The sequence below is a fragment of the Aquimarina sp. RZ0 genome, assembly GCF_008370685.1.
In the GTDB taxonomy this organism is placed as follows: Bacteria; Bacteroidota; Bacteroidia; order Flavobacteriales; family Flavobacteriaceae; genus Aquimarina.
The window spans coordinates 1-94,624 of sequence record NZ_VTZU01000020.1; the positions used below are offsets into that span (position 1 = coordinate 1).

At 32.0% G+C, this 94,624-nt stretch carries 50 protein-coding genes, 1 other RNA gene and 2 pseudogenes; 13 read left to right on the forward strand and 40 right to left on the reverse strand.

Translation table 11 applies throughout. The annotated features are described in order from the left end of the window. Positions 1-812 precede the first annotated feature (812 nt). A complete protein-coding gene (locus F0000_RS09270) occupies positions 813-1,904 on the forward strand; it encodes a porin (RefSeq protein ID WP_149624443.1) in 1,092 nt (363 codons plus the stop codon). A gap of 68 nt (positions 1,905-1,972) precedes the next feature. Here the strand turns inward: F0000_RS09270 and F0000_RS09275 are convergent, their stop codons facing one another. Then, a complete protein-coding gene (locus tag F0000_RS09275; RefSeq protein WP_255452684.1) occupies positions 1,973-2,587 on the reverse strand; it encodes a DUF1684 domain-containing protein in 615 nt (204 codons plus the stop codon). 130 nt (positions 2,588-2,717) lie between these two features. Here F0000_RS09275 and F0000_RS09280 point away from each other — a divergent pair, with 130 nt between their 5' ends. Continuing rightward, positions 2,718-3,947 (forward strand): MFS transporter, encoded by a 1,230-nt coding sequence (locus tag F0000_RS09280; protein WP_149624444.1) that lies wholly within the window; start codon positions 2,718-2,720, stop codon positions 3,945-3,947. A 12-nt stretch (positions 3,948-3,959) separates the two neighbouring features. Next, positions 3,960-4,721: a DJ-1/PfpI family protein gene (locus F0000_RS09285; protein WP_149624445.1), complete on the forward strand. Its 762-nt coding sequence runs from the start codon at positions 3,960-3,962 to the stop codon at positions 4,719-4,721. Between the two features lie 717 nt (positions 4,722-5,438). Here F0000_RS09285 and F0000_RS09290 read toward each other — a convergent pair. From F0000_RS09290 to F0000_RS09310, 5 genes are all read right to left on the reverse strand, one after another. Continuing rightward, positions 5,439-6,866: a hypothetical protein gene (locus F0000_RS09290; RefSeq protein ID WP_149624446.1), complete on the reverse strand. Its 1,428-nt coding sequence runs from the start codon at positions 6,864-6,866 to the stop codon at positions 5,439-5,441. A gap of 161 nt (positions 6,867-7,027) precedes the next feature. Next, positions 7,028-7,846: a mechanosensitive ion channel family protein gene (locus F0000_RS09295; RefSeq protein WP_149624447.1), complete on the reverse strand. Its 819-nt coding sequence runs from the start codon at positions 7,844-7,846 to the stop codon at positions 7,028-7,030. A gap of 617 nt (positions 7,847-8,463) precedes the next feature. Further along, positions 8,464-10,065 carry a sodium:alanine symporter family protein gene (locus F0000_RS09300; RefSeq protein WP_149624448.1) on the reverse strand — a complete coding sequence of 534 codons (1,602 nt, stop codon included), beginning with the start codon at positions 10,063-10,065 and terminating at the stop codon, positions 8,464-8,466. Positions 10,066-10,167: 102 nt separating this feature from the next. Next, a complete protein-coding gene (locus F0000_RS09305; protein ID WP_149624449.1) occupies positions 10,168-11,313 on the reverse strand; it encodes a hypothetical protein in 1,146 nt (381 codons plus the stop codon). A 22-nt stretch (positions 11,314-11,335) separates the two neighbouring features. Then, positions 11,336-11,791 (reverse strand): Lrp/AsnC family transcriptional regulator, encoded by a 456-nt coding sequence (locus F0000_RS09310; protein ID WP_149624450.1) that lies wholly within the window; start codon positions 11,789-11,791, stop codon positions 11,336-11,338. Between the two features lie 124 nt (positions 11,792-11,915). Between F0000_RS09310 and F0000_RS09315 the strand changes: the two genes are divergently transcribed. Further along, complete coding sequence (locus F0000_RS09315) at positions 11,916-12,323, forward strand: hypothetical protein (RefSeq protein WP_149624451.1); 408 nt, start codon at positions 11,916-11,918, stop codon at positions 12,321-12,323. A gap of 280 nt (positions 12,324-12,603) precedes the next feature. Here F0000_RS09315 and F0000_RS28255 read toward each other — a convergent pair whose 3' ends face one another. From F0000_RS28255 to F0000_RS09330, 4 genes are all read right to left on the reverse strand, one after another. Continuing rightward, complete coding sequence (locus F0000_RS28255; RefSeq protein WP_255452685.1) at positions 12,604-12,726, reverse strand: hypothetical protein; 123 nt, start codon at positions 12,724-12,726, stop codon at positions 12,604-12,606. Between the two features lie 45 nt (positions 12,727-12,771). Further along, positions 12,772-13,449 (reverse strand): hypothetical protein, encoded by a 678-nt coding sequence (locus F0000_RS09320; RefSeq protein ID WP_149624452.1) that lies wholly within the window; start codon positions 13,447-13,449, stop codon positions 12,772-12,774. A gap of 578 nt (positions 13,450-14,027) precedes the next feature. Further along, entirely contained in the window at positions 14,028-15,356 is a 1,329-nt protein-coding gene (locus F0000_RS09325; RefSeq protein ID WP_149624453.1) for an amidohydrolase family protein, read from the reverse strand. A 98-nt stretch (positions 15,357-15,454) separates the two neighbouring features. Beyond that, entirely contained in the window at positions 15,455-18,889 is a 3,435-nt protein-coding gene (locus F0000_RS09330) for a methylmalonyl-CoA mutase family protein (RefSeq protein ID WP_149624454.1), read from the reverse strand. Positions 18,890-19,327: 438 nt separating this feature from the next. Between F0000_RS09330 and F0000_RS09335 the strand changes: the two genes are divergently transcribed. The 4 genes from F0000_RS09335 (at position 19,328) to F0000_RS09350 (ending at position 24,399) form a co-directional block, all read left to right on the forward strand. After that, positions 19,328-21,964, forward strand: coding sequence for a zinc-dependent metalloprotease (locus F0000_RS09335; RefSeq protein ID WP_149624455.1), 2,637 nt, complete (start codon positions 19,328-19,330; stop codon positions 21,962-21,964). Between the two features lie 216 nt (positions 21,965-22,180). Continuing rightward, on the forward strand, positions 22,181-23,035 hold the full coding sequence (purU, locus tag F0000_RS09340; protein WP_149624456.1) for a formyltetrahydrofolate deformylase: 855 nt from the start codon (positions 22,181-22,183) through the stop codon (positions 23,033-23,035). 218 nt (positions 23,036-23,253) lie between these two features. After that, a complete protein-coding gene (locus F0000_RS09345; RefSeq protein WP_149624457.1) occupies positions 23,254-23,973 on the forward strand; it encodes a DUF4197 domain-containing protein in 720 nt (239 codons plus the stop codon). A gap of 252 nt (positions 23,974-24,225) precedes the next feature. Beyond that, the gene (locus F0000_RS09350) at positions 24,226-24,399 is read left to right on the forward strand and encodes a Lacal_2735 family protein (protein WP_149624458.1); all 174 of its coding nucleotides are present in this window, start codon (positions 24,226-24,228) and stop codon (positions 24,397-24,399) included. A gap of 14 nt (positions 24,400-24,413) precedes the next feature. Here the strand turns inward: F0000_RS09350 and F0000_RS09355 are convergent, their stop codons facing one another. From F0000_RS09355 to F0000_RS09370, 4 genes are all read right to left on the reverse strand, one after another. Then, the gene (locus tag F0000_RS09355) at positions 24,414-25,199 is read right to left on the reverse strand and encodes an alpha/beta fold hydrolase (protein ID WP_149624459.1); all 786 of its coding nucleotides are present in this window, start codon (positions 25,197-25,199) and stop codon (positions 24,414-24,416) included. A gap of 74 nt (positions 25,200-25,273) precedes the next feature. Further along, positions 25,274-26,071 (reverse strand): ABC transporter substrate-binding protein, encoded by a 798-nt coding sequence (locus F0000_RS09360; RefSeq protein WP_149624460.1) that lies wholly within the window; start codon positions 26,069-26,071, stop codon positions 25,274-25,276. 268 nt (positions 26,072-26,339) lie between these two features. After that, on the reverse strand, positions 26,340-27,161 hold the full coding sequence (pyrF, locus tag F0000_RS09365; protein WP_149624461.1) for an orotidine-5'-phosphate decarboxylase: 822 nt from the start codon (positions 27,159-27,161) through the stop codon (positions 26,340-26,342). A 28-nt stretch (positions 27,162-27,189) separates the two neighbouring features. Then, the gene (locus F0000_RS09370; RefSeq protein WP_149624462.1) at positions 27,190-28,398 is read right to left on the reverse strand and encodes an NAD(P)-dependent oxidoreductase; all 1,209 of its coding nucleotides are present in this window, start codon (positions 28,396-28,398) and stop codon (positions 27,190-27,192) included. 101 nt (positions 28,399-28,499) lie between these two features. Between F0000_RS09370 and ssrA the strand changes: the two genes are divergently transcribed. Continuing rightward, positions 28,500-28,901: a transfer-messenger RNA gene (gene ssrA, locus F0000_RS09375) on the forward strand. Here the strand turns inward: ssrA and F0000_RS27695 are convergent. The 5 genes from F0000_RS27695 to F0000_RS09400 all read right to left on the reverse strand — a co-directional run bounded on the left by F0000_RS27695 (position 28,852) and on the right by F0000_RS09400 (position 32,280). Then, positions 28,852-30,468 (reverse strand): recombinase family protein, encoded by a 1,617-nt coding sequence (locus F0000_RS27695; protein ID WP_188112072.1) that lies wholly within the window; start codon positions 30,466-30,468, stop codon positions 28,852-28,854. The genes ssrA and F0000_RS27695 overlap by 50 nt on opposite strands. Further along, the gene (locus tag F0000_RS09385; RefSeq protein WP_149624463.1) at positions 30,468-30,698 is read right to left on the reverse strand and encodes a hypothetical protein; all 231 of its coding nucleotides are present in this window, start codon (positions 30,696-30,698) and stop codon (positions 30,468-30,470) included. Before F0000_RS09385 ends, F0000_RS27695 begins: the two co-directional genes overlap by 1 nt. Positions 30,699-30,743: 45 nt before the next feature. Further along, the gene (locus tag F0000_RS09390) at positions 30,744-31,304 is read right to left on the reverse strand and encodes a hypothetical protein (protein ID WP_149624464.1); all 561 of its coding nucleotides are present in this window, start codon (positions 31,302-31,304) and stop codon (positions 30,744-30,746) included. Positions 31,305-31,371: 67 nt separating this feature from the next. Next, on the reverse strand, positions 31,372-31,809 hold the full coding sequence (locus F0000_RS09395; protein WP_149624465.1) for a hypothetical protein: 438 nt from the start codon (positions 31,807-31,809) through the stop codon (positions 31,372-31,374). A 54-nt stretch (positions 31,810-31,863) separates the two neighbouring features. Then, entirely contained in the window at positions 31,864-32,280 is a 417-nt protein-coding gene (locus F0000_RS09400) for a hypothetical protein (protein ID WP_149624466.1), read from the reverse strand. A gap of 1,639 nt (positions 32,281-33,919) precedes the next feature. Between F0000_RS09400 and F0000_RS09405 the strand changes: the two are divergent. After that, a pseudogene (locus tag F0000_RS09405) lies at positions 33,920-35,043 on the forward strand (IS3 family transposase). A gap of 533 nt (positions 35,044-35,576) precedes the next feature. Here F0000_RS09405 and F0000_RS09410 read toward each other — a convergent pair. From F0000_RS09410 to F0000_RS09510, 21 genes and pseudogenes are all read right to left on the reverse strand, one after another. Then, positions 35,577-36,212 (reverse strand): transglutaminase family protein, encoded by a 636-nt coding sequence (locus F0000_RS09410; RefSeq protein ID WP_149624467.1) that lies wholly within the window; start codon positions 36,210-36,212, stop codon positions 35,577-35,579. A gap of 200 nt (positions 36,213-36,412) precedes the next feature. Next, positions 36,413-37,248 (reverse strand): annotated as a pseudogene (locus F0000_RS09415) (transposase). 198 nt (positions 37,249-37,446) lie between these two features. Then, entirely contained in the window at positions 37,447-38,202 is a 756-nt protein-coding gene (locus tag F0000_RS09420; protein WP_149624468.1) for a 4'-phosphopantetheinyl transferase superfamily protein, read from the reverse strand. Positions 38,203-38,635: 433 nt separating this feature from the next. After that, positions 38,636-39,598 carry an acyltransferase domain-containing protein gene (locus F0000_RS09425; RefSeq protein ID WP_149624469.1) on the reverse strand — a complete coding sequence of 321 codons (963 nt, stop codon included), beginning with the start codon at positions 39,596-39,598 and terminating at the stop codon, positions 38,636-38,638. 1 nt (position 39,599) lies between these two features. After that, positions 39,600-40,079, reverse strand: coding sequence for a biotin/lipoyl-containing protein (locus tag F0000_RS09430; protein WP_223148889.1), 480 nt, complete (start codon positions 40,077-40,079; stop codon positions 39,600-39,602). A 270-nt stretch (positions 40,080-40,349) separates the two neighbouring features. Next, the gene (locus tag F0000_RS09435) at positions 40,350-41,138 is read right to left on the reverse strand and encodes an enoyl-CoA hydratase/isomerase (protein WP_149624471.1); all 789 of its coding nucleotides are present in this window, start codon (positions 41,136-41,138) and stop codon (positions 40,350-40,352) included. Beyond that, positions 41,129-42,373 carry a hydroxymethylglutaryl-CoA synthase family protein gene (locus F0000_RS09440; RefSeq protein WP_149624472.1) on the reverse strand — a complete coding sequence of 415 codons (1,245 nt, stop codon included), beginning with the start codon at positions 42,371-42,373 and terminating at the stop codon, positions 41,129-41,131. The genes F0000_RS09435 and F0000_RS09440 overlap by 10 nt, the downstream gene beginning before the upstream one ends. A 9-nt stretch (positions 42,374-42,382) precedes the next feature. Continuing rightward, positions 42,383-43,630 (reverse strand): beta-ketoacyl synthase N-terminal-like domain-containing protein, encoded by a 1,248-nt coding sequence (locus F0000_RS09445; RefSeq protein WP_188112073.1) that lies wholly within the window; start codon positions 43,628-43,630, stop codon positions 42,383-42,385. A gap of 11 nt (positions 43,631-43,641) precedes the next feature. Continuing rightward, positions 43,642-43,890 carry a poly(3-hydroxyalkanoate) depolymerase gene (locus F0000_RS09450; protein WP_149624474.1) on the reverse strand — a complete coding sequence of 83 codons (249 nt, stop codon included), beginning with the start codon at positions 43,888-43,890 and terminating at the stop codon, positions 43,642-43,644. Beyond that, the gene (locus tag F0000_RS09455) at positions 43,887-44,129 is read right to left on the reverse strand and encodes an acyl carrier protein (RefSeq protein WP_149624475.1); all 243 of its coding nucleotides are present in this window, start codon (positions 44,127-44,129) and stop codon (positions 43,887-43,889) included. Before F0000_RS09455 ends, F0000_RS09450 begins: the two co-directional genes overlap by 4 nt. 8 nt (positions 44,130-44,137) lie before the next feature. Beyond that, complete coding sequence (gene fabD / locus F0000_RS09460; protein ID WP_223148890.1) at positions 44,138-46,429, reverse strand: ACP S-malonyltransferase; 2,292 nt, start codon at positions 46,427-46,429, stop codon at positions 44,138-44,140. 6 nt (positions 46,430-46,435) lie between these two features. Then, complete coding sequence (locus tag F0000_RS09465) at positions 46,436-66,235, reverse strand: SDR family NAD(P)-dependent oxidoreductase (RefSeq protein WP_149624476.1); 19,800 nt, start codon at positions 66,233-66,235, stop codon at positions 46,436-46,438. 48 nt (positions 66,236-66,283) lie between these two features. After that, on the reverse strand, positions 66,284-78,034 hold the full coding sequence (locus F0000_RS09470; protein ID WP_149624477.1) for an SDR family NAD(P)-dependent oxidoreductase: 11,751 nt from the start codon (positions 78,032-78,034) through the stop codon (positions 66,284-66,286). Between the two features lie 281 nt (positions 78,035-78,315). Then, the gene (locus F0000_RS09475) at positions 78,316-78,705 is read right to left on the reverse strand and encodes a hypothetical protein (RefSeq protein WP_149624478.1); all 390 of its coding nucleotides are present in this window, start codon (positions 78,703-78,705) and stop codon (positions 78,316-78,318) included. Between the two features lie 11 nt (positions 78,706-78,716). After that, positions 78,717-79,934: a cupin-like domain-containing protein gene (locus tag F0000_RS09480; protein WP_149624479.1), complete on the reverse strand. Its 1,218-nt coding sequence runs from the start codon at positions 79,932-79,934 to the stop codon at positions 78,717-78,719. 54 nt (positions 79,935-79,988) lie between these two features. Further along, on the reverse strand, positions 79,989-80,261 hold the full coding sequence (locus tag F0000_RS09485; RefSeq protein ID WP_149624480.1) for an acyl carrier protein: 273 nt from the start codon (positions 80,259-80,261) through the stop codon (positions 79,989-79,991). A 58-nt stretch (positions 80,262-80,319) separates the two neighbouring features. Continuing rightward, positions 80,320-87,183, reverse strand: coding sequence for an SDR family NAD(P)-dependent oxidoreductase (locus F0000_RS09490; protein WP_149624481.1), 6,864 nt, complete (start codon positions 87,181-87,183; stop codon positions 80,320-80,322). 444 nt (positions 87,184-87,627) lie between these two features. Beyond that, positions 87,628-88,449, reverse strand: coding sequence for an alpha/beta fold hydrolase (locus tag F0000_RS09495; RefSeq protein ID WP_149624482.1), 822 nt, complete (start codon positions 88,447-88,449; stop codon positions 87,628-87,630). A gap of 67 nt (positions 88,450-88,516) precedes the next feature. After that, positions 88,517-89,374, reverse strand: a complete 858-nt coding sequence (locus F0000_RS09500) for an alpha/beta fold hydrolase (protein ID WP_149624483.1) — start codon at positions 89,372-89,374, stop codon at positions 88,517-88,519. Beyond that, a complete protein-coding gene (locus F0000_RS09505) occupies positions 89,371-90,795 on the reverse strand; it encodes a coproporphyrinogen-III oxidase family protein (RefSeq protein ID WP_149624484.1) in 1,425 nt (474 codons plus the stop codon). The genes F0000_RS09500 and F0000_RS09505 overlap by 4 nt, the downstream gene beginning before the upstream one ends. Before the next feature lie 102 nt (positions 90,796-90,897). Beyond that, positions 90,898-91,428 carry a UpxY family transcription antiterminator gene (locus tag F0000_RS09510; RefSeq protein ID WP_149624485.1) on the reverse strand — a complete coding sequence of 177 codons (531 nt, stop codon included), beginning with the start codon at positions 91,426-91,428 and terminating at the stop codon, positions 90,898-90,900. Positions 91,429-91,985: 557 nt separating this feature from the next. On the opposite strand from F0000_RS09510, the gene F0000_RS09515 reads away from it, so the two are divergent. The 3 genes from F0000_RS09515 to F0000_RS09525 all read left to right on the forward strand — a co-directional run bounded on the left by F0000_RS09515 (position 91,986) and on the right by F0000_RS09525 (position 94,551). Then, positions 91,986-92,591: a GNAT family N-acetyltransferase gene (locus F0000_RS09515; RefSeq protein WP_149624486.1), complete on the forward strand. Its 606-nt coding sequence runs from the start codon at positions 91,986-91,988 to the stop codon at positions 92,589-92,591. A gap of 403 nt (positions 92,592-92,994) precedes the next feature. Continuing rightward, a complete protein-coding gene (locus F0000_RS09520) occupies positions 92,995-93,921 on the forward strand; it encodes a helix-turn-helix domain-containing protein (RefSeq protein WP_188112075.1) in 927 nt (308 codons plus the stop codon). A 204-nt stretch (positions 93,922-94,125) separates the two neighbouring features. Continuing rightward, positions 94,126-94,551: an MBL fold metallo-hydrolase gene (locus F0000_RS09525; protein ID WP_149624488.1), complete on the forward strand. Its 426-nt coding sequence runs from the start codon at positions 94,126-94,128 to the stop codon at positions 94,549-94,551. The last annotated feature ends 73 nt before the right edge of the window (positions 94,552-94,624 follow it).

Sequence of the window (94,624 nt, forward strand, 5' to 3'; positions counted from 1 at the left end):
AATCGATAACTTTCTGAAAATAAAGAAGTTGTTCCTGTGCGTTTGTAACTATTCATCTCACCTGTGTTTAGTCAGTAAAATACTATAACTATTTGATTAAAAATAAATTAATTTTAGAGGTAACCTAAAAAACTTCAAAAAAAGAAATTATGGTTCATATTACAAATAGGTCCTATGGAGATATTGAGTTTACTCGCATTCATAAATACAGACTTATGAGGATGCTCAAAACGCAATTAAGAGGTCATGTGTGATTTGAACTGAAATACTAAAAAAAGTAGATCACACTATATAACAAACATTGAGAAAACAAGCAAAAACCTCATATATAGCTACTGTATAAACGTATCTAATATTCGTTTTTAACATTTCTTTGATCATTTTTCTTAAATTTAACCTACATTTTACTGTCTTTATTTAATAAAAAAATCACCTTATCATAACATTGGAGTCAACATCTAACGTGTATAACCAAATCTTACGAGTCATTTTTCAGTGCAAAAGCACTCTAAAACAGTTGTTTATTATTTCAAAAAACAAAAGCTCCCCCTAGATTTTTATCCTATCATAAATCCACCATTCTCTCGTCGTGCATGTGAAAATTATATTAAAAATCTTAAAATCATCAAAAATCAGCTTTTCAAATTCTTAAAAATCACACTAATAAACGTTAATGTTTAATTTTTTTGGGGTATATACTTAAAAATACATAAAAATTGTAGAGTATACCCTTTTTTTTATTGGGGTAAAAATGTTTTAGCATAGTTTTACAGCTTCAATTAAAAACAAATTAATACCAATTAATGTTTACTATGAAAACAAAAATCGTAACAAAGCTTTTTAAACAAGCATGTCTTTTTTCTTTAGCTCTTATTAGCTTTACAATTGTAGCACAGGAAGAAGAAAAAAAATGGTTTGACAACTTCTCTGTTAATGGATCTGTAGATGGTTATTTTAGATATAATATTGGAGCTCCAAATAAAGCTTATGATCTTGGACAAGGAGCAGGGGAAGAATTTGCTGCACCAGGAACATCATTTGCTGACAGACCAGGATTTGCCTTGGGGATGGCTAATTTAATATTAGGGTATGAAGGCGAAAAAGTAGGCTTTGTAGCTGATCTGGTATATGGACCAAGAGGAACAGACGCTGTAGGAAATAATTCAGGTTCTGCATCAGCAAGTATTGTAAATCAATTGTATGTATACTGGAATGTAAGCGAAAAAGTTAAACTTACTTTTGGTAACTTTAACACTTATCTTGGATACGAAGTAATTTCACCAACAGGAAACTTTAATTACTCTACCTCTTATATGTTCTCTAATGGTCCTTTTTCTCATACAGGACTAAAGGCTGATTTTGCGATTGATGAAAAATGGTCTGCGATGGTTGCCATTATGAACCCAACTGATCAAACTGATTTTAATCCCAATGACACATATATTATAGGTGCACAAGTAGGATATGCTGCCGATGGTGGTAGTGCTTACCTTAATTTCAGATATGGAAATGAAGGTGATCCGGGGCCTGTTGAGCCTACATTTCAGGTAGATTTAACTACCGGATGGGATTTATCAGAAAAATTCTATTTAGGTTTTAATGGAACATATTTAGATACTGATGGTGATGGATTCTATGCAGCTGCATTCTATCCTCAATTTCAAGCTACCGAAAGCTTTGCTATAGGTCTGAGAGGTGAATATTTTAATGTATTTGTGGATGATGATGCAGTTGATGATGTGGACATTACGGCAATAACTCTTACCGGTAGTTATGATGTTGGAAATTTAACCTTCAAGCCTGAATTTAGAATAGATTCTTCTGATGATGCATTTGTTGATAGTGATTTACAAGCTACAAGCAGTCTTTCTTCTTTTGTTTTGGGAGCGATCTATAAATTTTAAATTACCCAAGTTTTTAATATAATTGTTTGTTTACGTCAAAAAGCGTTCCTTACTAGGGACGCTTTTTTTTATTTATTTTCCTCGTGATTCTTATAGTTCTTAACTCCTGCGGGGATTTCTAAATCCAGGTGATTTTCTTCTGGAGGGATGGGACAAGAGTACCTGCTGCTATAGGCACAATATGGATTGTAGGCAGTATTAAAATCTATCAATATATTGTCTCCTTCGGGAATTGTAAGATCCATAAAACGTCCTCCTTCATAACTGGTTAGCCCATTTGTAAGATCTGTAAATGGCAGAAACAAATAGTTTTCGTATTCTGATTGTGTTTTTAAACCCTGGCTTTGATATATATTCAAAATAAATTCTTTTTCCTGCAATGTAAAGTGTGCTTCTCCATACTTAACATATACAGGTTCTCTTTCTGTAGTTGTTTTCATGATAAAAGGAGTTTCATAAGGTGTCCGGACAAACTTCGCCATAATACTATACGATGTATCAATAGCAAAAAAATCCAATTCCTTAAATTCTTTAAAATCCTTAGATGTCAATGGTGATTTTTCTTCAGAAGCAAATTCCTCATTTAATGTAGACTGAAACACCAATATCTTCTTGATATTAATAGAATCCTGAGCCATCATATTCCCCAAAATGAGAATACATAAAAGTGTTAATCTATGCACTGTCCCTTTTTATTTTTTTGCAAAAGTACAAAGCATTCACAATAAACAAGTTAATATTCTCTAAAATCGTGCTCATTTTTTAGACAAAAGGCTAATTTTATCGGTTATTCAATAATTAACTACCGCAATATTGAAAAAACTACTCCAAAATTATTTTGATACGTTTTCTGGTCTCTCTAAAGAGGTTTGGTGGTTAGCACTAATCACCTTTATTAATCGTATGGGAGCTATGGTAATCCCATTTTTATCTTTATATCTTTCTGATGATTTATGCTTTTCATTGAGTCAGATTGGCTGGATAATGACCAGTTTTGGACTAGGATCATTACTAGGCGCCTGGATCGGAGGTAAACTAAGTGATAAAATAGGCTATTACAAAGTAATTCTGGGATCATTACTCCTTACAGGAGTTTCTTTCTTTATTGTGCAATACTTTACTAGCTTCTGGAGTATCTGTATTAGTTTCTTTGTATTGATTACTATCGCGGATGCTGCACGTCCGGCATTTTTTGTAGCCTTAAGTGCTTATAGTAAACCCGAAAACAAAACCCGTTCTTTGACATTCATTCGATTGGCTATCAATTTGGGATTTGCGATGGGACCTGCTTTGGGCGGTCTCATTATTGCCACTATTGGCTATGCAGGATTGTTCTGGATAGATGGTATTACTTGCCTGGCTGCTGGTTTTATTATGATTAATACATTACACCCAAAAAAGGCAAAAATACTGGATAAGGAAATTGTAGTAGAAAAACCACTTCCGGCATATAGTGATGGTATTTATATTTTATTCCTGATCGCACTTACATTATTCGGTTTTATTTTTGTTCAGTATTTTTCTACAATACCGCTATACTATAAAGAAGTACATTTACTTTCTGAAAAAAATATTGGACTTGTTTTGGCATTAAACGGAGCTTTGATATTTATTTTTGAAATGCCATTAATTGCTTATTTAGAATCGACTTCTTTTTCTAAAATTAAAAAAGTAATGTATGGATTTGTATTGACCGGGATTAGTTTTGCCTTACTTCTTATAACTCCATGGACAGGGATTATAATACTGGGAATGATTGTGGCGACGCTTGGAGAAATGATTTCGTTCCCTTTTGGGAATGCTTTTGCATTAGAAAGATCAAAAAAAGGGAAGCAGGGAGCGTATATGGGATTGTACAGCATGTCTTTTTCTGTAGCTCACATTCTGGGACATAACGCTGGTATGCAATTCATTAATGCTTATGGCTATAAAAATAGCTGGATATTTATGTGCGTAATTGCGGCTCTTGGTACTTTTTTATTGTTTATTGTCAAACAAAAGCTTACTAAAGAGACTCTAACACTTCAATTAAAAACTCCTTAATATACCATCATTATGAGACTTATATTTTTTACTCTTTTCCTTACAGCACTTTATAGTTGTAGCACAGAAAAAAAAGAAAAGCCCGTCAAAAAATCTGAAACAAAAACAGAACTAACTGAAGAAAAAAAGATCTTTCCTACCTTACCTACGGATCGATATAATGTTGCTTTTTTAATTATGGATGGTAGTTATAATACAGAATTCACTGCTCCGTTTGATATTTTTCAACATACACAATACAGAGAAAATATCAAACAAATGAATGTTTTTACTGTTGCCAATACAGATGCGCCTATCACCACTTTTGAAGGAATAAAAATTATTCCGGATTTTAATTATGTAAAAGATTCTTTGCCAAAAATTGATATTCTTGTCATACCAAGTGCAGAACATCATTTGGATACAGATCTGAATGATGTAGCTATGATTAATTTTGTAAAGGAAATAGATAAAAATGCGACTTATATGACTTCTCATTGTGATGGAGCGTTTGTTTTAGCAAAAGCTGGGCTATTAAACAATGTGACTTCTACAACATTTCCCAGTGATATAGATACAATGCGCAAGATGTTTCCTGATCTTGATATTAGAAAAAATGTGCTATTTGTACATGATAAGAAATATCTTACTTCTGCAGGAGGTGCTAAAAGCTTTGAAGCGGCCTTATATTTATGCGAACATCTATATGGAGCAGAAATTGCAAAATCGCTTGCCAAAGGACTTGTTATTGATTGGAAATTAGACGAAGTGCCACATTTGATTATCTCAAAATAACAATAATATAAAAGCGCTCCTGTTGGGGAACGCTTTCAGATTTTAGGGCTAATTATGTACTCTCTTTAGCTTCAAGACTTAGGTTCTTTTAGACTAATGTCCTCACACTTAACTGACCCTGACGTATCCAAATTAATATTTTAAATCCATATCGTCATACAGCTTAAAATGTTAATTCTGGCCAATACGTCATAGTGTTTTTATGTTGATATAAATATAATATAAATAAATTGTGAAAACAAAAATTTTAACGTTTAAAAACATAAAAAATCGATTAAAAGCACAATATCTTTCTTTTATTAAAAAAAATAAAGGATTATAACTACATTTATTTTGATTAAACAAAGTGCTAATTTCTCCTTTATATCCTTTTCAGCTCTAAAAAAAATCAGCTCTTAAAACGAGAAAAGTGACCTTGGATAAGGTCACTTTTATTCTGGATAAATTATGCACTCTCTTTAGTTATTAGATTTGGGGTCTTCTTACTAATGTCCTCACACTTAATTTACCCTTACAATGTATTCCAAACTAACACTATAACTTTATTTCTTTATAACTTCTTAAAAATATTGATCTTAAGAATATATTTGCTTTTTTATTCTGAAGTAAAGATATAAGAATCAAATACAAAAAACGACAACTAGCAATATAGTTATTAACAAAATATCGATTAAATGTAAAAAAATAAGATTAAGTGCGTTTTCATTCAATAACTAATCAATAAGAATGGTATTTGGATGTACCCAGATATTTTTTGACTAATGCATTATATTCTCTGGATATTTTTAGTGCAAGTGTTCCTTCTATTGTATATAACCCTTCTATATCTTTATATCCATTCTGGAGCATTTTTTCTAAATAAAAAAGCGCTGTTTGTTTATCCTGATCAATAGAACTTAAATACATTATAGCTTTATAGGAATCAAAATCCTGAGGATCTATTATTGTACTGAGAACATTTAGAAATATTTTTTTATCGATTACTTTCTCCTTTTTGGTCGTTGATTTAATTTTATACTGAGAAATCAAATCTTTTAAGTATCCCAATATTCTTATCGCCATATTACTTGAATGCCGTTCTCTGGTTGCTATCAATTTATTGAGTTCTTCAACTCTATATTGCCACCAACCCAGATTTTCATATTGTTTGAATTCTACATCTTCTTCTAATGACATAAGCAATGTTGCTTGTAAGAATATTTCCTGATTATTATATCTGGACTTAAGCCTTTTTAGTTTTTTATAGTCACTTACTTTTCTAATTCGCTTTTGTTGTTCTTTTAGTGTGTCTATCTCAAAAAATAAATGATACCAGCTTCTCATTCTTTTTAGCTCGTCATATGCTTTTATGAAAGATTTTTTTTCTATTAATAAATTTACCTCATTCTGCTGTTTCTGATACTGCTTCTGCACCCAAACAGAGTCTACGGCAATCTTACCTTTCAGCATGTCCTGTAAAGTAAAAGAAGTCAGTACTTTCTGCAATAGATCTTCTGGAGGTAATTTCTCTTGATCATTATCATAAACATAAACATCAGAAGTAATTGCTTTTCTTTTTAAATACCTTTTTATATTTATAAAATCCTGATATCTAAAGTTTTTATCACTTATGACTCCTGCATATGAAAAATTTTTTTTCACCTCTATAGATTCACTATAATAATAACTGTTATTCATAGCTATGACGCCATTAAACTCTCTATAAATTAATGGTATCAAACTGTTAAGAGGTGCATCTTCACCATTCCCAAAAACGTATACTCTTCTGTCATGAATAGGTAATAGGGATAAAATATGATTTGTAAAAAAAGCTACATAATTGGTTTTATCTTGTATTGTTTTTAGGTTTTCAGAAAAATTAGACACTACAATTACATATCCTAACGCCTCTGCTGCCTGACTAAAAAGTGCTGTTAAATTCCTGGTATTTCCCGTAGAATCAAATCCCAGAAGTACAGGCCATTGTTTGGTAAGATCAAAGGATGTAGGCAGATAGATACTGTAATGACTTCCTTCTTTTGTAGGGACACCTAGAGAATTTATGACAATTCCTTTCTGTAATTTTAACTCATCTTGACTAAAAGAACATGTTACTACACATAAAAATATAAAAAAAAGACTTTTTTTCGGTACATACCACTTCACAGCAAATAATTTAAGTTATAAACTCATCCTGAATACTACTCTACCTGCAAACCATACCCAATTATTGCTTACAACCATTACCCGAGATGAAATTCTATAGATACCACAAAAAAAATGCCAACTACACCATAACTACAGGCACTTATTAAAATCGTGCTTCATTAGATACCAATACTTCCTAATTCTACACCCTCAGAATAAGCAACTTTAATATTATTTTCGCTAAAAGCTCTTTTTATTTCCTGATGCGCCATAAAAGTTACATACCAGAAATCATCTGGTTTTACGTAAGGTCTGACGGCTATCAAAACATTATGTGAATCAAAATTTTCAATACCTATCTCTGGCTTTGGGGTATCTAATATTTTTTCTATTGGTGCCAATGTCTCTTCTATAATCTTCCTTACTTTAGGAAAATCCTCATTATATGGCATGCTTACGTTTATTTCTAATCTAATTAATCCTTTCTTAGAATAATTGGCGACTACATCATCCGTAACTTTAGAATTAGGAATGATCAAACTTTTACTCCCAGGAGTAACGACTAAAGTATTAAAAATCCCTATCTCCTTTACTTTACCAAAAGATTCTGCTACCTGAATCCAATCACCCACCTGATAAGGTTTCAGAAACATAATCAGTATCCCTGAAGCAAAATTACCCAAACTACCTTGCAAAGACATACCGATTGCAAAACTTATTGCCGCCAGAATTGCTACCAGTCCAGAAAGATCAGCTCCTAATATGGATACAATTATAAATAAGACTGCTATCTTTAGTATTACTGATAATATAGAAATAAGAAAGGGGCGCATCGTATCCGAAATATGCATTCGCTTAAGCGCAGCATCTACAAGTTTTACAATCTTATTTATAATTTTAAAACCTATCCACAATACTAAAACTGCACCTATAATTCTTGGGGCAAAAAAGACTACCGTATCGATCGCTATCTCTAAGTAATCATATAACTTCTCCATAATACCAATTTGAAATACTAAAAATAGAAAAAATATATAGAACTCCTCTTAAGTTCTGCCTTTTGCTATAGAAGTGATTTAAACTTTTTTTAATTCGTTATAGAAATGTTATTTTTTGCCACAATCAAAAAGTCTAAATCACTTCATAACTTATAACTGAGAAGCTCTGTTTTTTTCAGTAGGACTACCAGTCCTTATTAAAATCACCTATCAAAATTCACTCTTTTTCGTTGATACTTTAAAATAAACTACGGATAAGTCCGCGAGGTATTTATAAGAAAAAATAATTCGATTTCGAGGCAAGCTTCAGAGTATTTAAATCTCGATTATCGAGTAGAAAGAGGCTGAATAGGATTATGATTTACGATTTTGTTTCAACAAAAAAACGCTCAAAAGTATGTTTTTTGAACGTTTTTTAAATTTCCCCCGCACTCTCTTTAGTTTTGTAACTAATGTCCTCGTGCGGGAAACAACTAACCATTTTATTAATATCAAACCTTGTGCCAAAACTTCCTATCTCAACAAATTAAATAATCACCGAGGCAGAGTCATCGGGGTATTCAAAGGAAAAAAGTTTATTTTTTAGTTTTATGAAAACCTCAGGTTTTCAAACTTTCCTATTGAACACCCTTACTTTTGTTAATTTCTTTTTTATAGCGTTTCAACTCTACTGAAACTTTTGGAGCCAGCAAAAACAGTCCAATCATATTTGGTACAAGCATCGCAAAAATCATAGCATCAGAAAAATCTGTTACTGCATTTAGACTGGCCGCTGCTCCTATAATGACACAGATGCAAAACAGGCTTTTATAGATATAGGCTACATACTTTTTTCTTCCGAATAAATAGGACCACGCCTGATATCCATAATATGACCAGGAAATCATGGATGAAAAAGCAAAAAGTATTACTGCTAAGCTTAGCACATAGGGAAACCAGGAAATACCACTCCCCAAAGCATTTGCAGTGAGTAATACTCCTTGTTCATCTGATATCTGAGCACCTATTTCTATTTGTCCAGTGATAATCAGCACGAATGCTGTCATTGTACATATCACTACAGTATCAATAAATGGCTCTAATAAGGCTACTAAGCCTTCACTAGCTGCATATTTGGTTTTTACGGCTGCATGTGCGATCGAAGCTGACCCTATTCCTGCCTCATTAGAAAAGGCTGCTCGTCTAAATCCCTGAATCATCACACCAATCATTCCTCCCGTTATTCCTTCTCCGCTAAAAGCTCCATCAAAAATTGCTAGTACTGCTTCTGGAATCACTTTATAATTAATTGTGATCACAGTTATAACCGCTACTACATATACAATCACCATTGCTGGTACAATCTTATCAGTAACTTTTGCTATTTTTTTGATTCCTCCAATAATTACGATAGCCACAAAAATTGCCATTACCAAGCCAAACAACCAACCTTTTCCATACATAAAACTATTTTCTGCACCAGTCACATGTTCAAATAGTTTAAATGCCTGATTCACCTGAAACATATTTCCGCCTCCAAAAGAACCACCTACACACATTATAGCAAAAATGATTGCTAATACTTTACCGATACTTCCTTGACCTTTCTCTTTTAATCCTTTGCTCAAATAATACATGGGACCTCCATATACTGTCCCGTTTTCGTCAATTTCTCTATAGGCGACACCTAGTGTACACTCTACAAACTTAGACGCCATGCCTAACAAGCCTACCAAAATCATCCAAAATGTAGCGCCCGCTCCACCGATCGATAATGCGATGGCAACTCCGGCAATATTTCCTAAACCTACCGTTGCAGATAGCGCAGCTGTTAGAGCCTGAAAATGATTCACTTCTCCATTTCCACTTTCTACTCGTATCATATCCGGCTGATCTCCATCTATTGTATGTATGGTCTGTGAGTCTTCTATTTTATCAGATGCTTCCAGCATATCATAGTCTCCTCTGATAATCAGAATAGAGGTTAAGAAATTCTTGAAGTTAATTCCTTTAAAATATATGGTGAAATAAGTAGCTCCCAATAATAATACGATTAATACCCACGGAATCCCAACCTGAGCACTTATCGGAATTTCTGCAAAAATTGCATCTACAAACCAATTAGTTGCATTTTTGAATGTTTCATTGATCCGCTCATCCAAGGTTTTCTGATAAATTTCCTGAGCTGTCGTATGGATACAACTCATAAACATAGCAGATACTACTATTATTTTCTTCATCTCTTATCTATTATGATTTTAAGACGAAGATTTGAGAAAAAGAAATATTACAAAAGCTTACGTACTGATGATTTTTTTGATCTAGTATGGTTAAGCATATACTTAATCAGAATCAGTACCCTGAATACTAGCATATTGTAACAATTGATTAGTTTTTGCAAATGCTATCAATTGTTCTTTGCCATCTGTTCCGCTAATTTTAAGCACCTTTTTTATTTGATAGATATGAGTCTGAAACCCATCCACACTAATATTCATCGCTTCAGCAATTTCTGTATATGATTTATAAGCTCCACACATTCCCAAATTACCCAAGACTTCCTTTTGTCGTTCGGATAATACTATTCTGGATGATTCTTCTAATGAACTAATTTTAATATTACTTTCTCTTAAGCGTTGTTGTAACGATGAAATGGTATACAGATGGCTCTCGTTTGTCGTGATAAGTTTTTTTTGACTATCCAGCAATTGCTGCTTTTCTTTTATAAGTAATTCCAACTCACCTTGCGTCAATTCCTTTTCTGAAAGAAATTTCCAGCTATATAACAAAATAGAGAACAATAAAATGAATAAAAACTTAAATGATACCCCGGTAATCCCTCCAAATAAACTCCAGAACTCTTGATCTATAAATTCTAAAGCTTTATCCTGAGGTATGATTCTATAGGTGACAGCAATTACTATAAGAATAAATAGAATAAAACAAGGAAACACCATAAATTTCATCTTTCGGTTTGCAAAAGCTTTAATAAGCTCATTGAGCAATGCAAATGCGACTATCAAAGAAATTGGAATATCTATAAGCCAAATAAAATTATTACTAATCTCAGTATTATTATATGATGTAACTATAAAAACGAAAGTAATCATCACCAAAATACCACTAAAAAGAGTTACAAATTCTTTCTCAGAAAAACGCTGTACCAATCTTACTACAATATTCCGTTCCTTATGATGCTCAATTGATGGTAATGATAGTAATATACTCAGAGAGTTTGCTAATGAGATCAACACACCCAGGTAGATAACAATTTTATCGGTTGTTTTTATACTAGCTAATTCTATTAAAATTATATGTATCAATGCTCCAAATCCCCATAAGAATATTGCAAAACCAAACCACTTAATTCCGTGGATTGATATTGCTGACTGCCCCTTTGATTTCTCTTTATAATAAATTCGTTGAATTACAAAGGCTGTAAGTAAGCATACTATTGCGGTAACATAATTTTCTAAAGTAACATACATAAATTCAATACTGCGATACGTTTTATTTTATCAATTCTGTTCTATTCAGAATCGGGTTGTTCTCTACTACATTAGATAAAATAATATGCGTTTTGGCTTCTCCATAGGTTATTAGTCTATCTATAAAACTCTGGAGATGCACCTGATCTTCCAGAACAACTTCCATGATAATATTTTCATTTCCTGTGATCCTATAACAATTAAGCACTTCATTAAATGTAGAGATTTTTGATAAAAAAGGTTTTAATCGCCCCATAAACGCTCGTATCGTTATAATTGCTTTTAATTGATACCCTGTTTTAGCATAAGAAACTTTAGTTGTATATCCTTCTATAATACCATAATCTTCCATCTTTTTTATGCGTTCTGCTACTGCAGGAGAACTTAAACCAACTTTTCTTCCTATCTCTGCATTCGATAATCTTGCATTTTGCTGTAAACATTCTAATATAGACCAACTTAAGCTATCTACCTTCATTTATTCTTAAATTTTTAATTATACATTAAATATTAAACCTAAACTTATTTTCTGCTTTAAAAACTAAAGATAATAATTAAATCTTGTATGTAAATTTGAGCAGTCATATTATTTAGATTTTTCCATGCCAAAACCACCGATATATTCTGCTTCTTCTCAATCACTTTTGATTGAAAACCCGGCATATAAAAAGGCGTTGGAAATTTTTAAAATTAGCAGAGGTATTGCCAGACATTCTACAGACAATAAAGATATATTACAAATGAGTTCTTCTAATGAGTTGTCTGATTTGTTTTCTGTAAAAATTGTTATGCATTCATTACAGCTTATTGAGCAAATCGGTCTTTTGAAAAATGATAGAGGAAATTCTAAATATCTTCGACACATAGAATACAGTATTAGTTCTCTAAAAATGTATTGCGAAAAATTTGAACTACACACGTCTATGGATCGTGATATTATTTCACTCTTAAAAACAGAGATTGAAACGCTTAAAGAATTATTTTGGCGCTGGGCTCTTTCTTCCGAATAATGTGATTTTAAACAAAAAAACTGGATCTCGATACTATTACATTAGATTTCTAAAAATCATCCTATCAGATATTTTTTTTCAATCAAACTTCTATATCGGTATACCCATTTATTTTATACCAATTTAGGTTTGTAATGTCGTATCGAAGGCAATGTTATTTTTTTATCTAAAAACGATGTGGTTATATTGCATAGCCTTCGCTATGGAATGTAAGAACAAGGCATTTAGAGGAAAAAAGAACGAGACGATATGTGACATTACAAACCTAAATTGGTATTACTTATTGCCCTTGTAAAAATGCTTTTTCTTCCTCTGTTAAAACAATTGAATTTGTATTGACTTGCTCAGAGGGTTCTGTTTTATAAATCGTATTATCTAGACTAATCAAACCACGAGTATCCATTTCTTTAAGCTTTGTTTCTTTTAATACAAAAAGATTATTTTCTATTCAGATATTATATAACATTTTATCATACATCAAATTAATCTTAGAACCTATAGTGAATGCTTTTAAGCTATATTTTCCATCAGTTTTTTTATTAAAATGATATGTAACAAATTGATTTTCTATTTTGTATCTATATTTTTTATCCTCTGTATTCTTCGCATTGTTTTTATGATTATTTTGTAGTTCTATATCTCTACTAAATTCGATAATTGCTTTTGTTTTTTTATCAAAAACAACGCTTCCCAGCACTCTGCTTTTCTGCTCATTTGTGTTTTTCCAAGCTGTTTTAAAAGAAACTACCAGAATATCTGACGTTGATTCTTCTATAGTTTCTTCGACATCTCCAGAATAGTTGAGAAAATTATCTATAATCATATCCAAATAAGAATTATATAGCAAATCTTTGGTGATTACCATTCCGGCCTCCTGGGAATCAGATATATTTTTTCCAGGAATAGCTACCTGTATTGGTAGATTTTTTTGATGACTGATCGTACCTAATTTCAATTTAATAATTTGATCCAACGCTCTTTTTTTACAGGCTGCATCTTTTGTCCACATTTTTAGATCAGTAACGATTAATCGATATAATTTTTCATTGATGACTAGCGTACTCTTAAAAGAACATTCTTTTTCTGTTGCATAATCCAAATATAAATCATCAAAATTATCCAACACATAGTGTAATTCTTTTTTTAAATCAAAGGCATTTACAACCTTTTCCTGAACGCTAAAATCTTTAGGACTTAACTTAATAGTATCTAACGTTGTTATTTTTTCCGGATCAATATCTACTTCTTTATAACCAACATGGGCTATTTTAAGATCTTCCTTTTTATAAGGAATCGTAACAACTCCATCTTTATTGGTAAAACTACCTTCTTCACTAAGTGGATAAAATAGATAATACGATTTATAACTAAAAATTTCGCATATTCATCGTTTCTTTTTCCTTTCTACTTCGTTTAAAAAATAAACCGTAGCTATAGCTATGCTTGATTTTTTTGCCTTGCATAAAGAAAAAATAATTCAATGAATTTATACGAATTTTTTAATCACAAATCGTATAAACCCCTTCTATAGGTTCCGTCGTTGATGCATCTATAACAATAATTTTCTTAGATTGAGAAGTACATACATATATTGAAGTAATTATAAAAAAAACAGGTGGATAGGTTTTCAAAAAGAGCATTACTATTAGTTTTACTGTGCTATTAGTAACGTTAAAAAACTAACTAAAATATAGGGAATTTATATTATTTGTATTTTTTACCATGTTTTATAATAATATTCACATTTTGTAACAAACTAATATGCCTCAGCACATCTCCTTTTACAGCAATGATATCTGCATACTTACCTTCTGTCACTGTTCCTACCTCATCTGCAACACCCATCCACAACGAAGGCCAATAGGTGGCAGCTCTGATCGCATACATGGGGTCAATCCCAAATTCATTTACCCAAACATCTAATTCATTCCAAGTAGATTGGCTATGAAATTTCATAGGAATTCCGCTGTCTGTTCCGATCATTAACACAACACCTGCCTCTATTAGTTGTTTTATTTTAGTTTCCAAAGTGGGTTTTCGTATAGGTGTTAACTGAAAATAAGGTAAACGATCTTTATGGCGAAAACTGTTCTTAATATCTGTAATTATAGTATCATGTAACCCTCTGTGCCAGGAATCATTATCCAGATGTTCGCCGTGATCCCTTACATATTCATAATTATATAAACCTTCTACAGTAGGGCACCAGAATAGTGGTCCCAGATTCATTTGTGCAGTGCGCTCTTTTATCGCTTGCATTACATCATCCGGATATTTTGGTGCAGATGATAATCCTGTATGCTCAAAACAATCTACATTTGCCCGAAGTCCGGCTCTTATTTCCTGAGGGCGATGCCCATGCGCTACTACTTTTAGATTATACTTATGTGCAGTATCTACCACAGCTTGTAATTCTGCTGTACTCATCTGATCCTGATCAATTAGTTTTATACAATCCACACCAGCATCTGCTAATTTCTTGATCTTCTTTTTAGCATCTTCTATTCCATTGATTCCCCAACGAAAAGCCTCCGTTCCTGGATAGGTTTTTTTTTGAATAAATGGTCCGGAAACATATAGGGTAGCTCCAGGAATTTCTCCTTTATTAATACGATCTCTTACAGAAATACTTTCTTTAAGAGGGCCTCCCAGATCCCTCGCACTGGTAACTCCAGCCATTAATAATTGTTCTGCAGAAGAGGGCATAATCACATTTTCTAATAATGGCGGATATGTTTTGTCCCAATATGAATAATCTGCGTGCCCATTAATCATAGTATGCACATGCATATCCCAAAGCCCTGGAAGTACAGACATCCCCTCTGTAGAAATCACCTCTGCATTGGGTGGCACTTTTAATGTTTCTATGGTACCAACTGCTTTGATTTTTTCGTTTTCAATTAGAATCACGCTATTTTTTATAGGGGCAGCACCAAAACCGTCTATAAGTGTTCCTCCTACCAAAGCTTTTATCGAATTCTGTTGAGCAAAAGCACTACTATAAACCAGTAGTATAAAAAGTATTCTTTCCATGATGAGTTGTGTTTCTCTAAAGATAGAAAAACTATAAGGAATGAAAAATTATATCCTCTTACACAATTTGTCATTTCTTACACCTCATTTTCTTTGATTTACATATTCCTGCGATATTGTCCCCCTACTTCAAAAAGTGCCGTAGTGATCTGACCCAAAGAACATTCCTTACATACCTCCATTAATACTTCAAAAATGTTTTGATTATTAATCGCTCTTTCCTGCAAATCCTTTAATAATTGAGACGTTTTATTTTTATTCCCTTTATGTAACGCTTGTAACATAGTAATCTGATACTGTTTTTCTTCTTCGGTTGCACGGATTACTTCACCCGGAGTTACTGTTGGTGATCCTTTAGAGCTCAAAAATGTATTGACGCCGATTATCGGAAAATCTCCATTATGCTTTAATGTTTCATAATACAAACTTTCTTCCTGTATTTTACTACGCTGATACATAGTTTCCATAGCGCCAAGTACACCTCCCCGTTCCGTAATTCTATCAAACTCGGTAAGCACAGCTTCTTCTACTAAATCTGTTAGTTCTTCTATAATAAAAGATCCCTGGATTGGATTCTCGTTTTTAGCCAACCCTAATTCCTTATTAATAATTAATTGAATTGCCATAGCTCTGCGCACGGATTCTTCTGTAGGCGTTGTAATGGCTTCATCATAGGCGTTGGTGTGTAACGAATTACAGTTATCATAGATCGCATATAATGCCTGTAATGTTGTGCGAATATCATTAAAATCAATTTCTTGTGCATGCAATGATCTACCAGAAGTCTGTATATGATATTTAAGCATTTGCGCTCTGGCATTCGCTCCGTATTTATTTTTTAAAGCCTTCGCCCATATTTTACGAGCTACCCTACCAATCACAGCATATTCTGGATCAATACCATTAGAGAAGAAAAAAGATAAGTTAGGACCAAATTTATTAATATCCATACCTCGACTCAAGTAATACTCTACATAAGTAAAGCCATTCGCTAGTGTTAATGCCAATTGTGTAATTGGATTAGCTCCTGCCTCTGCAATATGATATCCGGAGATAGAAACCGAATAAAAGTTACGCACTTGCTTCTCTATAAAATATTCTTGTACATCTCCCATTAAGCGCAAGGCAAATTCTGTAGAAAAAATACAGGTATTCTGTGCCTGATCTTCTTTAAGAATATCTGCCTGAACAGTTCCTCTTACAGTGTTTAGTGTCATAGCTTTTATATCTGCATACACATCAGCTGGCAAAACCTGATCACCAGTAACTCCTAATAGCATAAGCCCTAATCCATCGTTCCCTTCTGGTAATGCTCCCTGATATGCCGGGCGCGCTACTCCTTTTTTGGCATATATATCATTGATTTTTGTTTCAACCTCAGTTTTCAGGTCATTCTCCTTAATATATTTCTCACAATTTTGATCAATTGCTGCGTTCATAAAAAACCCTAATAACATAGGAGCCGGACCATTAATAGTCATACTTACGGATGTCATCGCATGGGTAAGATCAAAGCCCGAATACAGTTTTTTAGCATCATCCAGACAACATATAGATACACCTGCATTTCCTATTTTGCCATAAATATCAGGTCTGTGATCCGGATCATTACCATATAAGGTTACAGAATCAAATGCTGTAGATAAACGTTTTGCCGGCATCCCTAAACTAACATAATGAAAACGTCTGTTTGTACGTTCAGGACCACCTTCTCCTGCAAACATACGTGTCGGATCTTCTCCAGTACGTTTAAAAGGGTACAATCCTGATGCAAAAGGAAATTCACCTGGTACATTTTCCTGTAAACACCATCGCAAAATATCTCCCCACGCCTGATATTTGGGCAATGCCACTTTTGGAATCTGACTATGCGACAAGGATTCTGTATGTGTCTCTATTTTGATTTCCTTATCTCTTACCTTAAAAGAATATATCGGATCTTTATATTTCTGAACTTTAGCAGACCAACCCGTTATGATCTCCCAGTTATGAGGATCTAGATTTAATTTTACTCTATCAAACTCAGCCAGTAATAGTTTGATAAAGTCTGAATTATCAGTATTCTTACTTATATTCAGGCTATCTTCGTCGATACCACTTTTGGATAAATCCAGCAACTCTTTCTCTGCAACACTACAAATAGTCTTATAAATTCCGTATAATTTCTGAGCAACCTCTACCTGAACGTTTGCCCTCTTATCATATGCTCGGTTATTCTCAGAAATTTCAGATAAATATCGGGTTCTACTCGGCGGTATCACAAATATCTTTTCTGACATTTCTTTTGAGATATGAAAATCGGATTGTAAATCTGCCGCTGTTTTCTCTACAATCTTATCCATAATCGCTTTATAAAGCGTATTCATACCCGGGTCATTAAACTGGGAAGCGATTGTGCCATACACCGGTAAATCATCCTGAGGTATATCCCACAACTGATGATTACGCATATATTGTTTTTTAACATCCCTTAGTGCATCCAGCGATCCACGTTTATCAAACTTATTAATAGCTACCAAATCTGCAAAATCCAGCATATCAATTTTTTCTAATTGTGTTGCGGCTCCAAACTCAGGCGTCATGACATATAAAGAAGTATCGCTATGTTCTAAAATTTCTGTATCTGATTGCCCTATTCCAGAGGTTTCTAAAATAATAAGATCGAATTCTGCAGCTTTTAGAACTTCTATTGCTTCTGATACATACTTGGATAAAGCAAGATTAGATTGTCTGGTTGCCAATGAGCGCATATACACTCTGGGTGAATTAATGGCATTCATCCGTATTCGGTCTCCTAATAAAGCACCTCCTGTTTTACGTTTTGATGGATCCACAGAGATCAATCCTATTGTCTTATTCGGAAAATCAATCAAAAAACGACGTACTAATTCATCGACTAAGGAAGATTTTCCTGCTCCTCCTGTTCCTGTAATTCCCAGAACAGGTGTCCCAGAAGTTTTATTTTTTTTGTGAATATGATCTAAGGCATCTTTTGCGATATCAGGAAAATTTTCTGCTGCAGAAATAACGCGAGCAATTGCTCCTATCTCTTTTTCTGCGAGATGATCCACCTCTCCATTCAGCGTATCGCCTATCGGAAAATCTGACCGTTGTACCAGATCATTAATCATTCCTTGTAATCCCAGTTCTCTGCCATCATCAGGAGAATAGATACGTGTAATCCCATATCCCATTAAATCTTTAATTTCTTCAGGAAGGATAACACCTCCTCCGCCTCCAAATATTTTAATATGAGTTGCTCCTTTTTCTTGTAACAGATCATACATATACTTAAAATATTCAGTATGTCCACCCTGATAAGAAGTCATCGCAATGGCATTCACATCTTCCTGAATGGCACAATTTACCACTTCTTCTACACTGCGATCATGCCCCAAATGTATTACTTCTACACCTGTAGATTGTATAATACGTCTCATAATATTAATGGCTGCATCATGTCCATCAAACAATGATGCTGCTGTTACAATTCTAACTTTATTCCTGGGCTTATACGGTATAATTTGTTCCATTGACAATAAAAAGTGTTTTTAGAGATGCTAATTTAATAAATTCGTATCAAAAGCAATTATTTTTTTAGAATTATGCAATTCAAACAATCATATTGATTGTTCCATAGAACTCATCTTGAGTAGTGGTTTTTCAACCGAAAAGTTTGGCTTTTGTACTATAATGAAGTAGGTTTTTTTTCAACATAGCTATAGCTATGGTTAAAAAAAACAACAAAATTAGCGTGCAAAATGTAAATTTTGTAGGTCAAAGCATTACTCAAGATGAGTTCATTATCTATAGTTCAAATTTAACACTATTTATGGTCTTTTAGCTTTCAAAAACATACTATCACTTCCTTAAAGTTAATTAACAGATGTTAACAAGATTGTTAAACAGTAGGTGTCTAATTTCAGAAAATAATATATTCATCAACTATTCAAATCAAATACATATTAAAAATGAGATTTACATCATCAAAAAACGGTTTATTTTTCTTAAGTTTTCTTTTTATCATTGGTATCGGAATCCAGGATATAGAAGCACAAAAGAAGAAAAAGAAAAAATCAAAAAAAGGAAAAACTGAACAAGTAGATGCTTCTAAAAATAAGTCTAAAGAAAAGTCTGTAGAGGAGCTGATTAAAAAAAGTAAAAAAATCGAAGGGTTATTCACTATCTATCGTGATACCATTGATGGCACTACAAAAATGTTAATCAATAAGGAACAAATAGGCAGAGAGTTTATTTATTTTAGTCAGATTTCTGATGGCGTATTAGAAGCTGGCACTTTTAGAGGTGCGTATCTCGATAATAAGGTTTTTAAAATCGAAAAACATTATAATAAAATTGAATTTGTTACTCAGAATGCTTCACATTACTTTGATAAAAACAGTGCACTATCCAAAGCTTCAGAAGCTAATATTAGTGAAGGAATCATGGCTAGTTTAAAAATCGAAGCTCAAGATGAAGAGAAAGGACTGTATCTAATCAAATCTGATGATCTTTTTCTTAAAGAGACTTTTGAACAGATTAAAGCTCCTAATTTCCCCGGACAATCCCCATTTGCTTTTAAATTAGGTACACTAAGTAAGGAAAAGACAAAAATCAAGACGATCAAAAACTACCCAGAAAATACAAATATTAATAGCCATTATGTATACTCTAAATCTTCTATACTCAATGGAGGGTCTAGTGCAGTATCTGATGGAAGAAACGTTACGATTAAGGTAGCGCACAGTTTGATTGCCATGCCAGAGAATCAATATCTGCCCAGATTTGATGACCCTAGAATAGGCTATTTTTTTTCACAGGTTACTGATATGACTTCTACCAGCCCAACTCCTTATAGAGACCTTATCCATAGATGGAATCTGATTAAAAAAAATCCGGATCAGGCAATTTCTGAACCTGTAAAGCCTATAGAATGGTGGATAGAAAACACAACTCCGATAGAATTCAGAGAAACTATTAAAAATGCTGTTTTAGAATGGAATAAAGCATTCGAAAAAGCAGGCTTTAAAAATGCAATAGTAGTCAAGACACAACCAGATGATGCCGCATGGGATGCCGGAGATATCAGGTATAATGTATTAAGGTGGACATCCTCTCCCAGGCCTCCGTTTGGCGGATATGGTCCTAGTTTCGTAAATCCAAGAACTGGAGAAATTATGGGTGCCGATATTATGTTAGAATATACGTACCACACAAATCGCGTAAAGTATGACAGGTTGTTTAACCTGACTGCCTATGATCAGGAAGAACCCACAAATTTTCCTATAGCCAATACCGACAAGAATTTATACTGCTCATATGGACATCTCATGCAGGAAAATTCGCTATTCGGACAAGCAGTTCTTGCTGCTACCGGTGCTAATGACAATGAAATGAAAGGTATGCGTATGGAAGCTATGAAAGAGCTTATTATGCATGAAGTAGGGCACACCCTAGGGCTCAACCACAATATGAAAGCTAGTCAGCTTTTCTCTCCAGAACAATTAAATGATCCTGATTTTATTAAAGGAAAGTGTCTTACTGGTTCTGTTATGGATTATACTGCAATTAATGTTGCCAATAACAAATTAAACCAAGGGCACTATTTTTCTACCACTGTAGGTCCCTATGATGAATGGGCAATTCAATATGGATATACTCCTGTAGCAGCTGAAAGTGAATTAGAAAAAATTGCAAATCAATCGCATAAACCAGAACTAATCTTTGGTAATGATGCAGATGATATGCGCTCACCAGGTAAAGCAATCGATCCAAGAGTTATGATTGGAGATATGTCTAATGATCAGATTACCTATTCAATCAACAGAATGAAGTTGGTCAATGATATGATGGGTAAAATAAAATCAAAATTTAGTAAAAAAGGACAGTCTTATCAGGAGCTGAGACAAGCTTATTATATCCTACGAGGGCAGTATGCAAATGCAGGAAATGTGATCTCCAGATTTATTGGTGGTGTCTATGTTGACAGAAGTATAGCTGGACAAGATCCTATTGCTAAACCTTTCACTCCTGTTAGCTACGAAGACCAGAAAAAAGCTATGAACGCACTTGATACATATATATTTGCGCCAGATGCTTATAAAGCCCCTAACGATCTTTATAAATATATCGCTATGCAGCGACGAGGATTTAATTTTTTTAGAGGACCAGAAGATCCTAAAATCCATGAATTAGTATTAGGAAATCAAAAAAGAATCTTAGATCATATTTTGCACCCTAATACATTACAGCGTATTACAGATTCTGAATTATATGGAAACACCTACAAATTATCCGAATTTATGACTGACCTCAACACGGCCATATTCCAGAAGGATATTACTGGTTCTATAAATACTTTTAGACAAAATTTACAGCTAGAATATACTAAAAGGCTTATCAATATTGTAGCCAATTCTAACGCTGGTAAAAGTTCAAAATCAACTACCAGAAGTCCACAATACACCTATGCCTCAAAATCAATGGCATTATATAATCTAAAAAGAATAAAATCAAAGGTATCGAATGGAACAGGAGATACACTTACAAAAGCCCATAAGGATCATTTAAAAACATTGATTAGCAATACTGTTGAAGATATCAAATAATAATAATAATAATACCATTTTTTTGTGTACAAGGACTGATTATTCTAATAATCAGTCCTTATTTTTTTACAAAAAATACACGAATTTTGGCCATATATTCTAAATCGACTAAAAACAACCAGGTTTTATGAATCTTTATATAATTTTACTAGATACTTACTTTGTTAAATAGTAAGTTTATAACTGAAAAAATTAAATTTTTAACCAAACCAACAAATGAAAAAGATAACCTTGCTCATTAATTGTCCTGATAAAAAGGGAATTATCGCCACGGTCACTAATTTTATAGTAAATAAAAAAGGAAACACTGTTTATATTGAGCAACATATTGATAGAGAATTAGGTGAGTTTTTTATGCGCTTAGAATGTGAGTTTGATGAGGATGAAGAAAAACTCGCATTATTCAAAGATTCTTTTAATAAGGTGGTTGCAGATAATTACAATATGCATTGGGAAATGTATAATTCTGAAAAAAAACCTAAGATGGCCCTTTTCGTTTCTAAATACGACCATTGTCTTTATGATATTTTAGGGAGATATGCCTCTGGAGAGCTTAAGGTAAAGATACCTGTTATTATTAGTAATCATGTAGATCTAAAACCTATCGCACATAGTTTTAACATCCCTTTTAAACATATTCCGGTAACCAAAGAAAATAAGGCACAAGCAGAAATAGAGCAATTAGCATTGTTAAAAGAACATAAGATAGATTTTATTGTATTAGCAAGGTATATGCAGATATTATCCCCTAATTTTGTAGATCAGTTTCCTAATGCAATTATAAATATCCATCATTCTTTCCTACCCGCTTTCCCTGGAGCCAAACCCTATCATTCTGCGTACAAACGTGGGGTAAAAATTATCGGGGCTACCAGCCATTATGTAACCTCTGATCTGGATGAAGGCCCTATTATCGAGCAGGAAATAGTACGAGTATCTCACATACATAATGTTCAGGATTTTATTCTAAAAGGTCGGGATTTGGAAAAAATCGTATTATCCAGAGCAATTAAACATCATATAGAAAGAAAGGTTCTGGTATATAGCAATAAAACTGTGATTTTTTCATAATAGATTTACTTCATAACTATTGCGTGTATGTTTATCTATTATATGTCTATTTATTTTATGACTTGAAAACTAGATAACATTTACCTTTTAACCTTAATAATCTGGCTTTTGTAGATTTTCATTCATTTTTAAAGAAAATAATTAAAAGAGATCGTTTTTAAAAAATTAACTTTGACTTCATATTAAATCATTTATTATTACAAATCTGACAAGAAATCATGAACAGAATTTTTATAGTACTCGTTATTTTTCAATTAGTAAGTTGTGCAGAATTGCAGCAGGTAATAGAAAGTCTTCCTCAGGAAACTACTGGAGCTATAGGTCTTAGTAATGTTGATATCGGTAATGGATTGAGACAGGCACTGGATAAAGGAATTGATAAGCAAGTAACAAAACTCACACAAAAAGATGGTTTCTTCAGAAATGAACTTGTCAAAATTGTACTCCCGGAAGAGTTGAGAAAAGTAGATAAAGCACTTAGAGATATTGGATTGAATAATCTGGCTGATGAAGGTCTAAAAGTTCTGAATCGAGCGGCAGAAGACGCCGTAAAAGAAGCAACTCCTATTTTTGTAAATGCTGTAAAACAAATCACTTTTAATGATGCTAAACAAATTCTGTTGGGAGATCAGAATGCAGCAACTCAGTACCTTCAAAAAGGAACGAACACTGCTCTTTATGGGAAATTTAATCCTGTAATCGATAAATCTCTTTCTAAAGTTGGTGCTGATAGAGTATGGACAAATATTATTAAAAAATATAATGCTATCCCTTTTACCAAAAAAGTTAATGCTGATCTTACTGACTATGTTACAGGTGAGGCTCTCAAAGGTGTTTACAAAATGATTGCTATAGAAGAAGTGGAGATTAGAACAAAATTAAGCTCCAGAACCACGGATTTACTAAGAAAAGTATTTGCACTTCAGGACAGAAAATAAATAAGTTAGTTAATATCGACCTGTGTTTTTTCTGAATTCTCAGGTAGTCTCACGAGAAAGATTCTGATTTAATAATCCATTTTAGAATAAAAAATATTTCCCGAACCTGAATGTATCGCCTGCTACAGGCACAAAATAGCAGGTAGGATTATATTTACATTTTTTAGCATCTTATTAAACTAACCTTAACTCGTTATTAAGAGTTGTTTTCGGGTATAACTAATACCTTTGTCAAAAAGAAGGGAAAAAACCATGTATCACTTATTAAAAGGTAAAACGGAACTGGAACGACTACAGAAGCAATATTCCAAAATGATGAAAAATGCTTATGAATTAGCATTAAAGGATAAAACTAAAAGTGATGATCTTCACGAAAAAGCCAGTAAAATTTTAATAGAAATTAAAAAAATAGAGCATCAGGCATAAAGTTACTATTGATTTTATTTTTTTAGTTGGTGTATAAACGATATTGAGTGTTTATTAAATATTTCTGGTTGTTCTATATTCACTACATGACCAGAGTTTTGAACTATATACAGATTAGAAAATGTATGTATAGAAACGATTTTCTCTATAGATGGTAAAAAGAGGTAATCCTCTTCCCCCATAACATAAAGGGTAGGTATTTTGATATCTTTATCTCTAAAAAAGCGTAATAAAGGATTAATTTCTGATGTTAATCGAAACCACCTGATAAACTCTTTTTGATATAATTTTTTGGCCTCATTCGCAAAAAGCAACCTTGATTGCTTGTGATTTTTTTTTGGCATTATTATAAAAGCAAAAAGCTTATATAAAACCATATACGGAACCACAGATTTAAAAACAACTCCTAGTTTCATTAACACTTGAGATCTAAGATTTAATTTCATGATTGCGCCACCCATAATCATACTATCCACACGGTCAGGATGTCTTTCTGCCAGATTTCTTATCAATATAGTCCCTAAGGATATCCCAACAAAGTGGGAAGAGGTGATATCCTCTTTATTGATCACTGCTACAATATCTTCTGTAATACAATCAAAAGTGTATTTTGTATTAAAAGCATCCTTAAAGGCTAACTTAGATTTTCCGTGACCTCTCAGATCTAATAATAAGACATTAAAATATTTTCTGAATTCTCTAATCTGCTTAAACCATATTGAAGAACTTCCTCCTGCTCCGTGAACAAAAGTTACCCAATCTTTACTTTCAGGATGATGATATAAGGAATAGTTAAGCATACACGGTTTAGAATCACAAAAATAGCAACTTATATCTTATAAAAAAGTGTACTTAACAATTTTTAATGAACTGTTCAATCAACTATATCTTTATGAAGCGTTCTAAAATAGGCAAACGCATCTACCAACCTAGAACCATACCAGGAAAAATATTCTCCATTTACCAGAATTACTTTTGTATCAGGAAGTATTACTTTTAGCTCATCAATATGTTTTTGAGCAAAGGGAAAGGGTTCTGAAGACAATAATATAAGATCCAGTTCTTTTAGGTTTGTTAACTTATCTTCAGAAACTTCTGGATACCGGTTTTGGCTTTCGAAATAATTAACAAAGCCATTTATTTGTAGCATATGTGTAATAAATGTATTAGCTCCTGCAACCATCCACGGTTTGCGCCATATAAAGTATGCTACCTTTTTATCAGAACTGTTTTTTACAAAGTTTTTAAACGAATTTAATTCGGTATAAATAGTAGTGACTAATTGTGCTGCTTTAACTCGTCTTTCAAAAATCTCTCCATATTGTCCTATCATCTCTATTGCATCCTCTATCGATTCTATATCCGATACATGTACCGGATATTTCTTTTCCAGTGTTTCTACAATTTCTTTTGTATTCTCTTCTTTATTACACAAAATGATACTCGGCATTACCTGATCTATTTTGGTATAATCTACTTTTTTGGTACCTCCAACGATCACTTTTTCCTTCCTTATTTTCGCCGGGTGCACACAAAATCGGGTTATACCTACAATAAAATCAGACAAACCTAGCGCTACTAGCAATTCTGTTTGGGAAGGCACTAATGATATGATGCGACACGGTACTTTTGTATCAATAAAAGCCCTTCCTATTTGATCTGAACGAATCATAAAAAAATTATAAATATCTTAAAACTAAACACTTAATAATAGGAATTTCTGAAAATTTTCCCTATATTATGGGGAATATTAATAATTTTAAATATTTGGGGCTATGAGTTTAGTATTACTTAACATTATCAGTTACGGCGTTGTTGCATTTTTTGCATCTTTTATTTCTTATGGACTTGTTGGATATGCAAAACAAGTTTTTAAAGCTAATAGACGCTAATTTTTTAATATTTAAAAAAACAGAGGGAAATTATAATACAATTTCCCTCTATTTTTTTGGTGTTAAAATTTCTTCCATTTGCTGTTGTAATTCCTTTGCCTTTTCTTCTGCCTTACTATCAAAGTCTAATCCATCTGATGCATATATAATTCCTCTGGAGGAATTAATTAACAAACCTATTTGATCATTCATTCCATACGTACATACATCTTGCAGATTTCCTCCCTGAGCACCTACTCCGGGAACCAATAAAAAACTATCTGGAATTATCTTTCTAATATCTACCAGATACTTTGCTTTGGTTGCTCCCACAACATACATCAGGTTTTCTGATTTATTCCAGCTTTTGGAGGTTTCTAATACTTCTTTATACACCTCCTTACCATCGATTTTCTTTGTCTGAAAATCAAAAGCTCCCTGATTCGATGTTAATGCCAATAAGATAGTATGTTTGTTGTCAAAAGCTAAAAATGGTTCTACTGAGTCTTTTCCCATATAAGGAGCGATGGTTACAGAATCAAATTCGAGATCTTCAAAAAAAGCCTTGGCGTACATCGTACTGGTATTCCCAATATCTCCTCGTTTGGCATCAGCGATTGTAAAAATTTCAGGATAGTTGGCATTTAGATATTGTATTGTCTTTTCCAAAGATTTCCAACCTTTAATACCATAGGCTTCATAAAAAGCAATATTAGGCTTATAGGCTACCGCCAGGTGATGGGTGGCGTCAATAATTTTTTTATTAAATTCGAAAATCGGGTCTTCAACTGTTAACAAATGTTTTGGTATTTTTTCTAAATCTACATCCAGTCCTATACATAGGAAAGACTTTTTTTTCTTGATTTGACCAACAAGTTCCCGGGTCGTCATATTTTTATATAATTTGTTATGTATTATCTTATTCTTTTCCGTCTACATATGCTTGCAGATATGCATATCTGGCGGTCAACTTACCATTTTTGGTCATTCTTGCCCGCTCTAAAACACCATCTGCATCATCATTAAAAAAAGCAGGAATTACGTGTTCTAAAAACATGGCGCCAAAACCTTCACTGGCATCTTTTGGTAATTCACAGGGTAAATTATCTACTGCCATTGCCACAATAGCTTCTGGTTCTCTGTAATCTACTTCTTCTTCTCTACCCGGATGATAACCATATATGGGATCAGCGATTGTAGAAGAACGAATCGTAGAAGCTACCGGACCATCAATATCACAAGACACATCTGCTATTATTTTAATATTAAACTGTTCTGATTTAGCATCTTCTCTTGTAAAAATAAATGGTGCACCTTCTCCAAAAAAATGTCCGGCAATATACATATCACTAACTTTTGCAAACTTCATAAAATCACTTTCATATTCTTTTGCATTGAGGTAGAAATCATTTTTACCTAATTGCTGTCCATCTTTTCGCTTATTATAGTCTAATACATCAATTTGCGTATATACGGGTTCATCATATTTTTTGGTAAGATATTCTTCTACAGTAACCTTTTTAATTCCCATAGCATCCAGAATTTCTTTGGCACCACTCCCTACCTTACCAGTACCGGTAAGAACAATTTTTATGGCTGGTAATGTGATCTCTGATAATGTTGTTTCCAGTGCTTTCTGATCTGATAAGTTTTCTGCTTTAGGAAGCTCAAAACTATCATATGCAAGTCCGAAGGCTCTAAATCCATTATATGTACCTACAATACCAGCATATTTACCAAAACCAATAAGTCTGAATCCTTTTTGATTAATAATCACTTCATGGTCATAGAGTTCGATATTTTTGTCCAGAATAGCCTTGAGTAATTCTCTATTGTACGGTTGTTTTTTAATCGTATGCGAAAAGAAAAAATACTTTTTATCAGGGATTAACGCAGCAACAGGAACTTCTTTTACCCCCAGTAAAACTTCGCAATCAGAAAGATCCTCTACAACTTCGAAACCTTTTTCCGTATATGCATCATCATTAAAAACTCTCACATCAGAACTTTCTACAACAAAAGAAGCTTCTGGAAATTGAGACACAGTGTCATTAAGACCTTTTGGAGAAAAAACTACCCGACGATCTGGCGGATTTTTTCGTTCTTTAAGAATCCCGAACTTGGTCATATAATTATTGGTATATATATTGTTTATACAAAAGCGCGACTAAGATATGACAATTATGATTATCTTTGCACACCCAATTCTGAATTCAGAATTAAAAAAATGGGGTCGACTGGTTTTGACAGCGAGATTAATGTGGTGGTAAGCACGCCGAGCTATGAGGTTAATGCTCGTTAATATCTACTTCACTTTTTTAAACGGCGATTCTCAAGAATTTGCCATGGCTGCATAATCCGAACTATAGTAGGATAATGCCTCGGTTCGCAAGGCGAACAAGCTGGCTGTCTCTCAAAAGCCTTGGTTTATGGCGATTGAATTAAAGACACCGTAAAAGTAGACCTAGAAACTGTAGGGTCTTGATACAGTTTTGAAATCAAATTGAGAATAAGCAGTGCGTTGGTAGTTTTTGGCCGGCAAGCTGACGAAAATCTAAACAAAAACTAAGCGTGTAGAAAGCTATTGAATTACTTGTTTGGACGAGGGTTCGAATCCCTCCGACTCCACCAAAAGAGAATCTTCATTTTGAAAATGAAGATTCTCTTTTTTATTTACGCCACAACTGCCTGATAATGATTTAATTGAATCAAAAATTAAATTCACTCTGGAAGTTCGAAATGTATCGTTTTTAAAGTCATACAAGATTCCATCAGGAAATACCATGAATTGAACTGCTCTTTTGGTTTCGATATCTCCTGATTCCCATAATGATGGGAGGTTACAAGAATACTGCAACCCTAAATCCAATGCTTTTTCAAGGTTCGAACTCTTAAAATCATTTTTTTGGACTTCTTCTTCAATTTGATATTTTTCCTGCTCTAATTTACTTCTGAATTTATCATACTGATCTTTTGAAATTTCCTCAAAAACAAATCGTTCTTCTATTCTGTCCAATTTTGTTTGAAGTTGTCTTAATTCATCTTCCTTTCTTTTAATATCTTCTAACCGTTCTTTGTTCATTTCATAAAATGTGTAGGTCAAAATTTCTTTAAACGGAGGAATATATTTTGTATCTCTAAATGAAAAGGTGGTTAATAGTTCTTTAAATTTCCGGTGCATAATTTTAGCACTCTTATTCTCCTTGCTTCCTTTTCTTCTGTTTTTATAGTAATATAATCCTTTTTTTCTGACAATATAACCCGTGTATGGAGTATTGCAAGTAGATGATCGAACAAACATTTTTAAAGGAAGGTTTTCATCCTCTAAAGTATATTTAACTCCATCCTTTCTAGATTGCAATAGATTATGTATTTTTAGAAACGTTTCTTTTGAGATCATTGCTTCATGTTTCCCCTCTATTACTTCTCCTGGAACTATAGAATTTACAATAACACCACAATAAAAAGGATTTCTAAAATATTTACTTAGCTTTTTATCCGTTACATTCAATCCTTTCTCTTTGAGTTTTTTTGCAATCTCAGTATGTGCCATATTGTGTTCCGCTTTCCATAGAAAAGCTTTTCGCAATAATTTTCCTTCTTCATTTACTACATGATTTGGTATTTTACCATTACCTGGATTTAAATTGGTGTATCCGAAAGGAGTTGCACCAATCCAATACCCCTTGCGCACTTTACTTTGCATTCCTGTAACACATTTATCTCTTCTCTGATTATTATCAAACTGTCCCCAGAGATAAAACATATTCTGTTGAAATTCACCAGATGAAGACCAAGGATCTAAGTCTTGAGTGGCTGATAAGGTGACAATACCTTGTTTCTTTAATTGATCGCTAATATAAGCTCCATTAGCACCTGTTCTCGAAAAGCGTTCGTATGAATAGACAATAATATAAGATATATCCTTTTTACGTTTAACATAATTCAACATTTTAGTAAACTCTTTACGCTCATCACTTTTGGCCGATTCATAAGTCCCTCCAAAATAGGATGCAATTACAATTCCTTTGCGTTTTGCTAAGAGTTCGCAGTACACTTTTTGAGTTTCCAAACTAGCTCCATTATCCATTTGATCTTTTGAAGAAACTCTGGTATAAATCACCGCTTTTCCATCTGCTTTAAATACAGTTGAACTTCCTTTCTTGGCAAAGCCATTAAACATTGATAAATCCTTCATTACTTTTCTCTCTTGGTTATGTACCTAATAATAATTTTGGCAAAATTTTCTAATTGTTGAATCGCCTCTTTTGCTTTCTGATCCGTGTAGGTTTCAAATCCTTTAAAAGTCCTTAGTCTTTCTGCTGTCATTCTTTGAACTCCTGAAACCTTTTCTTTTTTCTTCCTTACTTCATTATCCTTTAACATTCTCGTTTTCCATAGCCTTACTCCGATTGCATCGTCGGTCATAAGGTGGGTTTGTACTCTTTCGGCTTGTAGCGGCCGTATTTCTAACTACTCCATGTTCGTGTTTTTATATTGTTGAATAATCTGTTCTATTTTTAGTTCGAAAACAAATAATGATAACATTTTCCAAATTAAAGTATCTAATCTCAAAGAAAAATGATGACCAATATTATTATCATATATCTCCCCAATAAAAGTCGCTCTATCCAAAATTTTTATTGTATTATCATTCAGAAACACTAAAAACATAACTTGATTCTTACTAATAATATCCTGAATAATTGTTTCGAATAAAATACGCTCCTCCTTTATGTTTACTGCATTTTCTCTAAAACTATTAAATAGATACTTTTTTATTTCTTTAATGGTCAAATTACTAATCCTAAAGGCTCGGATTTCAGTAATAATTCTGATCCATAAAGCTTCATAAAAACTAAAACTACTCTTCATTCCACTGGCAGCATACTTTCTATGATCGTCTATCAACCCAATTTCTTTCCAATGGTGCACTTGTCTATTGGTTACAAAAGAAAGGTGTTCTGATCTGAACAATTTTTCAGACAACAACTCTTGCAGGCTTTCTTGTTCGTCGGATTGTGGATCGAACATTATTTTTGATTTTATTCAACATTTCACACGAATATACTAATAAATTACGATATCGTAATTTAACATTTTAAAACCTCCTATATCTCCTCATTTCTTCCTCTTCTAAAGGTTCATTAGGATTTGTTTGGCTTAATGAGAAAAAATATCGCAAGGGTATAGTTACCATAAATTTTGACTCATTGAAAATAGGTTTGATAGTAATTAAATGCCAATATGTGTGACGCATTAAAGTCTGTAAACCATTGGTGATTGATTTCATTCGATATGGCGACTTTTTGTATATATCAGAAGAACCAATGTAAAGTAAAGGTAAATTATCCACGTCAATAGTTTTACCTTCTTTTATATATTGATTTAAGAGGATTTTGTAGCGGTTACAAAGCTGATAAAGGACATAACTATTTCCTCTTCTCAATAACCAACTGTGAACTGGCTCAAATTTATTGGAGTCTTGTATTTCTCTCCAAAGTAATCGATAGTTGACGAATAAACGATGTTGTTTCATAATAATAGTTTTTAAAAAAATTAATAATGTAATACTCTGAACTGCACGGTTATTTTACTTGGTAAGTATAAGCCCCATGGGTTCTGCAATAAAGATGTACGATGAACTTACATGAATATCATAATAGCCTTTTGAATGTCTTGGTATTGGCAGTTCGATCTGTAGTACATCTAAATCCTTTAACTTCTGAAGGTGTTTTTTGATTGTACTTGTACCATACCCTGCAAGTTTTCCTATTCTAAAAGCATCAATAGTAAGCCTTCTTTCAAGAAAATCCTCATCTACCACAGAAGGCTTGCGATTTATATATTGTTCATACAGATTAAGTGTACAAATAAGCGTGTCAATATGCGCTCCTTTGATCTTGTCTTCAACCGCTCTAGTCCAATTATATTTTTCGATAATTTTCCATACCTTTTCGTAGTCGACAAAATATTCCTGCCTCTCTGATTCAATTTCTCTTAATGTCATTTTTGTATGTTTTAATAATTAAAGAAGTTAAAACTGAGAAATTACATTCAAAAATCTACGTACCTTTTGTGTTCCGCGGGACGTAAAAAAATATCTTTGTAGCATCCGCGGGCACTACGAGCTACCCAAGCGGTACGAAAATAATTTCACCTATTTATGGTAGTTGTCAGAATTACTGAAAAAAGCGATTTTTTAATATTTCTCAATCATTAAACTTCTTATTGTATCTATTACATATTTCAATAACCTTTAGGATCCTTTGGTATTAAAACTGAAGTAAAGTTATAGAACTGGAAATAGAATTCATTGCACAACTTTTACTCCCCTGTTTCAAAAAACAGAAAAAAGGAGGTTTAATAATAGCTGACAGATGTTAAGGTGTAGTAAAACTTTTTTAAAGGAGGTTTTTAACGACTCTAAAATTGTTTAAAAAGGCTTTTTTTGATCAAAATACCGCATCTAAAATTGTAAGATAAAGAGAAAATAAATTGACTTAAAAGTTATTAGAATAAAGCGTTTTGATCATTATAGTCTTTTAAAGAAAAATAATACATCTCTAAAAGACCGAAAATATAAGAACTTACGAAGTTGTCTATAAATGAAGAATATAATATTCAATTAATTACTAGTTTTAAAATTTAAAGCTACAACTTCTTTTTAGAGAGTAAGACAATGCTTAAAAAATGTATTTAAGCGCAAGATTTTTATGCAATAATAGTCTTGTTAGTATTTATTAAGGTAAAAACTTCTTCTTGGAAATATTTTTACCATTAAAAACCTATCCTATAATACTTGATTATCGAGTGAAAAGAAAACTATTGATTAAAAACATATTTGGATGCTACAATTAGTAGGAAAAATTTTTAAGTCTTTTATTTTTCAAATACAAAAATACCTGAGTGGAAGTTTTTTATCTATGTAATTAATAACTATAGAATTTAATAGAGCTTAAACTATCGAGCGAATAAATTTAAAGTCAAAATAGAGTAGTTCAAAAGACAAATTTTAAAAATTTAACCGAAAAGAGAGTTTTACTGAACATTCACCTTAATAGCATAATAATCTTACCCTCTTCTACTAGTCTCACAATTTCCTTATTTAACAATGATTAAAAGCAATATTAACACAAAACATTTTTACAAATTATAATCTTTAAATCTAAAACTGCATTAATAGGAATATGATGAATAAATAGTAGTCAATCTCTCCAAATGAATCTGAAAAATCCTTTTGAACAGGTTTAGAATTTGATGATCATACAGGATCAATTCTCGGGAAATTTGAGTATTACCACCTTCTGTTTTAAATACACAGCTTATAAATTTATACGACACGCTAGTAATGTGCAATTTAATCAATTTTAAACGACTACAAACGTTTAAAAAATAAAAGATTAACAATAAATGATATGATAGGTATTTCCAAAAAAACTTGGGAAAGAATTTACTCCAGCTATTTAAAAAATTTCTTCAAAGTCAATCCGTGGATATCCATTATTCGAATTAAGGTTTCTATCGTAAAATTATCACCTACCTTAAACTATTTTTTTAGCAAAGTGATCTCCTCCAAATAGATAGGACAGATTAGAATTAGAGAATTCTGAGCAAATAAATTTGTAATTTTAAACTATTATTTGCTTATGAAACGATCAAAATTTAGCGAATCACAGATTGTTTTTGCCATTAAACAGGCAGAGACTGGGACACGAATATCGGAGATATGTCGTAAAATGGGTATTTCTGAAGCTACCTTCTACAATTGGAAAAAGAAATATGGTGGTTTAGGTGTTTCAGAACTCAGAAGATTGAAGAATTTAGAAGAGGAGAATTCTCAATTAAAAAAGTTAGTGGCTGATCTTAGTCTTGATAAACAGATTCTACAAGATGTTTTGAAAAAAGTTTTAAGACCTTCTCGAAAGCGGGAGATGGTCGGTAACATTAGGATGGAGTATAATATCTCTATCAACCGTTGCTGTAGATTAGTTTTATTGGCAAGGAGTATGTACTATTACAAAAGTAAGGACCGAGATGATGAGTTTTTACGAATGCGAATGAAGGAGATTGCTGCAGTAAGAGTACGTTATGGTTTTTGGCGTATTCATATATTACTTAGACGAGAAGGTTTTATGGATAATCATAAACGTATGTATCGGGTATACTGTGAAGAAGGATTAAACCTTCGCAGCAAACGCGTCCTAAACGAAATCGATCTGCAGCCCATAGGATACCTAAAGAGGGCAATGCTTCTAGTTTACACTAGTGTTGGAGTATGGATTTTGTTTCTGATCAGTTGTATAATGGTCATCGTTTTAGGGCTTTAATTGTAGTAGATAATTTTAGCCGTAAATGTTTGGCTATTCAGGCAGGAAAATCACTAAAAGGGAGTGATATGGTGGGTTTAATGAATCGTATAACTGAATATTCCAAATGCCTTCCTAAACGTATTAAAGTTGATAATGGAAGTGAATCTATTAGTAAATTTTTGGATAAATGGGCTTACCAAAACAAAGTAGAATTAGATTTCTCTAGACCTGGAAAACCAACAGATAACCCTTATATTGAAAGTTTCAACGGTTCATTTAAAGATGAATGTCTTAATGCAAATTGGTTCTTTTCTTTGGAAGATGCACAAGAAAAGTTCGATATTTGGAGAGAAGATTATAATAGCTTCAGACCACATAGTTCATTGGGGGACATGTCCCCCAATGAATATATTAAAAAGAGTAAAAATAGCTCGGATTTTCTACTTTCAACCAGTACCTAGATATGAGAGGAGGTCACTATGCCCAGATTTTGATTTGTTCCAGTATTGGTCTCATTTTCTTACCCCGTAGTGCCTTTCTTTTCTCAAAATTGTTGCACTTCATCTTTGATAGCTCTTTCCTGCATAGCCCATAGAAAACAAAGGTGTTTGGATATTGAGGCTATTTTTTGAAATATAAAACAAAATATCCGCTTCAAAAGATTTATGTTGAGAGGAACGGAAAAAGTAGACATCGAATTTGGGTTGATTTGCAATGACTCACAATTTAAAAAAAAAGTAGGTGTAAGAGTATAAAAGCTCATCAACAAATAAAACTGATAATGAACACCTTACAACTTTTTTGAAGTCAAAAACTCCAAAATAGAAAATAACTCAAAACAAAAAACTGCCTAAATCTTTTTAGATAACCTCATGAATATGTTGAAAAGGAGAGTGCAAATAGCTCAGATTTTCTACGTTTAACCAGTACCTAGTTTTGCGAGGAGATCAATTAATTTTTTCTTCTCTAATAAGTAAGACATTACATTATAGTTCTAAAGATTAATCTCATTTACTCCTTTATTTTCAACAAATATATTTGGATAATGAGTTTTAGCATTATCGAAAATAAATTCAAGCGGTACATCTTCAAAATGACCATAATCCTCTAAATATTCCATAAATACTTTTCCTTCATTATTAAACTCCTGGAATATAGAATCATTCTCACCATCAAATTCTAAAGGCTCTACCCTGCATATTCGACATAATTCTTTATTAAATGCTGGAGAGACTTTCAACCATTGACCATTTAGATATAGATCAACCATCCCGTGAGGTGTAAGTTCGTTAGTACCGAATTTCTTGACTAATCTTTCTACTCCAATGTGATTTTTTACTTTGGCTAAATGAATTCTTGCAGGAATTTTTAATGCCCTTAAACAGGCTATTAACAAAATAGACTTATCTACACAATGAGTTCTATTTTTATTAGCAATAGAACTCGCTTTATAGCTTTCTTTTGACAAATTAATAGTGTAAGGATAATACTTCCAAAAATCTCTAATTTTAAGATATAGGAGTTTAGACTTTTCTTTTGGAGTTAAAGCATCCGTATTAAATTCATCGATAATTTCCTGAATCTCATCAGTTTCATAATCAAAGTAATAAGTAGAGGCTAAATAATCCATATTTATTTTTAATTTGTAATCAATGACCTTTGCATAACTCAATAATTTATTGCAGATATACACTTTTTAAACTATTGTAAACACTACAACTATTATTAATTAGGACTTATCGTGTGTTTGTAGTACAATACCATATCTAAATGTAGAAAAAAATAATTGTACTACAAATTCTTTCAATCAAAAATTGAATACGAAGTGATTTAAACTTTTATGTTTTTTCTTTTTTCAATTTTTTTGATTGCTATCACAAAGAATGCTAGGTAGTTAAAACCTTTCCAGCTTTCTGTTGTTGTATCAAATCGATTGAGTAAAGAACTGAAGCTGTCCATTCACGCATTAGTACGTTCTATTATATAACGCTGGTCATATAATTTTTGATCAAAATATTCTTCTCTATTCTGAGTATTTCCATTGCGTTTATTAAAACATACATTAGCATTGATTTCTTTTTTTGCACAGAAATCTCTAAATGTTTTTGAATCAAAACCTGCGTCGGCATTTAGAAACAAACCTTCAATTGGAATATCTGCTTCTTTTAAAGAGGCAGTTACCACCTCAAACTGTACCTCAATATCATTAAGATCATTATGATTACCAGATATAGGTTCACTCATAGCTAATGGTACCCCTTGTCTGTCAGTAAGGTAGAGTGCATTGGTAGTTTTACGTTTTTTCTGTCCTTGATAATCAACCTCTTGCCTCCTCGTATAGCAGGGGTATGACTACCATCTAAATCCACGCTGGAGAGATCAAGTTGTTGCTTGTGGAGTTTTAAGAATTTAAGCCAACTATCTTTCAAGGTATCAGATAAACACCATTTTCTGTAATGATAATAGACAGCGTTCCAACTTAAAACATTCTTCTCAAACAACGCTTTAACTGGTAATTGATTCCATGGTAGACCTGTTTTTAGCTTATAGAGTATTGCATTGATAAGCTCAACCAAGGGCATTGTTGGAGGAAAGCCTTGTTTTGTTTTTGGAATAAAAGGTACTATTTCCATTTCAATTGTATCTTTGTCTAGAACTGTGTACATAATGGGTCGACTTTAGAGATTTACGTGTGGTAACGAAAATATCTACAACCCATTTTTATTGCTTCTAAAAGTTTAAATCACTTCTACATCAAAAAAGTTTGAAATTTCCTTCTAGAAATCCAGCCTCTAAAAAAATTAGCGAACACTAATATTTCTTAATCTAACTTCCATTTATAATCTCCAATGAACTTATGTAAATCAAATCTTTTGTTGAATATGTCCTTTATTGATAGTGTTTTCTAATGCTTTCCAAAGGTGATCAAAATTACATTTAGTCTCTTTGGGAGATACAACAGAACAAACAAAATTATTTACATGACTGGAAGTAGATTTATACTGTGTAAAATATTTAAATGTTGTTATATATTTAGTGTCTATTTTTTCTAAAGATTTAATTTCAAATAATTTAAAATCTACGGTAAGACCTGTTTTTAAAATTTTTGACAAAGCTTCTTTAATGGTCCAAATCAAAGTGTATCCAACTGATATAGACAAAGAAATTTTTGATATTAACTCTTGCTCTTCTTTGCTGATTATACTTTTCATTGTTTTTATTTTGTCTTCACTTATTTTTTCAATATCTATTCCTAATGGATGTTTTTCTGGAAATGCTAAAGAAACACCAACGTTTTCGCAATGACTTATACAAACTTGAACATTTTGATTTTTTACATATTTTACCACTGGAAATTTAAAGACCCCAAAATCTATCGATATATGCTGACCATTTTTTTCATTTATAAGAAACTCTAAGATCGCTTTTTTTGCTGAGACTCTACCCAATAGATAACTTAACTTTCGTCTTTCAAATCTCAACGTTTTATAATACTCTATTTCTTCCGGATGCAATAAATTCGTATCTATTATAAATTCTTGTAAGTTTTTATTAATAATACAAAAACCCGCATTAAAATTATTATACTCTCTTCTTAAGAGGACTCTACCTTTATACATTGACTTAGGATTAAAATATACTTTTAATTGGTCAAATCGTAATTTAATAGTAACTCAAATTAGACTTTCCTTTTAGCTTTTTAATATACATATAATGAATACTGAATCGTTGAATGCCTTTGACAGGCCATATTTGTTAAAATAATTATAGTCATCTTCTCCTAGCCGAGTCAGCTTTTTTTAAATAAGGTCCTGTTCAATTTTTAGATTGCACTGAAATTTTCTGCCTGAAGGGCACGGCATTATAGAAAATCAGTATAATATTGTATACAAAAAACACAATTTTCAGGAAAAGTATGTATGGAACTATTTCGATTTTTATCATATTTTCAATTAAGTATTATAACTATAAAGGGTTGCTTAGTTTGAGTACTATTTAGAAATATAAATCTTAATAAACTATTTTGGACATAAAAGGTGTAATCAACTCAATTCATAACTCATTATTTAGTATTTTTTTTAATTTTTCTATTTGAACAAATTCTTTTTTAAAAGAAGTCATTATCTTAAAAGTTTTAGATTTTGAGAATACATCTAAATTATTTTTTACAAAGTTTGAACCCGTTCCAGAGGGACCAAGATCAATATACAAACATGTTCCTTTGCTTTCAACATAATCTATTAATTTCGGATAATTAGTAGTAACAGTTACAACTTCACTAAAATAATCCTGTGATATCTTAACATCAACTTCTTTACACCTAGATCCAGAAATAAATTTCAATTTGGGTTTATTTAATGGTGAGATAATATTCATATAATACCTAAAATTATTTAACGATTCAGGTATCAAAGGTGAATGAAAAGGCACCTGTACCGCAAGGCGAAAAAACTGAATATTGTATTCTTCTAATTCTGACTGGCAAGCACTTATATTTTGGAGCATTCCTGAGATAGTAAAATGATCTTCAAAATTATGTGCTGCCAGAAATAGAGAATATTTAGTACAAATATTTTCAACAAAACCCTTATCCTGATTAATTATTACTAACATGCCTCCTTCAATATTACTATTAATAATCGATTTAGCTTGTTCAATAGATGCATTAATGGCGGTACTAGCATCCCATATTCCACAAACTACTCCTGCAGCAAATTCTCCTAAACTACTTCCAAATGTATAATCTGGTACTATCCCCATACTTTTTAAGAGCTCATAAATAGCAATTTCTATAGAAACTATAGCGGGATGAGTAATCAATAAATCATCAAAGTTTTCCTCTTTGGAATAATATAATTCATTTATCAATGATCTATTAATATTTTTCTTGATGATTACTTCACTCTTCTCCAAACTGGTTTTAAAAACTTTATTTCCTTCATATAGTTTATACCCCATTCCTCTATAATGGCTTCCTTGCCCAGAAAAATGAAATATTAATTTACGATCTTTCATCCTATAATAAATCACTATTTACTATAAATAATGGTTCTCCAAACCCAACTGGAGAACCTTCTTTCAAAAATATTTTTATAATTTCTCCAGATATTTCACTTTTTAACTCATTAAAAAGTTTTAACGACTCTACTAAACAAAGCAAATCTCCCTTTCTTATTTTTCCACCAACTTTTATACAATTAGATGTATTTATTGATGGTAAAAAAAAGGTTCCAATAAAAGGGGATTTAACAACAATATTTGTTGTTACTTTCATAGATAGAGTTTCATTTTTTATAAATCGAGTTGTCTCTTTGTTCTCAATATCATTATTGCATAATAATGATAACTTATTTTTATTCAATATCGATTTTACATTCTGTTTCGTCTTATTTCCTGTATTAGATTTTACCTTTATTTTTACATCATCATAATCCAACTTAAAATCGATCACTTCAGAACTAATAACAGATGAAATCAAGTTTTTAACTTCTTTCAAATTCATATTTTATTATTTAAAAAATATATAATTAAATAGATACCTAAACTAACATAGGTGGTAAGAAATTAAAGTCAATGTTTTTCAGCTGAAAAATTCAATCGAAAACAAGTAACTCCCTAAAAATTCAGTATATTATAATACCCCCTATTAAATTATTTCAAAGGTTCTTATATATTCCAAGTAAAAGAAAAATGATTCAATTTATAACAAAACTTAAGCAACATGTTGGAATTTATATTCCCCCAATTAAAACAATAACTTCTATTATTACTTCTGCCAGGGAAACCTGTTTTTTTGGACAAAATTATTGATATTATCCTGTATTCGTTCTGAATTTAATAAAGTAGTGATTCTATTGACCGCAAGTTCTTGTGTTTTATCATTGATTATCCACAACTTTGACATATAATCTTTTAAATCCATTATAGTCTGTGTTTCCAATCTATTTAATCTAATAAGGTTTCTTCTTATTAAATCATTAATATCCGAGCCCTTCTCATCAACCAAACCAATTTGATAAGCTCTTTGGCAAGAAATATACTGTGTTGTAAGTGCCATCCATTGTGCTTTTTGAAAACCAATTCTACGTATTAAAAAAGGCATTACACAGGCCGGAAGTAAGCCAAAAAGTGCTTCGGACAAAGAAAAAGTAGCATTATCATCCGCTAAAACAATATCACTAGAAGCTATAAGACCTATGCCTCCTGCATTTACTTTCCCTTTTACTTTAGTAATTATTATTTTAGAGCAAGAGGTTATAAATTTAAGCATATTATAGTAGTCATTAGGATTATTATTAATACCTGAATTTGCGTTTACGCTATTTACAGCATTAAAATCCATTCCGGTACAAAAAACACGATCATTACCTTCTAGTATAATAACTTTGATGGATTTATTTTGTTCTGCGTTGGTTAATACATTCAATATCTCATTTATTAATATATCATTAATGCTGTTATCAAATTCGGGGCGAAAAAGTTGAATAGTAATAACTCCTCTATGCTCCGCTACTCTTATTGTTCTATAATTTGGAGTATCCTCTATTACACCCATGAGTATATTCTATGAAAATTCTTTATCTCCGAGAAAACAAGTCTATTCTTTCCTTTAACAAGGTTAAATGATTTTGGAAACATTGTATAGTCTACCTTGTAAAATTCTGTTCCAAATTTAAGATCTTCATTAAACTTAAAGGTGTTTTCATATTCCTCGATTGATAATATATATCGATCATTAAGATGCTTATCCAGTTCAAATTGGCGCAATTTTTCTTGAGATTTAGAAGTTACAATCCCACTATAGAACTCTGAACAGCAGCCTGATCCGTATGAAAATACGCCTATACGCTTTGGAGTATCAAAATCTCCATTATCAATTGTACTAGCCAATGCCAAATGAGTAGTTGCTCCCATTATGTTACCAACTTTTTGACAATAATTGAGAGATGGTAAAACTCTTTTTTGGAAATCTGCTTCTATTTGGTGTGGAGAAGCTTTTTTAAATTTTCTCATATTAGTCCTATGTGCCCCTTTTACCATTCCCCCAAATGGAGTATGAAAAGAAAGATAATCAAAAGAAGAAAGGTAGTCAGCCTCTATCACCCTTTTCTGGTATTCTTTAAAAGCATTTTCACAACAATCTAAATATGATAGTAATGATAAATCTGCATCTCCTGCTTCCTTATCTGGAACTGGACGACAAGTATCCATAACCTCATAACCATAATATCCATTTGCTCCTACATCAACCTGAAAAATTGTAGGTTTATCACTCACAAGTATTGCTACTGCCCCTGTTCCAGTACTTGGTTCTGCAAATGACATCTTATTAGATTCGTCAACAACACTAGTTCGCATAATATCGGTACATATGACTAATGCTTTTCTGCCTATCGATGTTTGAGATAGAATATAATTAACTGCCATTTGAAAACCTGCTGTACCAGAGTAACAAGCGTTCTTAAGTTCTAATAATCTACAATTCCTATTTAATTTTAAATAATGATGTATGTAAGTACTCATAGATTTACCAAAATCTATTCCAGATTCTGTACAGGTAATTACAAGATCAATATTGTCTTTTTCTTCATCTGAAAGGGTGTCTAAAATTGGTTTTGCTGCATTTACTCCATTTGAAATAGGATCTTCATAAGGCATTGGAACCGATTTATATTTCATTAGTAAATTTTCAAATCTATCCATATTTAGGCCTCTTGCTTTAGCAAGATCAACGACATCCAATGCTGCTGATCCACAATAGATATTCATTGCTTCAATTCCTACATTCATTGTTATTAGTTATTTTTTAATGATTATGGAGGTATTAATGCCGCCAAAACCAAAACTATTATTCATAGCATAGTTAATATTCATTTTTCTTGGTGTATTTTTTATCCAATCAATATCGTCACTGATTGCTTTCTCCAAATTATGAGTCGGATGAAGAAAACCTTCTTGAATTTGGATCAAACTTGCAATGCTTTCTACCAGACCTGAAGCCGATAAGGAATGTCCTATCAATGATTTAGTACTATTCGCCTTAACATTTTCCAAACCTATGGAAAGTAATGCCTCTACTTCTGTAAGATCACCAACAATTGAACCGCTACCGTGAGTATTTACATAATCTATTTGTTTGCTACAGATACCTGCATTTTTAAGTGCAGATTGCATTGCTTTCTGTTCCCCCTCTTTAGATGGGTTAGGGTTTCTATTAGCATCCAGATTTATACCATAACCTTCGATAGAACCATAAAATTCTCCCCCTCTATTTAATACACTTTCTTTTGATTCTAGAATCAAGCATCCAGCAGACTGTCCATACACAAATCCATTATGTCGATCATCAAATGGTCTATAGATATTAGAAATTTTTGAATTTTTTTCTATTCTAGACATAGCACCTAAAGCAGTAAAACCCTGATATTCGTATAAAGAGATATCCATCAATGGAGCTACAACAATAACTACATCATATTCATTACTTGCTATCAATCTACTTCCTTGAATGATCCCCATATTTCCACTTGCGCTGGCTGCACTAATGGAATGACCTTCTCCTTTTACACCTAATAATTCAGAAAGAATACCTATCAAATCAGTATCGAAAAAGTTAAGCCCGTAATTAGGGTTAAGAAACTGTAACTTATCTGCATATTTTTCCTGTATATCTTGTAAAGTAGATTGTTGTGTATTACTACCACATGACACAATTGCTATTCTAGTCAAATCAAAACCTCTAGTTAAACCAGAATCATTCCAAGCTTCAAGTGCACAATAAATTCCAAAAGCATTACTTTTTGAAATATGTCTTAACTTCTTTGCTTTATTTATCAAATCGCTATCTAGATTAATTTTTTCAATTTGCTTTCTAAAATCAAAATCTACTATTTTAGCGATAGGGTATTTATATAAGGCGGCGTTTTTTTCGAAAGATATTGTTGAAAAATTTGCAGTTTCTTTTCTCAATGCTTCCGAAAATGAGTCTAAGCCAATACCTATAGGAGTTATCACCCCCATACCGGTCACTACAATATTATTCGTCATTAGATTCATTCTTATCTTGTTCTCATCTTTTGAGATAACAAATCTGCCAACTCTCCCAGATTATTTGCAGAATGAAATTCAAAACGGTTAGATTGCAATTCTAAATCTTCAATAGTCTTTTCAATTAATTCTGCTCTTCCTACCGAACCTACTCCAAGAAGACATAACCTAGAATCGTAGGCAATATCTTCTTCTTTTATGTCAGGGACAATTGTCTTCAAATTATTTGTGATCAGCAAAAAAACTTCATTAGTATTCATAGCATTCTTTTTTTGCTTATCAAATCGGCTAATTCATTTATTGTTTGAACACCTACAAATTCAATTCGCGAAATATCATAGTCGAGACGTTCAAGAGTAAGGGTAATTAATTCCCCTCTATCTATTGAATTTGCTCCCAAATCAGTCAAAGTATCATCATTTGAGATTTCTTTCCCTTCCAAATCAGGAATAATTTCCAGGAGATTTCTTCTAATAAGATTTATAATTTCTGGTTTCATCTATATAATTAATTATTGTTTTCTTTTGGTATATTTCCTAAAATTATAGCTGCCTCTTTCATCATTTTAGCACCTATAATATTGGAATGACGGTTTTTCCAACTTTCAAGTTCTGTTCCCTTAACCCACTGATTAAATGCTCCTAAGGCAGGACCTGTATGTATTTGAAAATTCACTTTTTCATCTGCATTGGCTTGAAAGGATAATTTACTACTATACCCAAAATACCATCTAAATACGAGTGCCATTTTTTTCTTTGAATTTTGCTCTGCTTCTTCAATTATTGCATGCTTTCCCCGGTTTGTAAAGTAAGTTTGTGTCTCTTTCCATATACTATTTAGGGACTTTTTAAAATAGGATTTTTCCAATTGTAGTATTGTCTTTTCCGGGATTTCTTCAAGTGAATTATATTGACGATAAAGTGCATAAAGTTTATTTGCCCTCGCAGGGAACAAGACTCCTTTTTTTAGAACTTGAACTTTTGCTCCTATTTCAAACATATCTCCCGCTGGAGCATAATCTGTATCTTGAACATTAATATCTTGCAATAATTCTTTTGAAACATCACTTATTCCAGCTTCCACCGTACATTGATTGATAGAACCGGTCAAAACAAAGTCCGCTCCCATAACAAAAGCACATGCAACAGCCTGAGGGGTTCCTATACCTCCAGCTAAACCAATTCGAATCGATTCTCGGTAAAGAAACTTCTTCTCCAAATCTGTTTTTAAACTTTGTATTGATGGAAATAAAACCATAGCTACCCCTCCATCCGTATGTCCACCCGAGTCTGCTTCAACGCATATATCATGACACATTGGAACTTCTTTCGACATCATTGCTTGTTCCTCCGTAATAAGGCCCTCTTCCAATAATCTATTTACAATTCGCTTTGGAGCTGGGCTCATAAATTCTTCCGCTACTTCTGGTCTAGAGACCTTAGCCATTATTCTGTTTTTGCAAATAATATTACCATCGTCATCTCTCTCTAATCCTTTCAATCGAAAATAAACAAGCGGTAATGTAACTTGCATAAACGCAGAAGCTTCAATATTTCGAATTTTATATTTCAGATATAACTTTACTTCATTCATTTCTGCAACAGGATCTATAAGGTTATGTAACAGATTCATGCCATAAGGTTCTCTTTGCTTCAATTTTTGCTGAATGAATTTTATGTTTTCTTCTATTTCTTCTAAAGACAAACCGCCTGTTCCAAGAAAAGCAAGCATATTCGATTTCCCCATAAGTATTATAAGTTCTTTAGATGCAATACCTCTATACATAGCACCAACTACATAAGAATATTTGACTCCATAGACCTCACGAAAATCAGAACTCCCTAACTGAATACTAGAACTTGATTCTTTTTTGTATTGATTTTGTTCAGTTATTGGACTAATCTGTTTATCCAGATTACTATAAAATTTGTTTTCAGGTCTTTCGGGTTCTTCTATGATAGGAGTGCAATTATTCTTGATCTCGCTTACCATTTTGGCTAATATTACACTGTTTACTTCTTGATATTCGGTGACACCTTTTCCCATTAATAGTCGAATCATATTTATCCATTGAACTGGGCTACAAATTTGTTGACTTAGTAATTCTGAAATATTATGATCTTGATAAGGAAGTCCAGTTACGTTAGAAATAACAGTAGTTTTCAGAGAAGAGAATTTATAGTCCTTTAGAAAAAAGGAAAAGTTTTCGGCGGCAGGTTTCATATACCTAGAATGAAATGCAGCAGTCACAAATAATGGTATGATTTTTATATTTTGCTTATCAAAATCTTTTACAGCTCTATTAATAACATTCTGAGGTCCTGCAATTACAATTTGAGACGGAGTATTAAAATTTGCAATATCAATTTGATTGTATTTTTCGTCTTCTAATTTTCTTTGTAATTCATTTATATTAAGGCCAAGTACTGCTGCCATCCCTCCTCCAGATGCCTCGGCCATAAGTTCACCTCGTTTCTTCACCAACTTTAATCCTGTTAAAAAATCAAATGCTTCAGCTGCAAGTAATGCATTATACTCACCCAAACTATGACCAATTAAGTACTTTGGGTTTATATCTCTTTTCTGATAATGAGAAAGAGCGTTAACAACATATAATGCGGGTTGCGTAAACTGTGTTTTTGATAATTCTCTATTAGGATCTTTTAAACACAGCTCTTCTAAATCATAACCAAGAATATTAGAAGCTTGAATAACTTCATTTTTATAAGATTTGAACAAATCTTTACCCATGCCCCTATATTGGGACCCCTGGCCAGGGAACATAATTACTTTTCTCATTAATTTTTATTTTCTTAATTGGCTGACCCATTCATTTAAAAATGGTTTTTTTATTATATTAAAATGATCACCTTTAGAATTGATTACTTCAACTGACTTATAATAGGAAGACCAGCCAAGTGCATGATCATCAAACTCAACAAAGGATGTATTAGCTTTAACAAGCAGGATATTATCTTGAAGCTTTTTAGATAAATTGTATTTGATATTCATGGAATGAGTGTATAAATCATAGATAAGAGAGAAGATTTTTTTATTTACTTTAGCTTCCTTTTCTATCAAATAATTATAAATTAAATTAAGTCTACTTTTTTTAGGGCGTTTAGATATTTTTTGACAAAATTCTATGATTTCTTTTTCCTCAACAGCCAACTGTAATTGTTTACATAACAGATGAATAAAGAATGCTATCTTTTCTTTAGATTTCATCTGTAAAGTATTTGTATAACTGTCTATTAGGACAATACATTCTACTTCTATGTTCTTACTTTTCAATAATCCTAACAGTTCGAAGAGAACTATTCCTCCAAAGCTGTGAGCATATAAAGTAATTTTGTTTTTGGTACTGATCTCCTGTATCCTATCACAATAATGTTCTGCAATTGATTCTATGGATGTAAGTGGTTGTTCTCCATCAAACCCAACCATGTTAATACCATAAACTGTTTCCTCTATTACATTCTCAGCTAATTCGTAGTAGCCGTCAACTATTCCAGGCATTCCAGGTATAATAATTGCCACAGTTTTCTTTTTTCCTTCTTTAAAACAGACCACATGTTTATCTAGACTAGAAATAGAATTACCTTTAGATTTAATGTGATCGATAATTAAATTAATAAAATCATCTATCGTTTCTAATTGAAAAATCAATCCTATTTTAAGTCTTATCCCAAATTTCAAATTAACCGATTGAACTAATTGAAGAATTTCTATAGAGTTTATATTCAAATCAAACAAAGAAGTATTAAGATCTAATTTGGATAATGAAAACTCAAAAACTTCTTCAAAAATAGCATATAGACTCTTAATAGTATCTAAATCAATTTTATCAAAACCAGAATTTGTTATTACTTCTGCTGGGTTAGATTCATTGGAATGATTTGATAGTAAAGAGCTTTCTTTTTCCTCTATATTTTCAGAATCTACTGAATTCGTAGGATACTCTTCCAGAATTAGATGGGCGTTTACACCTCCAACGGCATAGCTATTTAATGCAGCTCTTCTTGGGTAGGTTCCATTCTTCCAATACACTGCATCCTTGCTCAAAATTAGAGAATGGTTTTGATCTATTTCAGAGTTGACATTCTCCAATCCTGGTATTCCAGGTATAGTTTTGTTTTCAAAAGCCTTCAACACCTTTATCAAAGATGCCATTCCTGAAACTAGTTCAGAATGTCCAACAGTGGGTTTGATCGTTCCTATAAACCATTTCTTATTTGCATCTTTAGAATGTTGCTTATAGGTAGAATTTATAACACTTAACTCTAAAGCATCTGCCACTCGATTAGCTATACCGTGCGCTTCTATATAATCTATAGTATCTACATTAATACTTGTATTGGATATACATCTACTAATTGTTTCCTTTATTCCTTTGGAATTTGGTGCTTCAAATGAAAGGTTTTTACCTCCATGATGCACATAACTCCCTTTAATTATGCCTAATATTTTGTCACCTTCCTTTTTTGCTTTTTCTATTGGTTTTATTAGCATTATGCCAGCGCCTTCACTTCGAACAAAACCATTCGCTTCTTGACAAAAGCTTTTGGTTTCATTCGTTGGGCTAAGTATATCAAAACTATTATTTCCTATTTCATAAGTTGCATATAAAGGATTAATCACATTAACTCCTCCAACTAATACTTGCTCACATTCATTATTTCTAACACTTTGAATTGCTCTGTGTAACGCAACATAAATGCTTGAACAATAAGTGTTAACCATTTCACTTGGGCCCTTTAGATTCAGTAGAAATGACAATCGATTAGGAATCATATATGCAATACTATTCTCTTCTAACCGATCTTTGGTACTATCAGGAAAGTCTTGCTGAAGACCTAAAAAGACTCCTGTTTTACTTCCTCTAATACTCATAGGGTTTAACCCTACACTATTCATTGCTTGACCTAAAACACAACAAATCAACCTTTCTTGTCTACCTAAGTTATTAGATTCCTTTTCTGATATTAGAAGTTTAGATAAATACTCCAAAATAGTTTTATCGTCAATACTATTCCAGAAGTTCTTTTCTTTTTTCTTACCATTGTTCAATGGTTTACCAGAAACTATATTACTCCATAGCTCGTCTATATTGCTTGCTTTTGGAAATAAACCTCCGACACATACAATTGCCATATCATTGCAATCACTTTTGGTACTTTCAGCATTTAAATGTGAAGTATTTGTATTTTTAAGTATTTGAGAAGTTATATTACTATTCTTGTTACCAATATTGATTGAAGCAGAATCATCTCCTCCAAAAATTTCCTTAACTCTTGAAGCTTGGTTCTCACAAAAATAATTGGTAAGATTATGAAGATTAGAGAACTCGAATAAGAGGGTTTTCGGCAATGTTCCAAAATCTTTCTCCAAAAAATTAATCAGCTCAACGGCAAGTATAGAATCGGCACCATAATCACTGAAATCTGTGCTAACATCTATTTGATCTTTTGGTACTTTTAAGATCTCATTAATTGATTTTTTAAGGTATTCTAGTACTTTGTTAGAAGTTATATCACTTATTTGCGTTTCTTTAATTTCCTGATTATCTATTGAGTTATGAAATAGAGATTTAATAATTTTCTTTTTATTTCCATAAAGTAACATCATTTGATGTGAGTCATGTTTTATTGAAGTAGAAAAGCCATCTATTCCTATCTTAGCAGAAATAGATTCCAGCCCGAATTGATTTTTCATCCATTCTTTAGCATTATCAGGAATATTCATTCCACCATCTTCCCAGTATGGATAAATAATACTCCTCGTAAACCCTTTTCGAGTTTCTTTCCTAACCAATTCATTACGGTATTCTGAAAAATTATCTAAATAAGCATTAGCAGCTGCATAATCCGAGCCTATAATCCCAGCTATCCCATCTAAATTAGCGGAGATAGAAGATGTCATAATAAAAAACTGAAGTTTATCGCTGCTAGTTTGTTCATCTAAATTATTAGTCCCTATTAATTTAGGTTTTAAAACCTCTTCAATATCTGCTTCATTTTTAGTTGTAATATCTAAATTACCAACAACGCCTGCACAATGTATAATCCCATTTATTTCGTTGTGGGTATCCCTTATTTTTTCTAGAGTAATTTTCAATGAATCTCTATTGCTTATATCACATTGAAAGTATGATGCCCCTTTAATGGTTTCCAAATCCTTTAATTTTTCTTTGGATAAGCTAGAACGTCCTATTAACAATGGCTTACAACCCCAATATTCTGCAATATATTTTGCAAAAGTTCGACCGATTGACCCCATCCCCCCAGTGATGATGCATGTTTTGGGTTTGTTGAAATTAAAATTTGGTTTTCTTGATACATCAACTTGTTTGAATGTACGAACTGTTCTTTTACCATTTATATATCTTATCTCTACATCATTATTACCTTTCTCTTGCTCCAAAACGGATAGTAATTCAGAACTTTTTAGAATAGACAAAGAATCAACACTAATAATTTTACCCTTTATAAATGAAGCATCCAAAGACAATGCTTTGAAGATTCCGGAAACAAAAGCAAATCTTCTCCAATCTTTTCTTTCAATCAATACATATATTGTAGTATTGTCTCTTGATTTACTCAACTTTTTAATTCTTGAAAAAACATTATGAAAGAGAGAATTAGAATCAATACCTGGAGCTAAATTGACTGTTTCACCATCAAATTTCGATTTAAAAAATGACACTAATTCACTCTCACATTTAGGTAAAATCAATATTTCTTTATTTGTGTCATTCCCGATAGTCAAGGCTTTTTTATGGTTCCAAATTGATTCCAAACATACTAGATCACTTACTGGTAAAATGTTTTGCTTATCTTTTAAATTGGTAGCTTCTCTTGCTGAAAAATCTCTCAATGTAGCTATTAGCTCTCCATTTTTGCCAAGAAGATCGAAGTTATAATGTTGTACTGAGGATGATGCGTTATTGTTTTCGTGTTTCCAACACACAGAATAAACTATCTTTTTTGGGTTTCCGTAAATTTTGAAATCTGATAAACTAAAAGGAATCTCTAAAACAATCCCTTCCTGCCTTTTTAAATGAAAACCTATCCCTGCTCTTAACAGCGTATCAAATTGAGCTGGGTGAAAATGAAAAATATCTTCTTTGAATTGTGCTGGGTTTAAGGAAAGAATGGAATAAGAAGAACCATAATTTAATTTTTCGGAACATTGAAAGGAGGGGCCATATCCATATCCATTTTCAATCATTAAATTATCACAGGCTTCCCCGGAGATAAATTCATCACATTCTAAAAATAATTGTTGAATGTTTATTCTTTCGGGTTCCTTCACTTCTAAAGTACTTAAAACCCCATTGCAATGGATCACATTTCCCATAGAAGATATTTCAAATTTAAAATGATCATCTTCCAAATACAAACGTGTTGTTATTTCTCCTTTAATTTGATCTATTGCCATTGGTGCTAACCAAACCAGATCTGATATCCCAGTTATTTTTTGCCCTAATGCTCTTTCTCCCAATTCTCTTGCCATCTCTAAATATGCCACTCCTGGAAGTAACTTTTCTCCATAAATTTTATGATCTTCAAAAAAGAATTCTTGTCCTGTAAACATACTACTGTAGGAAACAGAAAAAGCATTTGAATTATTTATGTGAATTAATGGATGTAATATATTTAACCTATTTTTACTGATATTAATATGGCTTGGAGTTAACCAATACCTTTCTCTAGCAAAAGGATACTTAGGTAAGTTTATTTTATTAGGAGTATTGTCTTTATTGTAAAGTAGTCTCCAATCTATGGTTACTCCCTTTGTCCATAACTGAGCCAATGCTTTTGTTTGTTGTGTAGAGATAGCTGTTTGAATATAGGCTTCCCCTGCCTCTCCCTCTAATAAAAAGTTATTTTTATCTTTCTTAATGTTACCTGTTAAAAATCCTTCTGTTTGCCCCTGTTTAAATCTATGTAGTTGTTCTTGTAACTTTTCTTTATCCTCAACAATAAAAGCTACTCGTTCTTCCATAAAATCTCTACCTACCTGTAATGTATAGGCAATATCATATAAATCTAAACCTGGGTTTGATATTATATAATCCTCTAAGTTATTAGCTTGATACTCTAATCTTTCCTTGTTCTTAGCAGAAAGTAATACGATAGCAGCAGTATTGTTTTCATAAGTACTTTTTGGTTTAGGGATATACTCTTCTATTATAATATGAGCGTTAGCACCTCCAAACCCAAAACTACTTATACCGGCAACTCGAGCTTTGTTATCTCTAGATTCCCAAGCCTTAGTTTCTTGTTGTAAATAAAAAGGACTCTTACTCAATTGAAGATATTCATTTGGTGTCTCTAAATGAACATTCCCCGGAAGTGTCTTATACTTTAATGACAATAACACCTTGACGACCCCTGCTATTCCTGCTGCCGCTTCCAAGTGACCAATATTAGTCTTTACACTACCAATACTACAATAAGGAATCTCTGGAATATCATAATCATTCTCCTTATAGAGCTGATTAAATGCTAATTTCAGACCTTCTATTTCTATAGGATCTCCTAAAGATGTGCCTGTACCGTGCGCTTCTATATAACTAACATCACGAGGATCAATTCCTGAAGAACGGTAAGCTTTAAGTAATAAATCTTTTTGGGCATTAGGGTTAGGAGAGGTTAAAGTATTGGCCTTGCCTCCATGATTTTCTGCGGTACCTTTAATCACCCCATATATATGATCTCCATCCGATTCTGCTTTATCAAGTGATTTCAAAATAATAGTTCCTACCCCTTCGCCTCGAACATATCCATTTGCTTTCTGATCAAAGGTTTTACATCTACCATCTTCACTCAACATACCAGCTTGGCTAAATGACAAGGTTAGTTCTGGAGAAAGTAAGGCATTCACTCCTCCGGCAATAGCCATATCACAATGACCCTGCTCAATATGTTCAACTGCTCGATGAATTGCTATTAATGAACTACTGCAAGCCGTATCAACAGGTTCACTTGGACCATGCAAGTCTAATAAATAGGAAATGCGATTAACAAGGACTGAATGAGATGATCCTGTAGGGTATTGCGCCTGACTTACTAAATCTGTCTGATCACTCAATAATAATGAATAGTCCGAACTAGCAACTCCTACAAAAACACCTGTATTACTACCTTTGATCTGAGTGGTTGATATACAAGCATCCTCTAATGCTTGATACACCGATTCAAGAATCATACGTTGTTGAGGATCCATCAATTCTGCTTCTCGAGGGGATATCCCAAAAAATAAAGGATCAAACTTATCGATATCTCTAATAAAACCTCCCCATTTGGCTTTGGTTTTGCCTTTTTCTTCTTTAGGATCTCCGTAGTAGTGTCTCCAATCCCATCGATCGCTAGGAATCTCTGTAATTAAATCCTCATTATTCTTAATATGATCCCAAAATATCTCAACATCAGGAGAACCTGGAAAACGACCACTCATCCCAACTATGGCAACGCCTCTTGAAAGCTTTTTAGTAGTCTGCGAAGTTAAAATTCTACTATCTTTTTTTGAACCTAAAAATCTTGACCTATTTTCTCTAAAAGATCGAACTTGTTCTTGTTGAACGATTAAACTTGGTACATCTTTTTTTCCTAAAGAGACTGAATGCTTCTTAAATAATTTCTCAGAATAATCCTTTGTTAGATATATGGCCAACCCCTCAATAGTAGGATAATTATAAAATGTAGTAGGCATTAATTCCAAATCATAATAACTATTAAGTTCATTACTAAATCGAGTGAGTAATATCGAATCAAAACCATAATCTCCCAACTCTTCATCTATGCCTATATTACTAACATCTAGTTTTAGTAAACTAGAAGCTATTTCTAATATCTGTGTTGTTACTTTCTCCTGTAATTCTGAGGTCTCTTTAATAGAATCCCCGGTCGAGCTAACTGCGATAGACCTTTTTGATAGTAATTTGTTATTTATTTTATCTCGATCACCAAATGCTACAACCCCTTGAACAAATGAACTTCCAAGAAGCGCATCAAAAGCTTTAACCCCTTCTAATGTAGGTAAGACAGACATACCCCAGTAGTTCTCTAAAAAGTGGGCACTCTCTTGATCGATTTGCATACCGCCTTCTGCCCACAAAGGCCAGTTAATACTTAATGTCTTTCCCTGTCTTTCTCCTTGTAATCGCTTCTCCTCGCGATATAAAGCATAATCATCCAAGTACGCATTAGCACTAGAATAGTCTGATTGTCCTATATTACCGATAACACTTGCTATTGATGAAAAGAAGACCATAAAATCAAGAGACTCTCCTTTCGATAGCTCATCTAAATGCTTAACACCTGTAACCTTTGAAGAAAATACAGTACTTACTTCTTCTGATGTTTTCTTATCAATAAGACTATCTCTAACAACACCAGCACTATGAATAATACCATCTAATCTACCATGAACTGTTTTAATTTCTGATATCAAAGAGGCAACTTCTTCCTTTTTACTTACATCACAACAATAATAACTCGCATTTGAAAATTTAGAAAGTATAAAGCTCTTTTCATCTGTCAATCTGCTACGACCAGTAAGAATCAGATGAACACCGCTTGTCTTATTGATATGGGATGCAAAAACCTGACCTAATCCACCAAAACCTCCAGTGATTAAATACACTCCTCCCTCTTTGATAGTAAGAGATTCTTTACCAAAAGAATATGGTAATAAATCAAGGGTTCTTATTTCTCTTTTACCGCCTATATAGCGTACTTCAACATCTGTAGTATATTGTTCTTTATCAAGTATTGACAAAAGCGTATCTAATGATGTAAGAGAAAAACTTTCTACTCCTAAAACTTTACCCGATATCTTAGCATTTTCTAGATTAGTCGTTTTTAATAAACCTCTCACAAAACTATAATCAAGATATTGAGCATTTTCGTAAACTACCGTGATATGAACTTGTATATTATCCTTTAGTTTTGAACGTACTTCTTCTAATACACTTACAAAATATGATGCTTCTGAATCCCCTTTTAGAACAGATACATCTACGGCTAGTTCTTCTTTTAACAAATCCGCCAGTTCAACAGGCGCTCCTGCTAATAATATCAATTGTGAACCCAATGATGGATCAGATAAGGGAGCTGGAGAAGGTGACCAAATATTACTATAAAAATGAACTCCTTTTCTCGTATCTGCTGGTGGCTTTGTAGCATTGCTTAATGGAAGAACAACAAAATCCTTGAAACGAACTAATACTTCGCCTAATTCATCCAAAATATCTATATCATATCGAGTTACTTTATCTACTGTTCTACCTGAGTTATTACGCTTTACATAACACCATACGGTCTCTGGAAGATTTTTATAAATCGTTAATTCTTTAATACTGAAAGGAAGTGGTGGATCTGTTGGTGGTTCTTCTCCCAAAGTAAAACCTATACAGCTTTGTAAAGCACTATCCAAAATACCAGGCTGTAATACATAGCCCTCCTCTTTAGGAAGCGTAATCCTGGATAGAACAGCTGAATCACTATACCAAAGTTGTTCTATACCCTGAAAACTAGTACCATAAAATAAACCTATACCTTTAAAAAAATCATAACACCAGTCTTTCTCTTTACTTTTGGTGAACTGAGACTTAAGAGAGGGTAAATTATAAGCTGGAACAGCTGAAAAACTATCGATACTTAACTTTCCTTGACTATGAAGTTGTTCTTCTGATTTATTACTATACACATCATAACCAAAACCATCTTCCACCGGATAAATACTTATACTTATCTTCTCAGGGCTATTGTTCACCCATATAGGACGCATCCAAGTAATATCTTTAAGTTGTGTTACTGAACTTCCAATACTCAAATCACCAGCTATCCGTGCAAGTTCCAAGTAAGCAACACCAGGTAATACTTTAGCTCCTCCTACTTTATGATCTAATAAAAAAGATTCTTTGCCTGTATATATACTCGTATATTTTTGAGCTTCAAGGGTGGACTCATTATGATGAAGTAGTGGATGTAATACATCCTTACTTCTTGATGACAAATCAAAAGACTGATCAGGAATCCAATAACGCTCCCTGGCAAAAGGATAGGTAGGTAAACTTATTCTATTAGGTGTGTGACCTTTTTCATAAAACAATCCCCAATCTATAGTCACACCTCTTATCCATAATTGTGCTATCGATAATAAATCTTTATTCTTTATAGCTGTAGACAAGTATTCTGCAACTGGTACTCCTTCAATAACTGAAACTTCCTTTGATGCTTTTATATTGCCCTGTAAAAACCCTGTAGAATTACCCAAATTAAATTTAGACAAAGCATCTTTTAACTCCAATTTATCACTAACAACAAAGGCCAATCGCTCCTCCATACTCTCTCTACCAACCTGTAATGTGTAGGCTATATCATATAAATCTAATGCAGGATGCAATTCTAAATATTCTGATAAATTAATCGCCTGATCTTTTAAACGATCCTTGTTCCTGGCTGATAATACTATTATAACAGGAGCATTACTTATATAAGGACTCTTAAATCTTTCTATATATTCTTCTAAAACAATGTGGGCATTTGTACCACTAAATCCGAAACTACTAACAGCAGCTTTTCTTGATTGATTACTATCAACTTTCCATTCTTTTAATAATGTATTGACATAAAAAGGACTTCCTGCTAAATTTATATGCTCATTGAGAGTCTGATAATTAAGTGTAGGAGGTATTTGCTTATTCTTAATAGATAATAATACTTTAATAACTCCTATAACACCAGCTGCTGTTAGTGTATGACCAACATTTGTTTTTACACTTCCTATACCGCAATAATTTTCATTTTCAGTATAAGACTTAAATGAACGCTTTAAAGCTTTTATTTCAATTGGATCACCCAATTTAGTACCAGTTCCATGAGTCTCAACATACGTTATAGTTGAAGGATCAATATTATATTTTCTATAGACTTCTTCTTGCAAAAGATTTTGCGAATTAACATTTGGAGCCGTTATGCCATTCGTTTTTCCATCTTGATTGATCGCACTACCTTTAATTACTCCATAAATTCTATCGCCATCAATCTCTGCTTTGCTTAACGATTTCAATAATAAAACACCAACAGCTTCACCAGGTACAAAACCATTAGCCATATTGTCAAAAGTATGGCACTTCCCATCTTCACTTAGCATACCTGATTTACTGGTCGCGATATGCATTCGCTCTGAAGTCATTACATATACTCCGCCTGCTAATGCTGTTTCACATTCACCTATTCTAATACTTTGACAAGCCTGATGAATAGCAACAAGACTACTTGAACAAGCTGTATCTATTGAGATAGCGGGGCCATCTAAATTTAAGTGATAAGATATTCGACCTGCTAATATAGAAGATGATGTACCTGTAAAAGTATGGTTGTCCATTTCTTCTTGCTCAATATTAATCATATAATCACCTTGTCCTACCCCCACAAATACCCCACATTTTTGATCAGATAATGATGTACTCGTATATCCAGAATCTTCAATAGCTTTCCAACTTTCTTCTATAAACAAACGTTGTTGAGGATCCATGCGTTCGGCTTCTCTAGGAGAAATATTAAAAAATAATGGATCAAATTTATCTTCATCATCAAGATATCCCATCCATTTAGCATAACTCTTTCCTTCAACTTTTCTATCCTTATCAAAGAAATGAGCAATTGACCATTTTCTATTCGGAACTTCTTTTATACTATTTTTCCCATTTTTTATATTTTCCCAGAACTCATTTATGTTTGCTGCATCAGGGAATTTACCACTCATACCAATAATAGCAATATCATCAACACCTTTATCAGCGTATTCTGCTTTTGTTACATTTTGAAGCGAATCTAATTTGACTAAAGTAAGATCTTCTTCTTCCGAAATTAAAAAACTACTTTTCTCATCAAGATTTATTTTCAGATCCGATTGTTCCATTACACCTTCCTCATTTAAACACTCATTATCAACATATTGGATCAACTCATTAGATTCTTCCAAAATCAAGTTTGATAACTTTTTTATAGTGTAATAATCGTATAAAGTAATGGCTTCGAGATTAATATTAAATTCATCATTTATCAAGCGAATAAGTTCTACTCCATTGATAGAGTCTAATCCAATATCTACAAATGAGACATTTTCATCAATTTCATTATTTGGAATATGAAGTACTTCTTCAAATAGTATCTTCAGCTTTTTTGTAACTGTAGAAACATTTAATAAAGCTTTTTGCTGATCTATTTCCTTAGTATGATTTACTATTCTTGATAATTTAGTAACCTTTTCATTTTTGTCATTATCAATGCCGGATTCAGATTTTTCATTTATTATTTTGTCGGAAGTGGGCTTAATAAGTATTTTAGAATCTTTTTTAAGGTAGTCATTTTGTTGATCAAATTCCTTTAGAATTAAATCTGACAATTTTTTGATAGTGAAATAATCATATAAAATTATGGCTTCAAAATTCAGATTAAAAGTATTGTTTATTGACCGAATAAGCTCAACACCACTGATGGAGTCAAGACCTAGTTCTGTAAAGGCTATTTCTTCATCTATTTCGTTTGCAGGAATATGAAGTACTGTTTCAAAAAGCTTTTTAAGTTTTTGAATATAATATTTTGAACTATTTGCTGAAACATCATAGTTATTAGAGGTTTTTAGGTCTCTCTTTAAATCTTTCAGTTTAATAGTACTTCTGTTAGTTTGTATAAAAGGAACAGGTGTTTGAGGTATCAGATCTTTTACATCATTTAATCTTATTTTTGTTTTCGCCCCTGAGGATTTTTTTTCCTCTAATAATGTGCCATTAGACAACAAAGAATCAGATATTTCTTGTCTTTTAAAACTTCGTTTTATTTGAGATGCGACTTCTTCTGTATGAAAAGTTAACTCATGCATCTTTTCTTCTTCACTGATATACTTTTGCAATGATAAAAGCAAATCTGATGACATATGTTTTTTTAATATTTCTAATGTTTTTCTAGGTTTTAAGCTTAATTCTTTTGCTATTCTAAGAGCTTCATTTAAAACATCTTTTGTTACAATTATAGAAGTACCTCTTGATTTTATTTCAGATCCTTTCAAATGTCTGGCCGTATAGAGCATTTCTGTAGCCAAAGGTTTACCCAATTTCTCTCCAAGAATGTATGTTGCTCCCATTCCAGGTGTAAAACCATATTTCATGAAATTAGCCGTGTATATGGAATTTTCAGACATTAAAACAATATCACCGTAAAGTCCAAATAACATTCCTCCTCCAAATGCATGTCCTTGCATAGCGGTTATTACTGGGATATCAAACTCTAATAAGCCTTTATATAAAAATGGAAAATCAGTAAATCTTCCTTTTTTGGAAGCTATATTTTGTAAACTTTCCTGGGAACCTCCCATACAAAATATATTATCATATCCGGTTAGTACTACTACCTTTAAATTTTTATTTTTCCTTAAGTCAAAAAAGGTTTTTTGCAAACTCTTAATCAAATTAAGGGTAAACATATTTTTAGATTCTTTGGATTGTATTTTTACTAGTGCGATTCCTTCATTCAATATTTTTGTACTAATTTCTTCACCAACAACATGATCAATATTTTGTTGTATTTGTTCACTTTCCCAAATAGAATCAGTATCTGATGTTATTAAAGTATTTTTATTTTTCTGTTTAGAAAGATTTACAGAATTATAACTATCAAACCAATACCTTTCTCTAGCAAAAGGATACTTAGGTAAGTTTATTTTATTAGGAGTATTGTCTTTATTGTAAAGTAGTCTCCAATCTATGGTTACTCCCTTTGTCCATAACTGAGCCAATGCTTTTGTTTGTTGTGTAGAGATAGCTGTTTGAATATAGGCTTCCCCTGCCTCTCCCTCTAATAAAAAGTTATTTTTATCTTTCTTAATGTTACCTGTTAAAAATCCTTCTGTTTGCCCCTGTTTAAATCTATGTAGTTGTTCTTGTAACTTTTCTTTATCCTCAACAATAAAAGCTACTCGTTCTTCCATAAAATCTCTACCTACCTGTAATGTATAGGCAATATCATATAAATCTAAACCTGGGTTTGATATTATATAATCCTCTAAGTTATTAGCTTGATACTCTAATCTTTCCTTGTTCTTAGCAGAAAGTAATACGATAGCAGCAGTATTGTTTTCATAAGTACTTTTTGGTTTAGGGATATACTCTTCTATTATAATATGAGCGTTAGCACCTCCAAACCCAAAACTACTTATACCGGCAACTCGAGCTTTGTTATCTCTAGATTCCCAAGCCTTAGTTTCTTGTTGTAAATAAAAAGGACTCTTACTCAATTGAAGATATTCATTTGGTGTCTCTAAATGAACATTCCCCGGAAGTGTCTTATACTTTAATGACAATAACACCTTGACGACCCCTGCTATTCCTGCTGCCGCTTCCAAGTGACCAATATTAGTCTTTACACTACCAATACTACAATAAGGAATCTCTGGAATATCATAATCATTCTCCTTATAGAGCTGATTAAATGCTAATTTCAGACCTTCTATTTCTATAGGATCTCCTAAAGATGTGCCTGTACCGTGCGCTTCTATATAACTAACATCACGAGGATCAATTCCTGAAGAACGGTAAGCTTTAAGTAATAAATCTTTTTGGGCATTAGGGTTAGGAGAGGTTAAAGTATTGGCCTTGCCTCCATGATTTTCTGCGGTACCTTTAATCACCCCATATATATGATCTCCATCCGATTCTGCTTTATCAAGTGATTTCAAAATAATAGTTCCTACCCCTTCGCCTCGAACATATCCATTTGCTTTCTGATCAAAGGTTTTACATCTACCATCTTCACTCAACATACCAGCTTGGCTAAATGACAAGGTTAGTTCTGGAGAAAGTAAGGCATTCACTCCTCCGGCAATAGCCATATCACAATGACCCTGCTCAATATGTTCAACTGCTCGATGAATTGCTATTAATGAACTACTGCAAGCCGTATCAACAGGTTCACTTGGACCATGCAAGTCTAATAAATAGGAAATGCGATTAACAAGGACTGAATGAGATGATCCTGTAGGGTATTGCGCCTGACTTACTAAATCTGTCTGATCACTCAATAATAATGAATAGTCCGAACTAGCAACTCCTACAAAAACACCTGTATTACTACCTTTGATCTGAGTGGTTGATATACAAGCATCCTCTAATGCTTGATACACCGATTCAAGAATCATACGTTGTTGAGGATCCATCAATTCTGCTTCTCGAGGGGATATCCCAAAAAATAAAGGATCAAACTTATCGATATCTCTAATAAAACCTCCCCATTTGGCTTTGGTTTTGCCTTTTTCTTCTTTAGGATCTCCGTAGTAGTGTCTCCAATCCCATCGATCGCTAGGAATCTCTGTAATTAAATCCTCATTATTCTTAATATGATCCCAAAATATCTCAACATCAGGAGAACCTGGAAAACGACCACTCATCCCAACTATGGCAACGCCTCTTGAAAGCTTTTTAGTAGTCTGCGAAGTTAAAATTCTACTATCTTTTTTTGAACCTAAAAATCTTGACCTATTTTCTCTAAAAGATCGAACTTGTTCTTGTTGAACGATTAAACTTGGTACATCTTTTTTTCCTAAAGAGACTGAATGCTTCTTAAATAATTTCTCAGAATAATCCTTTGTTAGATATATGGCCAACCCCTCAATAGTAGGATAATTATAAAATGTAGTAGGCATTAATTCCAAATCATAATAACTATTAAGTTCATTACTAAATCGAGTGAGTAATATCGAATCAAAACCATAATCTCCCAACTCTTCATCTATGCCTATATTACTAACATCTAGTTTTAGTAAACTAGAAGCTATTTCTAATATCTGTGTTGTTACTTTCTCCTGTAATTCTGAGGTCTCTTTAATAGAATCCCCGGTCGAGCTAACTGCGATAGACCTTTTTGATAGTAATTTGTTATTTATTTTATCTCGATCACCAAATGCTACAACCCCTTGAACAAATGAACTTCCAAGAAGCGCATCAAAAGCTTTAACCCCTTCTAATGTAGGTAAGACAGACATACCCCAGTAGTTCTCTAAAAAGTGGGCACTCTCTTGATCGATTTGCATACCGCCTTCTGCCCACAAAGGCCAGTTAATACTTAATGTCTTTCCCTGTCTTTCTCCTTGTAATCGCTTCTCCTCGCGATATAAAGCATAATCATCCAAGTACGCATTAGCACTAGAATAGTCTGATTGTCCTATATTACCGATAACACTTGCTATTGATGAAAAGAAGACCATAAAATCAAGAGACTCTCCTTTCGATAGCTCATCTAAATGCTTAACACCTGTAACCTTTGAAGAAAATACAGTACTTACTTCTTCTGATGTTTTCTTATCAATAAGACTATCTCTAACAACACCAGCACTATGAATAATACCATCTAATCTACCATGAACTGTTTTAATTTCTGATATCAAAGAGGCAACTTCTTCCTTTTTACTTACATCACAACAATAATAACTCGCATTTGAAAATTTAGAAAGTATAAAGCTCTTTTCATCTGTCAATCTGCTACGACCAGTAAGAATCAGATGAACACCGCTTGTCTTATTGATATGGGATGCAAAAACCTGACCTAATCCACCAAAACCTCCAGTGATTAAATACACTCCTCCCTCTTTGATAGTAAGAGATTCTTTACCAAAAGAATATGGTAATAAATCAAGGGTTCTTATTTCTCTTTTACCGCCTATATAGCGTACTTCAACATCTGTAGTATATTGTTCTTTATCAAGTATTGACAAAAGCGTATCTAATGATGTAAGAGAAAAACTTTCTACTCCTAAAACTTTACCCGATATCTTAGCATTTTCTAGATTAGTCGTTTTTAATAAACCTCTCACAAAACTATAATCAAGATATTGAGCATTTTCGTAAACTACCGTGATATGAACTTGTATATTATCCTTTAGTTTTGAACGTACTTCTTCTAATACACTTACAAAATATGATGCTTCTGAATCCCCTTTTAGAACAGATACATCTACGGCTAGTTCTTCTTTTAACAAATCCGCCAGTTCAACAGGCGCTCCTGCTAATAATATCAATTGTGAACCCAATGATGGATCAGATAAGGGAGCTGGAGAAGGTGACCAAATATTACTATAAAAATGAACTCCTTTTCTCGTATCTGCTGGTGGCTTTGTAGCATTGCTTAATGGAAGAACAACAAAATCCTTGAAACGAACTAATACTTCGCCTAATTCATCCAAAATATCTATATCATATCGAGTTACTTTATCTACTGTTCTACCTGAGTTATTACGCTTTACATAACACCATACGGTCTCTGGAAGATTTTTATAAATCGTTAATTCTTTAATACTGAAAGGAAGTGGTGGATCTGTTGGTGGTTCTTCTCCCAAAGTAAAACCTATACAGCTTTGTAAAGCACTATCCAAAATACCAGGCTGTAATACATAGCCCTCCTCTTTAGGAAGCGTAATCCTGGATAGAACAGCTGAATCACTATACCAAAGTTGTTCTATACCCTGAAAACTAGTACCATAAAATAAACCTATACCTTTAAAAAAATCATAACACCAGTCTTTCTCTTTACTTTTGGTGAACTGAGACTTAAGAGAGGGTAAATTATAAGCTGGAACAGCTGAAAAACTATCGATACTTAACTTTCCTTGACTATGAAGTTGTTCTTCTGATTTATTACTATACACATCATAACCAAAACCATCTTCCACCGGATAAATACTTATACTTATCTTCTCAGGGCTATTGTTCACCCATATAGGACGCATCCAAGTAATATCTTTAAGTTGTGTTACTGAACTTCCAATACTCAAATCACCAGCTATCCGTGCAAGTTCCAAGTAAGCAACACCAGGTAATACTTTAGCTCCTCCTACTTTATGATCTAATAAAAAAGATTCTTTGCCTGTATATATACTCGTATATTTTTGAGCTTCAAGGGTGGACTCATTATGATGAAGTAGTGGATGTAATACATCCTTACTTCTTGATGACAAATCAAAAGACTGATCAGGAATCCAATAACGCTCCCTGGCAAAAGGATAGGTAGGTAAACTTATTCTATTAGGTGTGTGACCTTTTTCATAAAACAATCCCCAATCTATAGTCACACCTCTTATCCATAATTGTGCTATCGATAATAAATCTTTATTCTTTATAGCTGTAGACAAGTATTCTGCAACTGGTACTCCTTCAATAACTGAAACTTCCTTTGATGCTTTTATATTGCCCTGTAAAAACCCTGTAGAATTACCCAAATTAAATTTAGACAAAGCATCTTTTAACTCCAATTTATCACTAACAACAAAGGCCAATCGCTCCTCCATACTCTCTCTACCAACCTGTAATGTGTAGGCTATATCATATAAATCTAATGCAGGATGCAATTCTAAATATTCTGATAAATTAATCGCCTGATCTTTTAAACGATCCTTGTTCCTGGCTGATAATACTATTATAACAGGAGCATTACTTATATAAGGACTCTTAAATCTTTCTATATATTCTTCTAAAACAATGTGGGCATTATTTCCAGTCATTCCAAAGCTGCTAACTCCAGCTATCTTTGGTTTATCAGTTTTCCAAGGTTCATTTTTAGTATTAATTTTTAGAGCAGAATCATCTAATTTTATATAAGGATTAATAGTCTCAAAATTCGGCATATGTGGGATCTCATTATGCTTCATCATTTGCAGTACTTTTACCACGCTAGTTAAACCAGCTGCGCCTTCCAAGTGCCCAGCGTGAGCTTTTGTAGATCCGATATAGCAAAAACCTCTTTTATTTGTATGGTGTTTAAAAGCTTTTTTTAATGCATTTATTTCAATCGGATCGCCTAAAGTGGTACCAGTCCCATGAGCTTCTAAATAGCTAATATCTTCTGGGTTAATATTTGCTGATTCCCATGCTTGTAACAACAACTTCGTTTGTAATTCTGGTCTAGGAGAAGTAGGGTTATTTGAACGCCCTACATGATTAATCGCACTACCTTTAATTACTCCATAAATTCTATCGCCATCAATCTCTGCTTTGGATAAAGGTTTTATCAAAACAGAAACAATGCCTTCGCCGGGAACATAACCATCCGCTTTTTTATCAAACGTATGACACCTACCCGTAGGAGATAAAGCTTGCATTCGAGAAAAATACACATAGTGTAATGGGCTTAATAATACATTTAATCCTGCAACAACAGCACTATCTATTTCTCCATTATGTATGGCTTGACATCCTAAATGTAGAGCTGTCATAGAAGAAGCACAGGCATTATCCAAAGGAATTGATCCTCCCTGTAAATCAAAATGATAGGAAACCGAAGCCGAAAGGCTGGACATTGCACCACTATTATGTTGATAATCTACTATAGGAATTCTTGCTCGCACTACTTCATCCCAATATTCGTGAAAACAGCTCCCCACGTAGACTCCTGTTTTAGTCCCCCTAATTTTATTAATTACTCCAGCATCTTCAAAAGTATGATATGCCGATTGCAATAATAATCTTAGCTGCGGATCCATCCATTCTGCCTGACGCCGATTTACTCCAAAAAAAACCGGGTCAAATTTGTCTATATCGGGCAAGAAACCACCCCATTTACTATATGTTTTATTATCTGCTTCTCTATCTTGATTAAACCAGGGACGATAATCCCAATGATCTATCGGGATTTCTCTTATTAAGTCTTTGCCATCAGAAATATTTTTCCAAAATTCTTCAATATTTTTTGAATCAGGAAAGTATCCACTCATACCTATAATTGCTATATCTTTTGATACATTCGTTAATGATTTTTCCTGAAATTGTTTCTTTTCTGAATCTTTTATTTGAGATACATGTTTCCCAAATTGTAGCGGAGTAAACCTTGAATAAGTATCTGTTTCTTTCTTTGGAAGTTGAGAAGACGTGGAAATAGAATTAGTAGCAATTTGAATATTAGAATTAGAATTTTCTTCATAGGAACTCAAATCTCCAAATTTCTTAGCCATCTGTTTACTATAGTCCTGCAAAAAAAAGTTTGCTAGGTCATCTATGTTTTGGTTCTCAAAAAACACAGTTGGATACAATTCAATCTCCAAGTCTTTTTCTAAAGATTCTGACATCCCAATCATCTGATTAGATTCCAAACCTAAATCCATAAAATTTTTGTCTATTGGAACATCATCTGAGGACTTATGTATGGTAGTTGCAATCTTTGTTTTCAAATACAGAATAAGTGCAGCTTTTATATTATTAGTATCTGAGCCATTATTGATTGTATTCTTTGAAATGATATTGTGACTATCTTTTTCTCTGGGAATAGTTGTTGAACTAAAAGACTCAGAATTCTCATACCACAATCTAATTTCCTTTTCGTGATCTTGTAAAAAATAAGTTACTAAATCTTGTATATTTTGATTTTCAAAAAATATGGTTGGATATAACTCAATGCACAAGTCTTTTTCTAAAGATTCTGACACCCCGATCATTTGATTAGATTCCAAACCTAAATCCATAAAATTTTGATCGATGAGAATATCTTGAGGTGACTTATTTAAGTTGGTTGCTATTTTTGTTTTCAAAAATAAAATAAGTGCGTCTTTCATTTGCTACAATGTCTTTTTTATGTTATTTCCTCTCAGCCTTGTTATGTATTAATTTTTGACAACTTCTGTCTTTCTATTCATAGCTTTGAATAGGCTTTCTTCGGATGGTATGGATTTGGTAGTAAATCCTTCGAGTACTAAAATCAATTTGAATTGATCTGTATATAATTCAATGTCAAATTCGGCTATTTGATCATTTATCTGTTTTGGAGTGACTAGCGTATAATATATAGGACTGCTATAAGTTCCTATTTCTTCTGACACCTTTACTCGCTTAATCATGAGTGGAGGGCGATGGTTTTTTACACTTTTCTCGATGTTTCTGTCCAAACTTAAAGTAGCAGAAACGTGGGCACCATCAAAAATTGCAGGATGTATTAAAAAATCATTTTGGTTGTTATGATATTTTGAATTTAATTTAAGTTTAGACAAGATGGTTCCATCATTTAAGTACCATAAATCTTCAACCGTTTGTGTTGTTATCCCATAACAGTCTTGATTTGGAAAGTTATAGTATTCAATCCCTTTAATCTTTTTTTCGACTTTTTGATGTATTGATTTTAAGTCAATTTTTTGATGTCTAAAATCATGATTAGATATTACCGATCGTGCTGCAATGGTTTTTATTTCCTCTTTTCTATAATGAACTTCTATTTTTTGTTCATTAGGTTTAAATAAATACTCTTGTAATGCTTCTTCTCCTTTATTAAGTATCAATGGATTAGAAAAAAGTACTTTTTCTAACTTAAAATCAGAATTTGAAAACTCATTCCATACTGCGTTAATACTTAAAGCTAAATGCGCAACCCCCATCAGTACTTGATTTCCAAAAATTAAATGATCTTTCATTATGGGTTCATCATATTTATAAAGACGCTCAGTTAATATTTGATTATCAATTCTTTTTTCTTTACCTACTTGATTATAATTTTTTACTATTTCTTCTCCCAGCCAATAATAATTATTAGATATATACTCTACAGGCAAAGGTTGACGATTGACTTTCTGTTCGTTTGTGGCTTCTTGTATAATCATATGACAGTTTGTACCCCCAAACCCGAAACTACTAATTGCAGCGTTTCGTTTGCTAGATAGATCAATGGCCCATTGCTTTAATTCTGTATTTGGATAAAATGGACTCTCTTCAAACTTAAATCTCTGATGTGGTCTTTCGCAATGTAATGTAGGTACCAAGGTCTGATGCTGTAATTGAAGTAAAATCTTTATCAATCCACTAATACCTGCGGCGGTCATTGTATGTCCTATATTGCTCTTTACAGAACCAATAGCACAATATTGCTTTTTGTTTGTTCCTTTTTCTAATGATTGATATACTTCGGTTGCAGCTTTGACTTCTATTGGGTCTCCTAATAAAGTTCCTGTACCGTGGGCTTCATAGTATGTAATGTCCTTAGGAAGAACTGAGGTTTTTTCAAAAGCTTGTCTGATTACATTTTTCTGTCCTTCCTTGTTTGGCACTGTAAGTCCCATAGTCTTTCCATCATTGTTTACTGATGAGCCAACAATTATTCCATAAATATGATCTCCATCAATTTTTGCTTGTTCGTATGATTTTAAAAGAACCAATCCTCCTCCTTCACCCATAACAAAACCTTGTGCTCTTTCATCAAACACGTAACTTTTACCATCTCTACTTAGGACTTCTGCTTGGCTAAAACCAATATGAGGAAAAGCATCCACCATAATAGAAATACCTCCTGCAATTACCATATCTGTACGCCCTTGAAGAATATTTTCGCACCCTTGATGAATAGCAACTAGAGAGCTCGAACAAGCAGTGTCGATAATCTGGCTAGTTCCTTTTAAATTATAGAAATCAGATATTCTAGCAGCAATCATATTACTGATATTATTAACTATCGTGTGTTGATATGCCCCTTCCGGTAGTAAATGATAATTGTTCTTTATATATGTATTATCTTTTGCGCCTATAAATACACTTGTATTGGTATTACTTAATTCTTCTTTTGTGTAACCAGAGTGTGCTAGTAGTGATCTGCTTAAATCCAATACAATTCGTTGTTGAGGATCCATACTTATTGCGTCATCATCGCTAATATTAAAATAATCAGCATCAAATATTCCAGCATTTTTTATAAATCCTCCTTTGGTTGTATATGTTTTGTTTAATCCTCCTTCCGCTGAATAGTAATCCAAAGCATTCCATCTATTTAATGGAATATCAGATATCAAATCTTTTCCAGCTTTTAAATTATCCCAGTATTGCTCTAAATTTTCAGATCCCGGTAAATGACAACTCATTCCGATAATAGCAATTTTACTGGTTCTGGTTCTTGTTAGATCATTAAAATCTTTCTTATTTTCCTGATCACTTGAAGGAGAGGGAAATTGATTTCTTGTATTAATAGGATCTTCATTTTCTATCCAAGAGTGGTTATCTCCTATCTCACTCTGTAAATAACCTGCCAACTCAGATATTGTCGGATAATTAACAATTGCCGTAGGTTCTGCAGTAATATCAAAAGATTCTTCGATAACGTTCAGAATTTTCATCATGATGATCGAATCGATTCCATATTCTGCAAAATCAACATCCAACTCAATATGTTCTTTCTTCAGTTTTAATAAATCACTTACTATGGAAATTAATTGCTCTTCAATTTGACTTAATATAATTGTAGGGGATTGAATTATTTCAGGTGTTGATTTTTTATTAGGCTCTATATCTACAAAATCTGTGTTAAATAGATTTGACAACACTTTTTTATTTCCATAAGCTACTATACCTTGTAATATTGATTGTTTTAAAAGAACCTCTAATGCTTGCGTTCCCATAAAACTTGGTAAGGCTTTTATACCCCACTTTTGTTCCATATATTTTTCGCTTTCTTCATCTATTTGCATGCCACCATCTTTCCACAATGGCCAATTAATACTCAGGCTATGTCCACTTCTTTTATTTTTCTTTCTTAGTTTCTCTCTGTAATGGGCATAATTATCCAACCAGGCGTTTGCACTTGCGTAATCTCCTTGACCAATGTTTCCCATAACTCCAGACATACTACTGAAGTATATCATAAAATCCAACTCTATATCTTTAGTGACCCGGTCAAGATTTTTAGCTCCCAATATTTTTGGAGAAAGAACTAATCTAGACTCTTCTTTACTTTTTTTCAATAAGAAACTATCTCTAATTACACCGGCACTATGAATAATTCCATCCAACTTACCATAGGTTGTTATAATTCTTTTGATAAGATTTTCTACAGATTCTTCGTTTACTACATCACAACTATAATATACTGCGTTTAAAGACTCTAATTCTACTTCATCGATATTGCAAGCACTTCTTCCTGTTAAAATAAGTCGAGTATTATTTATTTTTGATATATAATTTGCGAAGATCTTTCCTAATCCTCCCGCTCCACCTGTAATAAGGTATACCCCTCCATCTTTAATAAACAAATCACTTTGTGCATCCTGACTGGCTACAGATAAACTTGATACCCTACGTACTTTTCGATATTCATTAACATAAGAAACTTCATTTTCGATATCGAATTGTTCTTTTTCAATTATGTTTGCAAGGTTTTCCGGTTCCTGAACTAAAACATTGCTTACCCCCAAAGTTTTACCTGTAAGTTTTGGGTTTTCGACGTGTGCGGTTTTTAATAATCCACTAGCAAAACCATAATTAATAAGATTATCATTATTGTATACAATCAGTATATTTACTTTGTTTTTCCCTTTTAATTTTGATTGTATAATTTCCAGAACAGCATTGAAATATTGAATTTCATTGGTTTCATTAATGGCGATTACTTTTTGTCCCTTTAAAAGGTCATTCAACTTTTCTGCTGTAAAAGGTGAGATTCCTGCTAACAATACTACTTGATCTACTACCTTGCTTTCTAATTGATTTATTAATTTTTGTTCTTTCCATTCACTACTAAATAAATGAAGTTTTGCATTTTCTTGACTTGCTTCATTTTCTATGAGCGAAATATTGGTTTGATTCTGAAATCCATCTAATGGTAATGTCATAAAATCTTTGAATTCTAATAGACATTTACCCTCATCAGATAACAGAATAACAGAATAAGTACTTATCTTTTTTTCGGCTTTGTGGGCACCATTTTTTCTTACGTATGCCCATCTAGTTTTGCTAACATCTCCATAAATTGTAACTTCTCGAACACTAAAAGGTAGGCTCAAATTTTCTCCTGTTGATGTTGAAAAGCTTAAACCAATACAAGTTTGCAGTGCACTATCTAAAATACCAGGCTGTAAAACATAGTTTTCATTTTCAGGGAGTTTAATCTCACTTAGGGATTCTTCTTCATTATAGTAAAGTCTTTCTATCCCCTGAAAAGTTTTTCCATAGTCCAACCCTAAATTTTTAAATATTTCATAGCATTCTTTTTTTGTTTTACTATTTAATAAACGATTCTGAATTTTGGATACATCAAGAGATGCAGGAGTAGGATGTTTTAGTGTTATAAGTTTTCCCCGGCTATGAACAGTTTTTTTATTTTCAATAGAACTATAAATTTCATATTCTATAGTTTGGTTATTATCAAACAAATCAATTTTAACTTGCTCTGATTTACCATTAACCCTAACTGGTTTTAACCAAGTTACGTTTTTTATTTGGGTGATCTCGTTTTCTAAATAGACTGCTCCAGCTTCTCTCGCTAATTCCAAGTAAGCAACTCCAGGAAGAATTTTTTCATCCCTTACTTTATGATCTTGTAAAAAAGATTCTTTTCCTATGAAATTACTTGTAAAGCGTTGACCTTTATAATTTGAAATATTGGTGTGTACTAACGGATGAAGTTTATCTTTTGAAATTGTTAATCCGGTATTATTTGGATTGGAAATCCAATAACTTTCTTTAGCAAAAGGATATGTTGGTAAACCAGACAGAATTTGTATTTTATTTGGTTTGTATAGACTTTCCCAATTGATCTCAATCCCATTTACCCATAGTTCCAATATTTTATGCCAGTTTTCTTCATCAATTAAACTGTTTGTAAGATTTTCTGTTTTGTTTATATCATTTATTGATATATCTCCGTTATTCTTTAATTTATTATAATAAAAGTTGGTGTCCGTTTTATCTAATAAAAAACTTTCCAAATTTTTGATTAACTCTTCTTTGGTTTTAAAAACGCATCCAAATCGATAATTCATGGCTTCTCTTCCAACTTGAAAAGTGTAACAAAAACTTGCTATATCAATAGTTTCATTTTGTCTCAGATATTTAATAATATTTTTGGAGTAGTTTTTTAGTCTACTTTTATTTTTAGCTGATAAAACAAAAGTAGAAGCAAGGTTTTTTGGAATACCATTATTATTGTTTACCGGTTTTTTATTACGATACTCTTCCAACACAGCGTGTGCATTTGTTCCGCTGAATCCAAATGAATTTATAGCTGCACATCTTAATTGATTTTTTTCGACATACCAATCTCGTAATTCTCTACTGATGTAAAAAGGGCTATTTTCTAATTTAATATTGGAATTTAATTTTTCGAAATTATTTGTTGGCGGGAGTTTTGCATATTTTAATGCCATTAACAATTTTATAAATCCAGATATTCCTGCTGCTGCTGCCAGATGACCAATGTTACTTTTAACCGATCCTAATGCACAGTAGTTTTCTTTTCTCGTAAATGACCTAAAAGATTCTGTAAGTGCTGTAACTTCAATTGGGTCACCAAGTGCTGTCCCGGTACCGTGAGCTTCAACTAGTTGAATGTTTTCAGGGTTGATATTGTATGTATTGTAAACTTCTGTTTGCAATCTTTTTTGAGAATTCATACTAGGAGCAGTAATGCCATTAGTGGCTCCATCCTGGTTAACCCCCCATCCTTTTACTATGCCAAGTATTGTATCTCCATCTTTTTCGGCATCTTCTAAACGTTTGAGCAATACACATCCAACACCTTCTCCTGCTACAAAACCATTTGCACGTTGATCGAATGTAAAACATCGTCCTTCTTTAGAAAGCATATTTGAATCGGAATACATTCGATATGATTCAGCTCCATCTTCAATATATACCCCTCCACACAATGCCATATCACTTTGCCCTAATATGAGGCTATTACAAGCTTCGGATAATGCCACTAAAGATGAAGAACAGGCTGTATCAATGGTCATACAGGGACCTACTAAATTCAGGAAATAAGCAATCCTTGCACTTAATATTGACTGAGAACCTCCTTGTAATGAATCCGAAGATGGGTTTTGTTGCATATTTTTTTGACCATATCCTCCTTGAATAGATCCAACAAAAACACCACATTTATTATTTACTAATTTATTAGGTGTATAGCCAGCATCTTCAAAACAATGCCAACTTGTTTCTAAAAACAGCCTTTGTTGAGGGTCCATCCACTCTGCAGCTCTAGGAGAAATATTAAAAAATAATGGATCAAATTTGTCAATATCATCCAAAACACCTAACCAAGTATCTGAAAAAGACTCACTTTTATTCTCATCTACCTGATTCCATCGAGAAGGTGGCACTTTATCAACACAGTCCTTGCTGTTTTTAATATTCTCCCAAAACTCTAAAACGTTACTAGCTTTAGGGAACTTTCCGGCTACTCCGATTACTGCAACTTCGTGGTTCGTTACTATTCTCTTGTTAGCTATTTTTTCTTTGGAAAAGGTTTTTTTTTGATAAGTATTTATCTCTTTTTCTTGATTACTATAAATCGAATTATCTAATCGGCTTTCATAAAAGATAGGACAGGTATAATTCATTAATAATTCAGCTATTTCATTCACATGCCTATTTTGCCAATTTTCGTATTCGGTTCCTTTGACAAATTGATTGAATGCACCCATTGCAGGTCCTGAGTGAATTTGGTAATGATCAATATAATTTTCGTCTCCAGTTAGGGTTACTTTTTGTGTAAATGCATAATACCAGATAAATACTAATGTCATTTTTAATTTTGGATCCTTATGCGCTTCATTTATTTGATCTGGATTAGTTTTTTTCTTATGCTCAATGACTAAGTCCCAAACTTCATCTAATGTTCGACCAAAAATTTTCTCAATTTGTTTTATAATTGTTTCGGGTATACTTTCTAGAGAATCATACCTATTCCAGATATCTCCTAGGTATTTAGAATTACTAACGAACTTTGTTCCTTTATTTAATGCTTGAATTTTGAATCCATATTTTAATGCATATCCATGTGGAGTCAAATCAAAATCATAGATGTTAGCATTTTCTAATAATTTTTTGGCTGGACTACTCATTCCACTCTCAACAGTACATTGATTTATCGACCCAGTTAAAACAAAATCTGCTCCCATCATAAAGGTTGCCGCAATTGCCGATGGTGTACCCAAGCCTCCTCCATATCCAATTAATATCTGATCAGTGTATCCATATTTAATCATCATAGAATTTCTAAGAGAAATAAATGACGGTAAGGATATCAAAACTGGTTGTTGATCAGTATATCCGGCAGAGCTTCCTTCAAAAACAATATCATCACATAAAGGTATTTTTTTTGCAATCTCAGCTTCTTCTTCAGATATTAACCCTTCATTGATTAAACTTACCAAAATATCATAAGGAGCAGGGCTCATAAATTTTTCTGCAAGTTCCAAACGAGACAATTTTCCCAATAATAATCTGGGGCGTATAATTTTTTCTCCAGATTTTCTTAATCCTTTACATCTAGCATACACAATTTCTTTACTTACATCAATGTGTGTTGCTAATTCTAATACTGGGACTTCATGTTTTATATAGAGATCTATGAATTTCATATCTATTGCGGTAGAATCACCAGTAAAGGATGATGGTGAAAAACCAATCCCATAAGTTTTGTTTGCTAACTTTGTACGTAAAGTCCCCAATATTTGATCAACTTCGTCAAAAGGCAATCGCATATATCCTAGGATACCTAATATATCTGAGTTTCCACATTTAACAACAAGCTCTTCTGAAGCAATACCTCTATACATTCCTCCTACATAGTAGCTCCATTTACACCCATAGCGTTTTTGAAACAGTTTATTCCCTAAATCATTAGGTTTTACTGGGCAGTTTTCAATTGTATTCCTATCAGATTCTCGTAATAAAAGAAAACCCTTTTTGCTTACAAGAATATCATCTATTGGTCTCTTTTTAATAATTAGATCCTGATTCTCATTACCCATAACATTCTCTCTATCTTTATCATAGCTAGATTTTACCATCTTATTCATACTGACCGAAGAGGGAGACGTCAACTTTTTCTTTTTACCTATAATTGTATTACTTTTTAAAAGTTCGCTATGGATATATTCTGCAAAAAGTTTACTATTTGGGTAATCGTATGTTTTAATCGCTGATATTGATAAATTATAATATTGATTAATCAGTCTAACCAATTCGACACCTCCCATAGAATCTAACCCCATATCTGTAAATTTGGTTTCGAGTTCTATGGTATCTCCTTTAGTTCCTACTAATTGAACCAGTTCTTTCTTTAGTACTTCCTCAATTTCAAATATGTTAGTGTTCTGATTTACAACCTCTTCTATGCTATTTTTAGAACTATGTATTTGATTATGATCTTCTTTACTCTCTGTTTTATAATTCGAATCTAATTTTGTTGAATGAGAAGCTGTGTTTAAAATTGAATTACTTTTTTGTAATTCTTCATTAACATATTTGGCAAAGCTATTTATAGTAGGATAATCATAAGTTTTAATAGGAGATAAGGATAAACCATAATGTTCATTAATGATTCTTACCATTTCAACTCCTGCCATAGAATCAATTCCTAAATCTGTAAACTTACTTTGGTATTCTATTTGGTCCGTACCCAATAGTTTTACGAGCTCATTTTTTATCGTTTCTTCTATTTCAAACAGTGAAAGAGTTTGACGTTTTGTTATGCTGGGATTGGAAGTAACGTCTAAATTCTGCTTTATAAGTTTATTATTTTTTAGATCGCTTTTATTAGTACTATGAACAGATTTTTCCTCATCTATAGTATTTAGACTCTCTTTAGATTTTTTTATTATTTCTTTTTCTTCATATGGAAATCTGATAAACCCTTTCAATTGGATCAATACTTCGCCATCTGGACTACATAAATCACAATAAAGCCGTGTCATTTTTGCGGAAGAACTATCATTTTTTTCGTAACCGGCCACAATCTGAATATTTTCTGATAAAGGTTTTAGTAAAACCATCTGATCCAAAGAAAAAGGCAACATCATTCGATTTTCACCCGAAACATAATCTAATACAACCAAAGCATGAAGTACTGCATCCAAAATATATGGAGGCAATACGAGGCCAGGCTTATTTAAAATATTCAATTTAGAAACATCAACTTGTCCTATAACCCGATTTTTATTACATTTTATATACTGAAGATTTTGAAGAGAGGTACCATAATAAAACCCTAAGGACCTTAGCAAATCATAAATTTCATTTTGAGTAAAATTCACCTCTTTAATGGTGTTTTTCAATGCTAACAGGTCATGTTTGGGCACTATGATATTAGATTCAACAATCTTGATTAAACCTTGATTATGGCGCAAATCAGGTATGTCGTCTCTTTTTGTACTTAAAACTTCAAAATGATAGTTATTTTGTTGCTGTTTTGTGATAATAGTTTCTAATTGCTTGGATCCATTATCTATTGTAAACGGATTCAACCAAGTGATGTTTTCAAAGATTAATTGATTATTATCATTCAGAACTTTGGTATTTGACAAGGCCAAGATCACTATTTCTAGATAGGCCACTCCAGGTAAAACCTTTTTCCCGTTTATAACGTGATCTTTTATAAAAGGCTCTTCTCCTGAAAAAAATGTTGTACATCTAATCTCACTAGTGTTTTTTTGATAATGATGTTTTGGTAAATTGGCTAGTAACTTAGTATTATAATTAATATTAAAGTCAGATTTTTGATTCTGGTTATATATTTCTAACCAATATTTATCATATTTAAAAGGATAACCAGGAAAAGAAGATTTAGTAATAGGGCTTGATTTATAATATTCTTTAATAGGTTTATCATAGCCTTTAACCCACAAATCGAATAAAAATGATTTATCTTCTTTGCTATTTAGGCCTTGTATGAACTTTACTACTTTTTCATTTTTTAGAAACATCTCGTTTAATATTGTTTCCTCTTTGCTATTACCTTTTAAGTAATATCCTCTTTGGCCCTCTGAATCAATGTATTTATTTAGTTTTTCGATTAAATTTTTTATGGTTTTATATCGAAAAACTATTCGTTGATTCAATCCTTTTCGGCTATTTATATATATCTGCTCCAATTGTTGTTCATCAGATTTACTATTCTTTTCAAGAAAGTTTTTAATGTTTTTAGCATACTTTAAAAACTGATTTTCTTCTATACAGGATAGTGCTAAAAAGAAAACCTCTTCGCTTCTTTTATCATTAACAGTTTCTTTTGCATTGTGTACATATTCTTCCAGAATCACATGGACATTGTTTCCACCGCCACCATAACTATTTATTGCCCCTCTTCTTGGTATTTCTAACTGGTTTTGATTTGTAATCCGCTTCCATTCTTCTGTTTTATCAGTGATATAATAGCGTGTATTATCTAGTTTAATTTCATTGCTCAGACCTGCAAAACCATTTATCCCTAATTTCTTTTGTTCTTTAAAAGAATAAACTAATCGAACTAAAGATGCTAGCCCGGATGCAGAATGCATATGACCTATATTAGGTTTTAAAGTACTGATTTTACAAGGATGTATTAGTTCGTTCTTCAGGTCTATACCAAAATATTTCTCTGATAGTTTAAAAGCTTTTACCTCCTGTGAATCTGCTAGTATAGACGAAGAGGCATGTGCTTCAATATGAGTGATAGTTTCTATGGGGACCTCTGCATCATTATATGCTGATATTATAGCCTTGCTTTGTTGATTCGCGTCAGGAAATGTAATATTACCTATTCCTCCCACATGATTTGACTCCGAACCCAAAATTAGAGCGTGTATATTATCTTTGTCTATTTTAGCCTCATCACTTCTTTTCAATAATAAACTAACAACTCCCTCTGCCGAAGTAAATCCAGATGCTTTCTCTTGAAATGGCCTATTATCTTTTTCTGTAGTCATCAAACCCATAGATTCTGTTCCAGAATAAAATGATTTAGTCCACTCTTTTCCATAAATCAAGTTTACACCTGCTACAACAGCATAATCCACCTCGTTATTCCTCAGCATTTTTTTAGCTTGATGAAGAGCTGTTAATCCGCTAGAACACGAGGTGTCAATACAATAACTAGGACCATTAAAATTAAAGTAATTAGAAATACGATTGGCTAAGAAAGCTTCAAACATTCCTATGTTTGTATATGCCGTTACAGGGGCTTTATTTAGATATTCAGAATATGGATTTATTTCTTTTCCTATAATAACAGCAACCCTTTTATCATTGAGAGAAGATGGTAAAATACAGGCATCTTCAAACAGATGCCATACAGCCATTAATAGTAAGCGCTGCTGAGGAGAAATATATTTTGCCTCTGTATTATTAATATTAAATAATTTTGCATCAAAACCTCTTAGGTTTTTCACAAATGCTCCTTTTTTTGACTTAATAGATTCTTCCGGATCATGATCATCAGGAATTTCTTTGATAAGTTTTTGTTGATTACCTAACTTTTCACAGAAATCCTGAATAGAATCTGACTCTGGAAAAAATCCTGACATACCTATAAGTGCAATTGATTTACTAGTTAATTTTTCATTATTATCAATTTTTACAGATAAATTAAATTCACTTTTCTTAGTTTCTTTTTTTGACATAACCAGCGTATTAATATTCTTTACTAATTAAATTGTAAAGCTATTTTCTTGTTATTTATAGAGTTTAACTTTTTGATCGAGATCAAGCGTTAACAGGAAATTTGTTTGTAACAGCAAAAACTATATATTCTGAGGGGAAATAGAGTGTTATCATATTTTGATCAAGATTCGATCTAAAAGATGATGGTGTCTAATTTTATAATGGTAATAATTAATGCCTATTGTAATTGAATTTTAAAGTACGGATAGATAGTACTAGAAGGCTTATAAATTTGTATAGACTAATTTTCTATAGTCTCTTCATGATTTAAAGGGAGGTTTTTTTTATATACCTTAACTTTTTGTTTTTCAAAATCTTTAACTGCCACCAGAATACCATCTGCATGTTTTTTTAATATGAGTCGTTCAATAAATTGTTCTTGACTTAAATGCTCTACTGAATGGTATGTAACTGGATTTTTTGATTCCAAATAGCTTGTCCAATTTTCCTTTTCATCATAGGGTAACATAACAAGTTCATACTTTGAATAATCCACAACTTCATTATTTATAAACTTTTGTATATCTGCATGTTTAGAATTTTCTACATTTAATGAATAGCATTTTCCTTCATCAGGAATAACTGTACAATAGAAAAAACCCATATTCAATAAATATTCTTTATTTTTCATAACCAGTATAATTAACTATTAATTTTGTCTAATTGTTTTTGTTGTTTAAAGTAAACTTCGGGAGAAATGATTTCTTCTTTTTGTAAAGATTGATACACTTCAAAGCTATGATCTCTATACCTTGGATCTGATCTCAGAATTCCCTCATAAAGAGGCATTCTAATTGCCGTTTTGAATGACTTCTTGTTCTCTGCTAGGTTAACTTCGGTATATCTTTGATTAACCATTATTGACAATTCAGATTGATTAATAATCGCGTGAGGCCACCACTTTGGAAAAATAATAACATCACCAGGTTCCTGATCATAATAAAACTTTGGAGCATAGGCATAAACAGGATTATGTAAAAAATGATAATCTAAATCGTATCGTATACTTGTGGACCCACCTACAAAAGACGACGATAACATGGCCACAGGACTGTGTGGAGTAGGAATAAGCTGAAGAGAATAGGCATGAAGCGGATCCATAAAAAACCAACGCTTTGTTCCCTCTATTGCTACTGTAGCGCTTATATCATTATTAAGATGCCAATCAGTCCCCCAGGTCTTTAAATTTCCTATAAATAGATGTGGATACAATGGAGTAACCAAATCCTTTATTTTTTCATTTATTTTAGTAGTTTCAACATCATTTAGTAATGATGGATGTGCTGCAAAAAAATCAACTGAATTGTTAATATAAAAAGTTTCTTTTGATCTTGGATCCAGTTGATTTTCTAAAATATATTTAGCATTTATTTTTTTTGCTGCATCACCAAAGCCAAGATTTTTTTCGGTAGCTTCATTTTTAGAATAATCCATACCGTAAATTTCTACATCTCCATAATTTTTGATAAAAAACTGGTGATCCCAATTTTTAACAGCCTTGGTATCTTTCATAAGTCCTTTAATCACAACAGGAGCTGCACAAGTATCACAAAGTAGTTCTACAATTTTTTTATCACTAATTTCCTCTGGATATAATGCTTTAATTTTTATATACGAGTTCTTATAATCCAGATTGTCAAAATCTTTACTTGTATTTTTGAATTTATTAAACTTTTTCATAATAAATTCTTTCTCCGCCTCTAGAGCATAGTTTGTGGAGCTTAATTGATGCCTCATATTAACATATGAATAATGCTCAATCATTTCTGCATTATCTAAATACAGATATTTTGCATTTTCTAAAATTCTTTTTTGATCATCATTATATTCAAATGCATCTATATATAATTCGTTTTTCATTTCAACTATTTCATTTAAATTAATTAATAATACATTCCAACCTACATCAATTCCTTAGGTAAGTAATACACTTTCTACTTTCTGATAAAATGTTTTTTTAAGATAATCTCCAAATTCAGATAAAGAAGTATATTCTAAAAATATAGCTGGTCTTATTTCAATCCCAAATGCTTTGTTCAGATCAAGACATAGTTTGTTTATCTTCATAGATTCAAAACCATATTCATCTAAATCTGCTTCCCATTCAACCTCTTCTTCATTAATTTTTAAAATTTCAGAGGATTTTTCAATTAAAAAATCTTTCAATTGTTCATCTAATTCATTCATTTTGATCGTTTTGTTTTAAATAGTTAATTTGTTTTTCGATTTCAAAATTATCAGTTCATTATATAAGTACCTCGATAGGATATACATTATAAAGTTTAGCCATCTTCTCGTAATCCCCGTAATTAATAATAATCTGTTCTTGTTCCATTTGCAATGCATGATGTAATACGCTCATTCCTATATCGGTAGGGAGTGGTTCTACTCCTTTTATAGTTTTCATTAGTTCTAATGTTGTATCTGATAATTTCATACCTCCATCTTTCCAATATGGCCAATTTATTGATATGGTTTTTCCCTGTCTTTGACCATTCTTTACTTTTTTGTTTCTTGATCTAACAAAACCATCTAAATATGCGTTAGCCATCGCGTAATCCACTTGACCAATATTACCTAATGAATGCAGTGAGGAAAAACATAAAAAAAACCGTAGTGAAATATCTTTTGTAGCATTATCTAAATTATTAATCCCTGTAACTTTTGGCTTAAATACAGATCTTAATTCTTTTATAGTCTTATTAAAAATATAATTATCCAGAATTACTCCTGCACAATGAATAACACCATCTAGAGTACCATGATTCTTTATGATATTTTGCACCAATTGTTTAACATCTTCTTCTTTGGAAACATCTGCTTTAGCATATATAATTTCAGATGTTCCGGAATTTAGATCTTTGATTAATAATTGATGATCTTTACTTAAAGCAGATCTACCTATTAAAATAATAGTGAGATTTGAAGAGGATTTCAAAATATCTTTAACTGTAAGTATGCCAAGACCTCCAAGACCTCCTGTTATTAAAATTACATCTCCTTCTTTATAAGTAGCATTGTAATTGATTAAATTGTTAAAAACATGCAACTTATTATTATATTCTACATAACGTTTTTGTTTATCGTATTTAATAACAATATCTTTATCCAGAACAAGTTTATTCTCAATCGCCCTATCAACTAATTCATTCTTACTTATACAGTCATCCAAGAAAATAAGTTGTGGTTTTATTTTAGTAGATTCCATTCTACAAGTATGTATCAATCCAGATATACCATAACTATCATCTATAAACGCGAGAGGGATAATGATTTGAAAACAAATTGTTTTTTTGGTTTTTTTGCTTAACAAATTTTGTAAATAAAGTAATATCTCTTCTGCCAATATTGTAAACAATTTTTCGCTAGACAATTCTGATTTTTGAAGGATTTTCAAATGAAAGTTACTATTCTCATCAAATATTAATTTATCGAAATAACACGCAACGATATGATGCTCGACTTCTTTTTCTTCCATATCCAAAGAGTCTAAATTTACTTCTCTCCAATCCACTTCAAATGCCAATACCTCTTCAGAGTTTTTCCATTCATTATTGGATCCTAAATCATCATTTAGATAAGAAATTTGATTCTGTTCACCTATAATATTTGTCCCATCTTTTTGTAAATTTTTATTATATGATGCGATCTTAAAAGGCCAGCAATATGATTTTTTTAATGTTCCAGTTGGTAAAGAAATGCGTGTTATGTTTCTGCTTGGATAAATGTCTATCCATTTTACAGAAGCACCATTTACCCAATATTCCGCAAGGAGTTCCTTGTCATTTTGTTTAATGCAACTTTCAACTTTAATCTGATCAATCTTTTCCGTTTTTCCTACATTATAAATATAATTCCAACCCTCATTTCTTTCTGTTTTTTCTAACAACCATTGTTTTAGATTTGCTAATAAATCTGTGTAATTATCAATCACCACAGCTAATCTGTATTTCCCTTTATCTCGTCCTTCTAGTAAAGTAAATTCCATTCTTTCCAAAAGTGAACTCTCTGATAAAGAAAATATCAATGTTGGCAGATATTCTAAATATTTTAGTATCATTTGGGACAATTGCTCTTCACTTTCATCTGAAAAAACAAAAACATAACTTCCTTTTTTTTGTTTTGGAATAGGGATATCCTTATTATATTCTTCAAAAATGAGATGTGTATTTACTCCACCTAACCCCAAACAGTTTATTGCCATTCGTTTTGGATTAACATGCTGATTTCCTAAATGTCTATCTGGCCAATTAATATCTTCTTTTAGGATGGAGAAATGTTCTTTTATATGTATTGCCCTATTGATTTCAGTTAATCCTTTTACACCAAATAATCGCTTTTTCTGAACACTTAATATTAATTTTAAAAGGCAAGGGAACGTAGAGGATGTTTCAGCATGACCAATTAGTGGTTTTAAACTACCAATATAAATTGTTTTATCTATTGAATTATTTATTGATTGATCAATATAGTTACTATATACAGATTGGATAGAAGTAATTTCTGATGAATCAACAAACGATGTCCCATTAGCTTCTGCTTCAATATAATCTACGGATAAAGGATCTATTTGAGACTTTTCTAAAGCTTTTTCAATTGCTATTTTTTGCCCTTTAATACTAGGACTATTCCATTTCAATGGAGATTTTCCACCGTGATAGACTCCTATTCCTTTTATTACTCCATAAATATGATCTCCATCTTGTTCAGCATCGACAAGAGGTTTAACAATAATAGAACCTATCGTTTCACTACGAACATAACCATCTGAACCTTCACTGAAACTTTTGGTCGTCTTTTGTTTTGAATATATTCCTGTAATGTCTTCTTTTTCGAGTTCATAGAAAGATAAGTTTAGTGTTGCAGTAGCTACAATGGCTTGTCCGCAGTCTCCATTATGTAATGCTCGAGATGCTTTTTCTATTGCAGCTATAAAAGAAGAACAGCCTGTATCTACAACTTCGCTTATGCCTTTTAGGTTAAATATCTGGGATAAACGATTTGCATATAAAGCGGGAAATTCTATTTCATAGTTTTTATTATTACTTTTCATAACATCAACGTATCCAGAATGCCCTCTGGTGGCAACAAAAACTCCTGTTTCTTTTTTTTGAAAATTCTTAATACTATATCCACTATCTCCAATTGCAGACCATACATTTTCTATTAATTTTCTGAGCTGCGGGTCTATTTGAATCGCTTCTTCTAATGAAAACTTAAATCTTTCGTAATCAAAACTTTCAATTTCATCAATGAATCCCCCGTAATATTTTTTAATTTTTTCATTCTCTTTCAACCCTAATAATTCCAATCTTTTTTCAGGAATGTATTCTGTCATCACATTTCTATTTTCAAGATTTGTGAAAAAATCCTTTATGTTTTCAGAATTAGGAAATGTTCCACTAATTCCTATTATAGCTATATCACTTTGTGACTGATAAGATCGATCTTGTTCATCATTCTTAGAATTCAGTTTTTGGTTATGTGTTTCTTCTTTTTTTTGAATAAATGAATTGTTTATTTGAAAGGAAGTATTGTTATTCGATATATTTTCTTTATGTTCTTCCTGGTAAAAATTAGGGTCTAAATACTTTGGAGAATTATTGAAGTTCTCAGAGAAATTAATTTCAAGATATGAGATAATATCCTCGAATGTCCGATGCTCTAAAAACAATAGTTGTGGAATATCAGGAATAATATTCTTAATTTTGTTTAGCATTACACCTGATAAAATCGAATCAATCCCATAATCTGCAATATCTATAGTAAGATCAATTTCTTTTTCCTCTATTTTCAACTCTGTTCTTATCAGTTCGATCAAAAAAGATTCAATATTATATCTTATACTCTTTTTATTTCCTTGATTTTCTATTTTAGAAATTGGAGAGTATTTCTGTATAGGTTTAATTTGAGTTTTAGTTTCTCTAACTACATCATTCATGAAGGTTTTTGAGGTTACATTTAAGTCAAAAATCCAATATGATTTTCTCGAAAATGGGTAAGTAGGTAAACAAATTTTTCTTGGTAAACGGTATTGATTATAAAGTGATTTCCATTCTATGGTAATACCTTTTGACCATAAGAAGGCTATAGAATTGCATTCTTTTCTATCAATAATATTAGATATGTAATCTCTTCCTGACTTCTCTTTTATCAAAATACCAAATTCATTTTTTTTAGTATTTCCGATAAAAATCTTGTCTCCTAATTTATAACTATCTTCTAGATAACTTTCTAACAATTTATTGAGCTCCTCGGTACTGCTTGTAACTAAAGCTAATCGTTCTTCCATTTCTTCTCTTCCAGTTTGAAGTGTATATGAAAGACTATAAAGATTAATATTTGGATTTTCCTCTATATAGTCCTTAAGATTACTTACTTGACTTTTGAGCTCATTTTTATTTTTTGCAGAAAGAACCACAATCGTAGAGTCAGTTTGTTCTATATATGTTTCTTTGAATTTTTCTCCTCCATATATTTCTTTTGGAAACGATTCTAATACCATATGACTATTAACACCTCCAATCCCAAAACTACTTATTCCTGCTCTCAAAGGGTGTTCTTTCGTCTCTACAGACCATATTTCTGATTTGCTTTGTATATAAAAAGGGCTGTTTGCTAACTCAATATTGGAATTTAACTTCTCAAAATTTATAGTTGCAGGTAAATACCCCTTTTCCATGGATAATAGTACTTTTGCTATACTGATAACACCCGCTGCTGCCTCCAGATGACCTAGATTTGATTTTATTGAACCCAACCCGCACCAAGGAACAATAGGAATATCTTGAGGTGTTTTTACTAAATTGTTAAACGCACTGATTAACCCACTAACTTCTATTGGATCTCCTAAGCTCGTTCCTGTCCCATGTGCTTCAATATAACTTACTGTAGAAATATCTATAGCTGCCTTTCGATAAACTTCTTCTAATAATTTTTGTTGTTTAATAGAGTTAGGTACAGTTAAACCTCCTGACCGGCCTCCATGATTAATAGCTGTACTTTTAATTACCCCTATAATATTATCTTCATTCTTTATAGCTTGAGAGATTGGTTTAAGTAAAATTAATGCTGCACCTTCTCCTCTTACATATCCATTGGCTTTTTCATCAAATGTTTGACATTTACCATCAACACTTAGCATACTTGATTGATAATACGCTAAGCTTTTTGATGGATGACACATTATATGAATACCTCCCACAATAGCCTGATTACATTCGCCATTTTTTATCGACTTAACAGCTTCATTTACAGCAACTAATGATGAAGAACACGCTGTGTCTATTTGTAAACTTGGGCCTTCAAAATCATAATAATATGATATTCTATTGGCTAATATTGCAAGAGAAGTACCAGTTCCTGATAATGTTTCCCTAACCTGTTCTTCCCTAATCAAAGTTTCATAATCACTTCCGCTAGCAGCAATATATACACCTGTTTTGCTTCCTTTTAATGAAGATGGTTTATATCCTGAATTTTCTAATAATTCCCAGCTTAATTCAAGTAATATCCTTTGTTGTGGGTCCATTAATTCTGCTTCCCTAGGAGAAATCCCAAAGAAAAGAGGATCAAACTTATCAATATCCTTAATATATCCACCATAATTAATTCCTTTATGTTGTTCCTGAACATCTACCCAATCAGGCCAAATCCATCGTTCTTCTGGTGTCATTGATATTACAGACTCATCATTAATCAGAATTTTCCAAAGTTCATCTTTTGTATTCGCTCCTGGTACGCGAAGTGACATTCCAATAATAGCAATATCTTCAGTAGCATCTAAAATTTCATTCTCCAAGAATTTTTCTTCATTAGAAGAATATTCAATTCCTAACAAATAAGATGAAATATCATCAATTGTAAATAAAGAAAAGAACTTACTTGGATTGCTCTTTATCGTATATTCTATATGTAGGTGTTCTGAAAGTTCTGTAAATACTATAGATTCAACTCCTAACTTTCTTAAATCGGTTGAAGGAAGGATATCTTCATCATTATATATGGAAGAAAAGAAATCACTTATAATCTTGTTTAAAATATCTCTACTATACTGAATTTGATTATTAGATATATCTTTCTTATCATCTGATATAGGTTTCTCTTTTTCGGTATTTTGATTATCAAAATTTACCGAAGTATTTTCTTTGGTTGGCTTTTCTTGTTCAAAATCTAACTTACATCCTAGCTTAATTGGGTTTAAGACTTGTTTAATTGTAAAAATTTTCGCTATTAATTGATCATCTTTTGTTCTACGTAATGAAGATGTCAATTGTATTTTATTGTCCCCAAGTAAACAACAATCTTCTAGAGTATATAACAATTCTTCATTCGCATTTGCATTACCATAATAATGAATATCCCTAGCAATACAAGAGCTATTTTCTGCCCAATTGTAGTTATCAATTTTATTCTCTATACTATTTTCATTAAAGTAAAACCGTTCACATTTATCACTAATTTTCGAATATGAGGCAAAATAGAGAAGACCAACTCCATTAATATCGTCATAAGGATCTACGTAATAAAGCCTTGAAAATATAGCTTCATTTGTTATTTTAAATGAGGTATCATAAAAACTTATCTTGTTAATAACTTTATTTTCATTTTCTGAAAGTGGAAATATAAATGCTTTGGTGTCAAAATATTCTTTTGCTAAATTTGGTAATTTATCAAGCTGAATTAGTTTTGCTTTTTCCGAATCTAATGGCTTCCCTTTGGTTAATTTTTTATTATTCCCAGATTTTCTAGAAGAAAAAACAGACATCAATGAAGCCTTTATAATTTTATCTTTTCCGCTAATTATCTGATCACTAAAAAACATTTTATTTCCATATCTTGATAACTCACTCTCTATTGTTATTTCTTCATTTTCTTTAAAAGAAAATAAGCTTTTGTTCGCACTCCATTGTAAACGAACAAAACTTGCATAGAGACGCTCTCCATTACTATCCACAATTTCATCGGATTTTGCTCCTAAACTTTCGGAAATCATATTCCAATGAATATCTCCAAGTTCCTTTAGCAACCAATTTTCAGAGATCCCGCCGGAAAGTAATTGAGGAATATTAAGCTGATATTTCCTTATAGATATGTCTTTATTAATCATATATTTACAACAATTAAGGCTATTCTGTTAACAGGATAGAATTTGTTTTTGTACTTACTTAGATATTTGCTATTTAAAGGACTAAACCCAATAAAACCTTTTCGAACTATGTATTTTGAGTAGAATTTATCTTGAGTGTTGTTTCACCTGCAAAATCTGCTTTTATATCAAGTAACAAAGAAAATTTTGAGTTTTAACACCCTTATGTAAAAATGAATCTCTAAAAAAATCATGCTAAAACTCTATGATAGATCCTTATAACCTATAATGGAATAATCTAAGAAAATTATACCATCATAAAGATAACCTAAGAAGAACAACGAGGTTAAATCAACATAAGAAACTATATTCTAGTTTAATAAATTATTAGGCTTATATGTTAAGTTATATCTTTAAGAAAGATATGGCTATGATATATAAGCGAGCAGACAACATTAATCATTATTAATCTTTTAAAACTTGTTCTTCTATAATATTAATTACTTTAGGAGACCATAGCATTTTAAAATGTCCAGTCCCTTTTACTTCAAAAAATTTGGACCCAGGCATCTTACTGCTAACATACTTCGAGTTTGCAACGGAAACAATTTTATCTTCTTCATCATGAATAAAGATTGCCTTTTTGATTGCAATATTTCTAACAAAAAGACTGGCCTGAAGATCCAATGGTTCATAAGGAGTTATTTTTCGTACTAAATTCATAAAGGCAGTTTTTGTCCTTATAGTAAGTCCAAAATATTGAATGATATGTTCTATATAGTCTTCGAATTTATCATGGACTGTAAGTAAGACCATTTTATCGCCTGAATATTTTAAATTATTCATTATAAGTAAAGACATTACAGACCCCCCAGAATGGGTCATAACAAGATCGTACTGTTCCTTTTTCAGAAACACCTCAATTAATTTTGGAATATCAAAAAAGTTTGTTTTTTTCTTTGTACTGTTACCATGGCTAGGAGCATCATAACTAATAACTTGATATCCATATTCTAATAATTTAGGAATAATAGCTCCGAAATTCGAAGCTCTTCCTTCCCAACCATGTATTAGTAATGCCTTTTTCTTACCTTCTCCCCATTTATAAACAGCAATATTAAACCCTTTAAAATTAATACTACTTCGCTGGGCTTCTTCAATAATTTGCTTTTCAAAGGGGCGAAATTTTTTTGTTCTTGGATTCGAAATGTAATTAAAGATTATTTTGGCTGTTATTCTAGGGGAAATCTTTTCTAATAATCTAATCCCCAATTTTAAATTCTTCATTATATTATTTCTGTTTTTAAAACCCTTAAAAATATTATAGCGAATCCAACAACAATTTTAAAGATCGTTAAGTTGAGGCAATCCATTTTAACACTAATGACCATATTTCCCTAGCTGCATTTGTTGACATCATAACCCTACTATGGTTATAATCTTCAGAAAAACCATTATTTATAGAACAATATACTAACTTGTTCTTGGAATTATTAAAAGCGTTCAAAAAAAATTCACAACCTTTTTTAGGAGATATAAATTTATCTCCTTCGGAGCAAATAGACAATATTGGAATTGAAATTAAATCCATCTTTTCTAAATAATTAAATTTATTTTCTCCTAAAAAACTTTTACTTAAATTCCAATTAAACCATTGTTTCATTGTATAATAATTTTCATTATGTGGGCCTAGGCGTAATATTTTACCTGGGATGAATCCAATTATGTAAGTTATATATTTACTCAAAATGATTTTTATATAGCTTTTTTTCGAATGAGCTGCTCCAAAAGCTTGACAACTAAACATTACGATTTTATTTATTCTTGAAATGTAACTCGTATTATTAATTAAAAACATAGTTAAACAAATACCCCCTCCACTATGCGTTATACAATCTAATGTTTTAATTTTCAAATCTTTTAACAAATAGCTAAATACAGCTTTAATATCATACTTTGCAATGGTTTCAAAATTAAATGATGAATCAATTTTTTGACTTTCTCCATGATTCCTCCATTCCATAATCCAACAAATATATCCAAGACTAGCAAGGTATTTAGCAATACCTAAACAAATCTTTTTATCAGAAAATGTTCCATGGGTTAGATATACATGCTTCTCATTTTGATCATTTACTACCTTAAAAACTTTCCATAAAGCTATGTTTTTGTGATCTAAGGTTTTTAATATGATTAAATGTTGTTCTATCATTTCACATTGGTCAATATGCTTTGCTCTGAAGCTATCTCATCAACTCTCGATTTACTAATAAGTGACTGAATTAATGGAACATAAAACTCTCCAACTCCTGTAAGTCTAAGTTCTTCATCATTAAATTCTATCCATTGTTCTCTTTCTAATGCTTGCCAAATATTACTAAAATCTTCTTTTAAAGATCTTTTGAATATATTTTTGTATTTCGCAACATCAATTTTCATCTCTTGTAAAGATTGAAAAACCCAAATTAATCTCACATCTTCATTTGTATGAGCGAATGCTCTTTCTATTGGTAATTTTTTCATCAAAACGTCATCATAATATTTATGTAAAGTCTTATGATTCATTGAAGAAACGGAAGAAGTTGTAGAATTTAACGGTTTCATTCTCATATTTATTGCGGCAAAACCAAGTCCTCCCATACAACTTGTTTGTGCAACTTCATCATCACGTAAAAAATCACGCAAGTTGTTTTCATATAAATATTTTTCAGCGTCCGATTTTCTTGATTCTTTTGTAATATCACATTTTTCCCAATCATAAACGGTTCTCTGTTTATACCCCTGATCCAGTAAATATTCTTTAGCTACCTGATACATTATTATCTTTTCAGGAATAGAAGCCACAAGTTCTTTTTGTTTAGTTGCGAAATCCGATCTTCCCGCTATATTAAGTTCATAATGGGTTATATGCCTAATCCCAGATTCTGTAATTTCTCTTAAATCATTTAGCATATCATCTATACTTTGTTCTGGCCAGCCATAAATAAGATCAATATTACAAGAAAGGTCATATTTATGAAAATTATTTATCGCATCAAAAACCTGTTTTCTGGTTTGTTTTCTTCCACTAGCCTTAATTAACTTATCACTCACTTGCTGAACTCCCATGCTAACTCTATTAAAACCAGAATTACTTATTGCCTTAATTTTTTCTTCATTAAATAATTGAGGAATTCCTTCGAGTGTTTTTTCAATGCTATTATCGATTTTAGGAAATAAATACTCTATAATTTCCATCAATTTATAATAATCGGGAGGTGCAAGTAAATTTGGGGTACCACCTCCAATATAAAGGGTTTCAATGGTAGAATTTTTATAAAAATCTTTATACAATTTAGCTTCTTTAGACACATAATCCAAATAATTACTTGTATCTTTTTTTCCATTATATTTTTCCGTTGGAAAAAGACAAAAACCGCAATGAGGAGGATCTGTTGGCAAACAATATGGTATGCCTACATACATATTTACTATTGTTTTTTCTCCTTCGCTTGTTAAAAGGTTTTCTTTAATATCGTTATAGGAAAAATTCTTTAACCAATGAGCTGGAGAAGGGTGAGTATGTAGTACTTTATTAGATAAATGTCTTAGTTTATTTTTTTGTATAAACTTTTGGATATCTTGACTTGTCATCTTTTAATTTATTTCAAGGTTTTATAAAAATCATTCAATTATTATTTATATACCTGACGTAATAAAAAATCAATTCTATTTTACAATATCAGAGCTAACAACTCAACCTATACATAAAGAAATTTCTGATAAATAACTTTTGGAAATGGTTGCTGTAATATTTTGTTGTAAAGATTCTATAAAAACAATAATTTTATTTTTATTATTTACTTTCAAAACCTCACATTCCAACCCTCTAAGTGCACCTATATTAATAATTCTTTTCTCTCCAATCTTAGGATTCCTGATTCCTGATTCTATATTTGAAATGTCTCTATGTCCAACAAGTACTTTTATCTGTTCGATTTCCTTATCGGTAGCTAATGCTAATTCCCTACCGAAATGTATAAAAGAACAAGCTCCCTTTATTGATAATGCCTTGTGAAACTCTAAAGAAGAGTTGATATTAACGAAAACATAGGAAGGAAAAAGAGGTTTATTAATTACTTTTTTCCGGTCACTCCATTGTCGAATGGTTTTAATCATAGGTAAAAAAGATTCTAGCTGATTTTCTTGTAAAAGTTGGTGCACTTTCTTTTCTTGACATGACTTCACATATAGTACATGCCAACCAGTTTTAAGAGTTTTAGACATAAATAAATAATTGATAATGTGTGAATTATAAATAAAATTAACCCCTGTCGAAGTAATCAACAGAAAATATGTTTTATTTTTAAAATACCGGGGTAATAAATTGATAGGGCTTCGCCTCCTGTGCTCCCAATCATCTATTGTACTTAGAAAATTCAGGAGCACACCGTGTAAAATTCCCTAAAAGAATTATAAAGGACAATCCTTAAAAGGAATATTAAATATTTACACAGGGTAAATAAATGGCTTGCTTATATTAGGTGTCATTTGTAATTTAAATGTTACCTAGTAAATTACGTATTAACTTTTTTTTAACTTTTAGAAATCGTTTTTCTTTCAAAAACATTACATCTGAAATAACGTACCTACCTTCCAATTGTTGCGGAAAATACCCTTAATTTAAGCCTGAAACAATAATTTGTTAACGTATTTTATGAATCCAAACTCGTAATTCACGGAATTACTTGCTTATAATTTTATCTAAAATGCTGATTATTAATAATTATAACAGAAAACAAAAAAAATGAAACAATTAAAATAAAAATACGTTATTTGGATGTTTGAAATTTATTCGAACCTTTATGATAAAAGCTTCTAAAAAAGACAAGGGGACTATAGTAAATCTATTATGGAGTACTTTTATTGAATTAGAATTCCCTAACTCAATAAATTTTGTAGTTAAACAGGATAAAAAACGTTCTACACGACTGCGATATTTAATGGAATATCAATGCAACGTAGCTTTAAAATTTGGTGAAATATGGTTAAGTGATGATAAAAAGGGTTGTGTATTATTATTGTTTCCCGAAAAGAAAAGATTAAGCCTTTCTTTGTTTTTGTGGGAAATTAAACTTGCTCTATGCTGTATTGGGGCGGAAAATGTATTAAAAGTTTTGAAGCGAGAATCTCAACTTAAGGAAAAACATCCTAAAATTCCTTTTATACATTTTTGGTTAATGGCAGTTATTCCAGAAGCTCAGGGCAAAGGGGTTGGGCAAAAGTTGCTAACAGAAGTCTTGAAAAAATATCAAAACTCAAACAAACCTTTTTATCTAGAAACAACAACAAAGGACAATCTAAAATTTTATACAAAAAACGATTTTACCATTTTTGACAATACTGATACGCTAAACTATCCTCTATTTTTTTTGAAACACGAAAAATAATATGCTTGGAACAGAAATACATATAACCACATTTATATATTTAATTTTTCTCACTTTTATTCTTGCATTTCAGTTTATATATTTTTTGTTTAAATCCAATAGTAAAACCAGGCTTCGGTTTCTTATTTTAACACTTTTGTTTTTTCTATACAATACAATTTCAGGATTAGTACCAGATCAAAATATTCCAATTCGTATACTCTATCAAAATATTGTTGCCTGGGTTATTGGAATTAGCACTGCAATATATTTCCTTTATTTCATTTACAACGATCACAATATTAAGCCTATACGTTTTTTAAATATTAAAAATATAATCTACTCGCTTATATTTTCATTTCTTATCCTTTTTTTATTACCATATATCATAACCGAAAATCTAAGTTTATCCAGAAATATTTTCTTGGTACTACCAATATTTCTAGCAATAGCTTGTCTGATAAATATAATTTTCTTCCTAACAAAAGATTACATCGCTTCAAAAAATGTTTATTATAAATATAGAATACTCTCTGGTGGTATAGGAATGATCAGTATTTTAGCATTGCCTTTGGTGATTTTGATTTTTGGGGATAATCAACCTGTCGAACATTCTGCATTTAGTTCTGGTTATTTTGTAGTCGCATTAGCATATGTTAGACATCAAATCTATAATTCAAAAATAGAACAAGACCTAATCGTAAAGTTACAAAAAGGCTCTACAGATACTAAAACTCTTAAACGCGACTACATAGTTAATCTATATGGACTATCCAGTATAGAAAGAGAGATAATGTCACTTATAATCAAAGGGTATGATTATTACAAAATAAGTAAAGAAATCTATATTTCTGAAGAAACTGTTTTGAAAAATGTATCTAATATTTTTAGAAAGATAAAAATTCAAAATCGAGCAGAATTGATATCATTAATTGCTACAGAAAATAAAGAAAACTTAAACCCAGAGACTATTAATAATATTCAAAACGAAATTCCTAAAAATATTTCAGACGCAATTCTAGAAGCTTTAAATAATTTTGAAAAAAGAAAAGGTTTTTTAAAAAAGGGATTAAGCTTAAGAGAATTGGCTAACGAACTTAAAACTAATACTAAGTACTTATCTAAAACGATAAATGATCATAAAAATTTAAATTTTAATACCTATATCAATCAACTAAGAATTAATTATATGATTAAATTACTCCAATCGAATCCTAAATTAAGAAATTATAACGTAAAACATTTGGCAGAAGAGGTTGGTTTCAATAATGCCGAGGCATTTTCTCGTTCTTTTCGAAAGGTAACAGGAAAAAAACCATCTAATTATTTAAAGGAACTTTTAGAAAATTAATTATTTGTAGTCGTTTACAAATGATTAAGTATCTTGTTTAAAAAATAAATCTCATCTATCTCAAAAAAATCTATAAACATCAAGGATATCAATGAGTTTATCTGTCCCATATAAAAACTTTTACTTTTTAATTCCCGAAAAGCGTATGTAAAAAAACAGATATTAGGGAACTTACTTAAAATCAAAGATCTTTGCTTATAATAAATGAGAACAAAAGGCCTTTATCTTGAAGAAAAATATTATTCTATTAATTCGTTTGACTTTGTAAGTATTACATTAATTTTATTTAGTTTTTTAAAACTCTTTAAAATGACTTTAGAATACAAAGTAAAAATGTTCAAGGTAGTTAACGGTATTTTTAAAAATCAATGTTACTTAATTTACTCAGATCTTGAAGGAGTATTAATTGATCCTGCATGGGAATTTGATAAGATTAGTGATTTTTTAGATCAAAATAATATTGTTCTGAAAGCTATTTTATTAACCCATTCTCATTTAGATCATACAGATTTAGCTTATGAATTTTCTGAAAAAAGAAAAGTTCCTGTTTTTATGTCTGATAAAGAAATTAATATCTGGCTATTTCGGAGTGACCGTGCCACCTATTTCGGTCAAATGGTGCCACTTTGAGAGATACTGCAATTATAGTTAAATTTTATTATTATTGGTTTTTTAATTTTCCTTTTCTTAACGATTCACCCAC

Excerpts from the sequence above, each read along its gene's own strand:
- F0000_RS09270 (WP_149624443.1), top strand. The coding sequence starts at position 813 with ATGAAAACAAAAATCGTAACAAAGCTTTTTAAACAAGCATGTCTTTTT.
- F0000_RS09285 (WP_149624445.1), top strand. The coding sequence starts at position 3,960 with ATGAGACTTATATTTTTTACTCTTTTCCTTACAGCACTTTATAGTTGT.
- F0000_RS09295 (WP_149624447.1), bottom strand. The coding sequence starts at position 7,846 with ATGGAGAAGTTATATGATTACTTAGAGATAGCGATCGATACGGTAGTC.
- F0000_RS09300 (WP_149624448.1), bottom strand. The coding sequence starts at position 10,065 with ATGAAGAAAATAATAGTAGTATCTGCTATGTTTATGAGTTGTATCCAT.
- F0000_RS09305 (WP_149624449.1), bottom strand. The coding sequence starts at position 11,313 with ATGTATGTTACTTTAGAAAATTATGTTACCGCAATAGTATGCTTACTT.
- F0000_RS09310 (WP_149624450.1), bottom strand. The coding sequence starts at position 11,791 with ATGAAGGTAGATAGCTTAAGTTGGTCTATATTAGAATGTTTACAGCAA.
- F0000_RS09315 (WP_149624451.1), top strand. The coding sequence starts at position 11,916 with ATGCCAAAACCACCGATATATTCTGCTTCTTCTCAATCACTTTTGATT.
- F0000_RS28255 (WP_255452685.1), bottom strand. The coding sequence starts at position 12,726 with ATGGATACTCGTGGTTTGATTAGTCTAGATAATACGATTTATAAAACA.
- F0000_RS09325 (WP_149624453.1), bottom strand. The coding sequence starts at position 15,356 with ATGGAAAGAATACTTTTTATACTACTGGTTTATAGTAGTGCTTTTGCT.
- F0000_RS09330 (WP_149624454.1), bottom strand. The coding sequence starts at position 18,889 with ATGGAACAAATTATACCGTATAAGCCCAGGAATAAAGTTAGAATTGTA.
- F0000_RS09335 (WP_149624455.1), top strand. The coding sequence starts at position 19,328 with ATGAGATTTACATCATCAAAAAACGGTTTATTTTTCTTAAGTTTTCTT.
- purU (WP_149624456.1), top strand. The coding sequence starts at position 22,181 with ATGAAAAAGATAACCTTGCTCATTAATTGTCCTGATAAAAAGGGAATT.
- F0000_RS09345 (WP_149624457.1), top strand. The coding sequence starts at position 23,254 with ATGAACAGAATTTTTATAGTACTCGTTATTTTTCAATTAGTAAGTTGT.
- F0000_RS09350 (WP_149624458.1), top strand. The coding sequence starts at position 24,226 with ATGTATCACTTATTAAAAGGTAAAACGGAACTGGAACGACTACAGAAG.
- F0000_RS09355 (WP_149624459.1), bottom strand. The coding sequence starts at position 25,199 with ATGCTTAACTATTCCTTATATCATCATCCTGAAAGTAAAGATTGGGTA.
- F0000_RS09360 (WP_149624460.1), bottom strand. The coding sequence starts at position 26,071 with ATGATTCGTTCAGATCAAATAGGAAGGGCTTTTATTGATACAAAAGTA.
- pyrF (WP_149624461.1), bottom strand. The coding sequence starts at position 27,161 with ATGACGACCCGGGAACTTGTTGGTCAAATCAAGAAAAAAAAGTCTTTC.
- F0000_RS09370 (WP_149624462.1), bottom strand. The coding sequence starts at position 28,398 with ATGACCAAGTTCGGGATTCTTAAAGAACGAAAAAATCCGCCAGATCGT.
- F0000_RS27695 (WP_188112072.1), bottom strand. The coding sequence starts at position 30,468 with ATGAAGGATTTATCAATGTTTAATGGCTTTGCCAAGAAAGGAAGTTCA.
- F0000_RS09385 (WP_149624463.1), bottom strand. The coding sequence starts at position 30,698 with ATGACCGACGATGCAATCGGAGTAAGGCTATGGAAAACGAGAATGTTA.
- F0000_RS09390 (WP_149624464.1), bottom strand. The coding sequence starts at position 31,304 with ATGTTCGATCCACAATCCGACGAACAAGAAAGCCTGCAAGAGTTGTTG.
- F0000_RS09395 (WP_149624465.1), bottom strand. The coding sequence starts at position 31,809 with ATGAAACAACATCGTTTATTCGTCAACTATCGATTACTTTGGAGAGAA.
- F0000_RS09400 (WP_149624466.1), bottom strand. The coding sequence starts at position 32,280 with ATGACATTAAGAGAAATTGAATCAGAGAGGCAGGAATATTTTGTCGAC.
- F0000_RS09410 (WP_149624467.1), bottom strand. The coding sequence starts at position 36,212 with ATGGATTATTTAGCCTCTACTTATTACTTTGATTATGAAACTGATGAG.
- F0000_RS09420 (WP_149624468.1), bottom strand. The coding sequence starts at position 38,202 with ATGTATAAAGGTAGAGTCCTCTTAAGAAGAGAGTATAATAATTTTAAT.
- F0000_RS09425 (WP_149624469.1), bottom strand. The coding sequence starts at position 39,598 with ATGAAAGATCGTAAATTAATATTTCATTTTTCTGGGCAAGGAAGCCAT.
- F0000_RS09435 (WP_149624471.1), bottom strand. The coding sequence starts at position 41,138 with ATGGGTGTAATAGAGGATACTCCAAATTATAGAACAATAAGAGTAGCG.
- F0000_RS09440 (WP_149624472.1), bottom strand. The coding sequence starts at position 42,373 with ATGAATGTAGGAATTGAAGCAATGAATATCTATTGTGGATCAGCAGCA.
- F0000_RS09445 (WP_188112073.1), bottom strand. The coding sequence starts at position 43,630 with ATGACGAATAATATTGTAGTGACCGGTATGGGGGTGATAACTCCTATA.
- F0000_RS09450 (WP_149624474.1), bottom strand. The coding sequence starts at position 43,890 with ATGAATACTAATGAAGTTTTTTTGCTGATCACAAATAATTTGAAGACA.
- F0000_RS09455 (WP_149624475.1), bottom strand. The coding sequence starts at position 44,129 with ATGAAACCAGAAATTATAAATCTTATTAGAAGAAATCTCCTGGAAATT.
- fabD (WP_223148890.1), bottom strand. The coding sequence starts at position 46,429 with ATGAGAAAAGTAATTATGTTCCCTGGCCAGGGGTCCCAATATAGGGGC.
- F0000_RS09465 (WP_149624476.1), bottom strand. The coding sequence starts at position 66,235 with ATGAAAGACGCACTTATTTTATTTTTGAAAACAAAAATAGCAACCAAC.
- F0000_RS09470 (WP_149624477.1), bottom strand. The coding sequence starts at position 78,034 with ATGTCAAAAAAAGAAACTAAGAAAAGTGAATTTAATTTATCTGTAAAA.
- F0000_RS09475 (WP_149624478.1), bottom strand. The coding sequence starts at position 78,705 with ATGAAAAATAAAGAATATTTATTGAATATGGGTTTTTTCTATTGTACA.
- F0000_RS09480 (WP_149624479.1), bottom strand. The coding sequence starts at position 79,934 with ATGAAAAACGAATTATATATAGATGCATTTGAATATAATGATGATCAA.
- F0000_RS09485 (WP_149624480.1), bottom strand. The coding sequence starts at position 80,261 with ATGAATGAATTAGATGAACAATTGAAAGATTTTTTAATTGAAAAATCC.
- F0000_RS09490 (WP_149624481.1), bottom strand. The coding sequence starts at position 87,183 with ATGATTAATAAAGACATATCTATAAGGAAATATCAGCTTAATATTCCT.
- F0000_RS09495 (WP_149624482.1), bottom strand. The coding sequence starts at position 88,449 with ATGAAGAATTTAAAATTGGGGATTAGATTATTAGAAAAGATTTCCCCT.
- F0000_RS09500 (WP_149624483.1), bottom strand. The coding sequence starts at position 89,374 with ATGATAGAACAACATTTAATCATATTAAAAACCTTAGATCACAAAAAC.
- F0000_RS09505 (WP_149624484.1), bottom strand. The coding sequence starts at position 90,795 with ATGACAAGTCAAGATATCCAAAAGTTTATACAAAAAAATAAACTAAGA.
- F0000_RS09510 (WP_149624485.1), bottom strand. The coding sequence starts at position 91,428 with ATGTCTAAAACTCTTAAAACTGGTTGGCATGTACTATATGTGAAGTCA.
- F0000_RS09525 (WP_149624488.1), top strand. The coding sequence starts at position 94,126 with ATGAGAACAAAAGGCCTTTATCTTGAAGAAAAATATTATTCTATTAAT.